Annotated in this window: 129 protein-coding genes and 1 tRNA gene (1 of these 130 running past the window's edge); 100 read left to right on the plus strand and 30 right to left on the minus strand. The window is 34.7% G+C overall.

Annotated elements, in window-relative coordinates:
- The 3 genes from queE to CIB95_RS01640 all read left to right on the plus strand — a co-directional run.
- Positions 1 to 244, plus strand: the final stretch of a protein-coding gene (queE, locus tag CIB95_RS01630) for a 7-carboxy-7-deazaguanine synthase QueE (RefSeq protein ID WP_094920944.1). 488 nt of this gene lie to the left of the window's left edge; only the last 244 of its 732 coding nucleotides appear in the window; its start codon lies off the left edge, out of view; the stop codon is at positions 242 to 244.
- 19 nt (positions 245 to 263) lie between these two features.
- Complete coding sequence (queF, locus tag CIB95_RS01635) at positions 264 to 761, plus strand: preQ(1) synthase (RefSeq protein WP_094920947.1); 498 nt, start codon at positions 264 to 266, stop codon at positions 759 to 761.
- Between the two features lie 225 nt (positions 762 to 986).
- Positions 987 to 2,198 (plus strand): hypothetical protein, encoded by a 1,212-nt coding sequence (locus CIB95_RS01640; protein ID WP_094920950.1) that lies wholly within the window; start codon positions 987 to 989, stop codon positions 2,196 to 2,198.
- Between the two features lie 83 nt (positions 2,199 to 2,281).
- Here CIB95_RS01640 and CIB95_RS01645 read toward each other — a convergent pair whose 3' ends face one another.
- Positions 2,282 to 2,485 carry an alpha/beta-type small acid-soluble spore protein gene (locus tag CIB95_RS01645; RefSeq protein ID WP_094920953.1) on the minus strand — a complete coding sequence of 68 codons (204 nt, stop codon included), beginning with the start codon at positions 2,483 to 2,485 and terminating at the stop codon, positions 2,282 to 2,284.
- Positions 2,486 to 2,715: 230 nt separating this feature from the next.
- Here CIB95_RS01645 and pxpB point away from each other — a divergent pair, with 230 nt between their 5' ends.
- From pxpB to CIB95_RS01760, 21 genes are all read left to right on the plus strand, one after another.
- Entirely contained in the window at positions 2,716 to 3,429 is a 714-nt protein-coding gene (pxpB, locus tag CIB95_RS01650) for a 5-oxoprolinase subunit PxpB (protein WP_094920956.1), read from the plus strand.
- A complete protein-coding gene (locus tag CIB95_RS01655) occupies positions 3,426 to 4,391 on the plus strand; it encodes a 5-oxoprolinase subunit C family protein (RefSeq protein WP_094920958.1) in 966 nt (321 codons plus the stop codon). Before pxpB ends, CIB95_RS01655 begins: the two co-directional genes overlap by 4 nt.
- A complete protein-coding gene (locus tag CIB95_RS01660) occupies positions 4,392 to 5,141 on the plus strand; it encodes a 5-oxoprolinase subunit PxpA (protein ID WP_094920961.1) in 750 nt (249 codons plus the stop codon).
- Positions 5,142 to 5,278: 137 nt separating this feature from the next.
- Positions 5,279 to 5,854 carry a sigma-70 family RNA polymerase sigma factor gene (locus CIB95_RS01665; protein WP_233143874.1) on the plus strand — a complete coding sequence of 192 codons (576 nt, stop codon included), beginning with the start codon at positions 5,279 to 5,281 and terminating at the stop codon, positions 5,852 to 5,854.
- Complete coding sequence (locus CIB95_RS01670) at positions 5,847 to 7,340, plus strand: leucine-rich repeat domain-containing protein (protein ID WP_094920967.1); 1,494 nt, start codon at positions 5,847 to 5,849, stop codon at positions 7,338 to 7,340. The genes CIB95_RS01665 and CIB95_RS01670 overlap by 8 nt, the downstream gene beginning before the upstream one ends.
- A gap of 145 nt (positions 7,341 to 7,485) precedes the next feature.
- The gene (locus CIB95_RS01680) at positions 7,486 to 8,448 is read left to right on the plus strand and encodes a sugar-binding transcriptional regulator (RefSeq protein ID WP_269844941.1); all 963 of its coding nucleotides are present in this window, start codon (positions 7,486 to 7,488) and stop codon (positions 8,446 to 8,448) included.
- Positions 8,441 to 9,088 carry a phosphate propanoyltransferase gene (locus tag CIB95_RS01685; protein WP_094920973.1) on the plus strand — a complete coding sequence of 216 codons (648 nt, stop codon included), beginning with the start codon at positions 8,441 to 8,443 and terminating at the stop codon, positions 9,086 to 9,088. The genes CIB95_RS01680 and CIB95_RS01685 overlap by 8 nt, the downstream gene beginning before the upstream one ends.
- 13 nt (positions 9,089 to 9,101) lie before the next feature.
- Positions 9,102 to 9,815, plus strand: a complete 714-nt coding sequence (locus CIB95_RS01690) for a hypothetical protein (protein ID WP_094920977.1) — start codon at positions 9,102 to 9,104, stop codon at positions 9,813 to 9,815.
- Positions 9,816 to 9,819: 4 nt separating this feature from the next.
- Positions 9,820 to 10,122, plus strand: coding sequence for a EutN/CcmL family microcompartment protein (locus CIB95_RS01695; RefSeq protein WP_094920980.1), 303 nt, complete (start codon positions 9,820 to 9,822; stop codon positions 10,120 to 10,122).
- Positions 10,123 to 10,127: 5 nt separating this feature from the next.
- Positions 10,128 to 11,555, plus strand: a complete 1,428-nt coding sequence (locus CIB95_RS01700; RefSeq protein WP_094920983.1) for an aldehyde dehydrogenase family protein — start codon at positions 10,128 to 10,130, stop codon at positions 11,553 to 11,555.
- 136 nt (positions 11,556 to 11,691) lie between these two features.
- A complete protein-coding gene (locus CIB95_RS01705; RefSeq protein WP_094922118.1) occupies positions 11,692 to 11,964 on the plus strand; it encodes a BMC domain-containing protein in 273 nt (90 codons plus the stop codon).
- A gap of 12 nt (positions 11,965 to 11,976) precedes the next feature.
- Positions 11,977 to 12,804: a triose-phosphate isomerase gene (gene tpiA / locus CIB95_RS01710; RefSeq protein WP_094920986.1), complete on the plus strand. Its 828-nt coding sequence runs from the start codon at positions 11,977 to 11,979 to the stop codon at positions 12,802 to 12,804.
- Positions 12,805 to 12,817: 13 nt separating this feature from the next.
- Entirely contained in the window at positions 12,818 to 13,273 is a 456-nt protein-coding gene (rpiB, locus tag CIB95_RS01715) for a ribose 5-phosphate isomerase B (protein ID WP_094920989.1), read from the plus strand.
- Between the two features lie 14 nt (positions 13,274 to 13,287).
- Complete coding sequence (locus CIB95_RS01720) at positions 13,288 to 13,560, plus strand: EutN/CcmL family microcompartment protein (protein WP_094920991.1); 273 nt, start codon at positions 13,288 to 13,290, stop codon at positions 13,558 to 13,560.
- Positions 13,561 to 13,576: 16 nt separating this feature from the next.
- A complete protein-coding gene (locus tag CIB95_RS01725; protein ID WP_094920994.1) occupies positions 13,577 to 13,849 on the plus strand; it encodes a BMC domain-containing protein in 273 nt (90 codons plus the stop codon).
- 2 nt (positions 13,850 to 13,851) lie between these two features.
- Positions 13,852 to 14,121 carry a EutN/CcmL family microcompartment protein gene (locus CIB95_RS01730; protein WP_094920997.1) on the plus strand — a complete coding sequence of 90 codons (270 nt, stop codon included), beginning with the start codon at positions 13,852 to 13,854 and terminating at the stop codon, positions 14,119 to 14,121.
- A gap of 170 nt (positions 14,122 to 14,291) precedes the next feature.
- Positions 14,292 to 14,936: a deoxyribose-phosphate aldolase gene (gene deoC, locus CIB95_RS01735; RefSeq protein ID WP_198949159.1), complete on the plus strand. Its 645-nt coding sequence runs from the start codon at positions 14,292 to 14,294 to the stop codon at positions 14,934 to 14,936.
- A 139-nt stretch (positions 14,937 to 15,075) separates the two neighbouring features.
- A complete protein-coding gene (locus tag CIB95_RS01740; RefSeq protein ID WP_094921000.1) occupies positions 15,076 to 15,276 on the plus strand; it encodes a helix-turn-helix domain-containing protein in 201 nt (66 codons plus the stop codon).
- A gap of 144 nt (positions 15,277 to 15,420) precedes the next feature.
- Entirely contained in the window at positions 15,421 to 16,989 is a 1,569-nt protein-coding gene (locus CIB95_RS01745) for a spore germination protein (RefSeq protein ID WP_094921002.1), read from the plus strand.
- Positions 16,990 to 16,998: 9 nt separating this feature from the next.
- Positions 16,999 to 18,183 carry a Ger(x)C family spore germination protein gene (locus tag CIB95_RS01750; protein ID WP_094921005.1) on the plus strand — a complete coding sequence of 395 codons (1,185 nt, stop codon included), beginning with the start codon at positions 16,999 to 17,001 and terminating at the stop codon, positions 18,181 to 18,183.
- A gap of 270 nt (positions 18,184 to 18,453) precedes the next feature.
- A complete protein-coding gene (locus CIB95_RS01760) occupies positions 18,454 to 19,551 on the plus strand; it encodes a GerAB/ArcD/ProY family transporter (protein ID WP_094921011.1) in 1,098 nt (365 codons plus the stop codon).
- Between the two features lie 50 nt (positions 19,552 to 19,601).
- Here CIB95_RS01760 and CIB95_RS01765 read toward each other — a convergent pair whose 3' ends face one another.
- The gene (locus CIB95_RS01765) at positions 19,602 to 20,009 is read right to left on the minus strand and encodes a VOC family protein (protein ID WP_094921014.1); all 408 of its coding nucleotides are present in this window, start codon (positions 20,007 to 20,009) and stop codon (positions 19,602 to 19,604) included.
- 68 nt (positions 20,010 to 20,077) lie between these two features.
- Between CIB95_RS01765 and CIB95_RS01770 the strand changes: the two genes are divergently transcribed.
- Genes CIB95_RS01770 through CIB95_RS01780 form a run of 3 tightly spaced genes read left to right on the plus strand, consistent with a single transcriptional unit; the run spans position 20,078 to position 21,919 of the window.
- Positions 20,078 to 21,166 carry a hypothetical protein gene (locus tag CIB95_RS01770; RefSeq protein WP_094921016.1) on the plus strand — a complete coding sequence of 363 codons (1,089 nt, stop codon included), beginning with the start codon at positions 20,078 to 20,080 and terminating at the stop codon, positions 21,164 to 21,166.
- The gene (locus CIB95_RS01775) at positions 21,147 to 21,704 is read left to right on the plus strand and encodes a GNAT family N-acetyltransferase (protein ID WP_094921019.1); all 558 of its coding nucleotides are present in this window, start codon (positions 21,147 to 21,149) and stop codon (positions 21,702 to 21,704) included. Before CIB95_RS01770 ends, CIB95_RS01775 begins: the two co-directional genes overlap by 20 nt.
- 14 nt (positions 21,705 to 21,718) lie before the next feature.
- Positions 21,719 to 21,919 carry a hypothetical protein gene (locus CIB95_RS01780; RefSeq protein ID WP_094921021.1) on the plus strand — a complete coding sequence of 67 codons (201 nt, stop codon included), beginning with the start codon at positions 21,719 to 21,721 and terminating at the stop codon, positions 21,917 to 21,919.
- 28 nt (positions 21,920 to 21,947) lie between these two features.
- Here CIB95_RS01780 and CIB95_RS16290 read toward each other — a convergent pair whose 3' ends face one another.
- Positions 21,948 to 22,097 carry a hypothetical protein gene (locus tag CIB95_RS16290; RefSeq protein ID WP_198949144.1) on the minus strand — a complete coding sequence of 50 codons (150 nt, stop codon included), beginning with the start codon at positions 22,095 to 22,097 and terminating at the stop codon, positions 21,948 to 21,950.
- Between the two features lie 186 nt (positions 22,098 to 22,283).
- Here CIB95_RS16290 and CIB95_RS01785 point away from each other — a divergent pair, with 186 nt between their 5' ends.
- The 12 genes from CIB95_RS01785 to CIB95_RS01840 all read left to right on the plus strand — a co-directional run bounded on the left by CIB95_RS01785 (position 22,284) and on the right by CIB95_RS01840 (position 33,762).
- Positions 22,284 to 23,066 carry a basic amino acid ABC transporter substrate-binding protein gene (locus CIB95_RS01785; RefSeq protein ID WP_094921023.1) on the plus strand — a complete coding sequence of 261 codons (783 nt, stop codon included), beginning with the start codon at positions 22,284 to 22,286 and terminating at the stop codon, positions 23,064 to 23,066.
- A gap of 73 nt (positions 23,067 to 23,139) precedes the next feature.
- Complete coding sequence (locus CIB95_RS01790; protein ID WP_094921025.1) at positions 23,140 to 23,796, plus strand: amino acid ABC transporter permease; 657 nt, start codon at positions 23,140 to 23,142, stop codon at positions 23,794 to 23,796.
- Positions 23,789 to 24,511: an amino acid ABC transporter ATP-binding protein gene (locus CIB95_RS01795; protein WP_094921028.1), complete on the plus strand. Its 723-nt coding sequence runs from the start codon at positions 23,789 to 23,791 to the stop codon at positions 24,509 to 24,511. Before CIB95_RS01790 ends, CIB95_RS01795 begins: the two co-directional genes overlap by 8 nt.
- A gap of 176 nt (positions 24,512 to 24,687) precedes the next feature.
- Positions 24,688 to 25,644: an ABC transporter permease gene (locus tag CIB95_RS01800; protein ID WP_094921031.1), complete on the plus strand. Its 957-nt coding sequence runs from the start codon at positions 24,688 to 24,690 to the stop codon at positions 25,642 to 25,644.
- Between the two features lie 14 nt (positions 25,645 to 25,658).
- Complete coding sequence (opp3C, locus tag CIB95_RS01805) at positions 25,659 to 26,762, plus strand: oligopeptide ABC transporter permease (RefSeq protein WP_094922124.1); 1,104 nt, start codon at positions 25,659 to 25,661, stop codon at positions 26,760 to 26,762.
- A 9-nt stretch (positions 26,763 to 26,771) separates the two neighbouring features.
- On the plus strand, positions 26,772 to 27,797 hold the full coding sequence (locus tag CIB95_RS01810; RefSeq protein WP_094921034.1) for an ABC transporter ATP-binding protein: 1,026 nt from the start codon (positions 26,772 to 26,774) through the stop codon (positions 27,795 to 27,797).
- Positions 27,798 to 27,806: 9 nt separating this feature from the next.
- A complete protein-coding gene (locus tag CIB95_RS01815) occupies positions 27,807 to 28,733 on the plus strand; it encodes an ABC transporter ATP-binding protein (protein WP_094921036.1) in 927 nt (308 codons plus the stop codon).
- Positions 28,734 to 28,996: 263 nt separating this feature from the next.
- Positions 28,997 to 30,265, plus strand: a complete 1,269-nt coding sequence (locus CIB95_RS01820) for an MFS transporter (protein WP_094921039.1) — start codon at positions 28,997 to 28,999, stop codon at positions 30,263 to 30,265.
- A 98-nt stretch (positions 30,266 to 30,363) separates the two neighbouring features.
- Positions 30,364 to 30,840, plus strand: a complete 477-nt coding sequence (locus tag CIB95_RS01825; protein WP_094921042.1) for a GNAT family N-acetyltransferase — start codon at positions 30,364 to 30,366, stop codon at positions 30,838 to 30,840.
- Between the two features lie 243 nt (positions 30,841 to 31,083).
- Positions 31,084 to 32,316 (plus strand): MFS transporter, encoded by a 1,233-nt coding sequence (locus tag CIB95_RS01830; RefSeq protein WP_094921044.1) that lies wholly within the window; start codon positions 31,084 to 31,086, stop codon positions 32,314 to 32,316.
- A gap of 13 nt (positions 32,317 to 32,329) precedes the next feature.
- The gene (locus tag CIB95_RS01835) at positions 32,330 to 33,172 is read left to right on the plus strand and encodes an alpha/beta fold hydrolase (RefSeq protein WP_094921047.1); all 843 of its coding nucleotides are present in this window, start codon (positions 32,330 to 32,332) and stop codon (positions 33,170 to 33,172) included.
- Positions 33,173 to 33,264: 92 nt separating this feature from the next.
- Complete coding sequence (locus CIB95_RS01840) at positions 33,265 to 33,762, plus strand: hypothetical protein (protein WP_094921050.1); 498 nt, start codon at positions 33,265 to 33,267, stop codon at positions 33,760 to 33,762.
- A gap of 26 nt (positions 33,763 to 33,788) precedes the next feature.
- Here the strand turns inward: CIB95_RS01840 and CIB95_RS16130 are convergent, their stop codons facing one another.
- Positions 33,789 to 33,941 (minus strand): hypothetical protein, encoded by a 153-nt coding sequence (locus tag CIB95_RS16130; RefSeq protein ID WP_158217542.1) that lies wholly within the window; start codon positions 33,939 to 33,941, stop codon positions 33,789 to 33,791.
- A 70-nt stretch (positions 33,942 to 34,011) separates the two neighbouring features.
- Positions 34,012 to 34,902, minus strand: a complete 891-nt coding sequence (locus CIB95_RS01845; protein ID WP_094921053.1) for a vanadium-dependent haloperoxidase — start codon at positions 34,900 to 34,902, stop codon at positions 34,012 to 34,014.
- Positions 34,903 to 35,068: 166 nt separating this feature from the next.
- Here CIB95_RS01845 and CIB95_RS01850 point away from each other — a divergent pair, with 166 nt between their 5' ends.
- Complete coding sequence (locus CIB95_RS01850; RefSeq protein WP_094921055.1) at positions 35,069 to 35,872, plus strand: DUF2642 domain-containing protein; 804 nt, start codon at positions 35,069 to 35,071, stop codon at positions 35,870 to 35,872.
- Between the two features lie 81 nt (positions 35,873 to 35,953).
- On the opposite strand, the gene CIB95_RS01855 is transcribed toward CIB95_RS01850, so the two are convergent.
- Positions 35,954 to 36,160 carry a hypothetical protein gene (locus CIB95_RS01855; RefSeq protein WP_094921058.1) on the minus strand — a complete coding sequence of 69 codons (207 nt, stop codon included), beginning with the start codon at positions 36,158 to 36,160 and terminating at the stop codon, positions 35,954 to 35,956.
- Positions 36,161 to 36,262: 102 nt separating this feature from the next.
- Positions 36,263 to 38,449, minus strand: a complete 2,187-nt coding sequence (locus CIB95_RS01860; protein WP_094921061.1) for a UvrD-helicase domain-containing protein — start codon at positions 38,447 to 38,449, stop codon at positions 36,263 to 36,265.
- 138 nt (positions 38,450 to 38,587) lie between these two features.
- Between CIB95_RS01860 and corA the strand changes: the two genes are divergently transcribed.
- On the plus strand, positions 38,588 to 39,652 hold the full coding sequence (gene corA, locus CIB95_RS01865) for a magnesium/cobalt transporter CorA (protein WP_094921064.1): 1,065 nt from the start codon (positions 38,588 to 38,590) through the stop codon (positions 39,650 to 39,652).
- An 82-nt stretch (positions 39,653 to 39,734) separates the two neighbouring features.
- Here corA and CIB95_RS01870 read toward each other — a convergent pair whose 3' ends face one another.
- The 5 genes from CIB95_RS01870 to CIB95_RS01890 form a co-directional block, all read right to left on the minus strand.
- The gene (locus CIB95_RS01870; RefSeq protein WP_094922127.1) at positions 39,735 to 40,799 is read right to left on the minus strand and encodes an oxidoreductase family protein; all 1,065 of its coding nucleotides are present in this window, start codon (positions 40,797 to 40,799) and stop codon (positions 39,735 to 39,737) included.
- A gap of 5 nt (positions 40,800 to 40,804) precedes the next feature.
- Complete coding sequence (locus CIB95_RS01875) at positions 40,805 to 41,986, minus strand: carboxylate--amine ligase (protein ID WP_408607163.1); 1,182 nt, start codon at positions 41,984 to 41,986, stop codon at positions 40,805 to 40,807.
- A 2-nt stretch (positions 41,987 to 41,988) separates the two neighbouring features.
- On the minus strand, positions 41,989 to 43,317 hold the full coding sequence (locus CIB95_RS01880; protein WP_094921070.1) for a glycosyltransferase family 4 protein: 1,329 nt from the start codon (positions 43,315 to 43,317) through the stop codon (positions 41,989 to 41,991).
- Positions 43,314 to 43,970 carry a PIG-L deacetylase family protein gene (locus CIB95_RS01885; protein WP_094921072.1) on the minus strand — a complete coding sequence of 219 codons (657 nt, stop codon included), beginning with the start codon at positions 43,968 to 43,970 and terminating at the stop codon, positions 43,314 to 43,316. Before CIB95_RS01885 ends, CIB95_RS01880 begins: the two co-directional genes overlap by 4 nt.
- Positions 43,971 to 44,176: 206 nt before the next feature.
- On the minus strand, positions 44,177 to 44,731 hold the full coding sequence (locus tag CIB95_RS01890) for an AarF/UbiB family protein (RefSeq protein ID WP_094921075.1): 555 nt from the start codon (positions 44,729 to 44,731) through the stop codon (positions 44,177 to 44,179).
- A gap of 931 nt (positions 44,732 to 45,662) precedes the next feature.
- On the opposite strand from CIB95_RS01890, the gene CIB95_RS01900 reads away from it, so the two are divergent.
- From CIB95_RS01900 to CIB95_RS01915, 4 genes are all read left to right on the plus strand, one after another.
- Positions 45,663 to 46,583: a DMT family transporter gene (locus CIB95_RS01900; protein ID WP_094921081.1), complete on the plus strand. Its 921-nt coding sequence runs from the start codon at positions 45,663 to 45,665 to the stop codon at positions 46,581 to 46,583.
- Between the two features lie 164 nt (positions 46,584 to 46,747).
- Complete coding sequence (locus CIB95_RS01905) at positions 46,748 to 47,641, plus strand: DUF5050 domain-containing protein (protein WP_158217543.1); 894 nt, start codon at positions 46,748 to 46,750, stop codon at positions 47,639 to 47,641.
- 139 nt (positions 47,642 to 47,780) lie between these two features.
- Positions 47,781 to 48,935 (plus strand): hypothetical protein, encoded by a 1,155-nt coding sequence (locus tag CIB95_RS01910; RefSeq protein ID WP_094921086.1) that lies wholly within the window; start codon positions 47,781 to 47,783, stop codon positions 48,933 to 48,935.
- Positions 48,936 to 49,267: 332 nt separating this feature from the next.
- The gene (locus tag CIB95_RS01915; protein ID WP_094921089.1) at positions 49,268 to 50,425 is read left to right on the plus strand and encodes a S8 family peptidase; all 1,158 of its coding nucleotides are present in this window, start codon (positions 49,268 to 49,270) and stop codon (positions 50,423 to 50,425) included.
- Between the two features lie 86 nt (positions 50,426 to 50,511).
- On the opposite strand, the gene CIB95_RS01920 is transcribed toward CIB95_RS01915, so the two are convergent.
- Positions 50,512 to 50,976, minus strand: coding sequence for a divergent PAP2 family protein (locus CIB95_RS01920; RefSeq protein WP_198949145.1), 465 nt, complete (start codon positions 50,974 to 50,976; stop codon positions 50,512 to 50,514).
- 88 nt (positions 50,977 to 51,064) lie between these two features.
- Between CIB95_RS01920 and CIB95_RS01925 the strand changes: the two genes are divergently transcribed.
- Complete coding sequence (locus tag CIB95_RS01925; RefSeq protein ID WP_094921094.1) at positions 51,065 to 51,367, plus strand: DUF6241 domain-containing protein; 303 nt, start codon at positions 51,065 to 51,067, stop codon at positions 51,365 to 51,367.
- Between the two features lie 96 nt (positions 51,368 to 51,463).
- On the opposite strand, the gene CIB95_RS01930 is transcribed toward CIB95_RS01925, so the two are convergent.
- Entirely contained in the window at positions 51,464 to 51,802 is a 339-nt protein-coding gene (locus CIB95_RS01930; RefSeq protein WP_094921097.1) for a DnaJ family domain-containing protein, read from the minus strand.
- Positions 51,803 to 52,093: 291 nt separating this feature from the next.
- Here CIB95_RS01930 and CIB95_RS01935 point away from each other — a divergent pair, with 291 nt between their 5' ends.
- Positions 52,094 to 52,807, plus strand: a complete 714-nt coding sequence (locus CIB95_RS01935; protein WP_094921100.1) for a lysophospholipid acyltransferase family protein — start codon at positions 52,094 to 52,096, stop codon at positions 52,805 to 52,807.
- Positions 52,808 to 53,118: 311 nt separating this feature from the next.
- On the opposite strand, the gene CIB95_RS01940 is transcribed toward CIB95_RS01935, so the two are convergent.
- Entirely contained in the window at positions 53,119 to 54,174 is a 1,056-nt protein-coding gene (locus CIB95_RS01940; protein WP_142296448.1) for a tetratricopeptide repeat protein, read from the minus strand.
- A 138-nt stretch (positions 54,175 to 54,312) separates the two neighbouring features.
- Between CIB95_RS01940 and CIB95_RS01945 the strand changes: the two genes are divergently transcribed.
- Positions 54,313 to 55,041 (plus strand): M48 family metallopeptidase, encoded by a 729-nt coding sequence (locus tag CIB95_RS01945; protein WP_094921106.1) that lies wholly within the window; start codon positions 54,313 to 54,315, stop codon positions 55,039 to 55,041.
- Between the two features lie 95 nt (positions 55,042 to 55,136).
- Entirely contained in the window at positions 55,137 to 55,868 is a 732-nt protein-coding gene (locus CIB95_RS01950; RefSeq protein ID WP_094921109.1) for a hypothetical protein, read from the plus strand.
- A 116-nt stretch (positions 55,869 to 55,984) separates the two neighbouring features.
- Here CIB95_RS01950 and CIB95_RS01955 read toward each other — a convergent pair whose 3' ends face one another.
- The 6 genes from CIB95_RS01955 to CIB95_RS01980 all read right to left on the minus strand — a co-directional run bounded on the left by CIB95_RS01955 (position 55,985) and on the right by CIB95_RS01980 (position 64,871).
- Positions 55,985 to 56,887: a restriction endonuclease gene (locus tag CIB95_RS01955; protein ID WP_094921112.1), complete on the minus strand. Its 903-nt coding sequence runs from the start codon at positions 56,885 to 56,887 to the stop codon at positions 55,985 to 55,987.
- 38 nt (positions 56,888 to 56,925) lie between these two features.
- Positions 56,926 to 57,597, minus strand: a complete 672-nt coding sequence (locus CIB95_RS01960; protein ID WP_094921114.1) for a hypothetical protein — start codon at positions 57,595 to 57,597, stop codon at positions 56,926 to 56,928.
- A gap of 21 nt (positions 57,598 to 57,618) precedes the next feature.
- Positions 57,619 to 60,555, minus strand: a complete 2,937-nt coding sequence (locus CIB95_RS01965) for a type I restriction endonuclease subunit R (RefSeq protein WP_094921117.1) — start codon at positions 60,553 to 60,555, stop codon at positions 57,619 to 57,621.
- Positions 60,552 to 61,880: a restriction endonuclease subunit S gene (locus CIB95_RS01970; RefSeq protein ID WP_094921120.1), complete on the minus strand. Its 1,329-nt coding sequence runs from the start codon at positions 61,878 to 61,880 to the stop codon at positions 60,552 to 60,554. The genes CIB95_RS01965 and CIB95_RS01970 overlap by 4 nt, the downstream gene beginning before the upstream one ends.
- Entirely contained in the window at positions 61,870 to 63,351 is a 1,482-nt protein-coding gene (locus CIB95_RS01975) for a type I restriction-modification system subunit M (protein WP_094921123.1), read from the minus strand. Before CIB95_RS01975 ends, CIB95_RS01970 begins: the two co-directional genes overlap by 11 nt.
- A gap of 218 nt (positions 63,352 to 63,569) precedes the next feature.
- Entirely contained in the window at positions 63,570 to 64,871 is a 1,302-nt protein-coding gene (locus CIB95_RS01980) for a coiled-coil domain-containing protein (protein WP_094921126.1), read from the minus strand.
- A gap of 151 nt (positions 64,872 to 65,022) precedes the next feature.
- Here CIB95_RS01980 and CIB95_RS01985 point away from each other — a divergent pair, with 151 nt between their 5' ends.
- The 3 genes from CIB95_RS01985 to CIB95_RS01995 all read left to right on the plus strand — a co-directional run bounded on the left by CIB95_RS01985 (position 65,023) and on the right by CIB95_RS01995 (position 66,953).
- Positions 65,023 to 65,238 (plus strand): hypothetical protein, encoded by a 216-nt coding sequence (locus CIB95_RS01985; RefSeq protein WP_094921129.1) that lies wholly within the window; start codon positions 65,023 to 65,025, stop codon positions 65,236 to 65,238.
- Positions 65,239 to 65,413: 175 nt separating this feature from the next.
- Positions 65,414 to 66,058 carry a RadC family protein gene (gene radC, locus CIB95_RS01990; RefSeq protein ID WP_233143875.1) on the plus strand — a complete coding sequence of 215 codons (645 nt, stop codon included), beginning with the start codon at positions 65,414 to 65,416 and terminating at the stop codon, positions 66,056 to 66,058.
- A 277-nt stretch (positions 66,059 to 66,335) separates the two neighbouring features.
- Positions 66,336 to 66,953 carry a site-specific integrase gene (locus CIB95_RS01995; protein ID WP_269844959.1) on the plus strand — a complete coding sequence of 206 codons (618 nt, stop codon included), beginning with the start codon at positions 66,336 to 66,338 and terminating at the stop codon, positions 66,951 to 66,953.
- Positions 66,954 to 67,039: 86 nt separating this feature from the next.
- On the opposite strand, the gene CIB95_RS02000 is transcribed toward CIB95_RS01995, so the two are convergent.
- Positions 67,040 to 67,112, minus strand: a tRNA-Val gene (locus CIB95_RS02000).
- A gap of 346 nt (positions 67,113 to 67,458) precedes the next feature.
- Between CIB95_RS02000 and CIB95_RS16480 the strand changes: the two genes are divergently transcribed.
- The 14 genes from CIB95_RS16480 to CIB95_RS02065 all read left to right on the plus strand — a co-directional run bounded on the left by CIB95_RS16480 (position 67,459) and on the right by CIB95_RS02065 (position 81,785).
- Positions 67,459 to 67,581, plus strand: a complete 123-nt coding sequence (locus CIB95_RS16480) for a hypothetical protein (RefSeq protein WP_269844942.1) — start codon at positions 67,459 to 67,461, stop codon at positions 67,579 to 67,581.
- A gap of 223 nt (positions 67,582 to 67,804) precedes the next feature.
- Positions 67,805 to 71,032 carry a BTAD domain-containing putative transcriptional regulator gene (locus CIB95_RS02005; protein ID WP_094921138.1) on the plus strand — a complete coding sequence of 1,076 codons (3,228 nt, stop codon included), beginning with the start codon at positions 67,805 to 67,807 and terminating at the stop codon, positions 71,030 to 71,032.
- A gap of 181 nt (positions 71,033 to 71,213) precedes the next feature.
- The gene (locus CIB95_RS02010) at positions 71,214 to 72,377 is read left to right on the plus strand and encodes a substrate-binding domain-containing protein (protein ID WP_408607178.1); all 1,164 of its coding nucleotides are present in this window, start codon (positions 71,214 to 71,216) and stop codon (positions 72,375 to 72,377) included.
- Positions 72,378 to 72,405: 28 nt separating this feature from the next.
- Positions 72,406 to 73,170 carry an ABC transporter ATP-binding protein gene (locus CIB95_RS02015; protein WP_094921144.1) on the plus strand — a complete coding sequence of 255 codons (765 nt, stop codon included), beginning with the start codon at positions 72,406 to 72,408 and terminating at the stop codon, positions 73,168 to 73,170.
- Complete coding sequence (locus CIB95_RS02020) at positions 73,157 to 73,861, plus strand: ABC transporter ATP-binding protein (protein WP_094921147.1); 705 nt, start codon at positions 73,157 to 73,159, stop codon at positions 73,859 to 73,861. Before CIB95_RS02015 ends, CIB95_RS02020 begins: the two co-directional genes overlap by 14 nt.
- 26 nt (positions 73,862 to 73,887) lie before the next feature.
- Positions 73,888 to 74,751, plus strand: coding sequence for a branched-chain amino acid ABC transporter permease (locus CIB95_RS02025; protein WP_094921150.1), 864 nt, complete (start codon positions 73,888 to 73,890; stop codon positions 74,749 to 74,751).
- Between the two features lie 4 nt (positions 74,752 to 74,755).
- Complete coding sequence (locus tag CIB95_RS02030) at positions 74,756 to 75,763, plus strand: branched-chain amino acid ABC transporter permease (RefSeq protein ID WP_094921153.1); 1,008 nt, start codon at positions 74,756 to 74,758, stop codon at positions 75,761 to 75,763.
- Between the two features lie 16 nt (positions 75,764 to 75,779).
- Complete coding sequence (locus CIB95_RS02035) at positions 75,780 to 76,808, plus strand: 3-oxoacyl-ACP synthase (protein ID WP_094922130.1); 1,029 nt, start codon at positions 75,780 to 75,782, stop codon at positions 76,806 to 76,808.
- Between the two features lie 16 nt (positions 76,809 to 76,824).
- Positions 76,825 to 77,730, plus strand: a complete 906-nt coding sequence (gene phaZ / locus CIB95_RS02040; RefSeq protein WP_094921155.1) for an intracellular short-chain-length polyhydroxyalkanoate depolymerase — start codon at positions 76,825 to 76,827, stop codon at positions 77,728 to 77,730.
- An 18-nt stretch (positions 77,731 to 77,748) separates the two neighbouring features.
- A complete protein-coding gene (locus CIB95_RS02045; RefSeq protein ID WP_094921158.1) occupies positions 77,749 to 78,489 on the plus strand; it encodes a beta-ketoacyl-ACP reductase in 741 nt (246 codons plus the stop codon).
- 18 nt (positions 78,490 to 78,507) lie between these two features.
- Positions 78,508 to 79,983: an acyl-CoA synthetase gene (locus tag CIB95_RS02050; protein ID WP_094921161.1), complete on the plus strand. Its 1,476-nt coding sequence runs from the start codon at positions 78,508 to 78,510 to the stop codon at positions 79,981 to 79,983.
- Between the two features lie 100 nt (positions 79,984 to 80,083).
- Complete coding sequence (locus CIB95_RS02055) at positions 80,084 to 81,052, plus strand: aldo/keto reductase family protein (protein WP_094921164.1); 969 nt, start codon at positions 80,084 to 80,086, stop codon at positions 81,050 to 81,052.
- Positions 81,045 to 81,422 (plus strand): hypothetical protein, encoded by a 378-nt coding sequence (locus tag CIB95_RS02060; RefSeq protein ID WP_094921167.1) that lies wholly within the window; start codon positions 81,045 to 81,047, stop codon positions 81,420 to 81,422. Before CIB95_RS02055 ends, CIB95_RS02060 begins: the two co-directional genes overlap by 8 nt.
- A 75-nt stretch (positions 81,423 to 81,497) precedes the next feature.
- Positions 81,498 to 81,785 carry a hypothetical protein gene (locus CIB95_RS02065; protein WP_094921170.1) on the plus strand — a complete coding sequence of 96 codons (288 nt, stop codon included), beginning with the start codon at positions 81,498 to 81,500 and terminating at the stop codon, positions 81,783 to 81,785.
- A 61-nt stretch (positions 81,786 to 81,846) separates the two neighbouring features.
- On the opposite strand, the gene CIB95_RS02070 is transcribed toward CIB95_RS02065, so the two are convergent.
- Complete coding sequence (locus tag CIB95_RS02070) at positions 81,847 to 82,836, minus strand: hypothetical protein (protein ID WP_094921173.1); 990 nt, start codon at positions 82,834 to 82,836, stop codon at positions 81,847 to 81,849.
- A 75-nt stretch (positions 82,837 to 82,911) separates the two neighbouring features.
- Here CIB95_RS02070 and CIB95_RS02075 point away from each other — a divergent pair, with 75 nt between their 5' ends.
- Positions 82,912 to 83,127, plus strand: coding sequence for a hypothetical protein (locus CIB95_RS02075; RefSeq protein WP_094921176.1), 216 nt, complete (start codon positions 82,912 to 82,914; stop codon positions 83,125 to 83,127).
- Between the two features lie 14 nt (positions 83,128 to 83,141).
- On the opposite strand, the gene CIB95_RS02080 is transcribed toward CIB95_RS02075, so the two are convergent.
- Entirely contained in the window at positions 83,142 to 83,465 is a 324-nt protein-coding gene (locus tag CIB95_RS02080; RefSeq protein ID WP_094921178.1) for a hypothetical protein, read from the minus strand.
- Positions 83,466 to 83,607: 142 nt separating this feature from the next.
- Here CIB95_RS02080 and cbpB point away from each other — a divergent pair, with 142 nt between their 5' ends.
- The 9 genes from cbpB to CIB95_RS02125 all read left to right on the plus strand — a co-directional run bounded on the left by cbpB (position 83,608) and on the right by CIB95_RS02125 (position 89,490).
- Positions 83,608 to 84,072, plus strand: coding sequence for a cyclic-di-AMP-binding protein CbpB (gene cbpB, locus CIB95_RS02085; protein ID WP_094921181.1), 465 nt, complete (start codon positions 83,608 to 83,610; stop codon positions 84,070 to 84,072).
- Positions 84,073 to 84,115: 43 nt separating this feature from the next.
- Positions 84,116 to 85,624 (plus strand): MDR family MFS transporter, encoded by a 1,509-nt coding sequence (locus tag CIB95_RS02090; protein WP_269844943.1) that lies wholly within the window; start codon positions 84,116 to 84,118, stop codon positions 85,622 to 85,624.
- 260 nt (positions 85,625 to 85,884) lie between these two features.
- Positions 85,885 to 86,451, plus strand: a complete 567-nt coding sequence (locus CIB95_RS02095; RefSeq protein WP_094921184.1) for a CBO0543 family protein — start codon at positions 85,885 to 85,887, stop codon at positions 86,449 to 86,451.
- A gap of 211 nt (positions 86,452 to 86,662) precedes the next feature.
- Positions 86,663 to 86,890 carry a hypothetical protein gene (locus CIB95_RS02100; RefSeq protein ID WP_142296449.1) on the plus strand — a complete coding sequence of 76 codons (228 nt, stop codon included), beginning with the start codon at positions 86,663 to 86,665 and terminating at the stop codon, positions 86,888 to 86,890.
- A gap of 238 nt (positions 86,891 to 87,128) precedes the next feature.
- Positions 87,129 to 87,605 carry a DUF2975 domain-containing protein gene (locus tag CIB95_RS02105; protein WP_094921190.1) on the plus strand — a complete coding sequence of 159 codons (477 nt, stop codon included), beginning with the start codon at positions 87,129 to 87,131 and terminating at the stop codon, positions 87,603 to 87,605.
- A 10-nt stretch (positions 87,606 to 87,615) separates the two neighbouring features.
- Complete coding sequence (locus CIB95_RS02110; protein ID WP_094921193.1) at positions 87,616 to 87,843, plus strand: helix-turn-helix domain-containing protein; 228 nt, start codon at positions 87,616 to 87,618, stop codon at positions 87,841 to 87,843.
- A gap of 69 nt (positions 87,844 to 87,912) precedes the next feature.
- Entirely contained in the window at positions 87,913 to 88,380 is a 468-nt protein-coding gene (locus CIB95_RS02115; protein ID WP_094921195.1) for a hypothetical protein, read from the plus strand.
- 49 nt (positions 88,381 to 88,429) lie between these two features.
- Positions 88,430 to 88,882 carry a hypothetical protein gene (locus tag CIB95_RS02120; RefSeq protein WP_094921197.1) on the plus strand — a complete coding sequence of 151 codons (453 nt, stop codon included), beginning with the start codon at positions 88,430 to 88,432 and terminating at the stop codon, positions 88,880 to 88,882.
- An 86-nt stretch (positions 88,883 to 88,968) separates the two neighbouring features.
- Positions 88,969 to 89,490 carry a GNAT family N-acetyltransferase gene (locus CIB95_RS02125; RefSeq protein ID WP_094921199.1) on the plus strand — a complete coding sequence of 174 codons (522 nt, stop codon included), beginning with the start codon at positions 88,969 to 88,971 and terminating at the stop codon, positions 89,488 to 89,490.
- A 79-nt stretch (positions 89,491 to 89,569) separates the two neighbouring features.
- Here the strand turns inward: CIB95_RS02125 and CIB95_RS02130 are convergent, their stop codons facing one another.
- Positions 89,570 to 90,085: a CBO0543 family protein gene (locus tag CIB95_RS02130; RefSeq protein ID WP_094921202.1), complete on the minus strand. Its 516-nt coding sequence runs from the start codon at positions 90,083 to 90,085 to the stop codon at positions 89,570 to 89,572.
- Positions 90,086 to 90,466: 381 nt separating this feature from the next.
- Here CIB95_RS02130 and abc-f point away from each other — a divergent pair, with 381 nt between their 5' ends.
- The 5 genes from abc-f (at position 90,467) to CIB95_RS02155 (ending at position 94,537) form a co-directional block, all read left to right on the plus strand.
- On the plus strand, positions 90,467 to 92,113 hold the full coding sequence (gene abc-f, locus CIB95_RS02135; protein WP_094921205.1) for a ribosomal protection-like ABC-F family protein: 1,647 nt from the start codon (positions 90,467 to 90,469) through the stop codon (positions 92,111 to 92,113).
- A 66-nt stretch (positions 92,114 to 92,179) separates the two neighbouring features.
- A complete protein-coding gene (locus CIB95_RS02140) occupies positions 92,180 to 92,626 on the plus strand; it encodes a hypothetical protein (protein WP_198949146.1) in 447 nt (148 codons plus the stop codon).
- Positions 92,627 to 92,890: 264 nt separating this feature from the next.
- On the plus strand, positions 92,891 to 93,424 hold the full coding sequence (locus CIB95_RS02145) for a sigma-70 family RNA polymerase sigma factor (RefSeq protein WP_094921208.1): 534 nt from the start codon (positions 92,891 to 92,893) through the stop codon (positions 93,422 to 93,424).
- 4 nt (positions 93,425 to 93,428) lie between these two features.
- Positions 93,429 to 93,836, plus strand: a complete 408-nt coding sequence (locus CIB95_RS02150) for a PadR family transcriptional regulator (RefSeq protein WP_094921211.1) — start codon at positions 93,429 to 93,431, stop codon at positions 93,834 to 93,836.
- 8 nt (positions 93,837 to 93,844) lie between these two features.
- Positions 93,845 to 94,537, plus strand: a complete 693-nt coding sequence (locus CIB95_RS02155) for a permease prefix domain 1-containing protein (RefSeq protein ID WP_094921214.1) — start codon at positions 93,845 to 93,847, stop codon at positions 94,535 to 94,537.
- Positions 94,538 to 94,625: 88 nt separating this feature from the next.
- On the opposite strand, the gene CIB95_RS16295 is transcribed toward CIB95_RS02155, so the two are convergent.
- Positions 94,626 to 94,781 (minus strand): hypothetical protein, encoded by a 156-nt coding sequence (locus tag CIB95_RS16295; protein ID WP_198949147.1) that lies wholly within the window; start codon positions 94,779 to 94,781, stop codon positions 94,626 to 94,628.
- Positions 94,782 to 94,972: 191 nt separating this feature from the next.
- Between CIB95_RS16295 and CIB95_RS02160 the strand changes: the two genes are divergently transcribed.
- The 4 genes from CIB95_RS02160 (at position 94,973) to CIB95_RS02175 (ending at position 96,879) form a co-directional block, all read left to right on the plus strand.
- Entirely contained in the window at positions 94,973 to 95,326 is a 354-nt protein-coding gene (locus CIB95_RS02160; RefSeq protein WP_094921217.1) for an SHOCT domain-containing protein, read from the plus strand.
- Positions 95,327 to 95,390: 64 nt separating this feature from the next.
- Positions 95,391 to 95,855, plus strand: coding sequence for a GNAT family N-acetyltransferase (locus CIB95_RS02165; protein ID WP_094921220.1), 465 nt, complete (start codon positions 95,391 to 95,393; stop codon positions 95,853 to 95,855).
- 83 nt (positions 95,856 to 95,938) lie between these two features.
- Positions 95,939 to 96,229, plus strand: coding sequence for a hypothetical protein (locus CIB95_RS02170; protein WP_094921223.1), 291 nt, complete (start codon positions 95,939 to 95,941; stop codon positions 96,227 to 96,229).
- A gap of 71 nt (positions 96,230 to 96,300) precedes the next feature.
- Complete coding sequence (locus CIB95_RS02175) at positions 96,301 to 96,879, plus strand: VanZ family protein (RefSeq protein ID WP_094921226.1); 579 nt, start codon at positions 96,301 to 96,303, stop codon at positions 96,877 to 96,879.
- A 447-nt stretch (positions 96,880 to 97,326) separates the two neighbouring features.
- Here the strand turns inward: CIB95_RS02175 and CIB95_RS02185 are convergent, their stop codons facing one another.
- Both CIB95_RS02185 and CIB95_RS02190 read right to left on the minus strand, forming a co-directional pair.
- On the minus strand, positions 97,327 to 97,695 hold the full coding sequence (locus CIB95_RS02185; protein ID WP_094921232.1) for a VOC family protein: 369 nt from the start codon (positions 97,693 to 97,695) through the stop codon (positions 97,327 to 97,329).
- Positions 97,696 to 97,706: 11 nt separating this feature from the next.
- Positions 97,707 to 98,441 (minus strand): sulfite exporter TauE/SafE family protein, encoded by a 735-nt coding sequence (locus tag CIB95_RS02190; RefSeq protein ID WP_094921235.1) that lies wholly within the window; start codon positions 98,439 to 98,441, stop codon positions 97,707 to 97,709.
- Positions 98,442 to 98,558: 117 nt separating this feature from the next.
- On the opposite strand from CIB95_RS02190, the gene CIB95_RS02195 reads away from it, so the two are divergent.
- The 14 genes from CIB95_RS02195 to CIB95_RS16390 all read left to right on the plus strand — a co-directional run bounded on the left by CIB95_RS02195 (position 98,559) and on the right by CIB95_RS16390 (position 113,088).
- Positions 98,559 to 99,422, plus strand: a complete 864-nt coding sequence (locus tag CIB95_RS02195) for a LysR family transcriptional regulator (RefSeq protein WP_094921238.1) — start codon at positions 98,559 to 98,561, stop codon at positions 99,420 to 99,422.
- Positions 99,423 to 99,492: 70 nt separating this feature from the next.
- Positions 99,493 to 100,209 (plus strand): 2,3,4,5-tetrahydropyridine-2,6-dicarboxylate N-acetyltransferase, encoded by a 717-nt coding sequence (gene dapD, locus CIB95_RS02200; RefSeq protein ID WP_094921241.1) that lies wholly within the window; start codon positions 99,493 to 99,495, stop codon positions 100,207 to 100,209.
- 70 nt (positions 100,210 to 100,279) lie between these two features.
- On the plus strand, positions 100,280 to 101,479 hold the full coding sequence (locus CIB95_RS02205; RefSeq protein WP_094921244.1) for an aspartate aminotransferase family protein: 1,200 nt from the start codon (positions 100,280 to 100,282) through the stop codon (positions 101,477 to 101,479).
- The gene (locus tag CIB95_RS02210) at positions 101,476 to 102,606 is read left to right on the plus strand and encodes an N-acetyldiaminopimelate deacetylase (RefSeq protein ID WP_094921247.1); all 1,131 of its coding nucleotides are present in this window, start codon (positions 101,476 to 101,478) and stop codon (positions 102,604 to 102,606) included. The genes CIB95_RS02205 and CIB95_RS02210 overlap by 4 nt, the downstream gene beginning before the upstream one ends.
- A 30-nt stretch (positions 102,607 to 102,636) precedes the next feature.
- On the plus strand, positions 102,637 to 105,663 hold the full coding sequence (locus CIB95_RS16300; RefSeq protein WP_094921249.1) for an RHS repeat domain-containing protein: 3,027 nt from the start codon (positions 102,637 to 102,639) through the stop codon (positions 105,661 to 105,663).
- A gap of 2 nt (positions 105,664 to 105,665) precedes the next feature.
- On the plus strand, positions 105,666 to 105,971 hold the full coding sequence (locus CIB95_RS02220; RefSeq protein ID WP_094921252.1) for a hypothetical protein: 306 nt from the start codon (positions 105,666 to 105,668) through the stop codon (positions 105,969 to 105,971).
- A gap of 343 nt (positions 105,972 to 106,314) precedes the next feature.
- Positions 106,315 to 107,247: an RHS repeat-associated core domain-containing protein gene (locus tag CIB95_RS02225; RefSeq protein ID WP_198949148.1), complete on the plus strand. Its 933-nt coding sequence runs from the start codon at positions 106,315 to 106,317 to the stop codon at positions 107,245 to 107,247.
- A 25-nt stretch (positions 107,248 to 107,272) separates the two neighbouring features.
- Positions 107,273 to 107,638, plus strand: a complete 366-nt coding sequence (locus tag CIB95_RS02230) for a hypothetical protein (RefSeq protein ID WP_094921258.1) — start codon at positions 107,273 to 107,275, stop codon at positions 107,636 to 107,638.
- 104 nt (positions 107,639 to 107,742) lie between these two features.
- Positions 107,743 to 109,614 (plus strand): RHS repeat-associated core domain-containing protein, encoded by a 1,872-nt coding sequence (locus tag CIB95_RS16015; RefSeq protein ID WP_158217544.1) that lies wholly within the window; start codon positions 107,743 to 107,745, stop codon positions 109,612 to 109,614.
- A gap of 16 nt (positions 109,615 to 109,630) precedes the next feature.
- Positions 109,631 to 109,906: a barstar family protein gene (locus tag CIB95_RS02240; protein ID WP_094921261.1), complete on the plus strand. Its 276-nt coding sequence runs from the start codon at positions 109,631 to 109,633 to the stop codon at positions 109,904 to 109,906.
- A 318-nt stretch (positions 109,907 to 110,224) separates the two neighbouring features.
- On the plus strand, positions 110,225 to 111,574 hold the full coding sequence (locus CIB95_RS02245) for an RHS repeat-associated core domain-containing protein (RefSeq protein ID WP_198949149.1): 1,350 nt from the start codon (positions 110,225 to 110,227) through the stop codon (positions 111,572 to 111,574).
- 11 nt (positions 111,575 to 111,585) lie between these two features.
- Positions 111,586 to 111,795, plus strand: a complete 210-nt coding sequence (locus tag CIB95_RS16305) for a hypothetical protein (protein WP_198949150.1) — start codon at positions 111,586 to 111,588, stop codon at positions 111,793 to 111,795.
- A gap of 31 nt (positions 111,796 to 111,826) precedes the next feature.
- Positions 111,827 to 112,321 (plus strand): DNA polymerase III, encoded by a 495-nt coding sequence (locus CIB95_RS02255; RefSeq protein WP_332892785.1) that lies wholly within the window; start codon positions 111,827 to 111,829, stop codon positions 112,319 to 112,321.
- Positions 112,322 to 112,890: 569 nt separating this feature from the next.
- Entirely contained in the window at positions 112,891 to 113,088 is a 198-nt protein-coding gene (locus tag CIB95_RS16390) for a hypothetical protein (protein WP_233143876.1), read from the plus strand.
- A 24-nt stretch (positions 113,089 to 113,112) separates the two neighbouring features.
- On the opposite strand, the gene CIB95_RS02260 is transcribed toward CIB95_RS16390, so the two are convergent.
- Complete coding sequence (locus tag CIB95_RS02260; RefSeq protein ID WP_198949160.1) at positions 113,113 to 113,853, minus strand: Fic family protein; 741 nt, start codon at positions 113,851 to 113,853, stop codon at positions 113,113 to 113,115.
- 109 nt (positions 113,854 to 113,962) lie between these two features.
- Between CIB95_RS02260 and CIB95_RS02265 the strand changes: the two genes are divergently transcribed.
- Positions 113,963 to 114,208 (plus strand): YkuS family protein, encoded by a 246-nt coding sequence (locus CIB95_RS02265; RefSeq protein WP_094921266.1) that lies wholly within the window; start codon positions 113,963 to 113,965, stop codon positions 114,206 to 114,208.
- Between the two features lie 42 nt (positions 114,209 to 114,250).
- Here CIB95_RS02265 and CIB95_RS02270 read toward each other — a convergent pair whose 3' ends face one another.
- Positions 114,251 to 115,093 carry a mechanosensitive ion channel family protein gene (locus CIB95_RS02270; RefSeq protein ID WP_094921269.1) on the minus strand — a complete coding sequence of 281 codons (843 nt, stop codon included), beginning with the start codon at positions 115,091 to 115,093 and terminating at the stop codon, positions 114,251 to 114,253.
- Positions 115,094 to 115,343 lie beyond the last annotated feature (250 nt).

The following is a 115,343-nucleotide window of genomic DNA, read 5'->3' on the forward strand; positions in this document are numbered from 1 at the left end:
AAAAGTAGTAGTCTTTGATGAAGAGGATTTTCAATATGCAAGGGATGTACATACCCGTTATCCAGAAGTGAGTTTTTTCTTACAAGTTGGAAATAGTGATATTGAACATGAAGCTTCGACAAAAGACTTACTTGAAAAATTAGAATGGCTAGTAAATAAAGTGGTTGAATCACCTGAAATGAATCATGCTAGAGTGTTACCGCAACTGCACACCCTTATTTGGGGGAATAAAAGAGGCGTGTAAGGAAGGAAGGATTTAAGTTATGAGCGGAAGAAAAGATAGTGAATTAACAGATGTTACGTTATTAGGAAACCAAGGAACGAATTATACGTTTGAATACAACCCAAATGTTTTAGAAACATTTGAAAATAAGCATATTGAAAATGATTATTTTGTAAAGTTTAATTGTCCCGAATTTACAAGCCTTTGTCCGAAAACAAATCAACCTGATTTTGCAACTATTTACATTAGCTACATTCCAGATGTAAAAATGGTTGAAAGTAAGTCATTGAAATTATATTTATTTAGTTTTAGAAATCATGGTGATTTTCACGAAGACTGTATGAATATTATAATGAAAGACTTAATCAAATTAATGGATCCGAGATACATTGAAGTTTGGGGGAAATTCACTCCAAGGGGTGGCATTTCTATTGACCCATATGTTAACTATGGTAAACCGGGGACAAAATTTGAAAAAATGGCGGAGCATCGAATGATGAACCACGATTTATATCCTGAAAAAATTGATAATCGATAGTATGTAAAGCCTTTGCAGCCAATGCGAAGGTTTTTTTGTGCCCATAAATACATCCCATCTTGATCACATTAAACTTTCTTAAATATAAGAGGAAACAAATGAAGAAAAGGCCATAAACATAAGAGGTAATATATCTACAAAAAAGCACTAATAAATGAAGTGACATAAAACATTGTTATAGCTATAATTAATTATCTTTTACAATTTTATTAAGAAGGTGAAATCATGATTATTAAAATGCGTTTTACTCTGGTGTTAAGCGTTATATTAATACTCCTTACTGCATGTGGAACTGATAAGGTGATCGACAAAGATAACAATAATGAAACAGAAAATGAACATAGTGAAAATAACGAGGATGAGGATAATCAAAATACAGAAACTGAAAATGAAGATACTGATCAGGAAGGTTCTGATGAGATAATTGAACCGAAAAAAACAACACAATTCACTTTACATTGGGAAAATCATAATGGTAGTTTTAGCGTCAACGGTGTTAAATTGGGCGATTCTCATAAAGGAGTATTAGAGAAGTTAGGAAATCCTCAAGAAATAATTGAAAATGGGGATGAAACATTAGAGCTATATCTTATCGAAGATTGGTTCACAAGAGAATTAGCAGTGACTTATAAAGAAGAAAAAGTTGTCCGAATCGAATTATTCGGCTCATTAGAAACTACTGAACTAGAAGCACTTATTCAAGATTTTCAAGGTGGCATCTATCGATACAAATACGCATCCTACTCGCACCTTTTTGAAAGTCCAAACGGTAGTTTACTCGTCATTGACTCGAGTAATTATGCGAAATATGGCATTCAGCAACGCTATATAATTACAACGATGAACAATTGGAAAAATGAAGAAAATTACCTAGAAGATTATATGAGAACTGATAATGATGCTGCAATTGCTGTTATTGTTCGCTCTAACCCTTTATATATCCATTTACTTGGTTCTGGTGAGCTTGTTGTTAATGGAATTAAGATTGGTGATTCGAGGGAAACGGTAGAGGCGTTGTTAGGTGTGCCATTTGATGCTGAAGAAGATAAAAATTATGAGAATCAAGAAACTTCAGACCATGGGTATTGGCCACATTGGAAGTATACGTATGGAATCGAAACGGAAATTAATTATATTGAGTTTATTGTAGAATTTTACAAAGATAGAGTCATTGCAATAGAGTTGCATGATGAGATGCAAGTACCGATCATTCCAAGTTCATTTGTCGAAGAATTCGAAGGTACGATTTATATGGAAGACAGTTCTAGTTCTTTCATTTTCGATGCAAAAGAAAATATCTTTGTCATACAAGCACAATTGGGCAATTACAGAATTGCTGAAAGAGCAGACCGAAACTGGATTAACGCAAATTTTGAAGAGTCCTTAGAGAAAGTCACAAAGCAAGAAGTACTAGAAAGTCCAATTATAATAAAATAATCAGCAAAAATAGAGGAGAATGGGGCAGTTCCATTCTCTTTTTCTATTTGAAAAAGCCAGGCAAAAGCCTGACTCGCCATTAATTATTTAGTTGTTTGACCACTTAATTGTTGCTGCGCAGTTTTTACTAAACGCTTCGTAATCTCCCCACCAACAGAACCATTGCTTCTAGCTGCTGTATCAGGACTTAACGTTACTCCAAATTCTTGCGCTATTTCATATTTTATTTGATCTAATGCCTGTTCGATACCAGGCACTAACAATTGATTTCTACTTCCTCTTGCCAATTTAATTGCCTCCTTTAAATTAAATTAATGTATAAAACAACTAATGAAAGTTGTATGAGTAGTTTACGTAAACTTTAATTAAAAACACTTGGTAATGCTTAGTAGTTGAAATAGAAATTTACCAAAAGAGGAATTTTGCAAAAAATAGTTAACTTAATAGTATATGCAAAAATAATATTTTTTATTCTATCTTTAATAAAAAATTTATAATTATATGAGGGACTGATGAAATGAAAGGGTTTAACGCTTATCCGCTTGGAGATAGCGCAATTACTATCGAATTTGGTAAAACTCCTTCTCAGCAAGTGTTATCAAAGGTAAAACAGTTTTCCCAATCGCTACAACTAGCAAAATTGGCATGGATAATTGAGTGGACAACGGCTTATACAACGGTAACAATATACTGTGACATAGCGAAAGTTAATTCAATAAAGAAAGATAACGAGGATATTTTCACCTTTGTTATAGAAAAATTATCTAGAATACAAAGTACGATAATAAATGATGAATCTATATTAAATAAACAAATTGAAATACCGGTGTGCTACGATGATGAATTTGCCTTGGATCTTGAAGAAGTGGCAAAACTAAGTAATCTTTCTAAAGATGACGTTATTGCTTTTCATACAAACGCTATTTATCAGGTGGCAATGGTTGGTTTTTTACCAGGTTTCCCTTTTTTACAAGGGTTACCGAGTCAGTTAACCGCACCACGTAAGAAAACACCACGCCTAAAAGTTTTAGGTGGTTCTGTAGCGGTTGCCGGAAAACAGACAGGAATATATCCTTCAGACTCACCTGGTGGTTGGCAAATAATCGGACGCACTCCACTGAAGTTTTTCCGTCGTCACAATGCTAATCCGAGTTTATTAAAAGCTGGAGATACGGTATGTTTTAAAAGAATATCGAAAGAACAATTTTATTTATTGGATAAAAATCAATGAGTATTGAAGTAATAACACCTGGAATATATACGACTGTTCAAGACCTCGGAAGAACTGGATACCAACACATTGGAGTTAGTCCAAGCGGGGCATTTGATACTTTTGCACATCGAATTGCTAATATCCTTGTCGGAAATGATGAGTCCTGCGCAACATTGGAAGTGACGATAACAGGGCCAACATTAAAATTTAACAGTCAAATGAACATCGCCCTGACTGGTGCCAATCTTTCGCCAAAGCTAAATGGTATTGAAATAGAGAACTGGCGTCGTTATCTTGTTAACGAAGGAGATATTTTAAGGTTTGCAAAACTAAAGTCAGGATGTAGAGCATATTTAGCTGTATCTGGAGGAATAGCTGGTGAAAAGTGGCTAGGTAGTACGTCTACTTATTTACAAGAAAATGTAGGTGGCTATAAAGGGAGGCTACTGCAAAAAAAGGATGTATTACACGTAAATCAGTCTACACGTACTGATAATGAAGAAATTACTAAATGGAAAGTCTCTCAACAATTTCTTAATCATTATTATCAAAAAACACCAATTCGTGTACTTAAAGGAAGACATTATGATCAATTCTCAGAAGAAGAGCTTAAAAAATTTATGACTAATCGTTATCACGTTAATGCTTCATCAAACAGAATGGGGTATAGGTTAGATGGAGAAACAATACATCGACTTGTGGAGCAAGAACTAGTGTCCGAAGGTGTCAGTAATGGAACGGTACAGATCCCAGCAGATGGCAAGCCAATAGTATTAATGAACGATCGACAAACGATTGGTGGCTATCCTAAAATAGCTCAAGTCATCAGTGCTGATCTAATAAAACTTGCACAATATAAACCCGGGGAAGACCTTTCATTTCGATTTGTCTCTTTACAAGAGGCTCAGAACGCATATTTAATGCTTGAGAAGGAACTAAACATATTAAAAGCAGCAGTAAAGCTAAAAGGAGGGATATAGATGAAGCAAATCGATATCAATTGTGATTATGGTGAAAGTTATGGTTCCTTTCGAGGTTTTGTTAGTGATGACATATTAAAATACATATCTTCTGTAAATATAGCTTGTGGCTTTCATGCTGGAGATTTTCGGACTATGGAGCAATCAGTCAAACAAGCAATGCAACATAATGTGAAAATTGGAGCGCACCCAGGTTTTCCTGATTTACAAGGGTTTGGTCGAAGATTTATGCAAATGACACCAAAGGAAGTGTATCAAATTGTTGTTTACCAAATCGGAGCTTTATCTGCTTTTGTTAAAGCGGAAGGTGGACGCCTAAATCATGTTAAACCTCACGGTGCGCTATATAATTTGGCAGCCAAAGATCTATCAATTGCTTTAGCGATTGCTGAAGCGGTATATAAAACAGATAATTCATTAACATTATACGGACTTGCAAAAAGTGAGTTAATTACTGCTGGTAAGGAAGTCGGGTTAGCCGTTGCAGAAGAAGCATTTGCAGATCGCACGTATCAAGCTGATGGGTCATTGACACCTAGGACGGAGAAGAATGCTATCGTAACGTCTATTGATGAAGCAATAGATCAAGTTGTACATTGTATTAAACATGACGAGATGCGATCCGTTTGTGGTAACACAATAAAACTAGCGGCAGACACATATTGTATACATGGTGATACAAATACAGCACTAAGCTTAGCTAAGCAACTTACATACACCCTGAAAAAAGAAAATATTATTGTCGGATAAACCGAGGTTTATTCATGCGTGCATTGCTTGGGTACTCCAAGCTTTTTTCTTTTTCAGAAAATTTTTTTTGGAAAAACAGAACTATTTTAATCTTGTTTTCGTCTAACGATCATAAAAAAAATAAGGAGGGTATTGTATTGGCGGTTAATAAATTTATTGAACCTATATATGAAAATGACATACAAAACCCAGAAGAGTTTCTCATTCGGTTAATGGAAGAATATGGACAAAGTGTCGCGCGACTTGCTTACACTTACGTTAAAGATAAAGCATTAGCAGAAGACATTTCCCAAGAGGTTTTTATAAAATGTTATCAAAACTTAAAAGGGTTTCGAAATGAAAGCTCGTACAAAACTTGGGTTTATCGTATAACGGTCAATCATTGTAAAGATGTTTTACGGAGCTGGACATTAAGAAATGTTATCCCTACAGAAATTTTCTCTTCAAAAAGGGAGCAACATAGCTTTCGTGGAGAGGAAAGTAAATCCCCCGAATATATGGCGCTCTCAAATGAAAATGACAGCGAAATAGCAGAAGCAGTATTAAAACTGCCGATTAAGTTGCGAGAAGTAATTATTTTTTATTATTATGAAGATCAAAAAATCGAGGAAGTAGCAAATCAATTAAACCTGAATGTTAATACTGTAAAAACACGATTAATGCGGGCGAAGAAAAAATTAAGAAAGCTGATGGGAGGTAGTCATTTTGAGTAAAGAGCTAAAACATTTAAGGGAAAAAATGAATAACACAGTACTTAAGGATGTTACCTTCGAAGAACGTCATATGCAAAAAGTATTGAATAATATACATAGTAATTCACATATAAAAGTGGAGAAAAATAATAGTTTTTTTAATAATGCAACACGTGCGACATTTGCAAGCGTAGCAATCATTGTTTTAGTATTCGTTGTTCTATTTAACAGTGAAATAAATATTGGTGAAGGAGATGCCCCCCCTAATAAAGAGCAATCACCAGTTGATATTCCAAAGAAAGATGATAAAAAGAATGATGATAATTCTGACGATGAAAAAGATAGTGAGCAAACGAAGGAAGATGCAGAAAAGAAAATCGTAGTAATTGAAAATAAAGCATTAGAAATAGCAATTAGAGAGAGATTACAAAAAGAGACAGGTGAATTAACCGAAGCCGATATGCTTAGATTGACAGATTTATATCTGAGCAATATGTCAGGTAATTTAAATGGACTAGAACATGCGAAAAATTTAACACAAATAATAATAATAACTGATAGTAACGAAAGTATAGACCTTGCTAAATTAAGTGGTTTACCTAACTTATGGCTAGTTTCTATAGGAGGTTCTGGTAAGTACCAAAATTTATCTTTACTTTCTGAATGTGAAAAATTAATGGAACTTCACATATCAGGGTGGGTAGATTTAGAGCAGGTAGCATACTTAAAAAATATTTGGAAACTACAAGTGGAATCGATAGATGTAAAGGATCTAACACCACTAGCTAATTTGAGTAATTTAGGTTCACTTAAATTAATAAATATCCATTTTGAAGACTTTTCTCCACTTTCAAACTTAACGAATTTATACGAACTTGGTATATATTATACTTTTGATAGGTCTGACCCTAGTAAAGAAGCATTTAAAAATTTCTCAACGATAAAAAATTTGAAGAATTTAAAGTGGTTAACGATTAATAATTATGGGATCAAGGATATCTCTTCACTAGCAAATTTAGATAAATTAGAAGCTCTTACATTAAAACAAAATAATATTAGTGACATTAGCCCGTTAAGCAATTTAAAGAGTTTAGAGGGCTTATATCTTACTAATAATAAAGTTAACAAAATATCAGCAATTGCTAACTTAACTGAATTAAGTTGGTTACATTTAGATGGAAATAACATTAGTAATCTTGAGCCCGTTTCAAATTTAACTAATCTAAGGGGGATATCTTTAAATGATACGAAAGTCACTGATTTAAATGTCTTAGAAAACTTACCACACATCTATAAACTCGAAATTAAAGGTGCGCCATTCGATGATATTAAGTCATTAGAAGAACAACTTTTAAATATTCCAAACTTGAGAGAGCTAATGATATCGGAAAAATTAAAAGAAAAATTAATCGAAACAGGGACGTTTGAAACATTACAGAACAGAAATGTTAGAATATATACTGAACCACCCTATGAAGGTGAGATGAAAGAATGGCAAGATGTATAGAGGATAAAATGAAGAGTGTAGGATTTTCCTACACTCTTTTTCATTTTCTATTAAAGTATTGTTTGATAATTTACAAGTTTCATATTATACTTAGATTAACAAATGTTCAAAATGTAATTAACAAAATTTCACAGGGGATAGTAATGTGGCTGAATCGAAAATAACTAAAGTAGTTGAAGCGGCTAAAATGTACTATGAGCTTGACTATAGTCAGCAAAAGATAGCTGAAAAATTAGGAGTATCTCGTCCATCTGTATCTCGCTTACTTCAACAAGCTAAGCAAGAAGGTATTGTTAATATTTCGATAATTGATCCAAACGACAATAGAGAAAAACTTGCTGAACGCTTAACAACTGTTTTCGGTTTAAAACATTGTATCGTGACAAATGTCCCGCAATACAACAGTGAAAACATAAAACAGTCGCTAGGAGCAGTTGCAGCATCATATTTAACGGAAATTGTTAAAGATGGTGACATTATCGGAACGACATGGGGAACGACGTTATACCACTTAAGTCAGCAACTTCAACCGAAAAATGTAAAGAACGTAAAAGTAGTCCAACTAAATGGTGGAGTTACTTATTCAGAAACAAATACATATGCATCAGAGATATTAAATGATTTAAGTAAAGCATTTCATACAGTTCCACACTTTTTACCGTTACCTGCTGTTGTAGATCATGCGGTAGTAAAAGAAGCAATCCTTTCAGACAGACATATAAACTCTGTACTGGAAATGGGTAATGCAGCTAATATTGCCCTAGTTACAGTTGGTGCATTAAATGACACTTCTACATTAGTGAATGCCGGTTATTTTACTAATAGTGACTTAAAAGTGTTAAAGAATAACGGAGCGGTTGGCGATATATGCTCTCGCTGTATTGATATAAACGGTGAAATAAGTAGTAATGAACTTGATCAAAGAACAATTGGGCTAACATTAGCAGAGTTAAAGAAAAAAGAATACGGAATACTCATTGCAGGTGGAAGTCAAAAGATAGAAGGTATCTTTGGTGCTTTAGCTGGTAAATACACGAATGTGCTAATTACTGACCAATTTACTGCTAAAGCTTTACTAGAAATGGAGGTGAACTCATCCCATGAATGAAAAAGATTTAGCAAAATTAATTCGTGAAACGACATTAAAAGTGTTATCGAGCGATCAACAAAAAAGTGATAAAGAAATTCCAATTGCTGCGTCTAATCGCCATATTCACCTTTCAGCACAAGCGGTAGACAGACTTTTCGGAAAAGGATATCAACTGCAAAAGCTAAAAGACTTATCGCAACCTGGCCAGTTTGCTGCGAAGGAAACGGTAACATTGATTGGTCCAAAAGGAAAACTTCAAAAGGTCAGAGTATTAGGGCCAGCACGTGGTGATACGCAAGTAGAAATCTCACTAACTGATGGTTTCGCATTAGGACAAGCAGCACCACTACGAGACTCTGGAGATATTGAAGGTACCCCAGGTATTACAATTCAAGGTCCTAAAGGACAATTGAAAATTGACAAAGGATTGATTTGTGCAGCTCGTCATATTCATATGCATTCAACGGATGCGGAACGTTTCCAAGTAGAAAACGGTGAACGTGTCCAAGTGAAAGTTTCTGGAGACAGAGGGTTAACATTTGATAATGTTCTCATTCGTGTTTCGGAAAAATATCGCTTAGAAATGCACATCGATATTGATGAAGCAAATGCAGCACAAATTAAAAACGGTCAATTGGGTACGCTTCTAAAATATTGAAAGGGGGGATGGCGTGAAGAATAAGATCGAAGCAATTGTTCGCGAAGTCGTTTTAAACTATTTTAAAGAGAAAAACGGCCAGCATAAAAAGCTTCTAATTCTACTTAACTATGAAACTCCTAATCAAAATGAAGTGTGGGATCTTGTTGGAACACTATCGAAAACATATGACGTTACGTTATGTGTCTCAGAAAAATGGACAACAGTTCCTAACACAATCAATGTAGCCGAAGTCATTGCAATTGATGGTTTAACTGATCAAACAATGACTGAAATGGCAAGCAATGTTGATGCACTGTTTTTACCTACAATTTCATACGGTTTTCTTGCAAAGCTTGCAATGACAATTGATGATGAGAAGGCACTTGCGTTATGTATTCACTTCCAACTAGTCGGGAAAAAACTAATTGTTGCAAAAGATGCAATTGCTCGAAAAGGTGAGCAAAAGCTTCTAATGCCACATTCCATCCAAGAACGAATTTCTACATATATAAGTCAACTTGTTAAGGATGGCGTTAGTGTACTGAAGATGAAAGAAGTTGAAAAGTGGCTTCAGCAAAATGTTGATGCAATACAAGTGAAAAAACCTGTTTTACTTGCAAAGCATATTGTAGAAATTGCAGAAGAAGGCGACAACGAGTTACAGCTTTCAAAGAACACTGTAATTTCCCCACTAGGAAAAGATATGGCAAGGGAATTGGGTATCTCATTAAAGATGAAGGAGTAAAGCCATGATAATTGGACAAGTTGCCGGAAGCGTCGTTTCTACTACAAAAGACGTAAAGCTTCAAGGGAAAAAACTTCTAATTGTTCAGCCACTTGACATGGTCACTTTGAAACCAGATGGAAAACAAGTTGTTGCTATCGACACTGTTGGTTCTGGAAAAGGTGAAGTAGTCATGGTTGTGAGCGGAAGTTCAGCTAGACAAACAGAAATAACAAATGGTACGCCAGTTGATGCAGCTATTATTGGAGTAGTTGATATCATTGAAATTCAAGGCGACGTTACATTTGATAAAACGAAAGGGAGGTAAACATCGTGCAAGTTTCTGAAAAAGATATTCAAAAACTAGTAGAACAAGTGTTATCGAAAATTTCGACAGAAGCTACTAGCAGTGAAAAGGCAAATCCTGAACCAGTTGTAGCGCTAGAAGACGGCGTATTTGCAACTGTTGATGAATGCGTTCAAGCTGCAATGGTAGCGGAAAAAGAAATGCGTTCTGTCTCACTTGCAACTCGTCGAGCAATGATTAAAGCAATGCGTGAAGTAAGTATTCGTCATGCAGAAGAATTAGCTATTATTGCTGTAAATGAAACGGGTCTAGGACGTATTGAAGACAAGAAAAATAAAAATCTATTAGCTGCAGAAAAAACACCTGGAGTTGAAGATTTAGTAAGCACTACTTATTCTGGTGATGATGGTCTAACATTAGTTGAACAAGCACCATTTGGAATTGTAGGTTCAATTACACCAACAACAAACCCAGCAGCAACAATCATTAACAACAGTATTTCATTAATCGCAGCAGGTAATGTCGTTGTTTACAACCCGCACCCAAGCGCGAAAAAAGTTTCACTAAAAGCAATGCAATTACTAAATCAAGCAATTGTATCAGCTGGTGGTCCTAAAAATGCATTAACATCAGTTGCTACGCCAAACTTAGACACTAGTAAACAAGTAATGGAGCACAAAGATATTCGCGCATTAGTAGTTACTGGTGGTGGTTTAGTAGTTAAAGCAGCAATGAAAACTGGTAAAAAAGTTATTGCAGCAGGTCCTGGTAACCCGCCAGTAGTTGTTGATGAAACAGCTGATCTGGAAAAAGCTGGACGTGACATCGTAAATGGAGCAAGTTTTGATAACAACGTATTATGTACTGCTGAAAAAGAAGTATTCGTTGTCGATAAAGTAGCTTCAACTCTGATTAAAGAGATGGAAAAAAGCGGTGCGGTTTTACTAAAAGGTTTCCAGTTAGAAAAGTTATTAAAAACAGTTTTAACTGAGAAAGATGGAAAGCATTATCCAGCCCGTGAATTTATCGGAAAAGATGCTTCAGTAATTCTGGAAGCTGCTGGTCTAAAGGCTGATCCTTCAGTTAAGCTAATTATTTGTGAAACAAAATTTGATCATCCACTAGTATGGACAGAGATGTTAATGCCAGTGCTGCCAATTGTACGAGTACCAGATGTTGACACAGCAATTGAAATGGCTGTTAAAGCTGAAAAAGGTAACCGTCATACGGCAATGATGCATTCACAAAATGTTACAAATATGACCAAAATGGCAAGAGAAATTCAAGCAACGATTTTTGTTAAAAATGGCCCTTCATACGCTGGTTTAGGCTTTAACGGAGAAGGATTCACAACTTTAACAATTGCCGGTCCAACTGGTGAAGGTTTAACATCAGCAAGAACATTTACTCGCCAACGTCGTTGTGCCTTAGTTGAAGGATTACGAATCATATAGGAACGAGGTAATGTAAATGGCAAAGAAAGATGAAAAGAAGGCTGCAAAAGCAACTTCTAAAAAACAAAGTGATAAAAAAGAAACTACAACAAAAACAACGCCGAAACAATCGGCACAATCTAAAGGAGGAAATAAAATGATGGAAGCTTTAGGAATGATCGAAACAAAAGGTTTAGTAGGTGCTATTGAAGCAGCAGACGCAATGGTGAAAGCAGCAAACGTAACTTTAGTAGGTAAAGAATTAGTAGGTGGCGGACTTGTATCAGTAATGGTACGTGGTGACGTAGGTGCAGTTAAAGCAGCAACTGAAGCTGGTGCTGATGCAGCAGGACGCGTTGGAGAATTAATCTCAGTACACGTAATTCCACGCCCAGCTGGTGACGTAGAAAACATTTTACCAAACAAATAGTAGGTGTAAATAATGACACAATCAATTGAGAGTTTCATAGAAACGATCGTGCGTAAAACAATAACAGAAAAATTCGCTGATACGAATATTATTGACAGCAAGCGTCGCACTGTAATAGCGGCGAACTGGAAAATGAACATGTCGTTAGAAACAGCGGGTTCATTAATTACACAATTAGCAGATACAACGTATAGTAATACTGTTGTTGTATGTCCACCGTATCCATACTTATATCCAGTGAAACTTTTGCTTAATCAAAGCACTAGCAATATTCAACTTGGTGGACAAAATGTTCACGAAGAGGATAAAGGTGCTCATACGGGAGATATTTCAGCAGAAATGCTAAAAGATGTTGGCTGTGAACATGTGATTATCGGTCATTCGGAAAGACGTATGATTGGTGAAACAGATGAGCTAGTAAATAACAAAGTAGTTAAAGCATTGGAAAAGAAGCTAACTCCTATCATTTGTATTGGAGAAACAGCAGAGCAATATGACCAAGGCTTAACGAAAGAAGTTGTTTCTAGTCAAATTCAAACAGCTTTAACTGGTGTAACAGATCTATCTGATATTGTTATCGCATATGAGCCTGTTTGGGCAATTGGTACAGGAAAATCTGCAACAGCAGAGCAAGCACAGGACATTCATGAATACATTCGTTCTACAATTGAAAAGTCACATGGCGTTTTAGCTGATGAAGTTCCAATCCTTTATGGTGGATCTGTTAAAGCAAAAAATGCAGAAGAGTTTTCAAAAATGAAAGATATTGATGGTGTGCTTGTTGGTGGTGCTAGCTTGAATGCAGAAGAGTTCAAGTCTATCATCCAAGCGTTTGCATAAGGAGAGTTGCAAAATGAAAAAAGTTGCGATTGGAAGCGATCACGGCGGCTTTGCATTAAAAGAAAAAATTAAAGCTTACTTAACAGAGTTAGGCTACGAATATATTGATTTCGGATGTCTTCATGGAGAGTCAGTAGACTATCCAGACGTTGCTTTCTTAGTTGGTGAAAGTGTTGCCACTAACGAAGAGTACGTTGGAATTATGATTGACGGAGTCGGTATTGGTAGTGGCATGACTCTAAATAAAATACCAGGTGTTCGCGCTGCAGTTTGTTGGGACTTATCTTCAGTGATCAATAGTAAAGAACATAACAATGCAAATGTTCTTTCGATTGGTGGTCAACACTTAGGTGAAGGTCTAGCAAAGCAACTTGTGAAAACTTGGTTAGAAACAGAATTTGCAGGCGGGCGTCATGATCGTCGCGTTACTAAAATTATGGAAATTGAAAGCCGCTTTATCAAACGATGAAAGCAGGTTAAACAATGTATATTGCAAAAGTAGTTGGAACAGTAGTTTGTTCTCATAAAGATGAAAGTTTGCAAGGTATGAAGCTTTTAGTCGTCCAGCCATTAAAAGACGACTTAACACCGAAAGGTAAGCCACTTGTAGCCATTGATACAATTAAAAGTGCTGGCCAAGGAGACCTTGTCTATTTAGCAAAAAGTAAAGAATCGTCCCTTCCACTGTCAAGAGAGTTAGTAGCTTCAGATGCTGGAATAATGGGAATTATCGAAGACTATTACGTAAAAAAATAACTGGGGGTAATTAATAATGAACAACGCATTAGGAATGATCGAAACTAAAGGTTTAGTAGGAGCAATTGAAGCAGCAGACGCAATGACAAAGGCAGCTAACGTACAACTTATCGGTAAAGTAACTGTAGGTGGCGGATTAGTAGCAGTAATGGTACGTGGAGATGTAGGTGCAGTTAAAGCAGCAACAGAAGCTGGTGCTGATGCAGCAACTCGCGTAGGTGAATTAGTTTCAGTACACGTAATTCCACGTCCACACGGCGATATCGAAAACATCTTACCGAAAGCATAATTATGAAATTAGCAAAAGTCATCGGGAATGTCGTATCTAGCATAAAAACGAAAAGCCATGAAGGAACTAAGCTAATGGTTGTACAGCCGATTGACATGGAAGGTAATGAAACAGGAGATTCATTTATCGCAATTGATGGAAGTCAAGCAGGCATAGGTGATATCGTTCTTATTATCGAAGAAGGTGGCTCATGCCGCCAAGTTTTAAAAAGACCAGAAGCTGCTGTTGATGCAGTAATTGCTGGCATTGTTGACAAACTAGATCGTACGTAATAATGGAGGTGAGTTCAATGAACATGGAAAAGTTAATTGAACAAATAACAAGTGAAGTAATGTCACAAATTTCAAACGGGAAGCCTGAAGCTAAAGTTAATCAAGGTTCAGCTTCTACATTGAAGCCATCTTTGAACGCTAATGTAATTACTGGTGCTCAAGTTGGACGAATGATCGACCACACGCTTCTTAAGCCTGAAAGTACAGAAGAGCAAATCATTAAGATTTGTGAAGAAGCAAAAGAATATTCTTTCGCAACAGTTTGTGTGAACTCATATTGGGTTTCTACAGCTGCAAAGCAACTTGCAGGAAGCAAAGTTGGAATTACAACGGTAGTAGGTTTCCCATTAGGAGCATCTAGTACATTTGTAAAAGTTGCTGAGTCACGCGATGCAATCGCTGACGGTGCTACTGAAATCGATATGGTTATGAATATCGGTGCAATGAAATCTGGAGACTATGAAACAGTTAAAAAGGACATTGAAGGTGTCGTTTTAGCTTGTGGAGACGTTCCAGTAAAAGTTATCATTGAAACTGGTTACTTAACTACTGAAGAGAAAAAGAAAGCTTGTATGCTATCAAAAATGGCTGGAGCAGCATTTGTTAAAACTTCTACTGGTTTTGGACCTGGATGTGCAACACCAGAAGATATTAAATTAATGCGTGAAACAGTTGGACCTGACCTAGGTGTAAAAGCTTCTGCATGTGTTCGTGACTTAGACACTGCACGTAAGATGATTGCAGCTGGTGCTACTCGTATCGGAGCAAGTGCTGGTGTGGCAATTGTTAACGGTGGTAAAGGTGAAGGATACTAAAGTATAAGATTAAAAGAGTCGTTAGCATAATGCTGGCGGCTTTTTTATTTTCAATAATTTGGTGGCTATTCGTGATTCTTCAGACAATGTATAATAAGGATATGAATGCGTTTACAATTCAACAAGGTGGTTACTACATATGATGACTATTGCTGAGCAAATTACGGAAGCAAGAGAAATGAGACAAATAACTGAGAAGGATTTAGCAGATAAAACAGGGTTATCGCTAGAATTTATTCTAGATTTAGAAGAAGGAATTGTTGATCCAAATGCTTCGGTTTTACTAGTTATAAGTAATGCATTAAATTGTAAGTTTACTCTTGGATCAGTTTCAATTTAATTGTAAGTTAAATATTTTATTAATAAGCAATCTTCATATATTAGGTTTAACAAGCGCGGGAATTTTCCGGGCTTTTTTCTTTTGCATAAAAAAGGTAAAAGTTACAAACTCTACAAATTAAAGGAGCAGTGATAAATTGCCGTGATGAAAAAGTTAATAAAAACTTTTTTTGAGAAGAAGTTAGATAAATATTTGGATGAAAAAAAAGTTGAAGAGTCCTTGATAATAGAAAAATCGTTAAAAAATAATATGCAACATTTGCAAAAATTTATTGGTTCTAGTGATGACATAACAGTAAGAAAAATAATTATAGCAAATGACATTAATGTCACTCTTATCTACACCGATGGTTTAGTCGATTCACAAAGAGTGAGAGAGATATTTGACACACTTTTAATAAAAACAAAGGAAGCTAATATTGAGGTAAAAAAGCACGAAAAAAACATTACATCCTTTATTCAAGAGCAAGTCCTCACTAATGATGAAATACAAATTGTCCAATCCTTTTCAGACATTCTAAATGCGGTTCTCTCAGGTGATACGGCAATATTAATAGATGGTAATGATCAGGCTCTACTTGTTGAGACAAAAGGGTGGGAAAAGCGAGCTGTTTCAGAACCATTATCACAAACTGTCGTAAGAGGTCCTCAAGAAGCATTTACAGAAACATTACGAACAAATACAGCATTAATTCGCAGAAAAATAAAAGATACTAGCTTAAAAATTGAACAAAAAAAAATTGGCAGATTAACTAAAACGGATGTTGCAATTGCCTATATAGATGGAATAGTAGATGAAAGTGTTGTACAAGAGGTAAAAGACCGTTTAAGTAAAATTGATGTAGATGCAATTTTAGATAGTAACTATATTGAGGAATATATCCAAGATGAAACGTACACTCCCTTCCCTACAATATTTAATTCTGAACGCCCAGATACAATATCCGCAGGATTACTTGAAGGACGTGTAGCTATTATTGTCGACGGCTCACCATTTGTATTACTAGTTCCAACTATCTTCACACAATTTTTTCAAGCTGCTGAGGATTACTATCAAAGGTGGGATATTGCATCTTTGTTAAGGTTGTTACGGTTTTTGGCTTTTTTTATTACATTGTTTGCACCATCTCTTTATATAGCTGTTATCACATTCCATCAAGAAATGTTACCGACGACATTATTAATAAGTCTACAATCCCAACGAGAAGGTATTCCATTTCCTGCCTTTATAGAGGCTATTATTATGGAAATTACCTTTGAAATATTAAGGGAAGCGGGAATTAGGATGCCACGAGCAGTTGGTTCTGCTATTTCAATTGTCGGGGCACTCGTAATTGGAGAAGCTGCTGTACAAGCAGGATTAATATCACCTTCTATGGTTATAGTCGTGTCAATTACGGCTATTTCAAGTTTTATATTCCCGGCTTATAACATCGCAATTTCAGTAAGGATATTACGGTTTCCTATGATGGCACTAGCTGCTTCATTTGGATTAATTGGGATTATTATGGGAACCATCTTTCTCGTTCTTCATTTATGTAGTATTCGTTCATTTGGCGTTCCATATATGGCACCTGTAGGTCCTAGTATAAAAGAGGATAAAAAAGATACATTAATACGTTTTCCATTACGAGGTTTATTTTCACGTCCTAGTGTTATTGCAAATAAAAATAAAATTCGAGAAGATGTTTTAAGACAACCAGAAAAAAAGTAAGGTGATGATGTGGTAAAGAAGGTACTTGTTTTAATTCTTATTCTTCTAACGTTAACTGGGTGCTGGAATAGAAGAGAATTAGATGAACTAGCTATTACAGTGGCTTTAGGTATAGATAAAGATGGAGAAGATTATTTAGTTTCTGTACAAATTATTAATCCAAGTGAAATTGCTAGTACGGAGAAAACGAATCGAACGCCAGTTACTACCTATGCGCAATCGGCACCTACAATTTTCGAAGCATTAAGAAAATTAACAACTGTTTCTCCTCGGAAGCTTTACTTATCACACTTAAGGGCAGTTATTATTAGTGAAGAATTGGCTAGAGAAGGAATTAAGAATATCTTGGATTTCTTTAATCGAGATCATGAAATGAGAACAAGCTTCTTCTTAATAGTAGCAAAAGATCAAACAGCCAATGATGTTGTGAATATTTTAACACCTATGGAACAAATACCAGCGAATAAGCTATTCAGTTCCATAAAAACATCGCAAGACGCGTTTGCTGCGACAACACATGTCACACTTGATCAATTTATTAAAGAGTACCAAAGTAGTGGTAAGCAATCGGTCATTACAGGTTTAAAAATAGTTGGTGATAAGCAGATAGGAAAAACACAAGCAAATGTTGAAAGCGTAGGTGCTTCAGCGGTATTAAAATATGAAGGCCTTAGTATATTCAAAGAAGATAAATTAGTAGGATGGCTAAATGAAGAGGAAAGTAAAGGATACAACTATATTATTGGGAATGTAAAAAATACAGTAGGACATATCAATTGTCCGAACGATTCTAAAGGTAGAATTACTATAGAATTAGTTAATATAGAAACAAGTATTGATGGGAAAGTAGAGAAGGGAAAACCGAAAATATCAATTGATATTTGGTCAGAAGGAAATATAGGTGAAGTTGCATGTGTTTATGACTTTAAAGAAAGTGGTGCTTTACAATTAATTGAAACTGAAGTTGAAAAAAAAGTTAAGCTGTTAATTGAAGCTGCCATTACAAAAGCTCAAAAAGACCAAACGGACATTTTTGGTTTTGGAGAAACAATTCGTAGAGAAAATCCATCTTATTGGAAGCAAATAAAAAAGGAATGGGAAGAAGAATACTTTGAGGATTTAGAAATTGATACTAAAATTTCCTTTAAGATACGACGGACAGGTACTATAGATAATTCGTTTTTCTTTAAATAAAAAGGAGCAGATGTACTATGTGGGGGATATTTTTCATTCTATTAATAGCTATAGCAATCATTATGTATGAAGTTCCTAAAATGCTAAGAAACCGAGAGTTGAAGCAAATGTTATTTTTTTTCACACTGCTTTTATTTGGAGTAGTATTAAGTATTCTTAATTTTCTACACGTTAATATCCCTAGTCCTATCCTTGTATTAAGATTTGTTTATTCACCAATTAGTAATTGGATTGAGGCAGTATTGAGTTAGGAAAGTAGGTGAATTTGCGATGGAGAAGGGAAGAATTTCAAGCCGCCAATTTGTGATTCTTGTCATTATGTTTTCATTAGGAAGCTCAACAATGATAGTGCCACAATATATTATACTAAGTACCCAACAGGATGGTTGGATTTCAGCAATATTGGCAACTGTCATGGCACTATTTATAGTTTTATTTTATGGGAAATTAATAAACTTGTATCCAACTAAATCAATAGTAGAAGTTGCAATTATCATTTTCGGAAAATGGATAGGAAAGATAATTGGATTTGTTTATCTAAGTTATTTTATGATTCTTGCTTCGGGCTTATTACGTCAAGCCGGGGACTTCATCACGACAGAAATTATGCCAGAGACACCAATTCAAGCTCTTATGATTCTTATTTTAGCTGTATCAATTGTTGCAGTGCGTTTAGGTATAGAAGTACTTGCAAGAACAAGTGAAGTTTTTTTACCGTGGATCATAGGTTTGTTTATTGTTCTAACGCTATCCTTATTACCAAAAGTTGATTTGCTGAATATACAACCAGTGTTAGAAAATGGGATAAAGCCAGTTATAAAAGGGACATATACGCTTCTAGGAGTGCCATTTATAGATTTTATTGTTTTATTAATGATCACCCCCTATGTTAAGGATCATAGTAAAATTGGAAAATCGTTTATGATAGGTACAATAATTGGTGGAACGTTAATTACTCTTATTATTTCTTTATCGCTCCTCGTATTAGGTCCTGAGTTGGCTTATCGTTCACTCTACCTCACTTATGAGTTAGGAAAGCAAATAGAAATAGGGAATTTTCTAGAGCGTGTTGAATTAATAGTTGCAATCATTTGGTTAGTAACTATTTTTGTCAAAATAACAATTGCCTTTTATATTTCTTGTTTATCTTTAACACAAATCTTCAATTTGAGTAACTATAAAACATTAACCTTACCAATTAGCATGATCATCATCCCTTTAGCGTTATTTTTAGTGAAAAACTTGCTGGAGTTTAATGAATTTGTAACTACAGTATTTACACCATTTGTTTTTACAGTAGGATTACTTATACCAATTCTGCTTTACATTATTGGTTCAATTAGGAAGAAGCTAGGGAAGACTAGTTAAATATTCAATACTTTTGAAATTAGAATTTATGATGATATAAACTATACAACTTACAAAACATCTGGCGCAACTAACTCAATTTTGATTCGTTCAGGGTCCTCAAAAAATACAGCATAATAGTTTTCGCCACCTGCATATGGGTGGCTATCTTTATATAAAATAGTCACTCCTCTTTCTTCAAGCTCGATTGCAAATTCGTCAACTTGTTCACGAGACTTTGCATGAAATGCTAAATGATTTAACCCTGGGCGACAACGATGATATGGTACGTCTAAATACTTTTCTTCTGCTTGCACAAAAACTAAATATGTAGCACCTAGCTTCCAGCTTATGCCTTGATCCCATTTTTGGTATTCAAAGTAACCTAATTTTTCTAAAAACCATTTCCAAAAACGAATACTTTCTTGAAGATTACTTACGTATAGTTCAATATGATGAACTAACCCATTATTATCCAAATAATCACATCCTTATGCTATTATTATACTAACTATACAACATTGTATATCATTATGGGGGATGAAGAATGGAATTGACTTGGAAGGAAGAAAAAGTATCTTTAGATGAAGTGTTAGAGTGGATTAAAAGTGTCACCTCCGCAACTAATGTTAAAGGTCCAGAAAAAATATTCCGAGCGAATGATTGGGGAATTACGGCAAAATTTCTTGCAGATGGGAAGGAAGTAGTTTGCAAAATTGGCTTTCTACCACTTTTTCAAACATCCCCAGCAATTTATCAATTGTTAAATGGTGCTTCGAATGCTCATGTACCTAACCTTATTAAAGCTGTTGAAAAAGGTCAACAAACATGGATGTTATTTAAGCCATTTTATGGGCAAGATTTAAAAGAAAGCTTAAGTCTAGCAGGTATTAAAGAAGCGGCAAAAACAATTGCTTCTATTCAAAATGAAGTTTCTAAGAAGTATATGAATAATAGTAGATCAATACCGAAAATAGAGATAAATGAGCTTAAACCATTTTGTCATACCTTTCTCGACTTTTTAGAAGAAAATTATGCACCGCTTTGGAGGACTAACACTAGGAAAATTGCAGAAGACTTTCGTATTAATAAAGACAAGGTAGCAATATTAGGTGAGCCAAAAACATATCAGACTTTGAAAGCTAGTATTTCACAAATATGTAGAAAACTTTTTGACGTGAATATACCTCTTTCAATCTTTCACTTAGATTTACATACAGGGAATGTAGTTACACTCGAAAATGGGTCGAAACTTATTTATGATTGGGAAGAAGCCATAATTACACTACCTTTTTTTGCACTAAGTAAACTATTGCCAGAAGCTGCAAATTTAGCAGATGAAGAAAATATATCAAATGACCCACATTTATTAACGTGGAACGCTGCTCAACAAAGTGTAATAAATGCTTATCTAAAAGAATTAAATTTCAATAGTGAAAGTAATAAACAACATATTTTTGACTTAGCAATGTGCCTGGCACCACTCATTTATGCAAACCAAAGCTTGCAGTTTATTGACCAAGTCGGTTGGTTGGATGATGCAGCAGGATTTTTAGCGTATGATGTAATACTAGCTTTTGAAAGAATGGAAGAATTAGAGAAAAAGGGGAAATTTGATGTTTTATATGACAGTTGATGATGAAATCAAATTAAAGTTGCTAGAAAAAAGAGATGCAGAGGATGTATATTCTATCTTAGATAAAAATAGAGATTATTTAAGAGAGTGGCTACCTTGGGTTGACGGAATGAAATCTAAAGAAGATTATCATCCAGTTATTGAGATGTGGCTGAAACAATTTGCTGCGAATGATGGTTTTCAAGTTGGTATTTATTACAAAGAAAAATTTGTTGGAATGGTCGGTTTCCACGAGTTTAATTGGGGACATAAACAAACTACAATTGGCTATTGGCTTGATGGAGCTTCGCAAGGAAAAGGAATTATGACTCGATGTGTAAATGCATTATTAAAGTATGCGTTTGAAGAACTTAAGCTCAATCGGGTTGAAATCCGTTGTGGCGAGAAAAACTTCAAAAGTAGAGCAATTCCTGAAAGACTAGAGATGAAACATGAAGGAACCATTCGAGATGGCGAATTTTTGTATGACCATTTTATCAATAGTTATGTATATAGTATGTTAGCAAAAGAATGGTTTGAGAAAAATAATAAATGTTAAAATGGGAGGAAGTTATGACTAGTAAACTTCAAATCTACTTTTATGGAATGATATTAGGAGCATTAATGATGATTATTCCACAATATAACTATTCGTTTTTCTTTGGTATTGTTCACAATATTTATGAATTATTACGTCTATTAGGACTAGTATTTTTTATTACTTGTGGAGTTCCAATTGCAATAGCCGTAGTTCGTACATTATTTATTAAGTAGAAAGGAGCAGAATTGCTTGCTCCTTTTTTTATTGTGGTGTATTTTGTCCGCCAGTAGGGTGATTAGCTTTTTCCATATCTTCAGCTGCCATCGTATTATTTACACCTTGTGCTTCACTGAATGGCTTGCCTTTTTGTGCATTGCTTTTCTCGTTATGTCTCTTTTTATTATTCGTCATATTTATATCTCCCTTCATATTTACGTCATTTTATCGTTCGTATAAATTCCCTATATTATTCAAAAACTTAAAAAGGGAATGAAATAAGTGCAATATCCATTTTATTACCATTGATATTTCTACAAAAGCTTGTATAATTATAACTATTATAAAATTCTGTAAATTATTAATAGGGGGAAAATAAACATGAAGTTAATGAAAGTATTATTTGCAGCAATGATGGTCGGTGTACTTGCGATCGCTGCTGGGTGTGGAAATAATGATAAAATTGTAGTAGCGACAGATGCTGCTTTTGCACCTTTTGAGTATTTAGATAAAGGAGAAATCGTCGGTTTTGACGTAGACATCTTAGAAGCTGTAATGGCGGAAGCTGGACTAGAGTACGAATTAAAAAATACAGGATGGGACCCACTTTTCGCTGCATTAGATGACAATCAAGTAGGATTTGGAATTTCAGGAATTTCAATCACTCCAGACCGTATGGAGTCATACGACTTTTCAAACCCTTACTTTGAATCAAAATTATTGGCAGTATTTCCTGAAAGCTTAAAAATTTCTGGTATGCAAGATTTAGCTGGTTTAAAAATTGGCGTGCAAAATGGAACGACTGGTCAAGAAGCAGTTGAGAAAATACTAGGTAAAAACCATTCAGCAATCTCAAAATATGACTCAACAGCACTTGCTTTTATGTCACTTAAGGCAGGGAACGTTGATGTAGTCGTAACTGATAATACTGTGGCAGAAGAGTACATTAAAAATAATCCAAATGATAAATTACAAACGTATACAGACCCAACATTATTTGCACCTGAGTATTACGCGATGGCATTTCCGAAAGGCAGTGAGTTAAAAGCCGATATCGATGCTGCACTTCAAAAAGTAATCGAAAGCGGGAAATATGCTGAAATCTTCGAAAAGTGGTTCGGTTATGCACCGAATACGGAAGTATTACTTCAAAAAGCAGAATAATGATGGAAAAATTGCGTAACGTAGCATAATCTCGTTACGCTTTTTTATATAAAACAGCGAAGGGGTATTGCAGATGGAATTACAGTTTGACAAAATATTGGAATATTTACCTTTCTTTTTTAAGGGAGCATTATTTACAATCGGGCTTACTGCTGGAGGAATTTTATTAGGTAGTATTTTAGGTCTTTTTCTTAGTTTTGGGAAAATGATTCCTAATTACTTTTTAAGATTACCTTTTGTTTGGTATATTAATCTATTTCGAGGAACGCCCCTTTTTGTACAAGTATTAATTATTCATTTTGGAGTCGTGCCGATGTTCATGACACCTGCAAATCCTATTGTGACAGGATTAATTGCTCTAACGTTAAATGGAGCTGCATATATAGCTGAAATATTCCGTGCAGGAATTCAATCAATCGATAAAGGACAGATGGAAGCCGCAAGAACAATAGGGATGACTAAAGTTCAAGCGATGCGTTATATCATATTGCCACAAGCATTTAAACGAATGATCCCACCACTTGGTAATGAGTTTATTGTTTTATTAAAAGACTCTTCAATTTTAGCTGTTATTGCTGCACCAGAACTTATGTATTGGGGACGAGCGATGCAAGGGCAATATTATATAGTCTGGGAGCCTTATTTAACAGTTGCAGTCATCTATTTAATTCTCACATTATCATTAACTTACTTACTGAACCGCGTTGAGAGGAGACTAGCGAATGATTAAAGTACGTAACTTAAAGAAAACATTTGGAGAACTAGAAGTTTTAATAGACATTAGTGCAGAAATAAAGCCACAAGAAGTAGTAGTAGTAATTGGCCCATCAGGGTCGGGAAAGTCAACATTTTTACGTTGTTTAAATCTGTTAGAATCAATTACTGATGGACAAGTCTTGATTAATGACGAGGATATTACTGATAAAAATACAAACATTAATAAAGTTCGAGAAAATGTTGGCATGGTATTCCAACAATTCAACTTGTTTCCGCATAAAACTGTTTTAGACAATGTTACAATTGGGCCGATTAAAGTTAAAAAAGAAGATAAAGAAGCAGCTAAAAGAAAAGGCCTAGCATTACTGAAAAAAGTTGGGCTTTCAGACAAAGCTGAAGTATATCCTGATTCATTATCAGGAGGACAAAAGCAACGTGTTGCTATTGCAAGAGCACTAGCAATGGAGCCTTCAATTATGCTTTTTGATGAGCCAACCTCGGCTCTTGACCCAGAAATGGTTGGAGAAGTGCTAGAAGTTATGAAACAGCTTGCAAAAGAAGGTATGACAATGGTCGTTGTAACTCATGAAATGGGCTTTGCTAGAGAAGTAGGGGACCGTGTCATTTTTATGGACGGTGGTTACATCGTCGAAGAGAATGTTCCGACAGAACTATTTAGCAACCCTAAACATGAACGTACGAAAGCATTTTTAAGCAAAGTTTTATAAGAAAACGATGAAACAACATCGAGGCAATCAGCCTTGGTGTTGTTTTTTTCTATGCAATATTTAGAAAAATTTGAAACCTTTAATGTGCTACCTCGTCATTATGATAAATATGAAAGAACTTTTATTAATTTATTTCACTTCTTAATAAGACATTAAATGAATAAAGGGGGATAAAAATGACAAGGTATGTATTGGGTCGAATTGGATTTATGGTAGTAACACTTTTTATTATTGCAACACTAACTTTTTTCTTAATGCAGACGTTACCAGGCTCACCATTTAATAATGAGGACAAATTATCAGACACACAAAAAGAAAGGCTGTATGCAAAGTATGGCTTAGATCAACCTGTTCCAGTTCAATATGTGAAGTATTTAGGGGCAATGCTTAAAGGAGATTTTGGTGAATCGTACCAAAGTGATGGCAGGCCAGTTACTCGTATGATCACTGAACGAATTGGTCCATCTGCATATATTGGTGGTCAAGCAATGTTATTTGGTACTTTTTTGGGGCTAATATTAGGTATCATGTCCGCCTTAAGGCATAACACTTTTGCCGATTATGGAGTAATGATATTTGCCGTTGTTGGTACGTCGATTCCATCTTTCGTATTCGCCGCCATGCTGCAATTATATTTCGGTGTCTATTTAGAAATTTTACCTGTTGCTTTATGGAACAGTGATGCAAGTATTTTTCAATGGGAGTATTTAAAGTATACAATTTTACCGTCATTGGCACTGGCAGTAGGTGTTATCGCAGGGATTGCTAGATTCATGCGAACGGAGATGTTAGAAGTGCTAGGGCAAGATTATATTGTTACTGCACATGCAAAGGGGTTATCAAAAGGAACTGTAATAGTGAAACATTCTATTCGTAATGCACTGATTCCTATTATTACAATTGCGGGACCAACGACGTTAGCAATTATGACCGGATCATTAGTTATTGAGAAAATCTTTGCTGTTCCTGGATTAGGTCGATTGTTCGTCGATTCGATTGTAACAAACGATTACACAGTAATCATGGGATTAACAATGTTCTATAGTGCACTCTTTATTTTAGTAATTTTAATCGTTGATTTGTTATACGGTGTAATTGATCCTAGAATCCGCATAGCTGGGGGGAAAAACTAGTGGAAAGAGAAAATATGAAACTAACATCTGAAATGTTTGAGCCAGCAAAAATAAATATGGATGAAAGTGAAAAGATTAATAGAAAAAGTTTAACATTTTGGCAAGATGCATGGATTCGCTTGAAGAAGAATAGAGGGGCAATCGGAGGGTTGTTTGTTATCATCTTCATCATTTTTATGTCTTTAGTTGGACCTTATTTTAATGAGCATGGCATTGATGACCAAAATATTTACCGGAAAAACTTACCACCCAAAGTACCTGTCCTTGAAACGATTGTTCCATGGTTAGGGTTCACAGGAAACAATATAAAAGGTGAAGATGAATATGCAAGAAAGTATTATAAAAACCTTGAAACAGCAAAAGAATATCGGGAAATACGCCGTATTCCAGAAGGAGAAACAGATCAAACGCTTCAAGATATTCAAGAGTTTAATCCAAATACAGATTATTTCTGGTTTGGTACAGATGACTTAGGTCGTGATGTCTTCACACGTGTATGGTATGGGACTCGAATTTCTTTATATATCGCCTTCTTAGTTGCATTCATTGATTTAATCATTGGTGTAGTATACGGTGGCGTATCGGCTTACTATGGGGGCCGTATCGATAATGTCATGCAACGAATCGTGGAAATATTAATAGGGATTCCGAATTTAATTTTAATTATCTTTTTTATTCTAGTTCTAGACCCTGGGATTCTCTCTATTACTCTAGCAATGGTAATAACCGGTTGGGTAGGCATGTCCCGTATTGTTCGAGGGCAACTTCTAAAATTAAAAGAACAAGAATTCGTGCTTGCATCAAGAACATTAGGGGCAAGTGACAGTCGCTTAATTTTTAAACATTTAATTCCGAATACTTTAGGACCAATTATTATTACTGTTATGTTTACGGTTCCTGGAGCTATATTTTTTGAAGCATTTTTAAGTTTTATCGGACTTGGACTTCAACCACCTATCGCATCATTAGGGGTTATTGTTAATGACGGATTTAAATGGATGACAACATATCCTCATACTGCTTTTGTAGGTTCTGCTGTCATTTCAGCGCTTATGATTAGTTTTAATATCTTTGGTGACGGTCTGCGTGATGCGTTAGACCCGAAAATGAGAACATAGGAGGTAAACATGGATACTATTTTAGAAGTTAAAAATTTACAAGTTTCTTTTGATACGTATGCTGGAGAAGTTCAGGCAGTTCGTGGAGTGAGCTTTGATTTACGAAAAGGGGAGACACTTGCGATCGTAGGTGAATCTGGTTCAGGAAAATCTGTTACATCTAAAAGTTTAATGCGCCTTATCCCAAGTCCTCCGGGAAGAATTAAAAACGGTGAAGTTTTATTTGAAGGGAAAGATTTAACGAAGCTTTCAGAACGTGAGATGCAATCAATCCGTGGATCTGAAATCGCAATGATTTTCCAAGATCCAATGACGTCATTAAACCCGACAATGACTATAGGGAAACAAATTACAGAAGGTCTACGTAAACATCAAGGACTTAGTGCATCTGCTGCAAAAGTTCGTGCAATCGAGTTATTAGATTTAGTTGGTATTCCAAGCCCAGAAACTAGAATTAGCCAATATCCTCATCAGTTCTCAGGTGGAATGAGGCAACGTGTTGTAATTGCTATTGCATTATCTTGTAACCCGAAAATATTAATTGCCGATGAGCCAACTACTGCGTTAGATGTTACAATTCAAGCGCAAATTCTTGAGTTATTAAAAGATTTACAAGATAAATTAGGTATGGCTGTTATTTTTATAACACATGATTTAGGCGTCGTTGCAAATATTGCTGATCGGGTTGCAGTTATGTATGCGGGAAAGATAGTTGAAACAGGATTAGTGGAAGAAGTGTTCTATAATCCACAGCACCCATACACTTGGGGGCTCTTAGGTTCCATGCCAAGTGTTGATACATCTGATGAAGAGTTAATCGCAATTCCAGGAACACCACCTGACCTTCTTAATCCACCAGTTGGAGATGCTTTTGCTCTTCGAAGTGAATATGCGATGAATATCGATTTTAAGCTTGAGCCACCGATGTTTAAAGTGACGGATACACATTTTGCTGCGACATGGCTTTTACATGAAAATGCACCAAAAGTTGAGCCACCAGGGATCATTCAAAAAAGAAAAAAAGTGAGAAAGTAGGTGTGAATATTGACAACTAACAGAGAAAAATTAGTTGAAATAAAAAACTTAAAACAACACTTTAAAGTAGGACGTAACGTCGTTAAAGCTGTTGATGGTTTAACATTTGATATTTACCGTGGAGAAACAATCGGACTTGTAGGTGAGTCTGGTTGTGGTAAATCAACAACTGGTCGTACAGTTATTCGTCTTTACGATGCAACAGAAGGTCAAGTTCTGTTCGAAGGTGAAGATGTACACGGGAAGAAATCTGTGAAAGAACTAAAAAAGTTCAACCGTAAAATGCAAATGATCTTCCAAGACCCATACGCATCATTAAATCCGCGTATGACGGTTGCTGATATCATTGCTGAAGGTATTGATATTCACGATTTAGCGAAAAACGATCAAGAGCGTATGGAAAAAGTTTATGAACTACTAGAAACAGTTGGATTAAACCGTGAACATGCGAACCGTTTCCCACATGAGTTCTCAGGTGGACAACGTCAACGTATCGGAATCGCACGTGCATTAGCTGTAGAACCTGAGTTCATCATTGCCGATGAGCCGATCTCTGCACTTGACGTATCAATTCAAGCGCAAGTAGTAAACTTAATGAAAAAGCTGCAACGTGAAAAAGGGTTAACATACCTATTCATCGCGCATGACTTATCAATGGTAAAATACATCTCTGATCGTATCGGAGTAATGTATGCTGGTAAACTTGTTGAGTTAGCAGATAGTGAAGAGCTGTATCGTAACCCGATGCACCCTTACACAAAAGCATTATTATCAGCAATTCCTCTTCCAGATCCAGATACAGAGCGTACGCGCAAGCGTATGGTATTTGATCAAAGTCAATTAGATGACAGTGAAGAGCCAGAATTCCGTGAAGTAACTCCAGATCACTGGATTTCTTGTACAACGAAGGAATTTGAAAAACTCGTACAATTATAATCATCATAATTGCTTGTAAAGATCCTTCTCAAATTGGGAAGGATTTTTTCACGATTAAAAAGTATATCATCTTTGTTAAATTGAACGAAGTGTAAGTTAAAATAACAAACATAACCTCATGAAAGTCATGCATTTCGAATTACTCCATTTACATAAAAATCCAACTAAAGACTTAGAAAAGTTCATACTATCGCATTTCGTTTTTTTGAAAAAAATTAGCGAAAATAAAAGTACACAAAAAGTATGAATGGAGAGTGGGTAAATTGGAACAGCAACAGTCATTGTTCAAAAATAAATCATATATGTTTTTATTGTCTAGTCAAATTGTATCTAACTTTGGTACGTGGTTAAATATTTTAGCGGTTTCTACATTAGTAGCTATTGAATGGAATGCTAGTCCTATCGAAGTTTCTTTTGTTTTACTTGCTTTAGCTTTACCAATGGTCTTCTTTGGGCCGATAGCAGGAGTATTTGCTGATCGTATTGAACGAAGAAAAATGATGATTTTAGCAGACATATTAAGTGGAACAGTTGTCATTGGGCTAGTTTTTGCATCGTTTACATGGCAAGTATACATTATATTGTTTTTACAAGGCCTATTTTCAACACTATTTACGCCAGCCAAAAACGGAAAATTAAAAGAAATTGTTTCTGAAGAGCATATGCAGCAAGCGATGGCTATAAGTAGTATGGTAAATAGTATTTCTAAAATTGCAGGTCCAGCGTTAGGTGGAGTGTTAGTAGCAACAATTAGCGTGCAAGGTGTTTTTTACATTGATGCCGCTTCATATTTTATATCCGCACTCTTATTACTAGGTGTCCCGAAAACAGTTCATCTAGTTAAGGAAAAGGAAGAAAATGAAACAAAAGAAAACTTTGTTGCGCAACTAAAAGGTGGATTATCTTTTATTAAATCAAAAAGTATTTTACTCATTGGGTTAGTTTCATCATTTCTAGTATTTTTTGTATTACAAATTGGTGATACACAGTTTGGAGTGTTGATACGTCAATTACCGGAAATGGAAACAGAAGTATTAGGGTTAATTATGTCCGGTGCAGGTGCTGGAATGTTCATAAGTTCAATGTTATTAAGTAAGATTAGTATTAAAAAATTAGAGCAGTCTTTAGGGCTCGGTGCTGCAATTCTCGGGCTCAGTTTTATAGGTGAAGCAGTTATGGTTATTTATTTCTCAATTTCATCTGTTCTAATTTTGGCACCAATCTTTGCATTTGCTGCAGGTAGTTCATTTGCGTTTGTTTTAATACCATTCCAAACAGCCGCGCAGAAAGAAACACCTGTCAATTATAGTGGGAGAGTATTTGGTACGATCAATAGCATCTTTACCCTTGCAACAATCGGTGGAACAATTTCAGGCGGTATACTAGTTACATTAATTGGGATAAATAAAGTTTTTGTGATGAGCGGTGGAACTTTATTTGCAGTAGGTTTATCTATAGCTCTCTATGCTATGCTGAAAAATGTTGTTCATGTTAAGGTAGAAAATGAAAAGCAAAAAATAAATGAAGTATAGACTGAAAAAGCGTCACTTGAAGTGACGTTTTTTTATTGGCTATATAATAAAATTACTATAAAATGGAATAAAATAGAAAATAGATCGGAGATAAAGAGATGATTATTAGAGCAATGGATAAAAGAGATATCTCGCAAGTACAACATGTTGCAGAAGTAGCTTGGAATGATACATATAAAGGTATTTTACCTCAAGACTTTATCGATAAATTTGTTGCGAAAGCATATTCAAGTGCTAATTTAGAGAAGCGACTGGAAGAAACTATTTTTTTAGTTTCAGATAATAATGGGCATATAGAAGGTTTTATTAGTGTAACAAATGAAGAAAATGCTGAGTTAGCTGCCATTTATTTATTACCTGATTATCAAGGGAAAGGTATTGGAACGCAGTTATTACAAGAAGCAATAAATAAATTACCAAAATTAGTGTCTATGATCGTTTATGTTGAAAAAGAAAATGGAAAAGGCTTGAATTTTTATATAGCTAAAGGATTTCAAATAGAAGAAGAATTTAATGAAGAGTTATTAGGTCATAAAGTTTCCACAGTAAAATTAAAAAAGACTATTAAAAAGTAGGAGTAAAGATGCATACAATTTATTACTTTTTCTTAGGCAGTTTAAAAGGAATATAAGAAGACTAAGAGAAGAAGAATGGTTTCAAAACATAAGTGATGATGCTAGATATTACGATGTAATCTTTCGTAATCCTAGATTAATAAATTATTTAAATAAAAAAAGTAAAGTGGAAGAGATCTTAAATAATGAGAAAGAAAAGGAATTATTCTTAAACATGATAATAAATACTAAGGAGGAAGAAAAGTGAATTCACGATGGACATTATTTCAAAATAAAAGCTTTGTTATGTATTGGCTAGGCTATTTATTTTCGGCTTTAGGAGATGCAGTTTTCTTCTTAGTATTTTCTTGGTTTATCGTTGAATTAACGGGTTCTGGATTAATAATGGGCTCATTCTTATTAACAATGGGAGTGCCAAGAATTGTATTTATGCTCTATGGTGGTGTTATTGTAGATAGATTAAATCCACGGACTGTGATGTTTTACTCTGATATTTTCCGGGGCATTATTATGCTTGTTATGTTTGCTTTTATTTTTACCAGTTATACACCCTTACTACTTTTATATATATTAGCGTTCTCATTCGGGTTGGTCGATTCATTTTATTGGCCAGCAGTAACGGCAATCCGTCAACGTATCGTACATAAGCATGATTATGCACAGTCTAATAGTTTACTAGGAGCTACGTGGCACATTTCAGCTATTGGTGGCCCTATTGTCGGAGCTTTCTTACTTATAACAGGATATTCTCTTGCAATGCTCATCTTGGCAGTTTTTTATTTTTTTTCGGCAGCGACACTATTTTTTGTGAAATTGCTACCTAGCAAACAAGCAGTAAGCGTAGATAGTGGAGAACGAAAAGTATTAAAAGATATAAAAGAAGGTTTTCAATTTGTTATCACTTCACCTTTATTGTTAACAATCATTATAGCCGCTCTTTTCGCTAACGCTTCATTCAGTACATTGCAAGTTGGGTTACCATTTCTGGCTGAATATTATGAGGTAGGTTCAGCAGGATTAAGTACGATGACATCTGCCTTAGGTGTAGGAGGAGTATTAGCATCATTAGTATTATCTTTTATCATCATTATAAAAAATCCTACACCGAAAATGGGAATGATGGCATTTCTTTTTCAAGGAATATTTATATTTCTAATTTATTTTACGACAAATCATTTACAAGTTGCATTACTAGTTGCATCTGTAGGTATAACAACTGCAGTTTTAAATGTTGTAGGGAATAGTGTTTATCAATCAATTATTCCAGAACATGTAATGGGGAGAGTATCTAGTATTATGATTATAGTTGCTCAAGGAGTTACCCCTATTGCACAAGGAATTGGTGGTTGGGCAATTGACCATTTTGGTCCTCACGTCATTTTTGCAGCAGGTGGCTCAATAGAAATTATTGTTGCAAGTATAGCGATATTTATACCAGCTGTTTATCATTATAAAATAAATGCAGAAAGTGTTTAAAAGAGGTATTGTAATGGGAAAATGGATAAAGAAGAATGTAAAAACATCACGGGGTAACTTTGAAATTTTTATTAAAGGTGAAGGAGAGCCAGTATGTGTCACACACCTTTATTCCAGTTTTAACGAATCTGGAGACTATTTTGCTGATACATTTACAGAGTCTAATAAAGTAATTTTAGTAAACTTACGCGAAGCAGGAAACTCAGAAAAAGAGCACGAACCATACCAATTGAGTATGTTGGAGGCTTTGTTTGATTTAGAAGCAATCCGTGAAACTCTTGGTTATAAAATGTGGTCATTTGCTGGTCATTCAACTGGTGGAATGCTAGGCGTATTATACGGGATATATTTTTCGAATTCATTACATAAATTAATAATTGTAGGTGCAGCAGCACGTGACTATACCGAATCCGAAAATTGTATTTATAATGAAAAGCACGAAAGCTTTGCTTATATGCAACAACTTTTGGAAGGTTTAAAGAGTAAGGATATAAGTGAAACAGAACGAATAAATTTAACAGAGAACAGAACAAAGCTTTCATTAAAGAAACCAAAAAAATTCAATGACTACTTTTCTAAGGCGATAAATAAGAAAATGTGTGCAGAAAGATTAAATTTTTTTAATAGAGAATTAGTAATTTTTGATGTGACGAAAAAACTACAGCATATAATATGTCCTACGTTAATTATATGCGGACGCTTTGATGTACAATGCCCGGTGGAATACTCCATAGAGATGAATAAGTCCATTCCAAAATCAAGTCTAGTAGTCTTAGAGTACAGTAATCATTATCCTTTCTTGGAAGAGGAAAAGCACTTTAAAAATTCAGTAGAAAGCTTCTTGCTTAATCCATAAAATGGAATTTATTTATTAATATATGAAACTTTTTATAGAGGTCTGACGTCTATTAGTTTAAGGGAGTTCATTCGAGAGAAAGGAGAATTTTAATGAGAAATTTACTTATAATGTTTTCTACAGCTGTTATTCTATTCTCTTCAGTTGGATGTACCGAAAAGTCGAATGTTGAAGAAGAAAACGAACAAATATCAGTTAACACTAACGAACAAGAACAAAGTGAACAAACAAATAAACATCCTTCTGAATTAGCTTTTGAATTCATGAAAGCAAATATGTCCCTCGGTATTGATAAGCAGGCCGTAACCGGTTTACTAGGGACTAACTTCAAAGAAATCCAATCTGAAGATGGTGTTATTTGGCGCTATAATGTCGGTGCAGATACATATGTATCAGATGATCTAAGCCTAGTTACAAAGTCAGATTACGATGCAATAAAAAATGGCGAAATTAATGTGATCGTATTTATTAATTGGAAAAAGGACTTAGTTGATAGCTATTCGATTTATTATTTTGAGAGAGACTTAAATATTATTAATGAATATGTTGTAAGTGCAGATGGAGAGACAGCTAAACAAGTAACAAATTAAAAACTGAAGCAAATTGCTTCAGTTTTTTACTTGTAAAAGTAATCCCATTTTTTATTGAAACTTGTTTCCTTTTGATACTCTTTTTCCATTGCTTCAAATTCTTTCATATCTTTTTTCAGTTCCTCGATATCTGCTTTAAGTTCTTCTAAATCAGAAAAAAATTCAGAATCCTTTGCCAAAATTATCATCCTTTAACATATTAGTGCTAATTAAAACATCCTATGCTTCTCAATGATAGGAGTTCATTACTTACCAAAGAATTTTTCGCCACTTTTTATAGATATAATTAAAGTTACTGACATCATCTTTTGGTAATAATTTTGAATCACATATCTTACGGAAATCAAAAGGAATGACTTGTTCGTAGGTGATTGGTGGTAATTTAGCAGAACGGGAATCTGTGTAACGTGTATCAACTGCTTCATCATTTGCATTTCTTTGCTTTTCTAACTCTTTTACTACTAGTAATCCAATTTGTCTACCTAATCGCAATCCTTCATCATTATCTACAGGAAAGTGAACGCCACCATAAAGGCGCGAAACAGCACACTCTTCAGCTAATTCTGCTAGTTGATTACATTCTGTTGGAAAGTAGTAGCTTAAAACAGTCTCAGCACAACCTGCTATTACAGAGTGTCCTGAAGGATAAGTTGGATGTCTTGGTGTACATAAAAAGGTAGCAAGGTCAGGGTCTATTTGGTTTGGTCTAGCAACATCTAGTTTATATTTTAAGAACCAAGTTACAACAAAACTATCGTTTATAGCGGCATGGCACGTATCTAAGATTCTAGCCGCGTGTGGCGCAGTTACACCATACGTATCTATTAACCTATCAATAACTGGAGTCCATTGCTTTGTTGCAACTCCAGTACCCCAATAATCAGCTACTTCTTTTTGCCGATCTGTTAAATTGTTTAGAGTACTGTGAACATATTTAAGTTCTTCTTTCCAATTGATTTTACGTGGATCTTTTAAATGAAATCGAATGACTTTTCCTTCAGGAGATAGAATTTTCCCATCACTGTCTCTTTTTAAATATTTTAATGGCCAAGATCCTGCTAGTGGTTCTTCTGGATTTTGCGGGGGAACTTTTTCCCCAGCGTAAGGTAAAGAAGACCAACGGTTATATGAGTATTTCATAACGGTTTCCTCCCTTCTAGTAAGGTATATTTTAATTTATGATAGATTCTCTATAATGCTTGGACGAACTGGTAATTATTTGCGAGAAAAAGCGTCTATTTCATTACCGAAATGAAATTTGTATGCATATGATAAATTAGTCAGCATTTTCTTTGGAGGTAATGTTATGAAAAATTTAACTTTTTTAGATAATTTAATTAACAAAAGAGTAATAGTTCATCAATCAGGGCCAGCGTCAAAGCGAGGAATTTTAAGGGCGGTTCAGTCAGACTACTTTGTTTTGGAGACTAAAGATGGTTTATTTTTTTATCAAATGAAACATATTGGAAGCATTCATGAGTTAGCACTAGAACAAGGAGAAGTTGGTGAATATGAAGGGACATTACCAACTGAAAAGACGTTTTACTCACTAATCAAATCGTATATTAATTTCCACTTAAAGCTAAGCCGTACAGATAGTTCATCTTATTCAGGGCTTGTACTGGATGTTAATAAAGATTTTGCACTGTTAGCAACGAGAGAAGAAGGAAAAATATATATAAATATAAATTTAGTAAATAGTGCCACTGAAATTATTAATCAACAATTATTAAAAGAAGAAGAAGATTTAATGGAGTCACCATCTGGTGTGACATTTATAGATGATTTAACTGTTGAAGTTAAAGAGCAACCAAAAGAAGTCACACATAACACTTGTAATAACATGAAAGAGTTATGCGAATCACTTGTTTTTACAACAGTAGAAATTTTGAATAGCTTGAATGAGAGAGTGGAAGGTGTGTTAGTAGGTGTTGATGATAGTAGCATTTCAATAGTGAAAAATAATGAAGTTTCTCGCATCATTATGAATCACATATATACAATTAAAAAAATAAAGCAAAAAGAGACTGAATCAAAGATAGAAGAATGTAACCAACTTCCAACTCTTGAAGCAGAAAAACTTGAAAATAATAATAAACCGGCTTGGTAAGGTAAGTTAGCTTCGTAATGTAAAGTAACTTTAATCTTATAGAATAAAAGGAAGGCTTGAGAATTTTCTCAAGCCTTCCTTTTATTGATTATCAAATTCGATTGCAGCTATATCCTCGCAATCAGCGATGACTGTATTGCCCGAAGTATTAATAAAGGTAACGAGTCTCGTAGATTCGTTGTAGCTTACAACATTGCTTACTTGTATTTGAGCACCTTGTGCAATGATACCGCTCAGTTTTGTTCCCGGGTTTAAAGTTTTTATTAATTCACAAATTGGCTTTGACATTAGTTCCTCCTAATGTAAACGAATAAGGTCTTATAATATCGTATAAATAAGAGGAGAAAAAAATTCGCATTTTTTTACCATTCTATTTACATTGGCAAAGAATTATTGCAAAACTGCTTTATCGGCAATCATCATTTGTGACTTACAAAATGGACATCTTCGTTCTTTTTTGTCATCAGCAGTATTGTCGACCTTCATCCATCCATTACAAGTGGAGTTTGTACAATCCCAAACAGACTGCTTTTTTTCCATCTTAAAAGCTTCTAATAAGAAACGGCTAATATCTGCTTTAGCACCTCGGTAATAGGTAGGAGAAGATATGTATAATTCTTCTTTACAACGTGTGACACCAACGTAAGCAAGTCTTCGCTCTTCCTCAAGCGCTAACATTTTTTGTTTGAATGGTTCACCTTCTTGAAAAATATCTTCCATTTTATCTGCGTGAATAGCTGTTTTATGTGGCAGCATATCCTCTGACATTCCTATTAGAAATACAACAGGAAACTCTAGCCCCTTAGATTTATGGATGGTCATCAAGGAAATTGCATCACCGGCAATTTCTCTACCTTGTTCTGTCATTTTCTGATGCTCACTAATAATAGAGTCGACGTAAGATACAAAGGCAAAAATCGTTGCATGGCCTTTTGCAGACTCTAGTAGTTCATCAAGTGCTTCAATCATCATTTCTTTATGCAATGAGTTACTTTTATCAGTGGTTTCTAAATATTTATCATAAAAGCTACTTCTAATTTCTTTAATAGCGGATACCGGATTTTTATTTATTACTTTTTGCAAAAGAGCAAAGACTTCTTTTAGCTTTTTCTTTTGAAAGGGCTTCATGTTTGGCATGTCCAATAAATGGAGTAATGGACGATCTTTAGGGTAAAAAAGCTGTTGTTCTTCAATGAAACGCATTGCAGTTTCTTTATTTACATATAATGAAGGTAAAATTGTCGACATTGCTTTCATATCCTCTGGATTCATCGCTAGCCTTAAGTAATCGATTACCGGTTTAATAATCGCAGTTTCATAAAACATTTCGCCGTTACTATATGAAATTGTCGGTAAACCTTCCTGTACTAATGCTTCGAAAATACTACGACTATTAGCGAGTGTCCGATGTAATATCGCGATGTCACTATATTGCCATTTTCCTGATGCCACGTGTTTTTTTATTTCGCTAACTATCGCAGTTGCCTCATCAGTTGTTGTGCTTGGACGTAAATACATTGGTTTATCTGCATTTTGCTTAGTAGCTAATAGATTACCAGATTTCGTGCTTTTATTATGTTTAATAATTTCATTACCTAGACCAATTACCGAGGCTGGTGAACGATAGTTTACATCAAGTGTTACGACACGGACATTTGCAAAATCTCTTTCAAATCCTAATATAATTGCGTGATCAGCAGAATTAAAAGAGTAGATACATTGCTTTTCATCCCCAACGACCATAATGTTATTTTCAGGCTTGGCAATCATTTTAATTAATTCATATTGCAGTGGATTTGTGTCTTGAAATTCATCAATTAAAACATATTGAAAACGTTGTTGCATCATTGTAAGCAGTCGTTTGTTATTTTTAAATAAGAAAAATGTTTCTAGTAAAATATCATCAAAATCAATCTTATTTGTTTGCTTTTTCCAAGCTTCATATTTTAATAAGATTTTTTTCACTTGTTTTTGCGTTGCATCTTTTTCAGGTAATTCTTCCGTTGCCTGCATTCTATTTTTTAATAAAGAAAGCGTAGCTAATAGGGATTCCGGCTTGTAACTATCTTGTAAATTAAGCTGTTTTAAGATAATTTTTAAAGCGATTAACTTGTTCTTTTCCGATAGTATTTCTTGATTAAAGCCTTGATGGCGAAGAAGGCGTAAAAATACGGAATGGAACGTCCCTGAAGTAATCTGTCTTGCTAACTGTGGATTTGTCAGTTTTGTAATTCGTTCAATCATTTCATTCGCTGCTTTTTTCGTAAATGTCATGATTAGAATGTTTTTAGGTGAAATTCCTTTATAAAGAAGATAAGATGTGCGCGCCACTAATACGGTTGTTTTACCTGTACCAGCACCAGCTAACGTCAGTAATGGACCGTTAATATGTTGGCACGCTTTCGCTTGATTTTTATTTAAGTAAATGCCATTTTGTTGTAGTTTATTAAAGAAAGAGAAATCTGCTTCATCTGCGGAAAAAGCAAATGTCGTGCTTTCTTCCGTTGCTTGAGTGGCAGTAAGTATGCTTTTATTTTTCTCACCGTTAAGGTAAGGGTTAAAATCAATGTATGTCATGAATTAGCACCTCTAAGCTAGACTAAGCATTTATTTTAACATAGATTGCTATGGAAAGATGTAAGCAAGGCACGGAAGAGGAGCTAATAACTGGGAATATGATAAGATAGAATTATTCACCTTTTAGGAGGTTTTTTAATGAAGTTTATTCGTAAAAGAGATAAAAAACAAAGCTTACCACCAGGGACACTAACTTATGTTGGTGAAGAACAACAAAGGAAAGATGCAGTTATTACTGTTATTAACTATGGAAAGAATACATACGAAGAAAAGACGATTGAAACTATTGAAGAAAGCTATTCAGCAATTACTAGTGATAGACAAACGTGGATCAATATAACAGGTCTTACCGATATAAAAACGATTGAGAAAATCGGTAAAGAACTAGAAATTCATCCCCTTTTACTTGAAGATATTGTAAATAGTGAGCATCGACCAAAACTAGAAGTAAATGAAAATCATATGTTAGCAATAGTAAAACGATTGTATTACAGCGAAGAAGAGGAAGAATTACAAAATGAACAAATAAGTATTATTCTATCTAAAAATGTCGTGATAACTTTCCAAGAGTTTGCTGGTGATGATTTTGAAACAATACGTAAACAAATTAGGCATTCTGTTGGTGGAATTCGCGCTTGTGGGACAGATTTTTTATTTTATCGACTATTGGATAGTGTAGTTGACCGCTATATCATTGAAGTTGAGGAATTGGAAGATCGACTGGAAGAATTAGAAGAGAAAATCATCGATAATCCAGAGCAAAGTTTATTGCATGCTATCTACCAAAAGAAACACGATGTAGTTGGCTGTAAGAAAATTGTAACACCGATGAAAGAAGTAATTAGTCAGATTCAAAAAAGTGATTTTCCATACTTAACAGAACAGACAAAGTTTTTTATTAAGGATATTCAAGATCATATGATTGATGTTACAGAAAAAGCAGAGACGACAAGATCGATGATTACAGGGCTGATTGAACTTTATTATTCAAGTGTTAGCTACAAAATGAATGAAATTATGAAAGTACTAACAATCGTATCAACGACATTTATTCCATTGACATTCATAGCAGGAATATATGGTATGAACTTTCATCGGATGCCAGAACTTCATTCGAAGTGGGGCTACCCAGCTGTAATGGGTGGGATGGTTCTCATTGCAATTGGAATGTTTATTTACTTTAGGAAAAAGAAGTGGTTTTAACAAAGAGGCTGGGACACAAGTGCCAGGCTCCTCATTAACGTGAGGTGCCAGGCTCCTTGTTTTGTCCCAGCCTCTATTTTCTTTATTTGTAAATCCCTAGTTCTTTTCCCCATGTTTGTATTTTTTCTAAATGATAGGGAAGTAGAACGCCTTCACGTGAGTCAAAAATACGACGCAACTGGGTATGCAAGCCTTTTTCAAGTGTGCGTTGCAAATAAGCCATCTTATAAAGAGTATGAGGATTTGTTTTAAAAGTAATACCGTGCTTTTTCATTTCATTTGTATAAACGTTAACACAATGTGTTCTAATTTCCTCGCCACGACTTTGCCAATCGTTTCTGAAACCTAATAAGATCTCCACTAAAACAATCATATCGAACCAGGTTGGTGCAAATTTTACAGACTCCCAATCAATAAATTTGATTTTCCAAGGCTTATTTTCTGAAACATCCTCAGAACAAATATTTTGCATATGAAGGTCGCCATGGGTAATTGCTGAACCATTCGATAATAATTCTGGGAAAAAAATTGGGTCAGCTTCATAGATTCTCTTAAGTTGTTTGTAGTGAGGCTTAATTATGTCTGTCAACCCTTTATCATTCATTCCTTCGTCTAAAAATTTCACTGTTTTCGCGATATATTTCTTTCGTTCTTTTTCCATTTTACTCGAACTATAATTAGGGACCCAAGGTTGAAAACGCTTTTCACGCTTAAATTTATCTTCAAAGGTTTGTGCATGAAGATTAGCAACGGTAGGAATGATGTAATCAAAGTGTTTGGGAGTAAAAGTAAGCTGACCTCGAATTTGCTGCACAAACTCCATAAATGCCCACGTTTCATCTTTTTGGATATACTCTTCTATTAGATAAATTTCAGGTAAGAAATCATAAAGAGCGCGGTAGGCCTTATTATACATATTAACTTCAATATCATTTTTATAACTATTTGCGTTGTAAATTTTAAATATAATAGGGAAGATGCCGGAAGATGATTGAACATTTAATTTGTAAATGCTACTACGTTTCGTGGATTTTAAGCATTGAATTGAACCGGGGAGTATATTTATCTTCTTTTTGAGGCCAGACGATAATTTATCGGTGATTTGGTACTTTTTAAATAAATAATATAATTCCTTCGCATCGTAAATAGTAATCACTCATTTCTTTTTTTTCTTTTAGGTTTCCATGAATTCCATAAGTGAGAGATTGTGCTTCTAATAAAGGGCATTGGATCATCAAATGCAAGTAGAGCAAAAACTTTTTTTCCTTTTAATCCTTGTATAAACTCTTTAAAAGACATCTCACCTTTCTTTCTTTTTTGAAGAAAAGTTAAAAAATAACGGACAAGATAAATCCATTGGACACCGTCTATTTGCTCAAGTTTTGGAGTTGGTTTTTGTCCTGTTAGATAAAGGTAGTACATGTAAGAAAAGTCAACACCAGCAGGGCCAGTTAAACTATGAGTTAGCCAAAATCGTGGATTAATCTCAATTAGTTTGTATTGCCCATCACGTGGGTCCTTTTTGTACTCAATCATGCCGATTCCTTTTAAATTAAGTTCTTTTAATATAGGTACTCCAAGCTTTACAAGTTCAGGAATTCTTTTGCTCACAATATGGGCGCCTGTACCAAATTCAATCGGAAATTGATGGTTTTTTTGTAATGTAAATAATGCTAGTAAATTCATCTCATCATCAAAAAATGTTGCTACTTTGTAAAACGCTTTATTGTCACCCGGAATTATTTCTTGAATGACTAGCTCGCCAAACTTACTGTAAATAGGGAATAGTTTTTTTAGTTGATAAACATCTTCAATATGAATTGCTTTTGTGTTGACATGTTTTCTAAACGCATGTCCGAAGACAGGTTTCAATATACAAGGGAACTCTATTTCATTAATGACATTATCTAGTTCGGATTCATCATTAACAAAAAATGTTTTTGCAGTTGGAATGTTATATTTAACTGCTAAATCGAACGTTCTCTTTTTATCTAATAAATCCTCGATAAGTTGATGTTCTGGAAAAAGAAATAAATAATAATTGGATAGAGTCTTTCTGTATTTCGATATAAAAACAACATAATCATCTGCACCGGCATAGAGAACAGGCTTTTGTTCAAATTTCTTCGCGAGTTCAACTAGAAAGGTTAATAGATTTTCTTCTTCCGTTAGTGGACTAGGACATACGCCACAAGTCGCCAATCTAGATTTCCCCTTTTGGTATGGACCTTTTGTATCATACGCGTATACATCGATTCCTTTTCGGGCAAGCGTGTGGATAATACCAACCCCGTTTGCACTAAAATCAAGTACAACTGCAGCGTGTTTTGTCACTACTATTTACCTCCTTCGTCATAAGTTAGTTGATAATATTTGTTTTCAATCCTACTTAGCATCTCTTTAAGTGTTAAATTCTTTTGAGCATAGGCAAATGCGTTGTTCCCTAATCTTTCTCTATTAGTCTTACTATTAATTAAATATTCAAGTTGTTTCGTTAATTCGTTTACATCTCCTGGATTAATTAAAATTCCAGTTTCATTATGTTGAATTAGTTCTGGAATTCCACCACAATATGTTGAAATGATGGCTGTGCCACTGTGCATTGCTTCTATAATAGATAATGGAAGACTGTCGTTTAAAGTAGGAAGAACAAAAATATCAGTAATACTTAAAAGGTAAGGTACATCGTCACGGCTACCTAAGAAATAAACGTTTTTTACTCGAAGATCTTCGACTTGTTTTTCGAGAATTTCTCGCATGTCTCCGTCACCAATTATTAAAACATCAATATCTTCAGTGATATTTTTTAAGTTAGCAATAGCTAGTAGTAAATCTTGTTGACCTTTACGTGGTCCAAGTCTTGCTACACAGGAAATAACAATTTTATCATGTGGTTTTCGAATTGAAATACTGTGTGGATATTCAATACCTGTATGAATAGTTGTCATTTTTTTCATACTTGCACCGAGCTTACGTAATTGGGGGATAAATGAATCTGTGATATTAATAATATGCGAGGCATAATCAACTGCTTTTCTTTCCATTTCTTCGTAATAGACTTCTTCTACAGAGCCTTTCTCAATGCGATTGAATTTAAGTCGATTGTAAGTAAACATTCCGTGTGGTGTATAAATGAGAGGCTTACCGTGTGCTTCATTTAACCGTCCTAATATATTTGCTGTAAATAAGTCTTGTGCATGAAGGATATCGTATTTTTCAAGGTCGATATATTTAAGCATATTTTCATAAACGAAGAGTAATCTCATACTTTGCAATACTTTGCTTGAGTATGTGCCATAGCGTCCATTTAAGAACTGTTTTAATTCAGGAACAATTTGTGCACGAATCTTTGACACTTTTTCTTCGGGGAATTGATTTGGGGCTATGACATCCACTTGATGACCTAAATTTCTTAACCCATCTCTGAGTGCTGTAATGTAATTTGAAAGTCCACCAGTATGTGGGTAGTCCCAAAAGGTTGTGATTAATATAGATAACGATTTCTTTTTTAGAGGAGCATTATTTACTTTCTTTCTAGTGACCAGCTCTTTTAAGATTGATTTAACACCTTGTTTAAAAAAGGTAGTATCACTTTTTGTGTCCACCCCATAATATTGGTCTAATACCTTTACAATATTTGGGTATGGGAATTTTAATTCTTTCATGTCCAAACCCTCCTGATAATTTCAAATGCTTCCGCATATGGTACTCCGACCGTCATGCCACGAACGCGGGCTAAATGTTTAATTCCTTTGTAGGAACGTGGATGAGGAAATTCTCTCATTTCAACTTCATAATGTTTTAAAGCGGCTATTTTTGTATCAAAAGTAGACGTAATATTGACATAGTAATTTGGTTTAAATGTTTTATCGTTAGTATTAATATTCCATTCACTTGAAGAGACAGTTTCAAATGTTAGAATCTCAATTGGCTTTTTATTTGGTAATGGGCGTGCTGCTGTCAATACAGCTTGAAATGTGATCTGATGATCACGATTTAAATCACCATAATGATGTGTGAAAATTTGGTCAGGTTGATACCTTTCTATCAATTTCTCAATTTCTTTTGTTATCATATGAAGTGGAATTTTTTCAAGTTCTAAGTTTGGATATTCAAGAAATATTAATTCCTTTACACCAATTTCTTCATTTGCTTTACGAGCAAACATTTGAATGTGGTGTTCTTCTTCTTTTCTTCCAAGTGCTGTTATGATTGATATGACATTATCACCTTGATCAACTAGTCTTTTTAAAGTACCGGCTAACCCTAATATCTCATCATCAAAGTGTGCAACAATCACCATGACTGTTTTTGGCATCTCTTACACCCCAATCTATTAGTAATATTATATTGTATGTGAATTATGCTAGACGTGAAACAGACATTAGTCTATATAAATCGGTTTGATCAATATTCATAATAGGCATTTTGCTCTGGATTCTTTTTATATTAATAACCTATTTTGAAAAGAAAATGCGCTAGCATTCAACCTATAAATCTTTTATACTAGCTAAATTGATCTCCTTATAATTTATCCTTCCAGTTATTATAAAGGAGCGGTTGCATCCTCTGAACGTGACTTAAAAACTGATCCTCTAACCCATATTTCTTTAACCCTTTAATCAATTTTATAGGAACAGAAGTCTTAGTGGAGAAGGCACGCTTATGGTCGATCACTTTAAATTGACCTTGTTTATTTAAGAGCAAATGCCGGATTTCTGTATCCAATCTTTTAAAGCCAACTCTTTTTAATTCATTAAGGACAAATAGTATCTTCCTTGTAAGTTCTTTATCTATATAACCGTTCTTTTTCATATGATGTGCCAGTGAAACTCCTTTCACGAACTCCATAACAATATAATTATCTCCACTTTCATATACTCGAGGAATTACCTCAGTTTTTTGGCCAAGCTTAAGTGCTTCATACTCTTTTTTACATGTATCTTCTCTAAAAAAAAATTTCACACATTTATCTGAAGTTAGAGAATAAATTCTTCCATCTTTTCCTTGGGCGATCTGCTTATAGTTTTTTAAGTCAAAGTGGCTTATTTTCTTTTTCGCTTTAAAAAAATTATCCATCATATATCTCCTTTTTTATGTTTCCTCCTTTATTATTGTATTGAAGCACATTGTTGCAAGTAACCCCGCCAAACGTTGATTTTACTTAACAAGAAAACGATTTTGATTTAAAAATTTCGTTTTAAAAGTAAGAAATGGTAGGCATTTAGTAGTAAGACAAAAAAACAGCCTGAATTTGATTATCACATCAAATTCAGGCTGCTATAACTTTTGAATATTCAAAACGTCACCTCATTTCATATTTATAAACTTAATTAGCGGCGTTTTGACTCTATTAATTGTTCCAACTCGTATAAATTTATTAACATATAAATCCCTCCTTAGGCGTTCATTCAATATTTTACGATTTGACACATTTACCATTTCTAATTCGAAAACATTCTCCATGTTATTCACCGCAGCCCATTTATGTGAAAAATTATTTACGCTTAGTCTCATTTAAAAGTTCCAACTCAAAAACGTTTATCACCTGAATCACCTCGCTTTGTTCTTTACACTGTTAGTATACGCACTTCCATATTTTTCTACACGGAGCGATAGATTGATTTTGCCTCGGACTTTTGGAGGATGGGAGGGACTGTCAGGAGTCTTATTTGGCTTCGTTGCATGGATAACGTGTCCTCAGCAATAGTGAAAAGCAACAGCTGAAGAACCTGCAGAGCGAGGAACGAGGTCGAGGAGGCTGAAGCGTTGCCCGCGAAAAGCGTCCGCCTGAAGCTATTCGAAATCAACAAAATTCTTTAACAGAGCCATTTTTTAAAACAAAGCAGTTACTCAAACTGGAACAAAAGAAACAATAATATTACAATTAACATCTGTTCCACCAAGCTCGAACATTGGAAATGGCAGATAATGAATGAAAAGCTAAATCAACAAGATACTATTTTTAAAATAGTAAAACCTTATATTTAACGATTGAAAGGAAGACAACATGAAAGCAGAAACATTTTTTACAAATAGATGGGGTATTTTACTTTCCGTAGTTGCTGCAACATTTTTATGGGGAAGTGCGTTTCCAGTAATAAAATTAAGTTATGAAGCATTAGATATACAGAAAACGGAAATTGGTGAGCAAATTTTGTTTGCTGGGTACCGCTTTTTCCTTGCAGCACTTTTTATTATCTTGTTTATGATTTTAATAAAGAAAAGAACGTTTATAAAAAAAGAAAATATGAAAACGTTAGCCAATATTAGTTTTTTTCAAACATTTCTGCAGTATATCCTGTTTTATATTGGATTAAGTTTAAGTACCGGTATACAAGGATCAATTATTGCAGGAACAACTTCTTTTTTTCAAATCATCTTTGCACACTTTATGTATAAAGACGACGCACTGAGTTGGAAAAAATCAATCGGATTATGCATTGGATTTACTGGTGTTATTTTCGTTAATCTCACTAAAGGGGAGTATCATTTTGACTTTGGCATTGGAGAGTTTTTACTTCTCTTAGCAATGGTTACAGGTGCTTATGGTAATATCCTTGCAAAAAATGGGACAACCAAAATGGATGTTGCGAATTTAACTTCATTTCAAATGTTATTAGGATCTATTGGGTTACTTGTAATCGGGGGGATTTCTTCTGGTTTTTTACCATTTACTTTTGATATTAAGTCAACCTTATTGCTCTTCTATTTAGCTTTATTATCGGCAGTCGGATTTATCTTATGGAACAACATAATGAAATACAATAAAGTCGGAAAAGTGTCGATTTTTCTATTTTTAATTCCTGTCTTCGGAGTACTATTATCTAATATACTGTTGCATGAACCGGTTCACTTTTTCGTTTTAATAGGACTAGTATTTGTAGCAAGCGGGATTGTCATTGTAAACCGAAAAGAAAAACGTAGTTAAAATAACAAGTGAGCCATATCCAAAATAGGATTTGGTTCTTTTTTTATGAGATAAATATGGATGAGAAATGAAAATGTTCCATTTGGACAAGAAGTAGGTTGGAGTACAAGCATGAAATAAATAAATAAATATACTAATTAATAATGGAAAAAAGGGGGGAGAAAATGAAGGTCCTTAAACTATTAATCCCAATTGTTGTTACACTACTATTAACGACAAGTTTTGCCTTCGCTATGCCTCAAAAATTCAGTGGGAAAGTTACCTTTGTTTCAAACAGAGACTCAAACGAGGAGATTTATGTAATGAATGCAGATGGAACTAATGTTATGCGGCTGACCAATGATCCTGCATTTGATAGGCAACCAGAACTTAGTCAAAACGGAAAAGAAATAGTGTTTGTATCAAACAGAATATCAGCAGGAAATTTTGAAATTTTTAAAATGAAAGCAGATGGAACAAATCAAGTTAGACTAACAACTCATCCAGGATTTGATGGTAACCCTTCGTGGTCACCAAACGGAAAACTAATTACATTTGTATCTGACCGTGATGGGAATGAAGAAGTATATATTATGAACGCAGATGGAACAAATCAAACTAGAGTATTGGCTACAACAGGAAATGAGAGAGATCCTATGTTTACAAACAATGGAAAGGAGATTGTTTTTGCAAGTGATATCGATGGGGATAATGAAATTTATATTATGAATGTTGATGGGACAAACGTTCGTAAATTAACTGATAACACATCAGAGGATTTCTTATTTGCTGTATCACCAAACGGTAAGTATATTGCATTTACATCAGATCGTGATGGAAACGAAGAGATATATACAATGAATATTGATGGGACAAATCAAGTGCGTTTAACTAACAACGCTGCAAGAGATGCAAATCCTTTTTGGTCTCCAAATGGATTGTTTATTGTCTTTCAGAGTAATCGCACAGGAGATGTTGAAGTCTATATCATGAAAGCAGATGGAACTAATGTAACAAATGTAACGAACAATGTAGCATTTGATGCGTTTGCTACTTGGTCAGTTGGTACTGTGAAATAGAATATATAAAAGGGCTGTTCTTTTGTGAAATTATTTTTCGCGATAAGACAGTTCTTTTTCATTTGCAAGTACTACTTTCAGATTACTGGGTATATGATTTATAAGACAAAAGAACTATATTGGAAAGGAGTGTTAACTGATGAAACGAAATTTACCTTTTATCCTTTTAATGCTTGTTTTGTCAGCAACAATTGGAACGTTATGGGACGTATGGTCGCATGTTATGAATAAAGTGGAAACATTTTGGACCCCAAGTCATGCCGTCATTTATTTTTCAGTCGCACTAATGGGAATTTTAGTATTATCTACTGTCATCTATGAATCAATTAAAATGGGAAGCTTTTCTCCAAGAAAAATGGAAAATGTGAAAGGATATGCACTGACAGGAACTGGCTCATTAATTCAACTGATTTCTGGCGTTTTAGATGAAATTTATCATTCAATCATGGGATTTGATGTGACGATGTGGAGCCCGCCCCATATAGGAGCGGTTTTTGCAGCGGTTTTAATTACACTTGGTATCTTTGAACTTTTAGGCAATGAAAAGGTTATGTGGCGGAAATGGTTAGGTTCTATTTTAGCGTTAGCATTTACCGTAATAGTCATGCAACTTAGTGTGATAGAGTACAATGTACAAACTTCCATGATAAATCAAGGGTTTGCTATAGATCATCGCTGGGGACCATATAGTTATTTCTTAAGCATTCTTTTAACACCTTTGCTAATCTACTCCTTTATTCTTGGCTTAAAGCGCTTTAACAGACCTGTAGGAACATTAATTACTAGCATAGTATTTTTACTTAACATTACTACTTACCTTATTTGGAACAAATCACCTGTTGATTTAAGGTTTCCTTTGTTATTGATTATTTCGGGACTTTTGTTTGATGGATTATATTATTTGATGAAAAACAAAGATAAATTTTATATAGCACCGACATTTGGAGCTGTTGTTGGGCTAGTCATTGCACAGGAAATACAAAACCCCTTAGCAATAGATGGAGGAAAACTAATTCTTGCTTTCATTGGAAGTATTAGTTTAGCTGCACTCTTTCATTTTGTGGCACATAAAAAAACCTTAGATGGTGGCTATCATGAACTTACAGCAGTTTCGACACTTTTGACAGTTGCTATCATTACAATCCCTAATTACGTATTTGCACATGATGAAGTAGTTGGTAAACTAGCACCTGACTTACACCCAATTATTGTATTAGCAGAGTTTTTAATCATATTCTTCGGCGGCTATGTTATTGCAAAGTTTTTAGCCAATCTAGATTTCTCTAAAAAGTGACGTATACTTTTGAAAATAAAATATTGGGAAAGAGGCAGCCGATTTGGTTGCCTCTTTTTTAAAAGGAGCACACAACAGTAGTAAGTAAATAATTTCTTATTATATTCAAATACAGTTTATTTATACTTGGGAAAATAGTCTGACGAAAGGGTATTTTATTGGAGGTTTTTCACCCTATGTTTCCCAAGTTTATTTTCGGAATTTTAACAATATTATAATTCTAGTGACAATCAAAAAAATAAGAGAGTCTCAGACTTGCAATATAGCACATTCTTTTTCCGTACTATCTTATTATGATTGATTGTTACATAAAAAATATTGGAGGGTTTTACATGAAAAAGAGATTTAAGTTACTTAGTATCTTCTTTAGTTTCGCCCTTGTATTCTCGCTAGCATTTGGATCTGTTTCTGCAGATTTTAGTAATGCACCTGTGAAAAAAGACTATCTTGTTGGATTTAAGACACACGTTTCAACTGCGGATGTTTCAGATATTAAAAAACTTGGTGGAAAAGTTAAACATCAGTTTAAGTACATGAATGTTGTGAAAGTTTCTTTAACAGATAAAGCAGTAGAAGCACTTGCTAATAATAATAATGTTGCATACATTGAGGTAGATGCGATTGCGACTGCTTTCGGAAAGCCAGTTAAAGAACCAACAGTTTCCGGGCAAACGGTTCCGTGGGGAATTCCTCATATTAATGCTGATGATGTTCATGCTACTGGAAATACAGGAAATGGTGTGAAGGTAGCTGTTTTAGATACAGGAATTCAAGCTTCTCACGAAGATTTAAATGTCGTTGGAGGAGCAAGCTTTATTCCTGCTGAACCTGATGCATTTTCTGACTATAATGGTCATGGTACACATGTAGCAGGGACAGTTGCTGGTTTAAATAATAATCTAGGGGTTTTAGGTGTTGCTCCGTCCGTTTCTTTATATGCTGTAAAGGTATTAGATGGAAATGGAAGCGGAACTTACAGTGGAATTATTCAAGGTATTGAATGGGCAATCGATAATAACATGGATGTTATTAACATGAGTTTAGGTGGAGACAGAGGTTCAACTTCCCTTCAAATTGCATGTGACAACGCAAATAACAGTGGAATTGTTGTCGTTGCTGCTGCAGGTAACAGTGGTTCAAAAGGAAAGCGTAACACAATTGGATATCCTGCAAAGTATGCTTCAGTTATTGCAGTAGGGGCAGTTGATTCTAGCAACAATAGAGCATCATTCTCAAGCGTCGGAAATGAACTAGAAGTAATGGCACCAGGAGTATCAGTTTATAGCTCAGTTCCAGGTGGGTATGACACTTATAATGGAACTTCAATGGCTTCACCACACGTAGCAGGAGCGGCAGCATTAATTATTTCAAGTAATCCGTCATTATCAAATTCACAAGTACGTGACAGATTAAGCAATACTGCAACTCCATTAGGATCTTCATTCTACTATGGAAATGGTGTAATAAACGTTCAAGCAGCAGTGCAATAATTAAACTTTATGTAATGAAAAACGGTCCCTTCATAGGACCGTTTTTTTTCGAGAAAAATAGCTAAAGAGTATGGAAAATGGAACACTTATAATGGATAAACGTTGTACATAATGATCCCAATAGCAATGCCTAAAATAGCTCCGAAGAAAACTTCAATAGGTTTATGACCTAGTAACTCTTTTAACTTTTGCTCTTTTTCCGTTCTTTCAAGATTAGGATTGACTGTTTCTTTCAGCAATCGAAAATCCCGTAAAAGATCATTTAAAATAGCAGCATGTTGCCCTGCATGCCTTCTGACTCCTGTTGCATCATGCATAACGATTATCGCTAAAATAGCACTAATTGCAAAAAAAGTAGAGTCAAACCCTTCTAATAAACCGACCGATGTAGCCAAAGAAACAACAGTTGCTGTATGGGAACTTGGCATTCCCCCTGTACTAAAGAACAGACTAGGCTTTAATTTTCTTTCCATAATTAGATGGATAGGTATTTTCAGAAACTGAGCAATAAATACTCCAAGCAGCGCAGAAATGATAGGTAACGAAAACATAAAAATCCCCTTTCAATATCTACAGTATAATAAAAATTTAATTTTATGTTAATTAATTAAAATGTGTGTAAGCAAAAGAGAGGATGAATTGCAAAATTACATCCACTGGTTAAGCCATCAAAAAGTAAAAGCAGATATGAAGTGGGGAGAACTACAAATTACTACAGAACGTATTGAAAGATTAATTGAAGTTGTGGAAGCAAATAATTACAATTACAAGTATGAAGAAATGTACCTTGAGATTTTGAATGCATGGAAAAATAATGATTTCTCGCAAGCTGATAAAGAGCATAACTTTATTTGGGAACTGCAAGGAGGAACTTTAGGTGAAGCCACTGGTTTACTTACAGAAGAAGAGGAACAAGCATTTATAAAATTGCATTTTGAATAACAACGAGCAAATAATCTTTCTTAAGATAAAGAATTAAATATTCCCCCTTGAGACCAAAGGGGATTAATTAATTGTGTTTTTGTACAACCATCAGGTCTAAGGTTGCCAAATTTCTCTTGCTCTAGTTAATTTATGAAAGGAAATTGGCATTCTTTGCATTGGTGGCGGGCATATTTTATTATGCTCGATAATTTTAGAATTGATCAACTCAACATCAAGCTCTGTATCAGCGGATTGAACTAGTTTCGTAATTTCCTTCTGCAACTTTAGCCACGGTGGTAGGTAGCCTGCATCTTTAGCAATTTGCTGGAAGTTTTGAAAGACATCTCGTTTTAAATATTCTTTGTTAAGTGGTTTCCCTTTTCCCTCGTAGTCGTCTGACCCATCAGTATTTTTTAATATTTCACCAATTAAGTCATTATAATTATTAGCCATGAGTATCTCCCCATTCTTCATTTAACAAGTTTACAATATTTTATTTTTTATAATTAATCTCTAAGTGTACATTGTATGTATTCGTTGTGATTAAGTAGAAACCTTTGAAGCATTTAACTGTTCACAAAATATTCACAAAGAATATTGTATAACAAGACGTATTAAATAATATTGCATAACAAGACGTATTAAATAATGTTGTAACGATAAGAAAGGATATACAAACTACTTAATTCCTTATAGAATGAAGGTAAATCAATTTATTTACAACGTAAGGAAAAGAGGATAATTATGTTAAGAACGTTATACGGTTTTATGATCATGTGGGGATATTTGTTCGTCAGTATTCCAACTTTAGTTAGGTTAAAGAAGCTACCAAGTTCAATGAGTGTTGCTGAGCGAGACGAAATCGTACATAAAATGCCTAAGCATTGGGCTATGAAAGTAGTGAAGTCAACTGGTGCAAAGGTTGAGGTAAACGGGCTAGAGCACTTGCCAAAAGGACCAGTTTTATTTGTGAGTAATCATCAGGGGAATTTTGATATTCCTTTATTAATGGCACACATACCAAAACCATTGGGGTTTATTTCAAAAATAGAAGTGAAGAAGCTTCCTATTATTTCTTCTTGGATGGAACTTCTACCTTGTGTATTTATGGATCGAAAAGATCGTAGGCAAGCTGTTAAATCTATTCAAGTCGGAGCAGATCTCTTAAAAGCTGGACATTCCCTTGTCATATTTCCTGAAGGGACAAGAAGTAAAGGTGGACCAATAAGTGAATTTAAAACAGGGAGCTTTAAATTAGCGACTAAATCAAGTGTACCAATTGTTCCAATTACTATTGATGGCTCATATAAGCTTTTTGAAGAGAAAGGTAATCGATTTTATCCAGGCAACGTCACAATAACAGTCAATAAACCAATACAATCAGAGGATTATGAGCAAATATCTGTTAAAGAACTTTCAGAGCTTGTTCAAAATAAGATACAAGAAAATTTAAAATAACACCATAAAAAGGCCCCTCATTAGCAAAAAGCTTTACAATGAGGGGTTTTAATAATAGAAAAAAGCTCGAAACCCTTTTCAATCAAGGACTTCAAGCTTATTTGTTTGATGATCCGAACTGGGCTCGAACCAGCGACCTCCACCCTGTCAAGATAGATAGAGGAATTTCCTATAATAATCAATAATGCCCGTAAACCTACTTGTATCAAGGGTTACGGGCATTTGTTTTGTTTTCGTTTATCCTTTAAATTCCGTTCATTTTCGCAAGTGCGTGACCAAAATGTGACCATGAAAATTTTAATTCATCTACATTAACTTGTCTTTTTGGAATTGTTTTCATCTTCGTTACTATTCTTTGAAGCTAAGTCTAAAATGTATTCGAAGCACTTAGAAGCACCATCAATATTACCAGAAGCTCTTAACTGGTTGTACAATCTTTTAAAATCAAGTTCACTATAACCAGCAAACTGAAAATGTTCAAGACCTTCATCGTACATTTTTAAGTCCATATAAGTAGCGCCAATACCTTTGTGGGCAAAAGGATCAGTATAGTCGATATCTAATGCTTCTTTAAAATACTCTACTGCTTTAAAGAGATCACCTTGATCGCGATGTAAAGCACCCAGACCATTATAAGGATGCCCACTCCTACGGTTGTTTAGGTCAATTGCTCTTTTATAATAATACTCTCCATCAGCATACCAACATGCTTTTCTACATAATTTACCTAAACGTGTAAGTGTAACGTTGTTTCTACTATCTAAGCTAAGAGATCTCTCAAGTATGGCTTTAGATTTCTCATACGCTCCTAAGTCAATATGTAATCCACCTAAATGGTTTAGTACCTTCACATCAGTTATGTTACTAATTGATATTTCACCTTGTGTTTCTTTTACTGCTGTTAGTTTTTCAAGAATATGTGATAGGTTGAGACCGTGTTTAGTAAGTTCACTTACTAAAGTTATTGCATTTTCTATTTCTTCTTTATTTATGTAAGCAACAACAATAACTTTACATAATTTATCAGTGTTATTTGGGATACTAATTGCATTTTGTATTATTTCAGCAAGCGATTCACCCAATTTTATAAGATCTTCATCGCTTCGATTTTTTATGTCTTCTAAGTTGTCGCATATCTCTTCTACATCATCAATTTCATTTGAACTTAAAATATCAATAATTTTAAACTTTGGGCATGGTGCATCGGTAATTATGTCACCAACTCTCTTATTAATAAGAATGTTAGCGAATTCACTATCTCTACTTACACCTTCATCTTTGCTGTTAGGGTGTTTTATATTTAATGTGACAGGCTCTTCCCATTGGCCTCGTTCATAAAAACTAATAGTTACACGTTTAATCTTCACAATTTCACCCCTAACATCACTTGTTTCCAAATAATACCTTCTATATATTTGGCGAAAATCCTTTAACAATATTTTTATTAATTGACGTTTTAATTAACTGTATCTAAAATTGCTATATATAAGAGGAGCTGAAATAACTTGCCTTCATTTCAATTTGGCAACACTATAATTGAATACAATTTAATGAATGTTAGTGATACCGACACTATAAAGGTATCTATTGAATGGATAGATGGTGTCTCTGTTATTGCCCCAGAAAACACTTCAATTGATAAAATTAATAATGAATTAAAAAAGAAAGCACCATGGATAATTGATAAATTGAACGCAATTAATGAAGTACTATTTCCACCAGAACCAAAGGAATTTGTAAGTGGTGAGAAGTTTCCCTATTTAGGTCGCACTTACAGACTGAAGGTGAGTAGGGGAGAGGACGTAAAGAAAGCTACGCTTAGTTTTTATCAAGGTCGCTTTTGGGCTCAAGTACCTGCTGCAAACGAAGAAGAGAAGATGAAAGAACAGTTAAAATATTTGTTTAAACATTGGTATATACAACATGGACAAGCTAAAGTTGAGGAGAGGCTATCGTTGTATGCTGAAAAAATGGATGTAAAACCTAAGTTGGTAAAGCTTAAAGAACAGAAGATGCGATGGGGAACTTGTACAAGTGATGGAGCAATCTATCTAAATTGGAAAGTAATAATGGCTCCAATGCAAATTGTCGACTACTTATTGGTGCATGAATTAGCGCATTTAAAGTATCCGAACCACTCGAAGGATTTTTGGAGACTAGTTGCAACTATCCTACCTGATTTCGAACATAGAAAAGAATGGCTAAGGGTTAACGGCCCAACCTTTTGTTTGTAATCCTATAATAATAATTATAAATACTTTATTATCAGTAAAAATGAATTTTTACTTTCCCCCTTCATATATTTATATTATTGAAGGGGGAAAGTAATATGACCGTTTTATCAGGGGATTTATTAAAGTTTAGTAAATTAATAACAGACAATATTAGTATCGGAATAAAACAGGACAAACCTACTATGTATCTTGATTATAATGGGGAATATTTTTGTGATAATGAGCGAAAAAAATTCAAAGGACATCTTTATGAGTATGTTGAGGAAGTTATAGTTACAGAACTCGATACTGTAGTTACAGTTGGAAAAAACGAACAACACTCTTATATTGAGTGGGTAGAAAAATGCTTTCTTATCACTAGAGAAATTGGAAAATCAGACACAGACAGAGAAGAAGATTGTAGGATTTCGTTAGTATATGAAAAAGATAATGAAATTCATACTTGGTCTCCAACCTATCAAGAATTATTTGATGCATTTAAAATAATAATAGGTGATAATGGAAAACATCACATTAAAAATTTACTCAATCTTAATGACGAACTTGCAAAGTCAGTAGATTTTAAAGGTGTTAAATTGCACTTGGAAAATTTAGATGATTTTAGCGTAAAGGCCAAGGGATACGATGATTACCTTCCGATTGATGTATTGTATATTCTATTTAAGCATATACAGATATCTGAATTACGATATAGTGGGAGAAGAAGCTATGGTAGATATATGCCGTTAATTGCATTATTGGAATATATTAGTGAAGGTAAGGATTTTAAGGACATTGAAAGTAAATATAAATTTAAGAAAAAAAGTAAGTTAAATAATCCGTCTTAATAACTTCATAAATGCAACTAGTTAATATTATATGGTGAAAACATTAATCAGAGAGCTCTCAAAAGTATAGACAGGAGCTCTCTGATATTATGTATCTGCTAAAAGATGCATTTTTATTATTCGACAAAATAATCCGTATCAATCTTCTTAATTTCGATTGTATCTATTGTAGAAACGCCTAATTGATTATCAATCATTAGGTGAGCTAACTGCTTTCCATCAATAAGGACAATATTACTATCTATTTTTCTAACGAAAGCTAAAGCATCCTTTGTAAAGTGTGATGTAGTAATAAAAACACCTTTCTTGGCTCGCTGCCCTTGTAAAGCACCAGCAAATTTTTGGATCTCAGGGCTTCCAACTACATTTTCCCATCTTTTTGCTTGTAAATATATAATGTCTAATCCAAGTTGATCTTCTTTTATAATCCCGTCTATTCCGCCGTCACCACTTTTACCTACAGCTTGACCAGCATCGACAAGTGATCCGCCGTATCCCATTTTAACGAGTAGCTCGACAACTAGACGTTCAAAGAATTCTGGTGAACATGTTTTAATTGTTGAAATCAGTTCATCTGCCAAAGTATCTTTTAATTCTTGATATGTATTAGCAATAACCTCTTCAGGTGTTTCAGTCTCATTTGTTGAATTTTCATCGTTGCTAGTTTCTTTCTTATTTGGATTTATGAATTCCTTAAATTCATCAAACTGTTTGAGATACTTATTTGTAATTTTAGTGGTACTAGGGTCAGCGACTACTGCCAACCCTCTTTCAGAAATACATGCATATCCTTTTCTAGGAGCTTCGATAAGCATCGCTTTTTTAAGATATGTCTTTGCCCAATGAACTCTGTTTTTAAACACTTTGGTACCGCTCGGTAACATCTGCTTTAGTTCGTCATCTGATAATTTAAAGTGGTCTGCTAAACAGTTCATTAAGTCACTGTTGGAATACTCTTTACCATCTCTAATGTGTTCCAATAGAGGGTACATGATTGCCTGATAATCAGGAATACTCATTTTTTATCCTCCATAAAGTATATATTTTATTATAAAATTTATTGTTCAAGTGAATTTTTTAAAACTTTGAACAAAGCTAATAACTCTTCAGCATCTCGTTTAATATTTAAGTGATGTCCTTCTGTATCCACTATCCCTAATTGACTTGAGTTTTTATAATATACATCATAATATTTAAATGTATGGCTTTCCTTCTGATATTTTATAGGGAACTTGTAATATTTGTGTAAAAACTCATCTAAACCATCCCAACAATTTGTTATCTCTTTATTATGATTTGGTAAATATTTACCCATTTCCTTATCTGAAATATCATCATTAAACCTTAGAAAACCCTCATCCTCTTTTGTACGTGGAAAGTTAGGATATCTTAATGCGCGGGGGATATCTCTTCCATCTGAACTAATAATTTCATTTAATGTTTTAATTACCTTAGTAGTATAAAATGAAAATTTCTTTTTATATTGAAAACTTATTGCCTCTTCTTCCATTTTTCTTTCCTCATCTAATTTATTTGCTAATTTAACTGCCTCATTTGCTGATTCTGCAGCACTGTCAGTAGCTTCAGCTGCCTTTTTAGTTGACCTGTAAATAAAGTATGTTAATACTGCCATAACTAACATGTTTATAATGCTTATCCAATTCTCTTTATCAAAAAACATTAATCCTTCCATAATATTTCCTCCAATATTCACAAAAAACTCTCTCATTACTAATCCCCCTTTATACAATTACTTTTTATAATGCACACTAGCCAAATCCACCAACTGCTGCGTTAGCGCTTCGAGCTTTTCCTTCGGGCATTTCGCTAGTCGCAGTTGCTTCTTTATCTTCTTACGCATCTCACGCATGACATCTTCTTTTTGCGTCCATTCCACAACCGCTTCAGTTTGAATAATATCGGTTACCACTTGTGTTAGATCTTTCAGGTAATCATTTTCTTCACCTTCAAGTTCCTTCTCTAGCATTTGGAAGAATGGATACTCTTCACGAGAGAAGCCGTGCTGTAGACTAGCGTTTGACGTTTCACGCATGCCGTTAATCATGCTTGATAGTTCTTCCATGTAATCAGCAATTTCCATTTGCTTTTGCTTACGAGCTTCGATGAGCTGTTCAAGCTTCTCTCTTAGTGAAGCATAGTACACAGGGTTTGCATCAATCTTGATTTTGATTTCATGTTTAATGGCATGCTCCATTTCTGCTGCTTTTGCTTCAGGTGTTTTTGCTTCTTCTAATTGCTTTTCGAACTTGTTTGATAAAATATCAACTGGTTCATGCAAGATTTCAATGGACGATGCATGAAGGTGTTCGGCAATTAGTTGTTTTACCTTTTCGCCACAATCAGAAATGTCCAATGCTTCTTCACGGAAACGTGACTTTGCCCCTTGTCGTACTTTTCCTAAGAACTTCAAATCATCTACATAAGGTTGCGCCTTTGGACTTGGCATAATCATATCCATGCTTTGTGCAAACTTTTTAAATGCTGTGTCAAATTCATGACGTACATCTTCTGGTTCAAGGACTTGAATACAAGAATCTAGGTTATCTTTGTTAATGTAATCAAAGTAACTCATTGCTTTACGATGCCTTGTCTGCAAGCGTGGTATTTCGCTTTCTACGGGCATTAGTGCACCTTGGATGTCTTGCTTATGGAAGATGCTTAACGCCTTCTCTAAGAAGCTAGAAACGCCAAAATAGTCAACGATAAGACCATAATCCTTCTTATCATACTTACGGTTCGTACGAGCAATCGCTTGTAGTAAGTTATGTTCTTTTAATGGCTTATCTAAGTACATGACTTGTTCAATTGGCGCATCAAAACCAGTAAGTAATTTATCACAAACGATAAGGAAGGAGAGTTTATCTTCACTCATTGGTTTCTTAAATCGATCAATGATGTTTTTCTCTTCATCTTTCGTAATGTGATACTTCTTCATGTGATCTTTATCGTTATGTCCACTTGAGTAAATAACGGCAGACTCTAGGTCACTTAATTCATCTAGTTTTTCTTTGTACATGACAGCCGCTTCGCGTGAGATAGCAACGATCTGTGCCTTAAATCCATTTGGTTGAATATGAGTTTCATAGTGTTCGATAATATCTAATACAATTTGTTCAATGCGTTTCGGTGCAGCGACAATCGCTTCTTCTGTTGCATACTTTTTCTTAATACGTTCACGATCTTCTTCATCATACTCACGGAACTTACGGTCAAAGAGTTGGTCTAGTGTTTCTCCTTGTACATGAAGTTCTGTCATACGAGCTTCATAGAAAATAGGAACTGTCGCACCATCATCAACTGCTTGTTCTATCGTGTATTTATCGATATAAGAACCGAAGGTACCTGTTGTACTTTTATCTTCCTTATCAATTGGTGTACCAGTAAAACCTAAATAACAAGCATTAGGAAGCGCTGTACGCATGTTCATCGCTAAGCCTTTGTATTGAGAGCGATGACTTTCATCGACCATGACAATAATGTTTTCATCATCTGATAGTTCAGGATACTTTTCCTCTTCATCATTTGTTTGGAACTTCTGAACAAGCGTCATAATCGTAGAACCAGGTCCTTGTTGAAGTAAGTCCTTTAGCTTTGATACAGATGGTGCTTGTTGTGGGTTAGGGAAGCCGCAACGACGGAATGTATTTGTAATTTGATCATCTAAGTCTTTACGGTCAGTAACTATGACTATTGTTGGGTTTTTCAACGCTTCAATTCGTCGTAGTTTCACAGATAAGTAAACCATCGTTAATGACTTACCACTTCCTTGTGTATGCCATACGACACCACCACGATCACGAGGGTCTTTTGCGTGTAAAATACGGTTAATTGCTTTGTTTACAGCACGGTACTGCTGATAACGAGCAAGCTTCTTAATCGTTCTTCCGCCTTCTGGTTCAAAGACGATGAAGTTTTGGATTAAATCTAGTAAGTTCGTTTTTGATAGCATCCCAGCCACTAAAATGTCTTGTGGGGGAGGGTTATCTCCAATTTCAGGTACAGTTAATGGATATGGATCTTTCCATTCCCCGAAGTGTTGTACTTTTGCGCCGATCGTTCCAGCCTTTGCACGGTCTTTACTTGTGCCAATCATGAATTGGTTGTAGTGGAAGAGATGTTCAACTTCTTCTTGGTAACGGCGTAATTGCTTAACGGCATCACCGATTTGTTGGTCTGCTTGCAAGAATGGACTTTTACATTCAATCACGACAATAGGTAACCCATTGATGTAAATAATAAGGTCAGGACGTATCGTGCCTTTTGCATCAGTAATTGAGAATTGATCAACGACTAGATATTCATTGTTTAATGGGTTTTCAAAGTCGATTAGTTTAACCGTTTGGTTTTTCTTTCCCTTACCTAAGTCTTGCTGAACAGATATGTAGTTTACGAGCATGTCATAAAACTTCTCGTTTGCTTCCATGATGTTAGTTGCTTCGATATGGGTAATGGAACGGAGCACTTTGTTTAGATTGCTGTCGTTAATCCATAGGTTGAACTTCTTAATAGCAGCTTGAAGACGATCCTTTAGTACAACTTCACGTTTTGACTCACGCTCGGAATCCAAAGAAGGACCATGAATATGTTCATAGCCCATTTCTTTGAGTTGTTCAATTAATCGATCTTCCACTAATGTCTTTTCGTTCCAATCTTTTGATGAGGTCATGTGGAAACCACCTCGTTTTCATCTACTTTTACACGTACTTTACCTGTGAGAAGGACTTGCATAAGGCCTTTTTTCAGAGTATTTAACTTCTGATAAAATCTAGTTTCTTTTTCTATCTTTTCATCAAAAATTGACAGCATTGATGCAATTTTATCTTGCTCTAGTAAACTTGGAACTGGAACCATAAAAGAAGAATACTCATTCCCATTGATTCCAGGCTGTCCACTTCTAGTTGACATGACCTTAACCCAATTCCAGTAATACTTTGTATTTACAATACTTGAAATAAACATAGGGTTTACAATTTCTTTATTTAATTTAAACCTAATCAAAAATCCTGCAAAAACTAATGAGCCATCTTTATCATCATAAAGATATGATTTCCCAGTTGTGTTTCCCGTCCTAGCAAACACGATATCGCCGTACTCTAATAAATATCTTTCATAGTTTTCTTCTGCTATCCCTTTTTTATCTGAAGGAATAAGCTTTCCTCTATCATCAATATCAGTAATTCTTAAGTATCGAGGTTGGTTCGCCCTATATTCCGTAGCCTTAGCACCTATACCATACTCACCTTTTCCAAGTGAAACCTCTTCTAAAGTTTGCACTTCCCACTCCACAGGAATTTCACCAATCTCCGTTTTCTTAAAGCGAGTATGACCAATTCCTTTTGTAAGAAGCTGTTGCATTAATCCTTTCTTCACTTTCTCCGTTTGCTCTATGATTGCTTCTGTTTTTTCAATAGCATTATCAACTGAGGAGAGGATTGCTGCGATTTTTGTTTGTTCTTCTTTCCTACTAGGAATTGCAACTTTTAGTGAATTTAGGCTTTTCTTTGTAATGTGAGGTTGAGCACTACCAACTTTTGCCCTTCTTATAAATTCTTCAATAACTTTCCCCCTAAGGAGCTGCATCCAATATTTATAAATTATGTCATCTACTTTAGCACGAAGTATAAGCATTGCTGAGTTTATGCGAATATTTTCAAAGGGTACTGTTTCATCAAAAAATGATATGTTTCCAATAGTGCCTCTAGAGGTCATTACAATGTCATTTCTTTCTAGTTTTCCATTTCTTAAAGTATTTTCCTTTTCTTCACTAATAAATTTTTTAGTTTTAAAAGAAAATCCTGTTTTTGTAACGTTTTTGGTGTCTAAAAACAAGCAATATCCATTAGATAAAAAATCTTTTTCATTCGGATAATTTTTACCTCTGTCACCATCAATTGCTTTAAAGATATCTTCAATTTTAACAACTTCCCACTTCTCAGGAACATCAATTAATACATTGTTTTTAGAGGTTTGACCAATCATATCACTCACCATACCCCAACTCCTTCAAGTAGCCATTCATGAGAGCTTCGATGTCTTCACGTTCATTTTCAAGTTTACGGAGTTCAGTTAGTGCTTGTGCTACGTCAATTTGTTCTTCTTCTTCCGTTGTGTCGATATAGCGAGCGATGTTTAGGTTGTAGTCGTTTTCTTTAATTTCATCAAGTGAAACTGCACGGCAGTACTTTTCTTGTTCTTCGCCTTTGTCGTAGGCAGTAATGATTTTCTCAATGTCTCGCTCACGTAACGTGTTTTGGTTTTTACCTTCTTGATAGTCTTCAGAACCGTTTAAGAAGAAGACTTTGCCTTTTTTATGTTCTTCTTTGTTTCGGTTTAGTACTAGAATACATGCTGGAATACCAGTTCCATAGAAAAGGTTTGAAGGTAAGCCGATAACCGCTTCTACTAAATCTTCCTCAAGTAGTCCTTGTCTGATTTTCCCTTCTGCTGCGCCACGGAATAGAATACCGTGTGGCATTACAACGCCAGCTTTTCCTTCATGGTTAAGTGTTGACACCATATGTTGAATGAAAGCAAGGTCGCCTTTGTCTTTTGGTGGTAAGCCGAAACGGAAACGTCCGTATTGGTCACTTTCAGCTTCTTCACGTCCCCAGTTCTTTAGAGAGAACGGTGGATTGGCAATGACACGATCGTAAAGGATTAGTTCACCATCTTCAAGTAACTTTGGCTCACGGATTGTATCACCTTTCTCAATGCGGTGGTCACTTAGTCCGTGTAGAAGTAAGTTCATCTTACAAATTGCCCATGTGTTTAAGTTACGTTCTTGTCCATGCAGCGTTAAGTTACGAGGATTGCCGCCTTGTGACTTGATGTAATCAACAGACTGAATAAGCATACCGCCGCTTCCTACTGTTGGGTCGCATACACGCATGCCTTCTTCTGGTTTTAGTATTTTCACAAGTAGTTCTACTACTTTATTTGGAGAATAAAATTCGCCACCTTTTTTACCTGCATCATCGGCAAATTGCCCAATTAGGTACTCATAAGCACGACCAAGCATGTCAGGCTCAGAAAGGTTTGCGTTACTTAAGTGGATAGCTGAAAAGTGTTGTATTAATTGGATCAGCAGTCTATCAGGTAGCTTTTCCTTATCGTTGAAGTCAATTGTTGCTAGAACGCCTTGTAGGGAAGCATTTTCTTCTTCTAGTGCTTCAAAGGCTTTGTTTATAGTATCACCGATGTCTTGTGTTTGCGCTTGGATATTTGACCAGCGTGCACGTTCTGGAACGAAGAATTGGTGTTCATCACGATCATGCCATCCATAATCATCGCCTTCTTGTTCTTCTATACGTTTTGCTGTTTCAACAAATACATCGTTTAGTCGCTTTAAAAATAACATACCGAATATATAGTTTTTATAGTCAGAAGAATCAATGCTACCACGCAAAATGTTAGCAGATTCCCATAAATGTGATTCAAGTTGTTGTTGTGATAATTTTTCCATACTAACACTCTCCATCTAGTAGTTTCTCTTTATTTATATACATACTAGTTTAGTTTACCAAATATATGTAGGACTTGGCTATGAAATTAACATTATTTGTAATTGCTTATAGAATGAAAAATTCATATATATTTTCTGGGCCTACTAGGATGCCGTTGTGGGTGTTCTTGCGCCGTTCGTTGCCCCACCCCTTAAATCAGCAAAAAAACAGAGAAGAATTACTTCTCTGTTCGCAACTTGTTAATTTGATCTGCTAAAGATTTAATTAATTCAGGGTTACTTATTAGATCTTCTATTACTTTTTTTTGATTCTGTGATTGTTCATCTACATTAGTTAATGATACTCCTACACCGAAATACTTGTTTACAAGAGATTCTTTTACATCTTTTTGCTTTTCAGTATCTAAATCTTTTAGGTAAGGGTCTAATGATGCAAGTTCTAATTCAATTTTTCTGTTTTTTCTTTCTTCATTTCTATGGTTTCCTGCTTGTTTTGCACAGTATGTAAATAATGTTAACCCTATTCCAGTTATGATAAATCTGCTTACAAGTACAGTCCAATTAAGCTCACTTGCAGAATTGATAATAAATTTCACTCCAAAACTTAACAGGAATACTAAAGTTGCAATAGAGAATAAATTCCATGTAAATGCTTTTCTCGCCTCAGTATTGGCTATTTTTTGATATCCATGAGCTAATCCTTTCATACTCATAAGCCCAAGAATCTTCTCAGCTTCTTTATTCATTTCATTAATACTATTATATTCGTCTTGCATCTTCTTGTTTAATTTTGCTACGGCATCTTCAAAGACCGATTTTTGGTTTTGAAGTTGATCTTCAAATAATTCCTTTTGCACTAAAATTTGATTAGCTAATTTTTCTTCAAAATCATGGAAAGAATTGTTTAACTCTTCCTTAGTATTTTTAATTAATTGCTCTGTTTTTTCATTTCTTTCGCTTTGACCATTGAGGAACTTATCTTGAAAATCAGAAATTATTGTGTCAATTCTTTGCTTTTGACTATTTATTGATTCACTTAGTTCAATTAACAACTTCTTGTTTTTAATAAATGTTGATTTACTTTCTGTAACTTCCTTTTCCAAATTAGATAAGTGTTGCGCTGCAGATTGTCTAAATCTGATTACAGAATTACGTACACCTTCAATTTCGTCAGGAGTCCTAGTTACTACTAGTTGTGATATGAGTTGTAAAATAACTTCCATGGAATTTTTTATATTGTTTAAGTGTTGTTGATTTCTATTCCCCTTAAAATGGTTTATTTCTGAAAGGCAAGTAGATGTATTGTTTCCTAAATTGTTCAAAGTATTATCTGAAATGAGCCAAGGGTCTGCAATATCTAAGGTGTGTTTTAAATAATTAAAAATATCTCTAACTCTATAAAAAATTTCTAGTTGACTTTCAGGTAACTTGATAGAATCAATATCTTCTATTAATTCTAGAACATTCTCTGTATTTTTATATGCTATGTGACGAGTTAATCGTTCCTCTTGAACTAGCAATGTTATCTCTCCCTTTAAATAATATGTATATTATACATCAATAAACTAAAATTCTTCAAAAATTACAAAATATGGATTTTTATTTAACTATACGAATGTAAATTATCATGTAACTACTTTCCAATAGGATTGATAAAGGAGGTGATTATATATGAAGGAAAAGAAAACTTTACCTGATGAATTATTAACTGTTTTGCAGCAGCTAACAATGAATGGTGACATTAAAATGGCTGGTATTGCGTTGAAACTTTACCTAGTGCGCTGTTGGAAGATGGAAGGGAAGGAAGCAACGGAATTAACAAGGAGGTGGTTTAGAAAGCATTATCCTAAGCATTTAGCAATCTATTTAAAGAAGCGTTATGGTTAAGAGCTCTTTTGTAAGGAAACTTGCAGAAGGGCTTTTATTTGTTTAAGGAGGTGGTGCGATTGATTGCGACAGATGCAGTTTATCAGTTCAAAAGAAAAAAGACGGCATAATAGCCGCCACATATGTGTGTAAGTTCATTCTATCAAAATAATAAACGGTGTGAAAGGGAGTAGCGATGATGCTGCTCCTTTTTCTATGGGAGGAAATAATAATGAAGCAATATAATATGGAAACCTTAAAAACATTACTAGCAAATACTATTAATGAGAAACCAGATAGCTATACGATACAACAGATCTTCTCTTCAGTTCAATCATTCCATGATCTAATTGATGTGTCAGAAGAAGAATTGATGACGATAAAGGGAATTGGTAAAACAAAGGCAAAAGCAATTGTATCTGCATTACAGTTAGCTAAGGTGATGTATGAAAACCATGATGAAGAACGTTATGTAATCCGCTCGCCGCGTGATGTGTACGATTATGTGTATGCAGAGATGAAGTACTTAACGCAAGAACACTTTGTGTTGCTAGGATTGAATACAAAAAATCAGGTGATGTTTAAACAAACCGTTACCGTTGGTACGTTGAACGCATCACTTGTGCATCCCAGAGAAGTATTTCGCCCACTAATACGCCGCAGTTGTGCTTCGGCAATTGTACTGCACAATCATCCAAGTGGTGATCCTACCCCTTCGCGTGAAGATATTAAGGTAACGGAGCGATTAAGTGAAGTTGGAAAGATTGTAGGAATTGAGTTGTTGGATCATGTGATTGTTGGAAATGATTATGTGTCTTTGAAAGAAAAAGGGTATCTGTAAGTAAGTAGGGGAGTCGGTCACGTAATTGACTCCCTGAATTGTGATGTTATGTGTTTTGACTCATAACACCTTAAGTTCACTGTCTCTCTGAAGCATTCTGGTATTAACCACTGCTATTAATAGGTGTTTGTGGGTTTAATTGTATTTTTCTATTGGTGTAATCTATCATTTCAAAACCACCTCACAAATCATCTAAGTGTAATACCTCAAGGTTAATAAATCACATTGAAGTTGCTTTTAGTAATTTTTCCTGAAAGAAGTAAAAAACTATCGCTACATTATTGCCTTTCTGATAGCGATTTCTACAGGTATGCGACAAGGTGAAGTGCTTGGTTTGCGCTGGCAAGATATTGACTTTGATATACGAACATTGTCGGTAACACAAACACTGAGTCATGATGGAAAAACACTCAATCGCGGAGCAAAAACAAAGGCGAGTATTAGAACGATTGCATTACCAAAAGAAACTGTAGATAAGTTAAAGCATCATCGTAAACTTGTTGAGGATGAGAAGAAAAAAGCTGGTACGATATATAACGACAACGATTTAGTAGTGTGTACTGAAATAGGAACGCCATGTCATCCACGAAACATACTTAGAACGATGTACACAGTTATTAAGAAAGTGGGATTACAACGCATTCGTTTCCATGATTTAAGACATACGCATGCGACACTACTTCTGAAACAAGGAACACATCCAAAGATAGTATCAGAACGCTTAGGACATGCTGATACACGGATTACATTAGATCGCTACAGCCACTTACTTCCTAATATGCAAAGAGAAGTTGCAGATAGCTTTGGGGACATGCTGTTTGGTAGTGAATATAAGTCAAAACAAGATGTCATAAAGGAATGGGAATCGATATTATATCATGTGACCAAAGCGTGACCACGGAGCTAAAAACGGGGTATAGTAGCAGTTATATTTCACGTACCAAATGAAAAGAACCCTTGATATACAAGGGTTCTCCATGATGATCCGAACTGGGCTCGAACCAGCGACCTCCACCCTGTCAAGGTGGCGCTCTCCCAGCTGAGCTATCGGATCAAATATTATGCTAGGAATAAATTTAATATAAAATGCAATGCGCTTTCTGTCAAGAAATTTATATGAAATGAAGGATCTTTACACATGCTATCTGTAAGCAATTGTTTTAACAGTAACAGCAAAAATAATTAAAATACGTGTAGAGGTATTACTAACTATGATAAAGAAAGGGTGAATGCACATGGTTAAAGTTACTGCATCAGCACTTGCGGAAGTACAAAAAGCGCTTGATCATCATAAGAACGATATGAAAGAACAATATGTTCGTTTGCATATGGGAATTGGCTGAGGAGGCCCACAATTACAACTGGCTCTGGAGGAGTCAGCAGGAGAAAAAGACGAAGTAGTGGAAGTTGAAGGTATTAAATTCTTATATGATGAGAAACAATCTCCTTACTTTAGTAAAGCAAAAGTAGATTACACGAAAAACCTCTTTGGTTCTGGAGAGTTTAAAGTAATGCAAGTATAATCACGAACGAATGTCCACACAAGTTGTGGGCATTTTTTTATTTTTGCAGTAAAAAAATGAGTCGATATAAAATACACCTCTAACTTCACTGTGTTTCCTAATAAGTGAGATTTCGTTTTTCAAAAGCGAAATTTGTCATAAAAAACCCATCTTCAATCACATAAGAATCTACTAAAATGTGCTAAAATAAAGAATAGTTAAAAAATTATCTTTTCGGAGTGATATGATGATTGGTTATCCTTCTGTAATAAAGACAAAGTTTATTTCCCCTCTAGTTAAAGAGAATATTGTGCAACGACCAATGTTAATGAAAAAACTTTCGACGATTACAAATTATCCAATTACATATATACATGCAGGTCCTGGTTATGGAAAAAGTACTGCTGCCGCTCTGTATGTCAATAATACAAAATATCAATCATGTTGGTACTCAATTTCCAAAAATGATGATGATATTCTTCCGTTTCTTTTGCATCTCATCTATGCTTTGAAAAAGATAGATGCTAATTTTGGAAATCACCTTTTAAGCGAATGGAAGCAAGAAAGAGATTTCGTAAGAGAAGACGATATCTTAAGCTATTGTACGGATATTATTAATGAACTAGCGGAATGGTCAGAACGAACGCTTATAGTCTTAGATGATTTCCATTTAATTAGTGAAAATACAATGGTTATGAAATGGTTTACATGGCTTATAAAATATTTACCTGAACATATACACTTTATTATTACAAGTAGGACAAACCTCGAAAGTGCAGAACTTACGACGTTAAAAGTGAAGGGAAGCGTACTCGAAATTTCGGAAAAAGACTTAACTTTTACTCCTGAAGAAATCGAAGTGTTATTTGTCGATACATATGGCATTAAATTTAGTCCTGATGAATTCAAATTAATTAGAGAAAAAACAGAAGGATGGATTATCGCTTTGCAAATGCTTTGCCAACATCAGCTAGGAAAAGAAAGCTATGAGGAATTATCAAAGCCAAATGTTAATACTTTAAAGGATTTGTTTCAGTTTCTTGCAATGGAAGTTTTCTCAAAGCAATCCACGAACGTCCAACATTTCTTATTAAAAACATCAGTATTGGAAGCTTTTTCTGCTAAAAGGTACAATGAACTTTATTTTCAAGACGATGGAAGTGAAATGATTGAATATTTACTTTGTAACCATTTATTTATTTTAAAACAAGGGGAAGAGGAGTTTCGCTATCACGCTCTATTTAAGGAATTCCTACAACAAGAATTAATGAAAGAACCCTCAAAATATGAGAACTATCACCGCCAAGCCGCCCAATTTTTTATTGAACATGATATGTATAATCATGCAATCGACCACTTTAGACTTTTGAAAGATATAAAGTCGATTAGTAAACTGCTCGTTACCTATGGGCAGCAAATGCTAGAAAATGGTCAACTTACCTCTTTGTCAAACACATTAAAAACTATTCCGAAAAAGTGGAAAGATAAATATTATCGCCTTTACCTATATGAAGGTGATATGATGCGCTACCATTGCTTTTATGAAGAAGCTAAAAGTATTTATATGTTAGTTAGTGAATTAGCTGGAAAAAGTGATGATAAAATTGTGCAAAGTATGGCTCATGAAGGGGTTGCAAAAATTTATTTAGATACTATTCAACCTACTAAGGCAGATGCCGTATTATTAAAAGCAATTCAAATCCTTGAACTACTTCCTGAAACGGAAAAACATTTATTCCGTCTGTATAGACTTATGGCGGAAAACTTAATTAATATGGGTAATGCGAAAAAAGCGGAACGTTGGTATAACAAAAGTCTAGAAATCAATGACGCAACCGATGAAGTTTTTTTAGAAGCACGATTGAAATTGAGAACAGGTAGGATAGATGAAGCGAAGCAATTACTAGAGAAAAAAATAGAGATGGAAATTAAACAAGAAAAAGTGCAACTTCCAAAAACACATCGGGAAACAATGATTTTATTGTCATTAATAAAAACATTTATGGGGGAAGTTGAAGAGGCAAAAAAGCTTGGTGAACAAGGAATTTTACAAGGAATTAAACAAAATTCTCCGTTTGTTGAAGCGTGTGGCTGGATGCGCATGGGACATGCAGTACAACTTATTCCTAACTATGATCTTAACCTCGCTATTTCTTGTTATCACAATGCACTAAAGTTAATGGAGGAAATCGGTATTCCGCGTGGGAAAGCAGAACCATTAATGGGACTATCATTAATTTATGCAAGGAAAAATGACCCTAATAAATCACTTCATTATGGTAACCAAGCGTTAAATGAAACTGCACTTAAAAACGACTTATGGCTTTCATCATATTTAACTTATTCGATTGGTATTGCCCATTTTGAGTTAAAAAACTATGAGAAGTCTGAGCAAGCAATACAAAATGGATTTGATACACTCACACAATGCCAAGACCGCTATGGACAAGCAGTTGGGCTAATGTGGCTGTCGATTATAAAGTTTTATTTAAAAGAATGGGAAGCGTTTGATAGTTACTTTAACCGTTTTTTACAAATTGTTGAGAGTGATAGGTTTGATTTCCTTTTGAAAAAAAGAACGATGTTTGGGCCGATAGATGTGCAGTTATTTACACCGCTTCTATTAAAAGAAAAGGAACTTAATCCCGAAAATCTTTTCGTTTCACGTCTGTTACATGATTTAGGAATAGATAACCAAACATCTCATCCAGGTTATACATTACGAATAGAGACTTTTGATAACTTCAGAGTTTATCGTGGCGCAGAGCTTATCGCAGAGAAGGATTGGCAGCGTGGAAAAGCAAAAGAACTTTTGCAACTTTTTATTAATAATCGCAACAGATTCCTTGAGAAGGAAGAAATTTACTCTACCCTATGGAAGGATTTAGATGAGGAGACTTCGAGCAGTCATTTAAAAGTTGCCCTTAACGCATTGAACAAAACGCTTGAGCCCACTCGAAAGGCTAGATCTACACCAATCTATATTAGAAGAAAAGGTTCAGCTTACGGCTTAAATTTGTCTGCTAGTATTGACCTTGATGTTGCTCAATTTGAACATTGCATTACATCAGGGCTTGAAGAAAATGATCGGATCCAAGCGAAAGAGTGGCTCGAAAAAGGTCTGCCCTTTTATAAAGGAGAGTTTTTACGAGAACGGCGTTATGATGCATGGTGCAATGAGGAAAGAGAGAGACTGCAAACCTTGTTTTTACGAGGTTCAGAGAAGCTTGCACAAATCTATGTAGAGAAAAATAACATTAACCAAGCTATCCACTTATGTGAAAGAATAATAACCGTTGATAATTGTTGGGAAGAAGCATACAGACTGTTAATGTATTGCTACTACCGGAAAAATAATCGTTCTCTAGCTATAAAGTATTATAAAAAATGTTGTGAAGTACTTGAAAATGATCTTTCTGTAAAACCGATGGAAGCTACAGAGCAAATGTATGAAATGATTGTTTCAACTTAAATTCGGTTTTAAAATGAAACCCGCTTTGTTCAGCGGGTTTTCTTTAAATTATAATGTTCTGAAAATTCTTGTAACTAATTTGTAACTTCGAACATTTAAGCTATAGACATGCTTTAAATCAACTTTAATTAGAGGGGGAAATAAAATGAAGAAATCATTAAAATTATTATTCACAGCAGTTATGGCATTTTCGTTACTTTTAACTGCAGCTTGTTCAGAGTCTGCTAGTAATGAAGATGGCCCAATTAAAATTGGTTTACTAGCTTCAACTACTGGTCCATTAGAAACGTACGGTCAGCAAACGATTAGAGGATTTGAGTTAGGTCTAATGTATGCGACAAACGGAACGATGGAAGTAAATGGTAGAAAAATTGAAGTGATTATTGAGGACACAGAAACGAAAAAGGAAGTAGCGAACATTAAGGCTACAAAACTTTTAGAAGAAGATAAAGTTGACTTTTTAGTAGGTGCAACTTCATCTGGTGATACGTTGGCTGTTTTAGGATTAGCGAAAGAATATGAAACAATTATGATCGTAGAACCAGCAGTAGCTGATAGTATTACAGGTTCTGAATGGAATAAATATATTTTCCGTACAGGTCGTAACTCCTCTCAAGATGCGATTGCCGGTGCAGTAGCAATTGCAGGCAAAGGCGTTAAAATTGCGACACTTGCTCCAGACTATGCTTTCGGCCGCGACGGAGTAGCTGCATTTAAGGAAGCAGCAGAAAAATTAGGTGCTAATGTTGTGCTTGAGGAATATGCAGATCCAGCTGCAACAGACTTTACAGCAAACTTGCAAAAAGTACTTGATTCAAATCCAGATTACTTATTCGTTATTTGGGCAGGGGCTAACTCGCCTTGGAACCAAATTGCCGATATGAAGTTACAAGAAAAAGGAATAAAAATTTCAACTGGTGCACCGAACATTGCTGCTCTAGCGACGATGGGGAACTTAGTTGGAATGGAAGGATTCACAGTTTATCATCACACACTACCTAATAACGAAGTAAATGATTGGTTAGTTGCTGAACATAAGAAAAAGTTTGACGGTGAAGTGCCGGATTTATTCACTCCAGGTGGAATGTCTGCAGCAATCGCTATTGTTGAAGCATTGAAGAAATCTGAAGGATCAACAGATGCAGATAAACTAATTTCTATTATGGAAGGGATGTCTTTTGAAACACCAAAAGGGACGATGACATTCCGCGCAGATGATCACCAAGCGCTGCAAACGTTATATGGTATTAAGTTAGAGAACGTTGAGGGCTACGATTATCCAGTACCAGTACTTCGTAAGGAATTATCAGCTGAAGAAACTGCTCCACCAATTCGTAACAAGTAAGGAAATGAAAAAGAGGTAGGTGCTTAAGATGGACCCGATATTAAAAACAGAGGATTTAACAATTTCATTTGGCGGACACGTTGCAGTAGATGGTGTAAGCCTAGAAGTTAAACCGAACACATTTAAGTCGATTATTGGTCCAAACGGAGCGGGAAAAACTACATTCTTTAATTTGTTAAGTGGTCAATTAAAGCCTACGAAAGGCAAAGTTATTTTCAAGGGGACAGATATAACAAATCTGTCTCCTACTATTAGAACGAGAAAAGGTATTGGCCGTTCCTTTCAAATTACAAATGTATTTCCTAATTTAACAGTACTTGAAAATGTCCGTTTGGCTGTACAATCGCAAAAAAATGTATTTTACAATATGTATCGTCACGTTAATCAAGATCCTACAATGAAGGAAATTGCGATGAACTGGCTTGAAAAGGTACTTCTAGATAATAAAGCACATACACTTGCAAAAAATTTAGCACATGGCGAAAAGAGAAAATTAGAATTAGCAATGTTACTTGCACTTGAAACAGAATTGCTACTTCTAGACGAACCTACTGCAGGTATGAGTTTAGAGGAAGTTCCAGCGATATTGGATGTTATTCGTAAGCTAAAAGAAGAAAAAAATAGAACAATTATTTTAATTGAACACAAAATGGATATGGTTCTTGATTTATCTGATTCACTCATGGTTCTTTTCCATGGCGAACTTCTCGCAGACGGTTCACCTGAAGAGATTATGAATAATGAACTCGTTCAGTCTGCATATTTAGGAGGGCTAAGTCATGACGCTTCTTAAAGTAGAGGGCATACATACCTATATTGATCAGTTTCACATTTTACAAGGTGTATCATTTGAAGCAAAAAAAGGAGATGTAACTGTTATATTAGGCCGTAATGGTGCTGGGAAAACAACGACACTTCGTTCCATTATGGGACTTAACCCTATTTCAAAAGGGAGCATTACTTTTAAGGACGAAGAAATACATCAAATGCCGACATTTACCGTCGCAAATAAAGGAATTGGCTATGTTCCAGAAGACCAAGGTATTTTTGGTGGACTAACTGTAGAAGAAAATTTAAAAGTAGCAATGAAATCGAATGATCACGCAACTTTAGAAAGACTTGAGAAGATATTGAATCTGTTTCCTGACTTAAAGAAATTTTGGAAAAGTAAGGGCGGAAATTTAAGTGGAGGGCAAAAACAAATGCTATCTATTGCCAGAGCTTTTGTTAATAATAATGAACTTTTACTTATTGATGAGCCTAGTAAAGGACTAGCACCGCTTTTCGTAGAGAAAGTGATGATTGCGTTAGAACAAATGAAGCATGAGACAACAGTTATATTAGTGGAACAAAATTACATGATGGCAAAAACAATATCAGATCGTTATTACATTATTGATGATGGTCAAACAGTTCATCAAGGTGAGATGAAAGAATTAGATGAAGATGAGCAACTAAAAAGAAAGTATTTAGGAATTGCTTAACTGCTTTTGGAATAGGAGGAGAGATTATGGATGTCTTAATTAACTTAACAGTCAATGGGCTTGCAACAGGAATGCTCATTTTTCTACTAGCAGTTGGTTTGTCACTAATTTTCGGGTTAATGGATGTATTGAATTTTGCGCACGGTGCTTTATTTGCTTGGGGGGCATATGCAGGTGTCTGGGTTTATGCGCAAACGGAAAGCTTCATTATCGGTATTATCGGTGCGCTATTAACAGGGGCAATTCTCGGGTTGCTTTTAGAAAAATTTATTGTTCAGCCTGTTTATGGAAACCACATCCAACAAATATTAATTACACTAGGCGTCATGTTAGTACTTAGTGAGCTTTTAAAAGTTGTTTGGGGACCTAACCAAATAGCAACGGTCACGCCAGAGTTTTTGCAAGGAAGCTGGATGCTCGATAGCGGTGTTATCATCATTAAATATCGCCTTTTCATTATTGCGGTAGGGCTACTCATTTTTCTTGGACTACATCTCTTACTTAAAAAAACAAAACTTGGTTTAATTGTTCGAGCTGGAGTTATGGATAAGGAAATGGTGCAAGCGCTAGGTATTAATATTAGAAAAGTATTTATGTTTGTCTTTATGCTCGGTTCTGCTTTAGCTGCTTTAGGGGGAATGTTACTCGGTCCTTACTCTGGAGTTATACATGCAAACATGGGGTTTGAATTTGGAATTCTAGCATTTATAGTTGTCGTTATCGGAGGTATGGGTAGTGTAAGTGGTTCTGCATTTGCAGCAATTTTAGTAGGGCTATCAGGGTCGTTTATGGCTTACTATTTCCCAGCGTTAAGTTTGGCAGTAAACATGCTATTGATGGTTGCGGTATTAATTATTCGACCAACTGGATTATTTGCGGCGAAAGGGTGATTCTATGATAAAAAATGTATCGAAATATAAAATTATTACGTACTTAATCATTGCTTATCTCATAGCCCTTCCGTTTGTTAGTGATTCAAGAAGTACGCTTTTATTACTAACGCAAGTTTTTATTTTTGCTATTTTTGCGATGAGCTATGACTTATTACTCGGATATACAGGAATAGTTTCGTTCGGCCATGCGATGTTCTTTGGAATTGGCGCATATACAACTGGCGTATATATGAAAGATATTTCTTCTAGTTTAGGAAGTTATTTTATTAGCGTAGCTTTAGGGATGTTATTTGCAGCAATCGTAAGTTTCTTAGTAGGAATTTTATCACTACGGCTGAAAAGTCATTTTTATGCAATGTTAACGTTAGCGTTTGCTGGATTATTTCTTGTATTAGCAGAAAAGTGGCGGACAGTTACGCGAGGGAATGATGGATTTACTTTTAATGTTCCAGAAGTAATGTACGACCGCGTTGTCTTTTACTTTATCGTATTTGCAGCAATGATCGGAGTGTATTTACTATTAAAAAGGTTCACTTCCTCACCTCTTGGTCATGTACTTCAAGCGACAAGAGAAAATGAACAACGAACAGAGTCACTTGGTTATAATGTGCTAACTTACCGGGTAATTTCTAGTGTAGTAGCAGGTATGCTCGCTGCATTTAGTGGATCCCTTTATGTTATTACACTCCGATTTGTTAACACGTCTGTATTTGCAACGGAAGTAACATTAAATGCATTGTTAATGACAATTATTGGTGGAGTAGGAACGTTAGTTGGTGCGATTATCGGAGCTGGATTGTTTGAATTTGCTCATCATTGGCTGTCTGATTTAGCAAAAGTACATTGGATATTTGAGCGGTGGATCATTCTATTCGGAACGCTCTACATTTTAATTGTTATGTTTTTACCGTACGGTGTTGTCGGTACTTTCAGAAAGTGGCGATTCGACCGAAGTGTGAAAAAACAGGTGAAACTGATTGAAAAAGTTAATGATAACAAATCAGTTTAATGACAGTAGTGAAGGGATGAGATTGTTGCGCGAAGATGAACAAACAATAGGGATTGTTAGTTTAGCAACGTATATTCCTACGACATATATGGATAGTGAAGAGCTTGCTAAAGAAACGAATATCCCAAAAGAAGTTATTGAAGAAAAGCTAGGAATCTTAAAAAAACCTATCCCTGGACCGGAAGACCATACGTGTGAAATGGGGATAAAAGCGGCTAAAAAAGCATTAAAAAAAGGAAATGTTAATCCGAAAAGCATCGATTTAATTATTTATATTGGAGAAGAACATAAAGAATATCCATTATGGACGTCAGGAATTAAGTTACAAGAGGAAATTGGGGCGACAAACGCATGGGCTTTCGATGTTGCACAAAGATGTGGGACGACAATTATGGCGTTGGAAGTTGCGAAAAGCATGATGAAAGGTAATCAGTCTATCAATACAGTTCTGCTAGCAGGTGGTTATCGCAATTGTGATTTTATCGATTATAAAAATCCACGTACTAGATTTATGTACAATTTAGCTGCTGGCGGCGGAGCAATTGTCCTGCAAAAAGGACATAGTCAAAATTTATTACTAGAAAGTGACATTATGACTGATGGCTCATTTTCTGAAGATGTCGTCGTCGTTGCTGGTGGGACGAAGATGCCAATTAGTAAAGAAGCAATTGATAACCGGTTAAATATGCTTGACGTGACAGACCCAATAGGAATGAAAGCTAGACTTGAAGAAAAATCGATGGGAAATTTTTTGAAAGTTATTCGTAACTCCGTCGAGAAAAGTGGATTCACAGAAAAAGATATTAATTATGTTGGCATGCTTCATATGAAACGCTCTGCCCATGATTATGTATTATCACAATTAAATTTAACGGAAGATAACTCCATTTATTTAAATGAATACGGGCATATTGGACAAATTGATCAAATTTTATCATTAGAACTTGCGCTTGAGCAAGGAAAAGTACGTGAAGGTGATGTTGTCGTTTTAGTCAGTGCAGGAATTGGCTATGCATGGGGAGCTTCAACAATTCGTTGGGGATAATTAGGAGGGGAAATGGATGCCGGAAATTACATTAAAAAGTATTGCTCTCGGAAATGGTGAAACACTTGGATACCGTGAGCGAGAAGGAGGAGAAAAAACGCTTCTACTTATTCACGGCAATATGACTTCATCGAAACATTGGGACTTAGTCATGGAAAATATCGATTCTTCATACAAATTGTATGCTATTGATTTAAGAGGATTCGGCATTTCAACTTATAATACACCGATTGCTAGTTTAAAAGATTTAACAAATGACGTGAAGCTTTTCGTAGACGCAATAGGCCTTTCCACTTTTTCAGTTATGGGGTGGTCAAGTCCTGGTGGTGGCGTTTCAATGCAATTTGCAGCAGAATATCCTCACTATGTTGAAAATTTAATCCTTCTTGCATCGATCTCTTCTAGAGGTTATCCATTTTTCAATTCAGATGGAATGGGAAATCCAATATTAACTGAAAGATTGACTACTAGAGAAGAAATTGCTAATGAAAAAGGGAAAATTCAGCCTACAGTTAAGGCTATTGAAAGTAAAGATAAAGCGTTCTTAAAAATGGTTTGGAAATGGTTAATATATAATCACAATGAACCTGATTCTGAACGATTTGAAGAATATTTGGCTGATATGTTAACACAAAGAAACTACATTGATATTGTTCATGCAAACAATCAATTTAATATAAGTAATAAGCATAATGGAGTTGTTGAAGGATCGAATGATATTGCCAAAATTAAGTGCCCAACATTAATTTTATACGGTGAAAATGACATCGTCGTACCAACTGTTATGACGGAACAACTAATTCAAGATTTTAAAGGACGAGCAGAAGTCGTTATGCTGAAAAATTGTGGACATTCACCATTGGTAGATGACCTACCGCAATTACTAGGAAGCATTGAACAATTTCTAACGAAAAAGGTGTAGCAAACGGGGGGATGCGGAATGAGATTAAAAGATAAAGTTGCTATTATTACTGGTGCTGCGAATGGAATAGGAATGGCAGCAGCGAAGACATTTGTTAAAGAAGGCGCATATGTAATTGTTGCTGACTATAATGAAAAAGCTGGTGGGGACCTAGTTGCTAGTTTAAATGCCGAAAGTGATGTAGCAATGTTTATTAAAGTAAATGTTGCTGATCAAAGTAGTGTAAATGAAATGGTAGAGATAGTTCGTGAAAAATATAAAAAAATTGATATTTTAGTAAACAATGCTGGAATTACGAGAGATGGCTTGCTTACTAAACTTTCAAAAGAAGACTGGCAGCAAGTAATTGATGTTAATTTATCTGGTGTTTTTTACTGCACGCAAGCGGTTGCACCGACAATGCTTGAACAAGGGGAAGGGAAGATCATCCTTACTTCATCTGTTTCAGGAGTTTATGGTAACTTTGGTCAAACTAATTATGCAGCGACAAAAGCGGGTGTCGTTGGCATGATGAACACTTGGGCGAAGGAACTAGGTCGAAAAGGTATTAACGTCAATGCAGTAGCACCTGGATTTATTATGACTGATATGGTCGCAAAAATGCCTGAAAAAGTATTAGGTAAAATGCGGGAAATGGTTCCATTGGGTAGATTAGGAAATCCAGAGGATATTGCTAAAGCTTATTTATTTCTTGCTAGTAGTGATGCAGATTATGTGAATGGAACGGTTTTACATGTTGATGGTGGAATCGTTATGTAAAGAAAGGAGGAAAGTACTGTGCAAAAAGAGACGGATTGGCTACATCATCGAAGTACATTAACACCTGAAAAAGTTGCAGTAATTGATGGTGATAATCATAAACAGTGGACTTATGAAGAACTTCATGAACGAGCTGAAAACTATGCTGTCTATTTACAGGAAAATGGTGTGGCTAAAGGTGACCGCATTGCACTACTTTCTTCTAATCATATATGCTATTTCGATTTATTATTTGCCTGTAGCAAAATTGGAGCTATATTCGTTCCATTAAATTGGCGATTAGCGAAAGAAGAACTATCTTATATATTGCAAGACTGTACTCCAACTCTATTATTCTACCATTCAGATTTTTCAGAAGTAGTAACTTTCCTTAATGTTAATCGGACAATTAACATTAACAAAGCAATACTCGAAGGAAAAAAATCATACCTAAAAGTAAATGTAATTCAAAGTGATCCTGCAGCAATTATTTATACCGGCGGAACCACTGGAAAACCAAAAGGAGTGGTTCTTACTCATCAAAATATTCATTGCAACGCAGTGAATACAGTTGTAAGCTGGCAACTTAAAGATTCCGACACGACAGCGGTATTTTTACCAATGTTTCATACAGGTGGATTGAATGCATTAGCTATTCCAATATTGTTAATTGGTGGGACGGTTGTTCTTACAAAAAAGTTTGAACCTACTACTGCAATAAGGATGTTGAACGACTATAAATGCACAATTGCTCTCTTAGTTCCAACCATGTATCACTTAATTGTAAAAACATCTGCATTTTCCCATACCTCGTTTCCGACAATGCACACCTTTTTATCAGGTGGAGCACCATGCCCATTAACAATTTATCGAGAGTTTGAGAAAAAAGGGCTTTCCTTTAAAGAAGGATACGGCTTAACAGAGGCTGGACCGAATAATTTTTACATATCTCCAAAAGATGCGTTAAAGAAACGAGGCTCTGTAGGAAAACCTATGTTGTATAACGAGGTTAAGCTAATTGCAGACGATGGAAAAGATGTTCAATCTAGTGAAGTCGGAGAAATCATTATTCGAGGTGGTCATGTCTTTAGTCATTATTGGAATAATGAAAATGCTACAAGTGCAACCTTAGTGAATGGATGGTTACATACAGGCGATCTCGCTCGAAAAGATGAAGAAGGCTATTATTATATTGTTGGTCGGAAAAAAGAAATGATAATAACGGGTGGGGAAAATGTATTTCCATTAGAGATTGAGCACATTTTAAGCCAGCATGATGCTGTGGATGAAGTTGCAATTATTGGACTACCTGATGAAAAGTGGGGAGAAGTAGTAACTGCCATTATAGTTCCTTCAGCTGAAAAAGTACTTTCGATAGAAGAAGTTCAAAAATATTGTGCAGAGAAGCTAGGAAAATACAAAGTGCCTAAAAAAGTAGTGTTTACTGAGAAAATGCCAAAAACAGACGTCGGAAAAATAGATAAAAAAGCAATTTACCATCTCTATAGCTATTAAATATGTTAATTAAACTCGCCAATCGGCGAGTTTTCTTTCGTTAAATGATTAACCAAATTTAAGTTAAGTGGTACAATTATTCCGAAAAGGAGATGAAGGCATGAATTATCGACGTCTCGGAAGAACTGGACTAAAAGTAAGTGAAATAAGTTTAGGAAGTTGGCTTACATATGGTGGCTATGTGGATAAAGAAAAAGCAGCTTCAGCCATCCATCATGCTTATGATTTAGGGATTAATTTTTTTGATACTGCAAATGTATATATGAATGGAGAAGCGGAAAAAACCGTTGGGAATGCTCTAAAGGGTTTTCCACGAAAATCATATGTCTTAGCTACAAAAGTATTTTGGCCGAGGGGTGAAGGTCCAAATGATCGAGGATTATCAAGAAAACATATCATGGACCAATGTCATGCAAGTTTACAGCGGCTTGATGTAGACTATATTGATGTCTATTATTGTCATCGCTATGATGAAGAAACGCCAATCGAAGAAACATTACGTGCATTGGATGACCTCGTCCGTCAAGGCAAAGTACTGTATATCGGTGTAAGTGAATGGACAGCATCTCAAATGGAACAAGCATTAAAAACAGCAGACCGCTATCTATTAGATCGAATCGTTGTTAATCAGCCGCAATACAATATGTTTGCAAGAGGTATCGAAAATGAAATCATCCCTTTTAGTGAAGAGAATGGAATTGGACAAGTAGTTTGGTCACCTTTAGCACAAGGTGTTTTAACTGGAAAGTATCAGAATAATAGCGATTTTCCAGAAGATAGCCGTGCAAGTCATTCTAATGCATATAAGACAATGAAAGGTTATTTAAAAGAAGAGCCGCTAGAAATTGTGAAAAAATTATCAGTCGTTGCCAAGGAAGTAAACTTGAGCTTATCTCAGTTAGCACTAGCTTGGGTTTTACGCGAGCAAAATGTTGCTAGTGCGATAATTGGTGCAAGTAAACCTGAACAAATTACAGAAAATGTACAAGCATCAGGTGTAGAATTATCAGATGATATAATTAATGAAATAGAGAAGATATTAATTGGGGGTAAAGTTAATAATGGCTAAAGAGAAAAAAAATTATAATCTTGGACCTAGGTTAATTACTGTTTCAACAGTAATTGCATTCCTTTCTTTTTTCCATACGTGGGGGAAGGATTTGGAAAATAACACGACAATGAATGGATTTGAAGTCTCTCCACCTGTCGTTTGGTACATTCTTATTTTTGCATATCCAATTTATAAAGTATTCAAAGGTGACTTTATGAATAAGTTCGCAGCAATTATTATTGCGTTAAATGGTCTGTTTTTTGCATTCCTCTTTATTGGACGTGCCAATTCGGAAGATACTGCTGCTGCTCATGGGCCGTTTGTTTATTTAGGAGCAATTACATTATTAATAATTGGAATTATATTATTTCCTAAAAAAGAAAGGTAAATCTAGACGAATGTCCATACACTTTATAACTATGTTCATAGACTATTATGAGACCATTTATAGGAGGTTAGGTCTATGAGCTACTCATACGGTTATGAAGGTTATGAAAACTATGGGCCAGGTAAGTGTGATTGCCCTAGTTGCAGTTTGCCAGGTTATGATCAATATCCAAACTACGGATATGAAAAACCTTATCCTTCACCAAGTTATGCAGCACCATACCCACCATATCAAGGTGTAGGTTACGGCGGATATGGTGGATTTTGGTACGCAATTGTCGTTGTCGTAGTAATTTTACTCATCATCTTCGGTGCAGGTGGTTGGAATTACGTAAAAGGATATTTACCTAAAGGATACCTTTAAAAAAACACTCATCAAAAACGATGAGTGTTCTTTTTTGCTTTGGATATTTTAGAATTACACCTTATCGTTCAGTCAAGTTTTTCCACTTCCGATAATCGTGAATTGCTTCTCCTTCATAGGAACTACTATGTTTATAGAAAGCATGGACTTCTTCTAGTACTTTTTCCATTTCCACTGCGCCTTCTTCATAAAATGAGATATGCGTATGTTCCTTTTCTTTGCGTGTTTCAACTCCGACTGAAATTTTTTTATTATACTTTTCTGCTAATTTTATTTCATCACTACTTAAAGAAAGGATACCGTTTTTGCCACTTGCTTTATCTCGATATGCCATAATGACGGTACGATCAGAATATTTTATTACCCATTCTGCCAGTGACATTTCTTCTGTATCTGTGCCATCAAACCAAAAAGGGATAGCTACTTCATATGGAAGACTAATTTCTTTAATCAAATAGCCTGCTTCACGAATGAAATATTGATAAGTTGAAATCGTTAGCTCTTTATCATTTTTCCAGCCATCGGTTAAATAGGGTTCTATATCAAGCTGAACACCTTTAAAGTGAGCATCTTGTCCAGCGAATGCATGATAATTAGTTAACCATTCCACTAACTTCTTAACATTTTCTAGTGAATATATCCAATCAGGACCTCCGTCTAATGCATATGCTTCTATATTTTGGACTTTTAATTTTGCTAAAAACTCTTTATATGCTGTAAGTGGTAATGAAGGATGAATTTGTATATAAACTCTTGTAACGTTTTGATCTATTAAGAAGGTTATTAACTCCTCTTGATTCGAAGTAATATCCTCTGAATGCCATATCCATGTCGAACGGTAGTATTGTTTCTCATACTTAGCATTACTTGTTGTTCCAACATCTTCATCAATTGTTTCAACATCTTCATCAGTTATTTCAACATCTTCATCTACTATTTCATTTTGTGTTTCCTTTTCCTCACTTATGACTTCGTGGTGTAAGTAAATAGGAGGTAACAGTAAGTATGTAAGTGTTAATATTGGTAGAATTTTTTTAAAAACGTTCGACACCTCCAGCTTGCATGCATGTATGTGAATTCATCTATTTTCGTTCTATAAAAAATATATACGGTTAGGAGAGAAAGTATGAGTAAATATAGATTAATAAGCTTTTGTAAAATCAGCACTTTTATTATTATATTATTATCATTAATTAGTTGTAGCAAGAAAGATTTACCAGACAGTACGCTTTTCGAAAAGATTAATGAGCAACAAATAAAAATGCAAGGGTTGAATGAGGAAATTGACAGTTTAGAAGAGAAATTAGCTTATATTAAAAATAAAACCGATCACAGAAGATGACCGGCTAGTACATATTAATTAATTGGTAGAAAGTTTGGGAAAGGCTTGTTAGATTCAGGTAAATCAGAAAGTGTTTTAAATTCTGCAACTTCGGCCATTGCTACCCAAATTTTTTGAATGCTTGGCAAGACGTGTGCTTTATCAGAAGCTTCACTTGATTGCCATTCAAAAATTTCAATAATTGTGCCATCAGAACTCGTTAATTGAATGGGCTCACGCTCTGTAATTAAATTTTCTTTCCTTAATGCTGGAATATGCAATGCAACTAATTTCTTTAACTCGTCTTCTTGTCCTGGAAATGGTTTGTACAGTGCAATTGCAATTGTAGATGTAGCCATTTTTATCATTCCTTTATTTTGTATTAATCACATTTACTATAGCATTTAATTGTGAGTAACTTCTTCAAGTTAGAATTTTCGTCAAGCTATCCTACATATGGTAAAATGATAGTGGTTTATTGCAAAAGGGGGAGAAAGTTATATGGACATATCACAATTCCCAGACTTTCTGCGTACAGAATTGAATGATTTAATCATTCCCGGAGAAAGAGTTGCACATGTGCAGCTAGGAAATCCAATTGAGCACGCTTTGCTCGTATTAATAAAGTCAGGGTATTCAGCGATTCCTGTCTTAGATACACAATTTAAACTACACGGATTAATCAGTAAATCGATGATACTTGACTCAATATTGGGTATTGAGCGAATTGAATTTGAAAAATTAAGCGATTATAAAGTAGAAGACGTGATGAACAAAGAAATTCCAACGTTGAAAAATACCGATATGTTCGTGAAAGGTTTAAGCCTTTCTGTCGATCATCCTTTCCTTTGTGTTGAGGATGAAGATGGATTTTTTATCGGTATTCTTACGAGAAGAGCAATTCTAAAACTAGTTACCCAATATGTTAAACAGTATAACCAAAAGAAAAAGCCTGTTGATTTCTAATCGACAGGTTTTTTAAACAATTATTATAAGGTGGAAACCAGAAGTGAATGACTCGAAAGCAATTGAAAGTAAAAGAAATCTTAATCGCCCTCTTGTTTTGGGCTCATTAATATTAGCAATTTTTATGTCTGCAATTGAAGGCACAATTGTTTCAACGGCAATACCAAGTATCGTTGGAGATTTAGGAGGTTTTTCTTTATACAGTTGGGTATTTTCTGGGTATCTTGTAATGCAAGCCGCAACAGTACTTATTTACGGAAAACTTGCAGATCTCTTTGGAAGAAAACCTATTTTCATCTATGGAATTGTCGTATTTTTAATCGGATCAGTTTTGTGTGGATTTTCAACATCAATGGAAATGCTAATTGTATTCCGGTTTATTCAAGGATTAGGAGCGGGTGCAGTTTTACCTATTGCGACTACAATTGTTGGAGATATTTATACACTTGAAGAACGCGCAAAAATACAAGGGTTTTTATCCAGTGTTTGGGGGATATCAGCAGTTGTAGGACCTGTTTTAGGTGGAGTTTTAGTAGAATACATACATTGGTCATATATTTTCTGGATAAATGTTCCACTTGGTATTTTATCTATAATTGGAGTATTAAAGTACTTTAAAGAATCGATTGAAAAGAAAAAACATAAAATTGATTATTTTGGATCTGTTTTTATGTTAATCGCAGTTCTTTCCTTAATGGTCATCCTCGTTCAAGGAGGAGTGAAATGGGCTTGGACAGATCTAAAAACGATATTCTTTTTAAGTACATTTGTAATTAGCGCAATCTTATTTTTCTTCCAAGAAAAAAGAGCAAGTAACCCAATGATGCCTTTTTCATTGTGGAAACACCGATTAATTGCGTTAGCGAACACGACATCGTTAACAACTGGGATGCTATTGATTGGGATATCAAGTTTCTTACCAGCGTATGTGCAAGGTGTTATGGGCTACTCGCCTATGGTAGCAGGCTTTACGCTAACGACATTATCAATAGGTTGGCCAATTGCAGCATTCTTAGCAGGACGTCTAGTTATTAAGATTGGTTTTCGGAATACAGCGATCATAGGTGGAGCATTTCTGATCGTTGGGGGAATCTTCTTTGTTATGCTCGACCCAACAAAGGGACCTATATGGGCAGGTATTGGTTCGTTTATCATTGGACTAGGTATGGGATTAACAAATACGACCTTTATTGTTGCTATTCAAAGTAGTGTCGATTGGAAAGACCGTGGTATAGCTACTGCAAGTAATTCTTTTATGCGAACGTTAGGTAGTACGCTCGGAGCGGCTTTGCTCGGAGGGGTATTAAATAATCGCTTACAAGAATTTATTAAGGAAAATAATATGGACGATATAATATCGATTGATGCAGCAAACTTACTTCTTGATGAAGCCCAGAGAAACGTCTTACCAGAGAGCTCTCGAATATTACTACAAGAGGGGCTGACACTATCATTGCATAGTGTGTATTGGGGAGTAGCAAGTTTAGCAGTAATTAGTTTCCTATTGACGGTTTTCCTTCCAAGAAAAAAAGAAGATGATCATAAATACTAAAATAAATTGATAAACAGTCCAAATTGGGCTGTTTATTTTTATGAAATAAACATTAAACAGAATGCTTGGAAGTTTATGTTAGCATATTCGTAATAGTTAAAAGTAAATCCATCGCATTATTACAAATTGTATCCCAATAATCGTACTAAATAGTGTAGTGATAAGGTTAAAGAATGCTCGTTTGTTAAACTAGATTGGTTAGTTTAACAACTAAATGGTTAGAATACTTGATAATGTTACATTGTTAGGTGGGACTGTAAATGAAAGATGGACAAGCAGAATATTTAAATAAAATACGATCAATTGCTGAAGAATTAAGTCACCTTAAAGTAGAGTATTGGAAATCATTCTCTAATTTCGGCACATGGCAATTTTGGGTAGTTATTGTGATGTTAATCGTACCACTTATTGTTTTATTCGTTTCAATTGATAAGAATAAAACATTACTTTTAGGTTTTTTTGGACTTAATTATCATATATGGTTCGCTTATGTTAACTCTTTTGGGATTAATTTAGGATTATGGGAGTATCCGTATCAAATACTCTCCTTTATACCAAGCTTTTCCTTAGATGCATCCTTAGTTCCTGTTAGTTTTATGTTGCTATACCAGTGGACGTTAAACCACAAAAAAAATATCTATCTATACTCGATAATTCTATCTGCATTTTTTGCTTTTGTATTTAAACCAATTATAGTATATTTTCACTTTTTCCATATGTATAAGGGTGTAAATTTTGTTCATTTGTTCTTATTCTACGTAGCATTTTTTATTGTGTCTAAACTGATTACAAACCTATTTGTATGGCTGAAAACAAAGGGAAATTAAAATGTTGTTGAGGGTGCTTATCTGTAATAAGGAAAAGTGCTCTTTTTTATTGATTTGATTAAGTAAAAATATTTTCATAGTGCGCTACTCCAAGAAGGAGTAGCGCTTTTTTAATAGAAAGTATAGTGAAAGAGATCTTGATCTAGAGTAGTCGGGAGTGTTTAATATGCAGGAGACTTCACAAGATATTTTTGCAAAGGAGGAGAAAAAAATGAAGAAGCTATTTGGGATTTTAATAGTATGTTTATCTTTACTGTTTGGTGCTATATTACTACAACTTTCTGAAATACCTAATAGTGGTGAATCCTATTTGTCAGTTGTTTTGTTAGTATTTGTTTTTGTAATAGGAGCAATATTAATTTATGATAAAAACGAAGAAAGTTCTTTAGTATCTAATGAAGAAATAGAAAAAGAGTTAGAAGAGCATTTAAATAAATAAACACTTTAGGGCTGAAGAGGGTTATGGTCTTCTTGCTAACTTAATAACAAATAAGATTAAAGAAATAATTTGATTTTCTCGCCAGTAAAGCACTCCTCTGTTAAAGGGGCGTGCTTTTTTTAGTAATAAGAACATTATTGTAACAATAATAATATAATAAAAAACAACAATAATTTATTGTAAAACAATAAATGTTAAGGTAATATAAAAATAATAATTAATAAGCGAGGTAATGTTTATGAAACAAGGTACAACACTTTTTTTAAAAATATCTTTATTTATTATCGGTGCACCAATTCTTGCAATATGTATATTTTTAGTACCTGCAATAGGAAATTATGTAGGAGAACTAACTGTTAACTTTGTAAAATATCTTGTTTACATCGACTTGTATGGAGCAGCAATACCATTTTATTTTGCATTATATCAAGCTTTCAAACTCTTAAGTTATATTGATAAAAATCAAGCTTTCTCACAACTCTCAGTAAATGCTCTAAAGAAGATAAAAGTTTGTGCAGTAACAATTAGTATCTTGTATGTGTTAGGGATGCCGATCTTTTATGTTATCGGAGAAGTAGATGATGCTCCAGGTGTGATATTACTTGGTATGGTAATGATCTTTGCTTCAATGGTTATTGCAGTCTTTGCTGCGGTTCTCCAAAGACTTTTACAAGAAGCAATTGATATAAAATCTGAAAATGACTTAACGGTCTGAGGTGATTAACATGGCAATTATTATAAACATTGATGTTATGCTGGCGAAAAGGAAAATGAGTGTAACAGAATTATCAGAGAGAGTTGGAATTACAATGGCCAACCTTTCAATATTGAAAAATGGAAAAGCAAAAGCGATTCGCTTAACAACGTTAGATTCGATTTGTGAAGCATTAGAATGTCAACCGGGAGATATTCTTGAATATCGAGCTGATCCAGAAGAGTTAAAGGATTTATAGTATTAGACAGCTGCAGACATAATCAAACATTTATTAAAATTAAAGGAAATGTCATGGAGGTAGATAAATATGAAATATCTTACAGGTTGGATGATCATAACAGTTTCTTATTTTCTTACATTGTATCTATCATTAATGACAGGCTTTTTTATATTCCCTTCCCAAAAAGATTTGGGAGGTGGGCACTACATAATTATTGAAAATAATATTACATATTTAAAGTTTTTTGTCACAGTAATGATGATAGTCATTCCTTTTGTAATAGTAGGAATGTATATTAAGAAAAAGAAACTTACAAAAAGAGATGCATTATGGATAAGTGTAGTTCCAGTTGCTGCTGAGAGGTTAATAATACTTATTTTGGGATTAATACTTGCTTCAGAACATTTGTATAAATGGGATATAAGTTCAATTGTCCCTTTTATCCATATAAAAACTCCAGCAATTTACTTTTCCTACGCGTATATCTTTTCAGGTATTATTAGTATTTTAATAGCAATTGCCTTTGTACAAAAGCATAAAGTAAAACAAACTTAATCTTGTTTCGCTAATCATAAAGTTTGCAAGATTAAGGAGGGAGAATGTATTGGTATACTTTAAGAGAATACTTGGGATATTATTTCTTCTATTAATACTGACTGCTTGTTCAGAAAATATTGACCAAAGTATATTAAAAAGTAAATTACCAAGTTTTAATGAGCAAATATTGAATGGAGATTTAAGTAAGTTCTTTGTTGATAAAGAGTTTACACTAAGCCAAAAAGAAACATATCCTTTTGAAAAGATTGAAGGAAAAATAATATACGCAACAGATTTTAACCTATCAATTAATGTTAATGAAGAGTTTGAACAGTTAACAAAAATTGAAAAGGAAAATATAGTAAAACGAACGTTTGAAACACTTGGATTGACTAATATCGGAACTAATTGTGGTATAAAAGAAGATCATGCTTGTTTTATTTCAGGGTTAGAATTTCAATATGAAAATAAGCGATATGTAATAACTTTAAAAGATAAGAAGGTAGAAGTGTTTGAATGAGATCTTCCATAAAAGTGTTACATATAAAAAGAGATAATAATAGATTGAAGCAAAAGTAAAAACTGTATGCGAGAGTAGGGAGAGAAATGGGGACTCATTTTGAAAAATTAACAAGTCCTTCTTTACAAGTTGTTGAAGCAATTGACCGCTGGGAAAACGATTCAACCATTATTCCATTAACGCGTCCAAATCAAAATAAATCAGAATTAGAACGTCGTACGAAAGTGACCGTAGATGAATTAAAAGAACGCTTAAAAAATCATCATATCTACCTTATTTATCATAATGACCGGTTAATAGGAGAAATGAATTTTATGGTTGATCCAGGTCACTTACTAAAAAAAGAGAAGGGTGCTGCTTGGATAGGAATTACAATAGGTGAAGCTGAAGGACGTGGCAAGGGAATTGGTTATAAAGCAATTGAATTTTTAGAGAAACAAATCCAAAAAGAGGGTCTTAAACGTATTGAGTTAGGTGTTTTTGAGTTTAACAAACAGGCAATTAAGCTCTATCACAAAATGGGCTATAAGGAAATTGGCAGAATTGATAATTTTACATATTGGCAAGATAGAATGTGGACAGATATTAGAATGGAAAAGTACCTATAAAAGTGAACGATAATACATAAATAAAGTAAAAGATCCTTCCCAAGTACATAGTAATTTGGAAGGATTTTTTTTGATGATTTTATCTCAATTGGGATAGTGAAAGATCAAATACAATAATTAAACATGATATGAAAATGATGGAAAGAAGCCATGTTAATAAAGGACGTCTAAAATGTAGCCTAATCATAAAGAACGTTACTAGATTAAAGAAGATTGACCACCAAATAGTCCAATTATTTTGGTAAACAATATAATCAAATTGAAATACAATAAGTTCTAATGCTGTAAAAATACCTGCCCATAATAATATTCGTAAGCCCTTTTTTATCCATGTTTTTGGATGGTTTGTTAAATATAATAAAACAACTGCGGGAAACTGTGTGAAGATTATCCAAAGATCGAGCAGAGTATGGTTAGGAAAAACACCTGTGACATCGTTCCATTCCCATGTAGGATGCTCATATGTCAAAACATTAAAGAGTACTGCATTTAATACCATATATAACATGGATGGATAATACTTTTTCCAGTTTCTCCAATCCCCAAACCGCCAAGTAAATAATAGAAATACGATAGTGATAATTATTGAAATCATCTTTTAACTCCTGACAGATGTAATACTATATAGTTTGCAACAATAATTATAGTATATGTAATCTAGTTGTATGAGCAGATGGATAATTATGGTTGACAATATAAAGTATTCCTCATATGATAAAAGTAATTCTTTGGAAGAAAGGCAAGGTACCGTATACGATGAAGTAGAAATCCTATTTTTAGACAACATTTTAATAATTAATTGAAATAAGTTTGTCTAGATAGGATTAGTCTGTTCATTTTTAGGTACTTTAAAATATAAAACGAATCATACCCTTTTGTATAGAGTTTCATTTATGTAGGGATGTGTCTTTTTATATGTCTTTTTGTATACTTAAAAATAAACTAATCCTCTCTAGAATTTTAGGGAGGTTTTTTTATGCTTCTATTAGAAGTTAATACTATTGAAAAAAGTTATGGAGAACGTTTAATAATAAAAGCTGATCAATTAAAAGTTTATCAAGGGGAGCGTATTGGCATCGTTGGAAAAAATGGTGAAGGAAAATCAACGTTGTTAAAATTGTTAGTGAATGAGCTTGAACCTGATAAGGGAACTGTCCATTTATATTGTCCAGTAGCCTATATTCCTCAACTTGAAATGCCAGTAGCAAATGCGCTTTCCAGTAAATATAAAAATGATTGGGAAGTTCCCGTGAGTCAAAATGATTCTTTAAGTGGCGGCGAGGAAACACGGAAGAAAATCGCAGCTGCTCTTTCATCAGATGCCAAATTAATAATTGCCGATGAACCAACAAGCCATCTAGATACTCAAGGTGTAGAAAAATTTGAAAAAGAAATGATGCATTTTGATGGATCTGTTCTTATTATTTCACATGATCGGGAACTGTTAAATCGGATTTGTACTTCGATTTGGGAAGTTGATGGTGGGAAGATACATTGCTTTGAAGGTAACTATACTGATTATGTTGAGCAAAAGCAAAAATTAAAAGATAGACAGTGGTTTGAGTATGAAAGTTACACAAAGGAAAAAAAGCGATTAGAACAGGCTGCTCATGAAAAAAGCCAAAAGTCAAAATCTCTGAAAAAAGCTCCTAGCAGAATGGGTAACTCAGAAGCAAGGCTCCACAAAAGAAAAACAGGACAAAAGAAAGCAAAGTTAGATAAAAATGCAAAAGCAATTCAATCGAGAATTTATCACCTTGAGCAAAAGGAAAAACCAAAAGAAGAGGAAAGTATCATCTTTGATATGAATCACTTTAAGCAAATTCACAGTAAAGTTGCTATTACATTTCAACAGCTAAGTGCGGCGGTAGGATCGCGTATGTTATTTAGTGAATTAAATGGTTCTATTAAACCTGGTTCAAAAGTTGCTGTAATCGGAAAAAATGGCACTGGAAAGTCAACGTTATTAAACATGATTGCAAGTGGCCATGAAGGAATAACAATTGCTAAGCCAGTTGCAATAGGTTATTTTCACCAACAATTAGAAAATTTAAGTGACAATAAAACGATACTAGAAAATGTGAAAGAAACTAGTCAATATTCAGAAGCATTTATCCGAACAGTTTTGTCAAGATTACATTTCAAACGCGAAGAGGTTCATATAAAAGTGGCCATGCTTAGTGGAGGAGAGCGAGTTAAGACAGCATTAGCTAAAATATTCCTTGGAAATTACAATGTACTTTTACTTGATGAACCAACGAATTTTTTGGATCTCCATACGAAAGAAGCATTGCAAATGGTATTAAAAGAATATCCAGGAACTATTATTTTTGTTTCTCATGATCGCTATTTCGTGAGGGAGTTAGCATCTCATATTTTAGTAATTGAAAATAATAAAGCTGTATTAAAAGATGTTGACTATCTAGATAAAAAAAAGAAATCAGCTGCAACTCAAGAAAGGGAAGTAAGTTTAATAGCCATCGAAATGGAACTTACAGAGATAATAAGCAAGCTATCTACAATAAGTAATGACGATGAGAAGCAAATGCTTGAAGCTAGATTTAGAGATTTAATAAATACAAAAAAACAGCTAAGCGAATTGGATTCTAACGGTAATAAGTAATGGAGGGGCTTGCTTTTAAAATCCTAACTAGAAGAGATAACGCCATTTTAGAAGAGGAGAATGATAATGAAAAAGAAACAAGTACTTTTATTAGCCTTAACTTTTACTTTATTAGCGGCAATGTTTTCTCCTAGTAAAACATCAGCTACATCGTGGGCTTATTCATTTGTAGTGTGGGATGGGTACATTTATGAGATGACGGATGAGTTTGTCACGGATATTGATCAAGAAATTGGCCAAGTCACAAAATATTCCGATATGGAAACGTATGCAGGTAATTTTTCTAATACATATAAGAAAGGTACCAAGTATTTTTCCATTAAAGGAATTAGTACGGATGAAGCGATAGCGGTTGAAATAAAAAAAGGTAAATATAAAAAAGCTATTCGAACAGGTGAGTATCAAGGTGGGAAGCGTGACCCGTTGGATCTTGCCATGTATGGAGGAGTTTCAATAATTATCTTATTAGTCGGTATATCAATCTTTGTTACATTAAGAAGAAAAACAAAGTAATTTAGATATTAACATTGAAATGATACGAACGGATATTGAAACTTATTAAAGAAGAAGTAAATAAGTAAGTTTCGCAAATGAAAAACGGTAGAGTAAATTATATTTTAATGTAAAGTGCACTTTTCTTCAGTGCACTTTTTTCTTTACTATTTCGAAGATAACGCCATTTTGCCGAGAGCTGTTTTAATGAAGGGTAGCAATTTTTCAAAAATTTAAAACTTTTTAAGATAGCACCTCGTCTATTATTTTGAGGGAGGGAAAGATGTGGAGGAATTAACAGCGGAAGCTTTTGATTTAGATGATAAATCAGCACTTATAGATGAAATTATGATTAAGTATGGCCAGGAAATATTACAGCTTGCTTATTCTTTTGTAAATAATAAAGAAGTTGCTGAAGACTTAACGCAAGATATCTTTGTTAAATGTTATAAATCACTACATACCTTCAAAGGTAACTCTAAAATAAGAACATGGTTATGGAAGATTGCAATTAACCATTGTAAAGATTACTTAAAAAGTTGGTACAACAATAAAATAATTATTTCAGAAGATGAGTCGATGTTCGATAAAACTCAAAAGGAAAGCGTCGAGATGGCAGTCATTCAAAAAGGTGATGATGAAAAAATGGCTGTTGCTGTAATGAATTTGGAAATTAAATATCGCGAAGTTATCTATCTCTTTTATTTTCAAGAATTGACCATAAGGGAGATTTCAAAATTGATAGGCATAAAGCAAAGTACAATTAAAACGCGCCTTCGCCGGGCAAAAGAAATTTTAAAAGAAGAATTGGAGGATTAGTCACATGGAAAATAAGTTAAAAAGGCTTCGGAATTCAATGGAGAAAACGAAATTTAACAAGCTAGACTTTTCTGATCAACTTCGCAAGCAAATAAACGATAAAATTAGTAAATTAAAAGAAAGTGAAGAAGATGTCTATCTAGCAGTTTTTCAGTTGCTTTTAAATAAAAAATCTGGGTACGACTTATCTCAACAATTAACTGCAAGAGGTATTCTACAATTCGAAGAATCGCAAGGATCTTTATACACGATGCTCCACCGACTAGAGAAAAATAATTACTTACTATCTAATTGGGATGAAAAGGGCGTTAAATATTATCAATTAAATGATAAGGGCAGAAAGATACTGCAAAAAAATGAACAAGAAGGAAAGAATAAAAGGTTTGCTTTAAAGGAATTATTAGAGGGGTGAAATTGATAATGAGAAGGGATATAGATTCTTATTTAACAGAAGTCTCCAACCAAATAAAATCAAAAAAAGCAAAGAAGATGGTAGAAGCAGAATTAAGGTATCACATTGATCAGAAAAAGCAATATTGGATACAATATGGGTTGGATGAACGAGAAGCAGAAGAAAAAGCCGTTCAAGAAATGGGAAGTCCATTTACGGTAGGAAATGAATTTAACAAACTTCATAGTCCTAAACACATTTTATTATTTAAGCCAATATTTATCCATGTCTTAATCAGCATGCTTGCAGCTATAGTATTCACCTTAATAGGAAGCTTTGACATGCTAATGATTAATGATTTATCAAGAAATGTTATTTATGTAATTGAAACGATTGTTGCGATTAATTTATACTGGTTTTTCGGTAGGAAATATCTTAAAAATATAGCTAGTAATATCATAATAATTTCCACATCTATCATTTTTGCGATCAACTTAAGTTTAGGTTTAAGTGGCTATTTAATGATGAATCTTGGCTCGGGTATCGTCGCTGAAAACGGACAACTTCCAATAATGGTGCTTATGCTATTTAATTACGGGGTTAATTCAATATCTTCCTTAACCTTTTTGCCAAGCTGGCTAGGATTACTACTGATTTGCTCTGTTTCACCACTACTCTTATATTTAGGGAGTAAAAGTGGAAGTAAATTAAAACTTAATTAAATATAAATAAAACAATTATAACCTCAAGAAAAATGAACTGCTTATCAATTGGAAAGAAGCAACAATTGAAATGCAGTTCATCATGAGGTTATTTTTTATTTACTTGTCTTCCACTTTTTTTCTGGCTTTGTGAACCTGAATTTCCAACTTGATATTCACTACCTAGCTCAACGTCATTCCTCTTATCTTGCTTCTCGATTTGTTCCCTTGTTTGATTTTTGTTTGACATTCCTTGTTTAGACATTTTATCCTTCTCCCTTCATAAATTAGACTCGTTATTAATATGCTCAATTCACTGGGAAATAAAAGAAGAAATTTCTTGTTAATTCCGGCCAATTAGAAGGAGTGTTACATTTAATGTGGAAGTACTATATTTCGGAAGCTATATATGTATTAAGATAGTAAATATGTTAAGACAAGAAAGGGTGAAGAAAAATGTTTCCACGTTATGGTGTAAAGCCAAGCAAAGGTATGTCTGCCATTAGTGTATTTATAGGAATAATTTTTATTTTCATTGGTATCACACAAGTTGCCAAGAGTGGTTTCTTCGGTGTTATTTGGACACTTATAGCTTTAGCAATTACTGGCTATCATGCTGCCAACCTGTTCACGACCAAAGGCGTATCAGCCTATCAAGTTGATGTTTTAGATAATAATAAGACGAAAGAGTCAACTCAAGGTGATTACGAAACAAAATTAAGAAAACTTTATCGGTTAAAAGAAGATAATATTATTAGTGAGGAAGAATACGAAAAGAAGAAGCAAGAATTGTTAAATGAAAAATGGTAATTAGCTCATACGCATTTTTTGTGAGTTATCTAGATAAGTTCTGTAATAAAAGGTGGTACTCAACTTGTTAATTAGAAAATTTGATAAAGAAGATACAAAACATATCATGAACTTGTTTAGAGAAACGATTCTTACCGTCAATTTAGGAGACTACTCACCGAAGCAAGTGGAGGTATGGGCAAATAGTAACTCGAATATAGTAGATTGGGAAATGCGCCTTAAGAATAGTGTGACATACATAGCGGAAGTTGAGCCCAAACTTATCGTAGGATTTGGAAATTATAATGCTGATAGCGAAATTGATTTATTTTACGTGCATAAAGATTTTCAAAGGAAAGGGATTGGTTCTGCATTATTAAATCAGCTAGAAATAGGTGCGAAAGCTGATGGTATAAAGGAAATATTTACAGAAGCAAGTATAACAGCAAAACCTTTTTTTGAATCAAGAGGGTATGAAGTGCTAAAGAAACAAACAAAACATTTTAATGGTGCAGATTTTGTGAATTATATGATGAAGAAAACTTTATAAGTGAGTGGCATTTTTTCGACATGAAAATGTAAGTATATGGGGCGAGAAGCTATTGATTCCCATTATGAATTAGGAGAGTTCTTATGAGAGGTTTAGTATCTGTAGGATTATTTTTCATATTAATCGCTAGTAGCCTTTGGTTTTATGGTAATGGGTTTCTATTTAAATTATTTAATGGGGGAACGACGCTTTATCACATCGCAGATGAACTCCATTCAGAGCCCCTTTTTCTATACGGAATGATTATTGTCTATATCCTTTCTCTACTAATTTTCTATTTCGAATATAAGAAAGAATGGAAGAGATTTAGGTTAGCACTTCTAATCTTTACATCAGTCCTCATTATTCCAATTTATTCGACGTTATTAAAATAAAAAATAATGAAGGCGAATGGATCGACGTTGGGTCATAATACCCAATTGAAATATAGAGGAGAGATGTAAATATGGTTCAAATGTGGAGAATATTTGGAGGAATGCTTGAATTATTCTTAATAGTTGTAATAAACGTCATGATTGTTGCTTATTACTTAAGTAAAAAAAGGAATTGGCATATGCAACGAGTCATTGTATTTATTCTTTTTATCTTTAGTATCTTGGGGGTGCTACTATTAACTATATCGCCAATGTTTTGGATAGATGCAGAAGGTATGCATATAGAGCGGAGCGTCAATTTTATCCCACTACAAGGGTTTTACTATAATTACTTTGTATCGAACTCTCTTGATTATTCTAATGCAATTAGAAATATCGGTTTGAATATTATATTATTCGTTCCATTTGGACTATTTCTTTCGTGGCTGTTAGGTTCAATTAAAAGGAAAAATATGCTACTAGTAACTATGTTTGGAATGCTATTATCTATGACAGTTGAATTGCTACAGTTTATTTTTCCAACTGGAAGAGTCGCAGATGTCGATGACTTGTTATTCAATACGTTAGGTGCCTTTTTCGGATTTTATATTTGGTATAGTTTACGTTTCTTTACTAAAAAGGTAGAGATGACAAAGCGTGAAGTGTTATGAAAATATACTATTTTAGTGTGATCATCATTCTAAGTGTAATTGGTCTTTATGGCATTTGGAGTGAAGCGGAAAACTCAGGTCATTTTAATGGTAGTTGGTATCTTCTGTATACAGTCCCAAGTGTAATTTTTTTAATAACTTTTATGACAACCAATACTAAAGAAAATTATAAGAAGATCATTTTAACAAGCTTTATTAAAATTTTTGTCATTTTTGAAATTCTTTTTGTAATAGGAATGGTGTATTTTAGAGGGTTAGATAGTTATAAATACGCTATGACAATACCAAAAAATCTCATAGAACATAGTATATTTTTAGTGATACTACTAATGATCTTTTTAACTATTAGTCTTCCATATGTTTTCTTTAAAAAGAGAGATAGTAAAAGTTAATAATGGGAGTTTTAGGTGTTAAAAAACTAGGAATTGGCACAATACATGCTAATTCCTAGTTTTTCTCAAGAAATTCAATGCGATTCATAAACGGGTCAAAAAAGGAGAAGAGCGACACGTTCGGTATTTCAGCATCATCCTTCGTCAAAACATTATTTCCTTCTAAAAATTTTCGTACTTCATTTAAATTCTCAACTTCAAAGGCAGGGTGTCGTTTGCTAGTCGTTTCGGTCATTTCTTCAGCCCCGATATGCACTTGTACACCGCCAAACTGAAACCAAAAACCTCCGTTTTTCTTCAATGCTTCAGGTTTTTCAATTTCAAGTCCACCAAGTAAATCTAAATAAAATGCTCTTGCAATATCTTCTTTCTCAGTTGGAATACAAATTTGAATATGGTCAAGACGTTTTACATTAATTTTCATTGTTATCACTCCTAAAAATATTTCATTATAAGTTGTATGATTAGAAAAATAGTCATTATATTTAATGCGACTTTGAGCTTTTGCGATGGAACTTTTTCTGCAGTTACTAACGCTATTTGTGAACCTATTAATCCGCCTACTGCATATGGGAGTGCTATTTCCCACATTAAGTGTCCATGCAGGAAGAAAATGATCGCTGCTCCTAAACAGCTTAAAAATGTTTGAAGACGGGCTATGCCAATAGCTTTAATATACGTAAAGCGAAGTTGGTAATAGAGGTGTAATTGCAATGTTCCAGAGCCTGGTCCAAACATTCCATCATATAAGGAGATTAAAAATTGAAGCGGCATTGCTTTTTTTGGTACGTTGTTAACAACGTTTGTTGACCAGCTATCTTTATTCTGCTTACGAAAAGATAATAATAAAGCAGTAATAAGTAGTACGATAGCTAATAAAGTTAAAATGGATGAGCTTAAAAGAGATGATATTGCAGCTCCTGTTGCACCGCCGAAAAGAAAAAGCGGTATTAGTGGTAGTAATGGTTTAAGATCAATTTTTTTACGTCGTACTAACGTCGCAAGTGAAAGTAAAGAGTGAAACGTATTGGAAAACTTATTCGTCGCTATTGCTGAATGAATTGGTAGTCCGAAGAAAAGTAATAAAGGTAAGCTTATGAGCCCACCGCCACCTGTTATCGTTCCTACGAAAGAAGTTACAATTCCTAGAAAGAACAAAAAGATTGTCATCGTAAAGTCACCTCAAATTTGTCTCGCTTTATACGATTAGTGTATGCCTGTATTGTTGATAAGAAAATTAGAATGTTTCTATGAAATGTGATAAGTTATCCTTATGAGGTGATGAACATGCAACGACCTGAATATGAAATCTTATCTGTACTTGCTGCGGAAAAAAATATGCGAAAAGCAGCGGAACGTTTATTTGTCTCACAGCCTGCATTAAGTCAGCGTTTGCAAGCAATTGAAAAAAACTGGGGAACGCAAATTTTTATTCGTTCGCAAAAAGGACTGGCATTAACACCAGCAGGAGAGCAAATTATCGACTATGTAAATGAAACATTAAAAAGGGAAGAAAAATTACGAGATGAAATTACCTTCTTTGATTCGGAAGTTCACGGAACTTTAAAGTTAGCGGTCGCTTCCATCATCGGACAATATTGGCTTCCGAAGGTGTTGAAAACATTTGTTGAGCGTTACCCTCACGTGAAAATTTCACTTGTAACTGGCTGGAGCTCGGAGATATTAAAGCAGTTGTATGAAGAAAACTTACATATCGGGATCATCCGTGGTAATCCTGATTGGAAAGGGCAAAAACAGCATCTTTTTTCTGATGAGTTATTTTTAGTTGATACGGAAATAAAATCAATAGAAGAAGTTCATTTATCTAAAAAGCCATTTATCCAATTCAAAAGTGATTCGACCTATTATCAAGAAATTCAAACGTGGTGGCAAAATCAATTTCAAATACCACCGAAACGAACGATTGTCGTTGACCAAATTGAAACGTGTAAGCAAATGGTTATTCACGGCATTGGCTTTGCAATATTACCTTCCATTACAATTGCCCAAGAAAAAAACATTACGAAAATTCCATTGTTTGATGACAAAGGGGTAAAAATTTCGCGAGAAACGTGGCTATTATCTTATGAATCAGCGCATCGTTTAAAACAAGTAGATGCCTTCTTGCAATTAGTTAACGAATTAAAGTAATAATGCTTTTTCGATTGATTATTTCTTGCTATAATGAAAATACTGAAAATTTAAGGAGGATTTACATCTTATGAAAATGATGGATGCAAACGAAATTATTTCGTTTATTTCAAATAGCACGAAATCAACACCTGTAAAAGTACATATTAAAGGTGATCTTGAAGGAATTAACTTCGGGGACAACACAAAAACATTTATCACTGGAAACACTGGTGTATTATTCGGAGAATGGGCGGACATTCAAGCAGCAATCTCTGCAAATGAAGAAAAAGTTGAAGATTTTGTTGTTGAAAATGACCGCAGAAACTCAGCTATTCCACTTTTAGATATGAAAAATATTCATGCGCGAATTGAGCCAGGTGCAATTATTCGTGACCAAGTGGAAATTGGCAATAATGCAGTTATCATGATGGGTGCTTCGATTAATATCGGCGCTGTCATCGGTGAAGGTACAATGATTGATATGAACGTCGTTTTAGGTGGCCGTGCGACAGTCGGTAAAAACTGTCATATCGGTGCTGGAACAGTATTAGCAGGTGTTATTGAGCCGCCTTCTGCAATGCCAGTTGTTGTCGAAGATGATGTTGTTATCGGTGCAAACGCAGTTGTACTAGAAGGTGTAACAGTAGGTAAAGGTGCTGTTGTAGCTGCAGGAGCAATTGTCACAGAAGATGTAGAACCATATACTGTAGTAGGTGGAACTCCTGCCCGTGTACTTAAGAAAATTGATGAAAAAACAAAGTCAAAAACAGAAATTAAACACGAATTACGCCGTTTAAACGATTAATACAAAGCCTCTTACTGAACTAATAGTTCGGTGAGAGGTTTTCCTATACGAGTGTTGAGGAGAGAGGGCAATGACAGACTGGCAAAAGTTAGATGAACAATACGTAATGAAAACGTACAATCGTTTACCAATCGTTGTCGAAAAGGCGATCGGAAACAAAATGTATGATACGAACGGAAACGAATACTTAGACTTATTTACCGGACTTGCAGTAAATATTATTGGACATTCTCATCCGAAAATTTTACAAGCAATTAAGAAGCAAAGTGAAAATTTCTTGCACATTTCTAATGTTTTTTATAATAAACCTGCAATTGAACTAGCAAAAAAACTAGTAGACAACTCCATTAAGGGGAAAGTCTTTTTTGTAAATTCAGGTGCAGAAGCTACCGAAAGTGCAGTGAAAGTACTTCATAAATTTAAAATAAACAATAATATCGAGCGCGAAGGAATCGTTGTCTTAAAGAAAAGTTTTCATGGTCGTACGTTAGGAGCGCTTAAATTAACGCGCCAACCAAACGTCTATCAAGACTTTCCAGTACCTAATTATCCTGTCTATGAAGTAGAGCCAGAAAACATCGCTGCACTAGAGGCTATTTTTGCTAAGGAAAAGCCACTTGCAATCATCATGGAACCTGTTCTCGGTTCAGGTGGGGTAAAGCCGCTTTCAGTAGACTACTTACAAAAAGTCGAGCAATTATGCCGTCAGTATGAAGTGTTATTAGGAATGGATGAAATACAAACAGGCGTAGGACGGACAGGGAATCTATTTGCTTATCAGCATGCTAATATTACGCCTGACTTAATTTTGTTTGCCAAAGGAATTGGTGGAGGACTACCTTTAGGAGGAATTATCGCAGGAGAAAAACTACAAGATATGTTTAAACCTGGTGATCACGGAACGACATTTGCTCCGTCTCCTCTAAGTGCCGCGTTAGGAAATGCTGTTATTGATGAATTGCTTGCTGGGCAGATGGAAAAAGGAAAATCTCAGGCACAAAAGTTATGGAATGAAATACAAACTTTAAAAGATAAAAACCCTTCTATAAAAGAGCTGCGCGGAAAAGGCATGATGATTGGAATTGTCATGAATTTAGAAGCAGCTGCAGTGAGCAAGATTCAAAAAACATTGCTAGACAAAGGAATTATGGTTGATGTAACACAGCAAACGATTATTCGACTGTTACCACCATTAACATTAACGGATGAAGAAATTAAGTTTTTCATTGATACCTTCTCCCCCTTGTTAGAGGAGGTTGCAAACGTATGAAGCATGAGCAATTTGTGAAAATTCGCCGTGATCTTCATCAAATCCCTGAGCTAGGATTTCAAGAAGTGAAAACGCAAAAGTATTTACTTGAATATTTACAACAACTCCCACAAGATTTTTTAGAAATTAAATCGTGGAAAACTGGACTATTTGTTAAAGTACACGGCAAAAATCCTTCACAAACAATCGGCTATCGTGCAGATATTGATGGCTTGCCAATTACTGAGGAAACAGGATTATCTTTCTGCTCTAAACATGAAGGCTACATGCATGCTTGCGGACATGACATCCACATGACCATTGCCCTAGGAGTGCTGACGCATTTTGCGAAAAATAGAGTGGATGATGATCTTGTCTTTCTGTTCCAGCCTGCTGAAGAAGGACCAGGTGGAGCTTTGCCGATGATGGCATCTGATGAATTTAAAGCATGGAAACCGGACTTTATGGTGGCACTTCATATTGCGCCAGAATATCCAGTCGGGACAATTGCCACTAGGGAAGGAATTCTTTTTGCCAATACGTCCGAGCTATTCATCGACCTTCACGGCAAGGGCGGCCATGCAGCATTTCCTCATGAAACAAAAGATATGATCGTTGCAGCTAGTTTCCTCGTGACTCAACTGCAATCTATTGTTTCTCGAAATGTCGACCCACTAGATTCGGGAGTAATTACAATTGGTAAAATTACTGGTGGAACCGTGCAAAACATTATTGCCGAGAAAGCTCGACTTGAAGGGACGATTCGAACGCTTTCCGACGATACGATGAAAATAATGAAGAAACGAATTGAAGCAATTGTTGCTGGAATCGAGACTTCATTCGACTGTAAGGCTACTATTGATTACGGGGCAAACTATCGCCAAGTTGATAATGATCCAACTTTAACGAGAGAGTTTATGACATTTGCAGAAAAAGAGACAAATATGAAAGTGATTGATTGCAATAAAGCGATGACAGGTGAGGATTATGGATACTTCTTAAGTGAAGTGCCAGGCTTTATGTTTTGGTTAGGAGTAGCATCAGAACATGGCTTGCACCATGCTAAATTAAATCCGAATGAAAATGCAATTGGAGAAGCGATAGATTTGTTAACAGCTTATATAACAGAGAAATCTAAAGAAAAATAGCATATTGTTTATTCGACAACTCACCAACTGGTGAGTTTTTTAGTTTATTTCCAACAAATTTTCTTAAATTCACTTGGATATCAAAATATTATATTATCTAGCCCATTAACATCTAATCAAATATACACACTAAGTGCTTATGCAAAGCGTCTTGGAAGTTCGCAACCAAAATTATCATTACAGGCATTTGATAGTAATGATAACTTACTGCTATATGAAATTTTCACAAAAAACATCCAAGAAAATGAATGGGAAAAAATTAGTCATACATTCACAGTGCCAGCCGGTACTGTGAAAATTAGGGCTATTATCCGAACAAGTGTGAAGGATAACGATATCATTCGCTTTGACGCAGTTCAGTTAGAAAATAAGGATTTCGATTCGCCTTTTACTACATCAACACTTGCATCAGCGAAAAACTTATATGATCTAAATGTAAGTAAAGATGCTGGTACTATGACGACATGGTTTAAAACAAAAACTGTACCTTCTTATAGTAGACATATCGTTTCGATTGAAGGAACAAATAAAGAATTATTTAATGTTGTCATAGGAACAGATAATATCGTATCTGTGGGTTATCGTAAGAATGGTGACGACAACGTATATAAGCTCATTACGACTACCGAAACAGTACCATTAAATGAATGGCAATTTATGTCGTTAAAGTGGGAGTATGATCAAGCGAATTTAAATGTTACCTTCTATTTAAATGGTAATAAGTACACTGCTTCAACAAGTGATTTTAGAGACTTTTCTAATGGTAAAATAGCACTCGGCAGCAGCTATTTTGGAAAATACCAACTAAACGGACTAATGGAACAATTTACGTATAGTGCTAAAGCAATTCCTGATCCAATTATTGAAAACATCTATAACCAAAATAGAAATGACATTATGGCAAGAGTTACGAACGATTATTCTTATGAAAACGACCGCATGAAAACAGTGTCTCATAACATTGATGCCACTTCTTCTGTCACATATTCATTCAATTACGATGATTTTGGTAATACAACAGGGATTTATGTTGGTGATCAACTGTTAACAACAAATAATTATGAACAAACGGTAGATAAAAACGGTCAAACGATATCTACTGGCAAGCTATTAAGCACGCAATATAGTAATAATGATACAATTAGTTACGAGTACGATAATCTTGACCGAATGACTGAACTACTAGTGAATGGTGACCTGCAGTTTAAGTATCACTTCAACGCTAGTGGCAACTTAGGTTATCATGAAGATATCGTGAATGGTGTTGATTATCGCTATGAGTACGATTTAGCGGAGCGTCTTGTGTCTGTTGTCGCTAATAACGGTTATGCAATCAGCTATAACTACGATGTCAACAACAACATTAGTAAAGTAACAGAAGAAATTAATAACAAGCAATTCGAAACGGATTATCTGTACGACAATGATAATCGCTTAAAGGATGTTACCTATACTCGTGATGGTGTGCTAAATAAGGTGTCGAACAATTACGATACGATCGGTCGTTTAGATACTCGCACAGTTACGCATAACACAACGCCTATAAATACGACGTCTTATACATTTGAAGCTGGTGGTCAAGGAACTAACTCGACAACATCATTAGTGAAGACAATGACAACAAACGGTCATACGTACACGTTTACGTATGATGATGTAGGTAATATCACAGAGATTACAGATAATGATGGTTCAACAACAAAAGCGATAAATTATGACTATAATGAATTAAATGAACTTGTCCGTGAGGATAACAAAGTAATCAACAAAACAATCGTTTATGATTACGACTTAGGAGGAAATATCCTCTCGAAAACAGAATATCCTTATACACTAGGAGATTTAACAGGGGTTACAGGTACAAAGATTGACTATACGTATGGTAATGCAAACTGGAAAGATCAGTTAACGAAATACGATGGTAAAACGATTGATTACGATGCGATAGGAAACCCCATTAGCTATGATGGCTACACGTATTCATGGGAAGCAGGAGACCAGCTTGCAGGAATATCCAGCACCGAAGTCACCACTTCTTACAAGTATAACGACGGTGGCTTCCGTACAGAAAAAACTGTAAATGGCGTCACTACAAACTATTACCTTGAAGGCTCACACGTCACGTACGAAACAACTGGAACTGATGAAATCTATTACACATACGACAGCAAACTCATCAGCATGAACTTAAACGGTGAAGAATACTTCTACGTCTATAACTTGCAAGGGGATGTTGTTGGATTACTAGATTCAACTGGTACAGAAGTAGTTTCCTACACGTACGACACGTGGGGGAAAGTCCTTTCAATTACTGGTACAGACAAAGATACGGTAGGAGTTAAGAATCCTTATCGTTACAGAGGCTATCGCTATGACAGTGAAACAGGATTATATTATCTAAACGCTAGATACTATAATCCAGAGTGGGGACGAATGCTGAATGCAGATTCGTTCGGTGGATTTACAGGCGAACTGCTAAGCCACAACGTCTACGCCTATGTTCAGAACAATCCGGTGATGTTGTATGATCCGACTGGGCATTTTGGTCAATTTATTTTACCGGCTATACTAGTAACAGCACTTGCTGTAGATTTTGCAATATCAATGTATAACGCTTATGAAGAAGAGGGCATGAAAGGTGTAGCGAAAGAAGCAGGGAAGGAAGCTTTATATACCGCAGCAACAGGAGGCGGTGGCAAGTTTCTTGCCAAGTATGGTGCAAAGGCTTTAGGACCTTTAATAAGTAATGCTACAGTTAAATCTGTCTCTAATATGAATGAGTTCTTTGATATGGAGTTTGGACAATCTATTAAAAATTCTTTAAGCAAATCAAATATTAAATATGATGGACAAGTAATTTACAAAGTTACACAAAAAACAAGTAGTGAATATCTTAAGAAAGGTTATGGAATTTACCTGGACGGGATGCATAAAGATCATTTAGAGGTCATAAATAAAACAGGCCATGTAATACATGTGTTAAATTTAGATGGTACATTAAATACTGATAAAACTAAAAAAGCATTTGGACGTAATGTTAGAGAATGGAGAAAATAATATTGGAAAATAAGTTGAGAGAGGTATTGGTAATACTTGAAAAACTTAATTCTAAAGCTAATATTGTAACTAAGGATGATTTTATTGAACAGTACGATAATTTAAACGATTTTAAATTATTGTCTAAAAGTTTAGATGAACTATTAGTTGAATCTAATACTGTAAATTTAAATGATGGTAACCAAGTAGAGGAAATGGTATTTGAGTTACATAGAATACTAACAACTTTCGAGTGGCATTTTACAGAGATTAGGGATTTAAATATAAAGATAATAAAAGAGTATAAAGATAAAATCAGTAAAAATTAACTTAGAAATATAAAGAGATTAGTGACCTATCCTTTTTAGAATAACAAATGATTTACTATAAAAATGGCGTGTGAATGGACAATAGATTTTACATGCCATTTTTGTTATGAATATGTACAAATAACATAGTTTTAACTTCTTAACTTATAGGGATGAAAACTGGAAAAATAAGTTAACTGAGTACAATGGAAAATCAATTTCGTATGATACGATTGGTAATCCAATCAGCTATGACGGCTACACGTATACGTGGGAAGCAGGAGACCAGCTTGCAGGAATTACTGGCAACGGAGTTAACACTTCTTATAAGTACAACGACAGTGGCTACCGTACGGAAAAAACAGTGAATGGCGTCACTACAAACTATTACCTTGAAGGCTCACACGTCACGTACGAAACAAATGGAACTGATGAAATCTACTACACGTACGACAGCAAACTCATCAGCATGAACTTAAACGGTGAAGAATACTTCTACGTCTATAACTTGCAGGGTGATGTTGTTGGTTTACTAGATTCTTCAGGTACAGAAGTCGTTTCTTACACGTACGACACGTGGGGGAAAGTTATTTCGATAACTGGAACGAAAGCAAGTACAGTTGGAGAAAAGAACCCTTATCGTTACAGAGGCTATCGCTATGATAGTGAAACAGGATTATATTATCTAAACGCTAGATACTACAACCCAGAGTGGGGACGAATGCTGAATGCAGACTCCTTTGGTGGATTTACAGGCGAACTCCTAAGCCATAACGTCTATGCATACGTGCAGAACAATCCGGTGATGTTGTATGATCCGACGGGACATTTTTCTGAAAAGAATTATGGCTTTGGAGTGCCGATGCGTGGAAAAACAAGAAGGCCTAATAATAAAATAACAAAAACAACAAATCAAAATGCATTAAAAGGGAAAAATCTAGAAACAGCGAAAAAGAATTATAGTGAATATCACAATATAAGAAAAGCGGAAAAAGGTACTAAAAAGAATTCAAGTTCACCCGACTTTATTGTATCTCCAGTAGGAACTGCAATACCCGTCCCAAAAGGTGCAAAAGGTCCAGGGCCTGTAGAAAATGGTTTAGGTTTTTTATATAAAGGCGGTAGCGGTGGAAATGTACTAAATAATGCAGTTAAAGGTGTTAGAATTATGGAACCTACTTGGAGATATCCAACTGGATATGCATCTTATTTTAATAAATCAAATCAAGCAGTAAATCCAATAACAGGGAGAACAATTGGGAAATCAGACCCTTGGTGGCATATTGTAACTAAATAATAAATTAGAACTGGAGGGGTAACATATGTCATTAGAAAATAGGTTAGGTATATATTGGCTTAAAGGAGTTGAAATGACTTCTGTTGTTTTCATAAGGGATTACATTCAGTTAGGTTTTGAAGGTATATACGAACCTGCTACTTTAAACACTTATACATTACCAACAGTCCAAAATAACAAATACACTTATAGTCATGGTACAAAAGGATATAGAGATGAATTGTGTTCATTAATTAATAAAAAAGTGGAAAAGGTTATTCTTGTTGAAAATGAGGGGATAAAATTAGTTTTTGAAATGAATATACTATTAGAAATTTCTTTGAGAGATGAAGATTATGAGGGTCCCGAGGCAGCCATGTTCATAAGAGGAGACGAAACAGTAGTATGGTAATTAACTTCCGCTCGAATAGATTAACCAATATATAATTATTTTATTTACCTTAAGAGGAATACCTCTTAAGGTTTTTTTGCAAAGATTAAATGACGGGACTACTAGTGAATGATGTTCTGCAGTATAAGTATCACTTCAACGCAAGTGGAAACTTAGGCTATCATGAAGATATGGTGAATGGTGTTGATTATCGCTATGAGTACGATTTAGCTGAGCGTCTTGTGTCTGTTGTCGCTAATAATGGTTATGCCATTAGTTATAACTACGATGTCAACAACAACATTAGTAAAGTAACGGAAGAAATTAATAACAAACAATTCGTAACGGACTATCTGTACGACAAAGACAATCGCTTAAAGGATGTCACCTACACTCGTGATGGTGTGCAAAATAAGGTGTCAAACAATTATGATACGATCGGTCGTTTAGATACTCGAACAGTTACGTATAACACAACGCCAATTAATACGACGTCTTATACATTTGAAGCTGGTGGTCAAGGAACAAACTCGACAACATCATTAGTCAAAACAATGACAACAAATGGTCATACTTACACGTTTATGTTTGATGATGTAGGCAATATCACAGAGATTAAAGATAATGATGGTTCAACAACGAAAACGATAAATTATGACTATAATGAATTAAATGAACTTGTCCGTGAAGACAACGAAGTAGTCAACAAAACAATCGTTTATGATTACGACTTAGGAGGAAATATCCTCTCAAAAACAGAATATCCTTATACACTAGGAGATTTAGCCGGGGTTACAGGTACAAAGATTGACTATACGTATGGTAATGCAAACTGGAAGGACCAATTAACGAAATACGATGGTAAAACGATTGATTATGACGCGATAGGTAATCCGATTAGCTATGACGGTTACACGTATACGTGGGAAGCAGGAGACCAGCTTGCAGGAATATCCAGCACCGAAGTCACCACTTCTTACAAGTATAACGATGGTGGCTACCGTACGGAAAAAACAGTGAATGGCGTAACTACAAACTATTACCTTGAAGGCTCGCACGTCACGTACGAAACAACTGGTGATGATGAAATCTATTACACGTACGACAGCAAACTCATCAGCATGAACTTAAACGGCGAAGAATACTTCTACGTCTATAACTTGCAGGGGGATGTTGTTGGATTACTAGATTCCACTGGAACAGAAATCGTTTCCTACACGTACGACACGTGGGGGCAAGTCATTTCAATAACTGGAACAAAAGCAAGTACAGTCGGAGAAAAGAACCCATACCGTTATCGAGGGTATCGCTATGACAGTGAAACAGGGCTATACTACCTAAACGCTAGATACTATAACCCAGAGTGGGGACGAATGCTGAATGCAGACTCATTCGGAGGATTTACAGGCGAACTTTTAAGTCATAATGTCTATGCATACGTGCTGAACAATCCGGTGATGTTGTTTGATCCGACGGGGTATTATGCGATGGGGATTACCCCAGAGGTTTTTGGTGCCGGTGCTCCAACAACTGATGGGATAAACACTGAGAGTGTTTTGTACACTATAGATGTTTATTTATCCTTTATGCCTGGATCTGGTTTGGTTGCAAAGGGTACAAGTAAGGCAATTGGCTTTGTAAGTAAATTATTTGGTAAAGGTGCAGGTAAAGTTCTTAATAGCTTTGATGATGTAGCTAATTATGTTAGGAAAAATGGAAAACTACCTGATAATTATATAACAAAAAAAGAAGCAAGAATATTAGGTTGGAATCCTAGAGAGGGAAATTTAGCGGATGTAGCACCTGGAAAGAGTATTGGTGGTGATATTTTCAAAAATAAAGAAAACCTTTTACCAAGTTCCTCAGGAAGAGTATGGTATGAGGCTGATATCAATTACACTTCTGGTTTTCGAGGTGGAGAAAGATTATTGTATTCTAATGATGGTTTAATTTATAAAACAACTGACCATTACCAAACATTCACAAGAATTAAATAAAGTCGGTGGTGTAAGAATGAATAAGGTAATAATAAATGGTGAAGAGTTTCTTAATATAGAAGAATTTCATAAGTATATTAAGGTGAAAATGGAATTACCTGATTATTATGGTGAAAATTTAAATGCTTTATGGGATTGTATTACTGGTTTTATAGATTTGCCTTTGTTGCTCGTATGGGTAAATTTTGAAAAAAGTAAAGTGTATATTGGAAAATACGCTGAAGAAGTTTTACAGGTTTTCAAAGAAGCTCAAAATGAATTAGAAGACGATTTCATAGTCGAAGTAAAGTGAGTTTTTCAAATTAAGGCGGTTATATTCTATGATAACCGTCTCTTTTTTTTGGGTATGGGGTACCGAATAAACGGCATATTATTCAAAGGTTAGACATAGCGATCATAAGCCCTATATAATATTTTTACGAATTATAAAGTATGTACAACAACTGTAAATTATATGCCCTATTTATTTTATAGTGAGGACTACTCCACCACGATTAACTCCTGAATGTCGATGGCTATCACAATACTACTTATTCATTTGTTGATAGGTTTACTCTATCAACAAATTCTGACCATAAATCATTTTATATTAAAACTCGGCGAAACAGAAGTGAACAAAACTTCCTATACGTACGCGCCAGGTGGTTATGGAGAGCATTCGACAACAACTCTAATCGACTCAATTTCAACAGGTAATCATAGTTTCACATATGATTACAATAACAGTGGGAATATTGAAACAACGACTGAGAATGGTCAAACAATCATTTACCACTACAATGAATTAAATGAGCTAGTTCGAGAAGATAACGAAGTCTTAAACAAAACGATTGTTTATGCTTATGATGTAGGAGGAAATATTCTCTCTAAAACCGAATATCCATATACGATAGGAACACTTGGTATAGCTACGAAAACGATTAACTACAACTATACCGATGCGAATTGGAAAGTCAAGCTCACATCGTATGATGGAAAAGAAATAACGTATGATGAAATAGGAAACCCGTTAACGTATGATAATTATACATATAGTTGGGAAGCAGGAAATCAGCTTGGGGGTATTAGTGGAAATGGCATCACAACGTCCTTCAAGTATAATGACAGTGGTATTCGTACAGAAAAAACAGTAAATGGTGTCACAACCACATACCGTCTAGAAGGTTCTCGCGTCACGTATGAAACAAACGGTACAGATGAAATCTATTACACGTATGACGATACGTTAATCAGCATGAACTTAAACGGAGAAGAATACTTCTACGTATATAACTTGCAGGGAGATGTTGTTGGTTTACTAGATTCTTCTGGCCAAGAAGTTGTAACGTACCAATATGACACGTGGGGTAATCAAGTTTCCATAACTGGAACCAAAGCAAGTACAGTAGGAGCAAAGAACCCATATCGTTACCGTGGATATCGTTATGACAGTGAAACGAAGCTTTACTACTTAAATGCTAGATATTACAACTCTGAGTGGGGAAGGTTTTTAAATGCAGATACGTTCCGTGGATTAACTGGTGATTTATTAAGCCACAATGCCTTTGCATATGCGAAAAACAACCCAGTCATGTACGTTGATCCGACAGGTTACTTCTGGAAATCGATTATTAAAGTAACGAAAAAAGTTGTAACGAAAACTGCGAAGGTACTAATTTTAGACGACTTACAAACATTAACAGACGGAAAATGGGATGGAAATGATGTCATAGCTGCAGTTAACCTCACGCCGTGGGGCAAAGTCGTTAAAGGCGCTAACCTAGCAATAAAAGCTGGAAAGAACATAGATGGGTTAGTTGCAAGTGGAGTGAGGGGCTCTAAGGGTAATAGTAATGCTGTGCCTCTTAAACAGGGTGGTGGTAGTAACCCAAATGATTTTGTTACCCCCATGCAGAAAAACATTTGTATGACTCTAGTATACCATCAACACCAAAAAGGTCTCAATATGGAGAGAATGTAGATGTCGGTAAGTTGAGACAAGAGACAATTAGTAATCCAGATAAGGCATTTTCTAATTGGCCGAATCCAAATAATCCGAATACTATGAGGATAACAAAGTATTATAAGGAGTTTAATGGTAATATTAGTACACTAGATACGCCAACTGGTAGTCATAGAGTGTTTGATAATATAGATAATCCTAATAGAAGTTCACATTTTCCATATGTACCAAGAAAATAAATTTATAAGGAAAGTGATAGTTTTGGACATTATGTTATACCATTCTTATTTACCTGAAAGCCATGAGTTTCATGTACCTTTAGAAGAAATCCTGACTTTTGGGATTAAATCCAATACAAAATCCAATAATCGTTATAGCAATGGTGGGAAGGTCAAGATAGAAATTACAGAAAAACTTAAACCAAAAGAAGCACCTGATTGGATTGATTTTAGAAAAGCAGTAGGAGCTGATTTAACAAATCGATTTTCTAAATCATTTTGCTTTCCACTTTTCACAAATAAAGTCTTAGTGTTTAATGGTGAGGTATCTATAAATATCTATGACCAAGCATTTTATGAGGATTTAAAAGATACAGACGAGGAAGTGTTAAATTTCGATACTGGTAGAAGTATTGAGCATTGGATAAAGGAATACTGGGAGAGTATGGTTACTTTGGAACAGTACTTTCAAGAAAAACCATATTCTAAACCTGAGATTTTAATTTTTGAAGATGTGCCCGAACAAATCATAAGAGAATGTGAATAAACTGATAAACCTTGATTGGCTATATGCCTTTCAAGGTTCTTATATTATGAAAGATACTTAGTGCGGTTACATTAATCGAATTCTAGCTTCTAATAATTCTAGATTATGCACTATCAGAAAATAGAATTTTATCATTTCAACAAGGAAAAGGAAGTACCGTTTCATACGTTTATGACTATGATGTAGGAGGAAATATCCTCTCGAAAACCGAATATCCATATACGATAGGAGCACTTGGTACAGCTACGAAAACGATTAACTACAGTTATACCGATGCGAATTGGAAAGACAAGCTCACATCGTATGATGGAAAAGAAATAACGTATGATGAAATAGGAAACCCGTTAACCTATGATAATTATACTTACAGTTGGGATGCAGGAAATCAGCTTGCGGGTATTACTGGAAATGGCATCACAACGTCCTACAAGTATAATGACAGTGGTATTCGTACAGAAAAAACAGTAAACGGTGTAACAACAACATACCGCTTAGAAGGCTCACGCGTCACGTACGAAACAAACGGCACAGATGACATTTACTACACGTATGACGATACGTTAATCAGCATGAACTTAAACGGAGAAGAATACTTCTACGTCTATAACTTGCAGGGGGATGTTGTTGGGTTACTAGATTCAACAGGAACAGAAGTCGTCTCCTACACGTATGACACATGGGGTAATCAAGTTTCCATAACTGGAACGAAAGCTAGTACAGTTAATTCCTGCAATATAAATACAATAACCCACCATGCCTCTTTCTAATTTGGCAAAGTGGGTATTAAAAGCTTACTCTAAAAATTCTAATATATATTTCATTCTCTGTTTTAAACTTTCTCCAACCATATTTACAAACGGAGAATATTTCTGCTTTACGTGAGATTGGTCTAATGCTTCGTAATATTGCAAACGTTGTTCTTTTCTTAAGACAATTGGTAAATATCCAGACTTCATAAGGTCAAGATTTAATAACAATCTTGCAGTCCTTCCATTCCCGTCAATAAATGGATGAATTTTAACGAAGAAACTATGAAGTAACGCAGCTCTTTCTATTGGATGAACAGTTGTTTTTTTATACCAATCAATGAGACCTTCCATTTCATCCTCAAGTACAAGAGGACTAGGAGGAACATGTTCCGCACCAGAAATTAATACTTTAACTTTTCGATAAACACCAGCATTTTCTGCGTCAATTCCTCTTAAAATAATGGCATGAATGTCTTTAATCGTCTGTTGAGTAATAGATGTATCGTCTTTAACTTGGTCTTCAATAAAGGAGATAGCCTCTTTATGATTAATCGCTTCGAGATGCTCCCTCATTAACTTACCACCTATCGTAATACCATCTTCAAGGACAACTTTTGTTTCTGATAAAGTTAAAGTATTACCTTCAATACCATTTGAGTGATATGTCCATTCTACAATCAAGTGGTCGCGTAAATTCTTTACTACTTCACTTGGAAGTGGTCTCTTTCGATCTAAATCATTTTTTAATTTATCAATCTCATTAAAGAGTTGGTTTGTGTTCATCATACATCATCCTTTAGATACAAATCTTTATTTTATTATAGCATCTATTAAAAAAATATTGGAATAAAGAGGCAAAGATTGCGCACATTATGTATAGGAGGTGGGACAAATGGCAAAAGTTGGTGTAGAACAGTCCTTAACGAATGTACAAAATGCGTTGCAACAAAAGGGATATGATGTAGTGCAGTTAAAACAAGAACAAGATGCAGCTGGATGTGATTGCTGCGTGATCACTGGTGGCGATCAAAATGTCATGGGAATGCAAGATACACAAATGAAAGGTGCGGTAATTAATGCCGATGGCCTTACAGCTGAAGAAGTGTGTCAGCAAGTAGAAAGCCGCTTACAACAATAAAAAGGAACAGCGTAAATGCTGTTCCTTTTTTAATGCTCTAAATTATGCTTCTTCAGTTTTTGAAATGTAAACTTGGTGTGGATATGGAATTTCAATATTATTTTTATCAAATGCTTCTTTAATTGCTTTACGTAATTTACGCTCAATAGCCCATTGTTGCATATTTTCTGTTTTGGCAACAACACGTAAAACAACGTCAGATGAACCAAAGCTTTGTACGCCAAGCACGTTCGGTCCTTCCACAATTTCTGGACTTTCTGCAGCAACAGCATCACAAGCATCTTGAAGCACTGTCATTGCTTTATCAATATCGTCATTATAAGAAATACCGATATCAACGAGTGCACGCATATTTCCTCTTGAGTGGTTACTTAAACTGCTAATTTCACGGTTAGGTATATAGTTAAGCGTTCCGTCAAATCCACGTACCGTCGTCGTTTTTAACCCGACTTCTTCAACAATTCCTGAATAACCAGCCATCGTGACATAATTGTCTACTTCAATTTGCTTTTCAATTAATAAGAAGAATCCAGTCACAACGTCACTTACAAGTCCTTGCGCACCAAAACCTATTGCTAAACCAAGTACACCTGCACCTGCAATTAATGTTTTTGTATCAAGTCCGAACACTTCAAAAATCATGACGATTGCGATAAAACCAAAAACGTAAGTAATTATGTTAAACGATAGTTTCTCTAACGTTTTTACTCTTTGAATAGAAATATCATCTTTTTTTGAAAGTCTTTCAAATGAACGGTGTAAAACGTTATTTCCAATTTTCTTTGCAATTAAAAAGACGATAATAATAGCTAAAATTTGGAGAAGATTTACCCCAACAGCTACCATCAATTCATTCCATTTAATATTTTCAATCCATTCGACCATTTCTAAAAGTCAGCTCCTTTATAAGATTATTTTTCCCAGTTTAAAGACTTATAAACGGTCATCTTAATAATAATTCTAACAAGATAATTATTTCTAGTAAAATCATCTGCTCATTTGGTTTTTGTTTATTATTAGGAAGGAAAGGGTATACTTCATAAGTAGGACAAAGGTTGTCATTCAGATTAAATTAATTTTAATTTAATATTGACTAAAAACTAGACGTTTTATATAATGATAACCGTAGTGCAAG

Source organism: Lottiidibacillus patelloidae, assembly GCF_002262935.1.
GTDB classification, from domain to species: domain Bacteria; phylum Bacillota; class Bacilli; order Bacillales; family SA5d-4; genus Lottiidibacillus; species Lottiidibacillus patelloidae.

What these genes read in the sequence shown, in the direction of transcription:
- CIB95_RS02045 (WP_094921158.1), top strand. Translation starts at nt 77,749, where the DNA reads ATGAGATTAAAAGATAAAGTTGCTATTATTACTGGTGCTGCGAATGGA.
- CIB95_RS01705 (WP_094922118.1), top strand. Translation starts at nt 11,692, where the DNA reads ATGATGGAAGCTTTAGGAATGATCGAAACAAAAGGTTTAGTAGGTGCT.
- abc-f (WP_094921205.1), top strand. Translation starts at nt 90,467, where the DNA reads ATGCTTCTATTAGAAGTTAATACTATTGAAAAAAGTTATGGAGAACGT.
- CIB95_RS02210 (WP_094921247.1), top strand. Translation starts at nt 101,476, where the DNA reads ATGAAGCATGAGCAATTTGTGAAAATTCGCCGTGATCTTCATCAAATC.
- CIB95_RS01915 (WP_094921089.1), top strand. Translation starts at nt 49,268, where the DNA reads ATGAAAAAGAGATTTAAGTTACTTAGTATCTTCTTTAGTTTCGCCCTT.
- CIB95_RS02125 (WP_094921199.1), top strand. Translation starts at nt 88,969, where the DNA reads ATGGGGACTCATTTTGAAAAATTAACAAGTCCTTCTTTACAAGTTGTT.
- CIB95_RS02150 (WP_094921211.1), top strand. Translation starts at nt 93,429, where the DNA reads ATGGAAAATAAGTTAAAAAGGCTTCGGAATTCAATGGAGAAAACGAAA.
- CIB95_RS01685 (WP_094920973.1), top strand. Translation starts at nt 8,441, where the DNA reads ATGAATGAAAAAGATTTAGCAAAATTAATTCGTGAAACGACATTAAAA.
- CIB95_RS16295 (WP_198949147.1), bottom strand. Translation starts at nt 94,781, where the DNA reads ATGTCTAAACAAGGAATGTCAAACAAAAATCAAACAAGGGAACAAATC.
- CIB95_RS02255 (WP_332892785.1), top strand. Translation starts at nt 111,827, where the DNA reads ATGTTATACCATTCTTATTTACCTGAAAGCCATGAGTTTCATGTACCT.
- CIB95_RS01695 (WP_094920980.1), top strand. Translation starts at nt 9,820, where the DNA reads ATGATAATTGGACAAGTTGCCGGAAGCGTCGTTTCTACTACAAAAGAC.
- CIB95_RS02155 (WP_094921214.1), top strand. Translation starts at nt 93,845, where the DNA reads ATGAGAAGGGATATAGATTCTTATTTAACAGAAGTCTCCAACCAAATA.
- CIB95_RS02115 (WP_094921195.1), top strand. Translation starts at nt 87,913, where the DNA reads ATGAAATATCTTACAGGTTGGATGATCATAACAGTTTCTTATTTTCTT.
- CIB95_RS01795 (WP_094921028.1), top strand. Translation starts at nt 23,789, where the DNA reads ATGATTAAAGTACGTAACTTAAAGAAAACATTTGGAGAACTAGAAGTT.
- CIB95_RS01770 (WP_094921016.1), top strand. Translation starts at nt 20,078, where the DNA reads ATGGAATTGACTTGGAAGGAAGAAAAAGTATCTTTAGATGAAGTGTTA.
- CIB95_RS01970 (WP_094921120.1), bottom strand. Translation starts at nt 61,880, where the DNA reads ATGGTGAGTGATATGATTGGTCAAACCTCTAAAAACAATGTATTAATT.
- CIB95_RS01825 (WP_094921042.1), top strand. Translation starts at nt 30,364, where the DNA reads ATGATTATTAGAGCAATGGATAAAAGAGATATCTCGCAAGTACAACAT.
- CIB95_RS01640 (WP_094920950.1), top strand. Translation starts at nt 987, where the DNA reads ATGATTATTAAAATGCGTTTTACTCTGGTGTTAAGCGTTATATTAATA.
- CIB95_RS02100 (WP_142296449.1), top strand. Translation starts at nt 86,663, where the DNA reads ATGAAGAAGCTATTTGGGATTTTAATAGTATGTTTATCTTTACTGTTT.
- rpiB (WP_094920989.1), top strand. Translation starts at nt 12,818, where the DNA reads ATGAAAAAAGTTGCGATTGGAAGCGATCACGGCGGCTTTGCATTAAAA.
- CIB95_RS02080 (WP_094921178.1), bottom strand. Translation starts at nt 83,465, where the DNA reads ATGGCTACATCTACAATTGCAATTGCACTGTACAAACCATTTCCAGGA.
- CIB95_RS01885 (WP_094921072.1), bottom strand. Translation starts at nt 43,970, where the DNA reads ATGCCAAAAACAGTCATGGTGATTGTTGCACACTTTGATGATGAGATA.
- tpiA (WP_094920986.1), top strand. Translation starts at nt 11,977, where the DNA reads ATGACACAATCAATTGAGAGTTTCATAGAAACGATCGTGCGTAAAACA.
- CIB95_RS01835 (WP_094921047.1), top strand. Translation starts at nt 32,330, where the DNA reads ATGGGAAAATGGATAAAGAAGAATGTAAAAACATCACGGGGTAACTTT.
- CIB95_RS02240 (WP_094921261.1), top strand. Translation starts at nt 109,631, where the DNA reads ATGAATAAGGTAATAATAAATGGTGAAGAGTTTCTTAATATAGAAGAA.
- CIB95_RS01890 (WP_094921075.1), bottom strand. Translation starts at nt 44,731, where the DNA reads ATGGATAATTTTTTTAAAGCGAAAAAGAAAATAAGCCACTTTGACTTA.
- CIB95_RS01880 (WP_094921070.1), bottom strand. Translation starts at nt 43,317, where the DNA reads ATGAAAGAATTAAAATTCCCATACCCAAATATTGTAAAGGTATTAGAC.
- CIB95_RS02095 (WP_094921184.1), top strand. Translation starts at nt 85,885, where the DNA reads ATGAAAGATGGACAAGCAGAATATTTAAATAAAATACGATCAATTGCT.
- CIB95_RS01845 (WP_094921053.1), bottom strand. Translation starts at nt 34,902, where the DNA reads ATGAAATACTCATATAACCGTTGGTCTTCTTTACCTTACGCTGGGGAA.
- CIB95_RS02170 (WP_094921223.1), top strand. Translation starts at nt 95,939, where the DNA reads ATGAGAGGTTTAGTATCTGTAGGATTATTTTTCATATTAATCGCTAGT.
- CIB95_RS02130 (WP_094921202.1), bottom strand. Translation starts at nt 90,085, where the DNA reads ATGATTTCAATAATTATCACTATCGTATTTCTATTATTTACTTGGCGG.
- CIB95_RS02065 (WP_094921170.1), top strand. Translation starts at nt 81,498, where the DNA reads ATGAGCTACTCATACGGTTATGAAGGTTATGAAAACTATGGGCCAGGT.
- CIB95_RS02160 (WP_094921217.1), top strand. Translation starts at nt 94,973, where the DNA reads ATGTTTCCACGTTATGGTGTAAAGCCAAGCAAAGGTATGTCTGCCATT.
- corA (WP_094921064.1), top strand. Translation starts at nt 38,588, where the DNA reads ATGAAGTTTATTCGTAAAAGAGATAAAAAACAAAGCTTACCACCAGGG.
- phaZ (WP_094921155.1), top strand. Translation starts at nt 76,825, where the DNA reads ATGCCGGAAATTACATTAAAAAGTATTGCTCTCGGAAATGGTGAAACA.
- CIB95_RS01935 (WP_094921100.1), top strand. Translation starts at nt 52,094, where the DNA reads ATGTTAAGAACGTTATACGGTTTTATGATCATGTGGGGATATTTGTTC.
- CIB95_RS16290 (WP_198949144.1), bottom strand. Translation starts at nt 22,097, where the DNA reads ATGACGAATAATAAAAAGAGACATAACGAGAAAAGCAATGCACAAAAA.
- CIB95_RS02195 (WP_094921238.1), top strand. Translation starts at nt 98,559, where the DNA reads ATGCAACGACCTGAATATGAAATCTTATCTGTACTTGCTGCGGAAAAA.
- CIB95_RS02230 (WP_094921258.1), top strand. Translation starts at nt 107,273, where the DNA reads ATGTCATTAGAAAATAGGTTAGGTATATATTGGCTTAAAGGAGTTGAA.
- CIB95_RS01840 (WP_094921050.1), top strand. Translation starts at nt 33,265, where the DNA reads ATGAGAAATTTACTTATAATGTTTTCTACAGCTGTTATTCTATTCTCT.
- CIB95_RS01850 (WP_094921055.1), top strand. Translation starts at nt 35,069, where the DNA reads ATGAAAAATTTAACTTTTTTAGATAATTTAATTAACAAAAGAGTAATA.
- CIB95_RS01725 (WP_094920994.1), top strand. Translation starts at nt 13,577, where the DNA reads ATGAACAACGCATTAGGAATGATCGAAACTAAAGGTTTAGTAGGAGCA.
- CIB95_RS02185 (WP_094921232.1), bottom strand. Translation starts at nt 97,695, where the DNA reads ATGAAAATTAATGTAAAACGTCTTGACCATATTCAAATTTGTATTCCA.
- CIB95_RS01930 (WP_094921097.1), bottom strand. Translation starts at nt 51,802, where the DNA reads ATGGCTAATAATTATAATGACTTAATTGGTGAAATATTAAAAAATACT.
- CIB95_RS01920 (WP_198949145.1), bottom strand. Translation starts at nt 50,976, where the DNA reads ATGTTTTCGTTACCTATCATTTCTGCGCTGCTTGGAGTATTTATTGCT.
- CIB95_RS01720 (WP_094920991.1), top strand. Translation starts at nt 13,288, where the DNA reads ATGTATATTGCAAAAGTAGTTGGAACAGTAGTTTGTTCTCATAAAGAT.
- opp3C (WP_094922124.1), top strand. Translation starts at nt 25,659, where the DNA reads ATGAAACTAACATCTGAAATGTTTGAGCCAGCAAAAATAAATATGGAT.
- radC (WP_233143875.1), top strand. Translation starts at nt 65,414, where the DNA reads ATGATGCTGCTCCTTTTTCTATGGGAGGAAATAATAATGAAGCAATAT.
- CIB95_RS01745 (WP_094921002.1), top strand. Translation starts at nt 15,421, where the DNA reads ATGAAAAAGTTAATAAAAACTTTTTTTGAGAAGAAGTTAGATAAATAT.
- CIB95_RS01960 (WP_094921114.1), bottom strand. Translation starts at nt 57,597, where the DNA reads ATGAGAGAGTTTTTTGTGAATATTGGAGGAAATATTATGGAAGGATTA.
- CIB95_RS02010 (WP_408607178.1), top strand. Translation starts at nt 71,214, where the DNA reads ATGGCATTTTCGTTACTTTTAACTGCAGCTTGTTCAGAGTCTGCTAGT.
- CIB95_RS01950 (WP_094921109.1), top strand. Translation starts at nt 55,137, where the DNA reads ATGACCGTTTTATCAGGGGATTTATTAAAGTTTAGTAAATTAATAACA.
- CIB95_RS01985 (WP_094921129.1), top strand. Translation starts at nt 65,023, where the DNA reads ATGAAGGAAAAGAAAACTTTACCTGATGAATTATTAACTGTTTTGCAG.
- CIB95_RS02035 (WP_094922130.1), top strand. Translation starts at nt 75,780, where the DNA reads ATGAGATTGTTGCGCGAAGATGAACAAACAATAGGGATTGTTAGTTTA.
- CIB95_RS02060 (WP_094921167.1), top strand. Translation starts at nt 81,045, where the DNA reads ATGGCTAAAGAGAAAAAAAATTATAATCTTGGACCTAGGTTAATTACT.
- CIB95_RS01780 (WP_094921021.1), top strand. Translation starts at nt 21,719, where the DNA reads ATGACTAGTAAACTTCAAATCTACTTTTATGGAATGATATTAGGAGCA.
- CIB95_RS02265 (WP_094921266.1), top strand. Translation starts at nt 113,963, where the DNA reads ATGGCAAAAGTTGGTGTAGAACAGTCCTTAACGAATGTACAAAATGCG.
- CIB95_RS01900 (WP_094921081.1), top strand. Translation starts at nt 45,663, where the DNA reads ATGAAAGCAGAAACATTTTTTACAAATAGATGGGGTATTTTACTTTCC.
- CIB95_RS02140 (WP_198949146.1), top strand. Translation starts at nt 92,180, where the DNA reads ATGAAAAAGAAACAAGTACTTTTATTAGCCTTAACTTTTACTTTATTA.
- CIB95_RS01975 (WP_094921123.1), bottom strand. Translation starts at nt 63,351, where the DNA reads ATGGAAAAATTATCACAACAACAACTTGAATCACATTTATGGGAATCT.
- CIB95_RS02270 (WP_094921269.1), bottom strand. Translation starts at nt 115,093, where the DNA reads ATGGTCGAATGGATTGAAAATATTAAATGGAATGAATTGATGGTAGCT.
- CIB95_RS01860 (WP_094921061.1), bottom strand. Translation starts at nt 38,449, where the DNA reads ATGACATACATTGATTTTAACCCTTACCTTAACGGTGAGAAAAATAAA.
- CIB95_RS02075 (WP_094921176.1), top strand. Translation starts at nt 82,912, where the DNA reads ATGAGTAAATATAGATTAATAAGCTTTTGTAAAATCAGCACTTTTATT.
- deoC (WP_198949159.1), top strand. Translation starts at nt 14,292, where the DNA reads ATGATCGACCACACGCTTCTTAAGCCTGAAAGTACAGAAGAGCAAATC.
- CIB95_RS01910 (WP_094921086.1), top strand. Translation starts at nt 47,781, where the DNA reads ATGAAACGAAATTTACCTTTTATCCTTTTAATGCTTGTTTTGTCAGCA.
- CIB95_RS02205 (WP_094921244.1), top strand. Translation starts at nt 100,280, where the DNA reads ATGACAGACTGGCAAAAGTTAGATGAACAATACGTAATGAAAACGTAC.
- CIB95_RS02110 (WP_094921193.1), top strand. Translation starts at nt 87,616, where the DNA reads ATGGCAATTATTATAAACATTGATGTTATGCTGGCGAAAAGGAAAATG.
- CIB95_RS01790 (WP_094921025.1), top strand. Translation starts at nt 23,140, where the DNA reads ATGGAATTACAGTTTGACAAAATATTGGAATATTTACCTTTCTTTTTT.
- CIB95_RS02020 (WP_094921147.1), top strand. Translation starts at nt 73,157, where the DNA reads ATGACGCTTCTTAAAGTAGAGGGCATACATACCTATATTGATCAGTTT.
- dapD (WP_094921241.1), top strand. Translation starts at nt 99,493, where the DNA reads ATGAAAATGATGGATGCAAACGAAATTATTTCGTTTATTTCAAATAGC.
- CIB95_RS02030 (WP_094921153.1), top strand. Translation starts at nt 74,756, where the DNA reads ATGATAAAAAATGTATCGAAATATAAAATTATTACGTACTTAATCATT.
- CIB95_RS02190 (WP_094921235.1), bottom strand. Translation starts at nt 98,441, where the DNA reads ATGACAATCTTTTTGTTCTTTCTAGGAATTGTAACTTCTTTCGTAGGA.
- CIB95_RS01655 (WP_094920958.1), top strand. Translation starts at nt 3,426, where the DNA reads ATGAGTATTGAAGTAATAACACCTGGAATATATACGACTGTTCAAGAC.
- CIB95_RS16390 (WP_233143876.1), top strand. Translation starts at nt 112,891, where the DNA reads ATGAACTTAAACGGAGAAGAATACTTCTACGTCTATAACTTGCAGGGG.
- CIB95_RS01855 (WP_094921058.1), bottom strand. Translation starts at nt 36,160, where the DNA reads ATGTCAAAGCCAATTTGTGAATTAATAAAAACTTTAAACCCGGGAACA.
- CIB95_RS01660 (WP_094920961.1), top strand. Translation starts at nt 4,392, where the DNA reads ATGAAGCAAATCGATATCAATTGTGATTATGGTGAAAGTTATGGTTCC.
- CIB95_RS01800 (WP_094921031.1), top strand. Translation starts at nt 24,688, where the DNA reads ATGACAAGGTATGTATTGGGTCGAATTGGATTTATGGTAGTAACACTT.
- CIB95_RS01740 (WP_094921000.1), top strand. Translation starts at nt 15,076, where the DNA reads ATGATGACTATTGCTGAGCAAATTACGGAAGCAAGAGAAATGAGACAA.
- CIB95_RS01785 (WP_094921023.1), top strand. Translation starts at nt 22,284, where the DNA reads ATGAAGTTAATGAAAGTATTATTTGCAGCAATGATGGTCGGTGTACTT.
- CIB95_RS01905 (WP_158217543.1), top strand. Translation starts at nt 46,748, where the DNA reads ATGAAGGTCCTTAAACTATTAATCCCAATTGTTGTTACACTACTATTA.
- CIB95_RS02015 (WP_094921144.1), top strand. Translation starts at nt 72,406, where the DNA reads ATGGACCCGATATTAAAAACAGAGGATTTAACAATTTCATTTGGCGGA.
- CIB95_RS01810 (WP_094921034.1), top strand. Translation starts at nt 26,772, where the DNA reads ATGGATACTATTTTAGAAGTTAAAAATTTACAAGTTTCTTTTGATACG.
- CIB95_RS01760 (WP_094921011.1), top strand. Translation starts at nt 18,454, where the DNA reads ATGGAGAAGGGAAGAATTTCAAGCCGCCAATTTGTGATTCTTGTCATT.
- CIB95_RS02175 (WP_094921226.1), top strand. Translation starts at nt 96,301, where the DNA reads ATGGTTCAAATGTGGAGAATATTTGGAGGAATGCTTGAATTATTCTTA.
- CIB95_RS01775 (WP_094921019.1), top strand. Translation starts at nt 21,147, where the DNA reads ATGTTTTATATGACAGTTGATGATGAAATCAAATTAAAGTTGCTAGAA.
- CIB95_RS02260 (WP_198949160.1), bottom strand. Translation starts at nt 113,853, where the DNA reads ATGAACACAAACCAACTCTTTAATGAGATTGATAAATTAAAAAATGAT.
- CIB95_RS02055 (WP_094921164.1), top strand. Translation starts at nt 80,084, where the DNA reads ATGAATTATCGACGTCTCGGAAGAACTGGACTAAAAGTAAGTGAAATA.
- CIB95_RS02105 (WP_094921190.1), top strand. Translation starts at nt 87,129, where the DNA reads ATGAAACAAGGTACAACACTTTTTTTAAAAATATCTTTATTTATTATC.
- queF (WP_094920947.1), top strand. Translation starts at nt 264, where the DNA reads ATGAGCGGAAGAAAAGATAGTGAATTAACAGATGTTACGTTATTAGGA.
- CIB95_RS02005 (WP_094921138.1), top strand. Translation starts at nt 67,805, where the DNA reads ATGATGATTGGTTATCCTTCTGTAATAAAGACAAAGTTTATTTCCCCT.
- CIB95_RS02025 (WP_094921150.1), top strand. Translation starts at nt 73,888, where the DNA reads ATGGATGTCTTAATTAACTTAACAGTCAATGGGCTTGCAACAGGAATG.
- CIB95_RS01730 (WP_094920997.1), top strand. Translation starts at nt 13,852, where the DNA reads ATGAAATTAGCAAAAGTCATCGGGAATGTCGTATCTAGCATAAAAACG.
- cbpB (WP_094921181.1), top strand. Translation starts at nt 83,608, where the DNA reads ATGGACATATCACAATTCCCAGACTTTCTGCGTACAGAATTGAATGAT.
- CIB95_RS01965 (WP_094921117.1), bottom strand. Translation starts at nt 60,555, where the DNA reads ATGACCTCATCAAAAGATTGGAACGAAAAGACATTAGTGGAAGATCGA.
- CIB95_RS01955 (WP_094921112.1), bottom strand. Translation starts at nt 56,887, where the DNA reads ATGAGTATTCCTGATTATCAGGCAATCATGTACCCTCTATTGGAACAC.
- pxpB (WP_094920956.1), top strand. Translation starts at nt 2,716, where the DNA reads ATGAAAGGGTTTAACGCTTATCCGCTTGGAGATAGCGCAATTACTATC.